The organism is Clostridium paridis (assembly GCF_016765615.1).
GTDB classification, from domain to species: Bacteria; Bacillota; Clostridia; order Clostridiales; family Clostridiaceae; genus Clostridium_T; species Clostridium_T paridis.
In genome coordinates this window covers 1-115,343 of record NZ_JAESWA010000029.1, presented here as the reverse complement: position 1 = coordinate 115,343, position 115,343 = coordinate 1, and the positions used below count along the sequence as shown (strand labels likewise).

Here is a 115,343-nt window from a genome sequence, read left to right as displayed (position 1 = left end):
TTAAATCTATATAATACAAAAATCATATTACATCTCACGGATAGACATGTAAATTCTTTAGTGCATTATATATATTACAATAGGGATGTTATTTTTTCAATAATCAAGCTTAAATAGTAATGAAGAATTAAGAATTAAAAATCATTCCTAATTATATTCTATCCCTAATTGTTAATTCTTAATTCTTAACTAATAAAGCACCCTAGTTAAGGGTGCTTTGTTTTAAGATTATTCAGCTATTTCTTCAACATCAACTGGATAAACAGAAGCTTTCTTCTTATCTTTACCCATTCTTTCGAATTTAACAACTCCATCTATTTTAGCGAAAAGAGTATCATCCTTTCCCTTTCCAACATTAGTTCCTGGGTGGATTTTTGTTCCTCTTTGTCTAACAATGATATTACCTGCTAATACAAATTCGCCATCAGCAGATTTAACTCCTAATCTTTTTGATTCAGAGTCTCTACCGTTCTTAGAGCTACCTACTCCTTTTTTATGAGCGAATAATTGAAGGTTCATTATCAACATGGTGTTACACCTCCTCTTTTAAAAGACATATATATTTATCACGTTTCTTTTTTCCAAAACTTTGTTCTAAGGATAACATAATACTATCAATGCTTAGTTCAAATGTCTTTAAAAGTGTTTGGGCTTCAGTAAGCTCATCCTCTTCCAAATCAGTTAAATCTAAGCTTATGTATCCTTCATATATTTCATAACTGCAATTTATATTAAGTACACTTTCTAAACCTATTAAAAGACTTTGAGAAAGTACTGACACAGAATTACATATCATATCGTAGGCTTCTCCAACTATAATTGCTTCAGCCTCTTCTACTGCATGACCTTTTATGTCTATTGCAATTATCTCTTCTCCTCTACTTTGGATCTTAATCTTAATCATAATTAAGCTTCGATCTTTTCGATTTGAATCTTAGTGTAAGGTTGTCTGTGACCAGATTTTCTTCTATAGTCTTTCTTTGGTTTATACTTGAAAACTATAATCTTCTTAGCCTTTCCTTGAGCTAATACTTTAGCTACAACCTTAGCTCCTTCAACTACTGGTGTACCAACTTTTAATTCTCCATCCTTAGATACAACTAGAACTTCACTGAATTCAACTGTTGATTCAACCTCAGCGTTAAGTTTTTCAACGAAAAGAACGTCTCCTTCCTTAACTCTGTACTGCTTTCCTCCTGTAGTTAATACTGCGTACATTAAAAACACCTCCTCATAACGGTCTCGCCACTTAAGGTACAAAGATTTAACTTTGTTTTAGTAAAACCTATTCTGTGCGGTTACTTAGACATTTTAACACAATTAGCCTATGTTGTAAATAACTTTTTCTTGTAATTGCATTATCTAATTCACTAAATAATTTTCTACACTTTCAATTTGTTTTTTAAATAGTAGTGGCTCCAATTTAAAGTACTCTACCTCTTGAACAAAGTGTAAGTAAATCTTTTTCTCTAAAGCCTCTATACTACTTAAAAATGCAAAAATATCTTCTCTAATATAAGTCTCATATTGTGCATTAATTTCAACATAAAAATCCTTAATTGAATTTTCAGATTGATATCTTAAAATTTCATCTCTAATTAACATTAAAATGTACTCTAATGAAAGCCTATTTCCTTTTCCTTTGCAAAGCTCACAATCTTCTTCAATATATTCAAAGATACTTTTCCCACTTCTTGTTCTTGATATCTGAACTAAGTTTAACTCTGTAAAAGGATATATGGTTGTTCTTTTCTTGTCTTTTTCCAGTCCTTTTGAAAGGATATTAAGCACTTGAAGCTTATCCTCTTCACTTTTCATATCAATAAAATCAATTAAGATTATTCCGCCTAAATTTCTTAATCTTATTTGTCTAGCAATTTCAAGTGCAGCCTCTTTGTTTGTTTCTTCAGCCACCTTTTCAGTTTGCTTACCTTTAGTATGTTTACCTGAATTAACATCAATAACGTACATTGCTTCTGTTTTATCAATGACAATCCATCCACCTGAGTTCAATTGCACTTTCTTATGTCTTAGTGAAAGTATTTCTTTTTCTATATGATAGTAATCAAAAAGACTTCTTTCTTCATCATAAAGATGAACATTAACCTCTTCACCAATATTAATATAGTCAGAAGCAACTTCATAATCTTCCTTGGTATTTACATAAATATTTTTTGTTTCATTATTTATATTATCCCTAAGAATTTTATTTAACAAAAGATTTTCTCCATAAATTCTTTGAGGTTTATTCAAAAATTTGCCCTTTTGCAAAATAGATAAATATCTTTCATGCAATACTTCTATTTCATTCTTTATATCATCAATTTTTCCAAAAGCCGCATTAGTTCTTAAGGTTATTAAACCCTCTGGTTTAGGAGATATTTCATTCATTAAACTAGTTCTCTTAGCTTCATCTAGAATTCTCCTGGATACAGTTACTCCCTTACCCTTTGATGAAATTACAGCATATTTCCCGGGAATTGAAAAATCACAAGTTACTTTAGGACCTTTATCTCCTATAGCCTCTTTCAACACTTCTACTATTACTTCTTGCCCTTGTTTAATATTTGAATTGCTATCTAAGCTCATAAATCCATTAACTGAGAGTCCGATATCTATAAAAGCACTTTTTATTCCTGGCACTATATTTTTAACAGTACCTAGATAAATTTCTCCAGGTAATGCCTCACTTGTTTCCTCTTCTATCAAACAATCCACAAGCTTACCGTTTTCTTTAATGGCTATTCTTAATATCTTTTCTCTTCTCTCAATAAATATTTCTCTCATAAAACTACCTCTTTACACAACTTTATACAGTGGCAACAGCTTACTTTCTTTATGTGCATACATTTCTTCTCTGTTAATATTAACAAAAGCCTCATTATCTACCCCGGTTGTGTTTTCTTTAATATAATTAACTAAAAGTTCTGGGTTCAAATGTTCTTTACTACCACAACTTATTCTTGTATTCATAATCAAATACTCATCTTTTACCCAGTATTTAATTTCTTTAATCATCGGTCTTATATTAAGAGATTTTTCCTCACCTTTTTTATTTTTCTTTATCATATTCCACTCATTTAATTCTAAAAGTTTCTTAAGCTCATCATTGACCTTTGTAGAATCCTCATACTTTATCTTAATTGTATAACTAGCTTCTTCAACCATTGCCATTGCTTGAGGAACCTTCTTTTCATTTGGGATATTTTCTATTGATTTTATTTCTAAAAACTTTATTCCACCAATGGATTTTTTATTTAGGTTTTCTAAGATATCTTTTTCATCTTGCGGCTCTCTTAAAACAATGTCCATATATTCTCCATTAGAACTAACTCCAACAGATAAAGGTTGCGCTATTGATAAAGCCATATGTGGATTGAATCCTTGAGAATATTCTATATTTAGCTCACTTCTTACAATTATTTTCTGAATTGTTCTCATTAAATCTAAATGAGAAACAAATTTAATATTTCCTTCTTTAGTAAACTTAATTAAGTATCGCACCTTCAAAACACTTCCCTTCTTTGAAGTTTACATTAATTCCACAACCAGTACATCCAACTCTACAGTTTTGAGTTAAATCTGATGTTTTTGCTTTTTCATTTTCCTTAACAATATAATCTCTGTCTACGCCAATATCAATAAAGTCCCATGGAAGTATTTCATCGTAACTTCTGCTTCTATAAACATAAAAATCTCCATCAACATTACACTCTTTTAAGGCTTCTTGCCAAATATCAAAGCTAAAATACTCAGACCATCCATCAAATTTTGCACCTTTTTCATAAGCCTTAATTAATACTTCTGATAATCTTCTATCACCTCTCGCAAAAACAGCCTCCATATAAGATGTTTTTTGTTCATGATAGTTATATGAAATTGCTCTTGATTTAATTGAAGATCTCACAGCACTTATTTTTTCATTAACCTCTGGTATTCTTTCCATTGGTGACCATTGGAATGGGGTAAATGGCTTTGGAACAAATATTGATGTGCTTACTGTAACTCTCAATCCTTTATTTCTAGTTCCTTTTGGAACACTGAAATATTGAGCAACTATTTTTTCTGATAATTCACCAATACCTCTAGCATCTTCAACCGTTTCATATGGAAGACCTACCATGAAGTATAGTTTCAAAGTGCTCCATCCTGCTTCAAATGCTGATCTTGCGGCTTCTAGTATTCTTTCTTCAGTTAATCCCTTATTAATTACATCCCTCATTCTCTGAGATCCAGCTTCAGGTGCAAAAGTAAGGCCTGTTTTCTTTACCTTTTGAATTTCCTTTAATAAATCTACTGAAAAAGCATCCACTCTAATTGACGGAAGTGCTACTGCCACATTCTTTTCAGCATGTTCAGCCATTAAATCTTGAACTAAAGCATTGATATCTGAATAATCACAAGTACTTAAGGATGCTAATGATATTTCTTGATAGCCTGTATTTTTAACTAATTCTCTAGCTTGCTTTAAAAGTGTTTCTCTTCCCTTTTCTCTTACAGGTCTATATATCATACCTGCTTGACAGAATCTACAACCATTAGTACATCCTCTAAAAACCTCTAAAACAATTCTATCGTGTACAATTTCAGTATAAGGAACTATGATATCCGTTGGAAATTCTACATCTGTATAATTAGCGATTATTCTCTTTTGTACTTGAGCTGGAACATCATCATATTTAGGTTTAAATTCTTTTATTGTTCCATCTTCGTTATATGTAACATCATATAATGAAGGAACATAAATACCTCTTATCTTAGATATTTCTCTTAAAAATTCTTTTTTCTTTCCTTTACCTTTATATCTCTTATAAACCTCTAATACATCATTCATCATTTCTTCTCCCTCTCCAAGTTCAAAGAAATCAACTATGCCAGATAACGGTTCTGGGTTATATGCACAAGGACCACCAGCCATTACTATAGGTTCCTCTTCTCCTCTTTCTGAAGCCCTAACGGTAACCCCTCCAAGGTTTAGCATATTCAATATATTTGTAAAGCTCATCTCATATTGAAGCGTAAAACCTAATATATCGAAATCCTTAAGAGGATCCTTAGTTTCAAGAGTATATAAAGGAATATTATTTTTTCTCATTTCCTTTTCCATATCAGGCCATGGAGCATATGCTCTCTCGCAATATGTATCTTCTCTATTATTTATAGTATGATAAAGAATTCTTGAACCTAAGTGCGCCATTCCAACTTCATAAACGTCTGGAAAACAAAACGCAAATCTTATGTCAACTTCATTTTTATCTTTAATTATCTGATTAAGTTCACCGCCTATGTATCTGGCAGGTTTCTCAACTTTATATAAAATATCATCTGTGATTCTATTCATTAATATTTCCTCCTCCATATAACTAACAATATATAAAGCAAATTTGTCAATCGACTTTATTCTATCATAACTTTATATTATAAACCACCTTAGTATTATTACTTAGATTTGCCCTTAATGCAATAGTTGGATAAACTTACATTCTAAAATCTTGCTATTCTTTAAAATAAATAGAATGACTTAGAATAATGAAGAAATATTAGAATAACCTCCTCTTAAGGCATTGATAATGATTATCATTATATTTTGTTTTGTGTTATTATACAAACATAATAAATATAAGTTATTGGAGGTAACTATGGCAAAAATGATGGGACCTCGTTTCAAAGCTTGTAGAAGGCTTGGACTAAATGTTGTCGGCCACCCTAAGGCAATGAAACGAGCAACAAAAGGTACTAGTAGAGCAGATAAAAAGCTCTCAGATTATGGTATTCAGTTATTAGAAAAACAAAGATTACGCGCATATTACGGCGTTATGGAAAAGCAATTTTCTAGATATGTCAAAGAAGCATTCTCTAGTAAATCAGTTCCTGGAGAAACTTTATTATTAATTCTAGAATCTAGATTAGATAATATGGTGTATCGAATGGGATTTGCTACTTCTATAAGACAAGCAAGGCAAATGGTAAATCATGGTCACTTTCTTGTTAATAATCAAAAAGTTAATATACCTTCTTATAGATTAAAACCTGGAGATGAAGTTACACTAAGGGAAAAATCTAGAAAGACTGATATGTTTGTAGAAACTTTTAGCAATAATATACTAAACACTCTTCCCTATATAGCTAAAGATGAGAACAACTTCAAAGGAAGTTACTTAAGATTTCCTAATAGAACTGAACTCCCAATTATTATCAACGAACAACTTATAGTTGAATTTTATTCTAAATAATATATTTTTACTGGCAACCAAAAATATATTAAATGGAATAATATCATTAATTATACCTCCAGCACCTATATATGTTATACTACACAAAAGGCTTGGTAATTTACCAAGCCTCTTCTTTATATAGTTATTCTTTTATATCTGAAAAATATTCCTCTAAAGTAATATTTCCATATCTCTTTAACGCCTCCATTAACTCATCTTCATTAATAATTCCTACCATTTTCATATCCTCATCTAATACATAAAAGCAATTGAATTTATTTTTATCCACTAGAGTTAATATATTTACTAATCCTAACTTGTAATATACTGATATACTTGAATTTTCAATATAACTATTTTTAACAAACCTACTTTTTTTTCTAACTAAGTCCCCCATTAATATATACATAATCCTCTTTTTTTCCTTTAAGGCTGAGTATAACATTAAAGCACTTACTAGTACTAGGGTTATATTGAGTTTATGTAATTTTACAATATCATAAATAAACAATCCAAAGAATCCAATACTAATGATTATCCCTAAATAAATTATTACCTTACTTGCTAACCTATATGTTAATCTTTTGGATAGTATGATACTGAACATTTTCCCTCCATCAAGGGGATACGCTGGCAGCAAATTAAAAAAACATAACACTAAATTTATAACAGACATATTTGAAAAATAGTACCCACTACAAATATATATTATAATAGCTATAAGCAAGTTCGTAAGCGGACCAGCTAAATAGACTATTATCTGTTTTTCTTCAGTTAGCTCATCCATGTCTTCTATCTCAATAAAAAATCCCAATGGGTGTATGAGCAGTTTTTTAATATTCATTCCAAATATTACTGCCATAACCCCATGAGATATTTCATGTAATAATACAAATATAAATGCTATAAAAAAATTATATTGAAGGCATAAGCAAATAAGAATTAGTAATTCTACTAAAAGCATTATTCTTTTTCTCTTCATTATTCACTCCCCAATAATTACTTCAAGCCTTTAAAGATTTATATAGTCTTTTATGTCTCTAGCTTCTCCCATATATTTTAATTGAAATAACAATGATGGCTTTGCTTCATTATTGCTATTACCACCTTTTGCTACCATCTGCCCTTTAGATATTTTATCTCCCTCTTTCACATCTATTTCACCTAAATTCCCATAAACACTTTCTACTCCACTTCCATTATCAATAACTATATATTTACCTAAAGTCTTATCCTCTGATACTTTAGTTACATTTCCATCCCCTATGCTTATAATCTCTGTACCATCTTTAATTTCTATACTATAGAGCTTTGAACTATCATCTTTAAGAACATAACTTCCTAATACCGGCTTAACAAGGTTTTCCTTCATTTGACTTTTAATTGTCTGGCCATTTGAAACTTTCTCCTTAAGAAAATCAGCTAATTCCTCTCCCTTATGCTTAATTGATGACACATCAAAAGTTTTAATATATTCAATAACTTCATTTATCGTATACCCTTTATTTACTGCATATTTGCCATAATTGTAAACTGCTAAAGTTTGCTCAGTTTTAACGCTCTTACAAACTAAAATAAGCAGGCATAATATAAATGTCCCAACTAATTCTTGTATAATTCTTCTAACTATAATATCTTTAAAACTTTTTGAACTATGTTCCCCTATGCTTCTGTTTATTTGGTACTCTCCACCTATACTTCCTATATGGTTACTTTTTCTCCTTTCCATAATTTTTCCATAGTAACTCTTATACTCTGAATTATAATTTCCCACCTTTTTCACCTCATAGATTTTAATCACTTTATTAATATATTCCTAGTTAGGATTTTTGTGTTATCCATATATAATGCACTAAAGAATTTACATGTGAGTCCATAAAATGTACTATGATTTTTGCATTATATATTAATATATATTTAAGTGATAATTAACATAGAACTTTTATAAGTTTTATAAAAACAAAAAAGTCAGTCTTTTATAAGACTGACTTTTTTCTATAAACTTTTTATTAAAATTTCAGCAGTCCCTATATTTGTGGCTATTGGAACGCTATGTACATCACAAATTCTAATTAAAGCTGTAACATCTGGTTCATGCGGTTGAGCTGTTAAAGGATCTCTTAGAAATATTACTAGCTTAATATCACCTTCTGCAATCCTTCCACCAATTTGTTGATCTCCTCCTAATGGTCCAGACAAAAATCTTGTTACTTCAAGCCCAGTAGCTTCAGTAATCTTTTTCCCTGTAGTTCCAGTAGCGATAAGAGTGTGTTTTTCTAATATGCTTTTATATCTTTTGCAAAAATCTATAATGATTTCTTTTTTGTTATCATGAGCAATTAATGCAACTTTCATAACAACCCCCATAAAATTAAAAATTAATTTTCTTTCTTCTCATACCAATATTTAATATTAAGCCTAAAGACATCATTGTTGTAAGTAGTGAACTTCCTCCATAACTTACTAAAGGTAAAGTTATTCCCGTTATAGGCATTAACCCAATGGTCATCCCCATATTTTGAAATATTGCAAATAGGAAATATGCGGCTAGTCCAACGCAAATTATCTTTCCAAAAATATCTTTACTGGTTCTCGATATCACCAGAGTTCGGTAAACTATAACTCCATATAAGGTTAATAGGAAAATTGCTCCTACAGTACCCCAGCTTTCTCCTACAATTGCGAATATAAAATCTGTATCTTTTTCAGGTACATTTTGTGAAACATATCCACCTGGAGCATCAGTTGCTAAATTAACGCCTGTACCTAAAAATCCACCTGAACCTATCCCTATCATAGACTGTGTTAACTGAAGCCCTGAATTAAGTTCATCTGCTTCCGGATCCATAAATGATGTTATTCTTTTCTTTTGATAGTCTTGTATCAATCCTGAATTCCATACCAAAACTATTGCTAAGAATATAGCTAGCAGCCCTCCACCAATTACCCTTAAGTCTAGTCCGGCAATAAAAAATATCCCTAGAACAATGAAGAAACATACCATTGTCATACCCATATCCGGTTCCTTAACTATCAAAATAACTGGAACTATAATATATGCTGCTAAAATGAAAAAATTCTTTATATCATTTACTTTTCCGTCCATATCTTGAATTTTCTTTGCCATCATTACTATAATACCTATTTTGGCCAGTTCTGATGGTTGCATAGAGAAACCACCTATTCTTATCCACCCTTGTGCTCCATTAACAATTGATCCAGCAAATATCGTAACTATAAGCAAGAGTATTCCTAAGAGATAAAACAAAAAGGCATAATTTTGTAATACTACATAGTCTATAAGTAAAACTACATAGATTGCAACTAATGATATTGCAAGCCATATTAATTGTCTTTTTACTTCAGAAAATCCCACATCACCTTTAGTTGCTAAATATATATTAAAACATCCAAAAAGAACCGTGGTAATCATAGCAACTAAAAGTGTAAAGTCCAGTTCCTTTAGAATTTTTAAATCCAGCTTAAATCTTCCAAACATCTATCTTCCTCCATATTAAAACTTCTACATTATTATAACTCATATTATAATATTTCTCCATAAATCTATAGTTAATTCACTAATTATTGAAAAATGAAGGATTTTTGTAACTATTTTTATCGGTAAAAAATGGAGATGAATACATTCACCTCCTAATTTATTGATATTTATCTTCCTCTTACACTTTTAATTGGAATATTTGCAACTAACGCAGGAGAATTTCCTTCACTTGCCTCTGTCTTAGTTACTGTAATTTCCATATCTCCAGCATCTATTTCTACATATTTAGAAATAACTTCTAGTATTTCTTCTCTAATTTTATTTAATAATTCTGGTGCAATTTCACCTCTATCATGAATCAAAATTAATCTCAACCTATCCTTTGCTACCTCCTTAGGAGAAGGCTTATTTCCAAAAAACTTATTAAAAAACTCCATATTTCTCCCCCCCGTTATACCTATTTACGCTTAAACAACTTCTTAAGTGATCCAAAAAGACCTGCAGATTCAACGTTTAAGTTTAAAAGGGGAACTTCTTCTCCTGTAATTCTTCTAGCAATATTTCTAAACGCTTGTCCAGAAATCGCTTTTTCATCAAGAACAATTGGCTCTCCTCTGTTAGTAGAAACTGTGATTGATTTATCATCAGGTACTACACCTAATAACTTAATAGATAATATTTCTAATATATCTCCAATATCTAGCATATCTCCATTTTGTGTCATTTCGTAGTTTAATCTATTTACTATAACTTGATGATCATCTAAGCCTTTCGCATCTAATTTACCAATAACTCTGTCAGCATCTCTAACAGAAGTTATTTCTGGATTAACAACTACAACAGCTCTATCAGCTGCAACTATAGCATTTTCAAATCCTTGCTCAATACCTGCTGGACAATCGATAAGCACATAATCAAATTCCTCTTTAAGCTCATTTATTATGCTTAACATTTGATTTGGCTTGATATCATTTTTATCCTTAGTTTGAGCTGTAGGAAGCAAGCAAAGATTTGGGAATCTCTTATCTTTTATTAATGCTTGCTTTGTTCTACATCTTTTTTCAAATATATCTATTATAGTATAAACTATTCTATTTTCTAGACCCATTAATACATCAAGATTTCTAAGACCAGTATCTCCATCTACCACTACAACTTTTTTTCCTAATGCAGCAAGTGCAGTTCCTATATTTGCTGTTGTTGTAGTTTTTCCAACTCCACCCTTACCTGATGTTATAACAATTGACTCTCCCATTCTAAAATCCCTCCAATTATTTTTAAATGAATTTATTAGGTAAATAAGGTTCTACAATAATCATTCCATCCTTCAATTTTGCAACTTCTGGATACTTAGGTTTTTCACCTTCTTCTGGTGATATTGTTACCACATCTCCTATTTGAAGAAGTTCTGGCTCCAATGTAAATGCAGCTATTATAGCCTTATTATTTCCAGTAGTTCCAGCATGCACCTGACCTCTTATTTTACCTAAAACAATTATATTACCAGCAGCATAAACTTCTGACCCTGAGTTTATGTCTCCTATTATTACAATATTTCCAGCATATTCTATGCGTTGTCCCCCTCTTATGGTTTTTCGTATGAACTTGGTTCTTCCTTCATATATTCCAGTAAAAACCTTTACCTCTTTTTCCTCACTATCTTTTAGAATACACTCTTTTATTCCAATCTCTTCAAAAAGAATATCTTTTAAAATTCTAATATCTCGTTCTTCTATGTACTTTAATTCAGTTTTTATGGTTAATGTGGCTCCCATATAAAACTTTTTACCTTTATTTAATCGTTCTAACAAAACCTCTGTAACTTCGCTAAAATCTTTAAATTTATTATAATTTATTACAGCCAGTAACCCTTCCTTATTCCCTTTTATAATTATCCTATCATCAATCATAAATACCTCTCCAGCAGCTTTACATTAAATTGTATTTAAACTTAAATTTTCTTTGTCTAAAGGGTTTTTATAGGAAACTTAACTTATACTTTCATAAATAAGTTAATAGTTGAACTTAAAACCCTATATTATATTATCGAAAAAACTCAGAAAACTTTGCACCATAATTATCTAAATAAATCATAATTTTATATCGCAATTTTAATATAACTTTAAATTTCACTGCTACTTTTAATTATAATACAAAATACTGTTAATTGACAATGAAGTTTTATAATTCCCAGCTTTTGCTTATATTAAGGATTTTAAAAGTTACCCAATAAAATAAAAAACGACATGCAATGTCGTTTTTTATTTTATATTAATATATTTATTTTGTCGTTGGTGATACTTTAACATCTGCTAGTGGTGGATTTAAAGTGTAGTCATATTGTGGAGCATAATTCATAGCCTTTAACTGATCTCTAAAATATGTCTCATACACTGCCTTAGCTATATTAGCACCAAAATATCCATGTCCACCATCATATAAAACTGTACAAACAGCTATTTGAGGATCATCAAGAGGAGCAAAAGTTACATAAACACCAAAAGCCTCACGACCATACTCACTTTGATCTTGCCTAAAGGTAGCTGTACCAGTTTTACCACCAGATGATATTGGAAACTTATTCATTACCGAACTCGCTGTACCTGCATCAGCTGTATTAGCCATATTCATTCCTAGTTTTATGGCAGCTAGATTTTCTGGAGAAATATCAATTTTATTTAATACTTCTGGTTTAAATTCTTCAACTACCTTACCATCTTTATCTGTAATTTTATCTACTAAATGTGCTTTATATCTAGTTCCACCATTAACTACTGTAGAGATATATCCTACTAATTGTAATGGGGTAAAAGTGTCCATACCTTGACCTATAGCACCATATGCTATCTGAGTTGCACTCATAAGCTCTGTGGAAACTGAATATATTACATAGTTTGCTATTTCACGTGCTGCCGAATTAACGGCACTTTTTGCTGAAACATTAGCATCCTTAACCCTTTGCTGATACGTTGGTGAATTATCATATATTTCTTGAACTGCTGGTACCAAAGCTTTATAGAAATTATCAAAATCTCCTCTGATATCTTTAGTTCCTACTTGATTAAGTTCATCTTTCACCATTTGCTTAATCTTCTTTTTTGCATCTGCAAGCTTATCACTATCATCAGAATTCAATTGCAAATCCATTTTAACAATAGATTGCCTACCTGGAAAAGCTCCATTTTCAGCATAGCCAACAAGATTAAAGTTTATTAAATTTATAGTATTATTTTTAAAGGATTGGAAATTATATACTTGCCCAAAATTTTCTGGTATTTCAATTCCTGTTCCAGCTTTTTGAGTTCCATTAGGATCAGAACCTAATCCTGTTTGCCATGCATACTTTGCTAACATATCTAATCCTTGTACTTTTTGAGCAATGGTTGAGTCTTTCTCACTTGGAGCATATTTCTTATACATTCTTATTGCAGCATTATAATAATAGTAGTTACTTGATACTGCAAGAGCTCTCTTTAAATCAGTCATTGCTGGAGTAGCCTCATCCTCTGGCTTAGTATCTCCAAATATATCTGTATTAAGATCATAGTATTTTTTAGTCTGTATTGTATAACCTGGGGTAATTACTCCCTCTTGTAATGCTGCTACAGAGGTTAATGGTTTAAAGGTTGATCCAGGCGGAGTTAATCCAAATGTTGCATAATCATATAATGGCTTAGGATAAAGATCATATCTATCTTCCCTAATCCCATCTTTATTTTTAGGAAATAAGTCATCAACAGTTTTATTTAATCCTTGCCTTAATATAAAATCACTAGCAAAAGCCTCATATTGCTCATTTCTAGGGAAATATTGCTTTGATATTTCAGAAGTTAATGCACCAGGAGTAGAAAATATATTTGGATCAAAGTTAGGATAACTTGCTAAAGCTAGTATTCTTCCTGTTTTAACTTCTTGCACTACTACTGCCCCTCTTGTTGCATTTGTAAGATCTACTGAGCCAGTACTATCATTGATTACTTTTTGTTTTTGTAAATCTTGAAGTTCTTCTTGTAAACTTCTTTCTGCCGAATATTGAATATTCTTATCAATTGTTAAGTGAACATTCATTCCTGGAGATGGTTCAAGCTTAAATAATTCTTCAGTTTTTCTTCCCTTTGAATTTACCTTAACTGTTGTTCCACCTTTTGTTCCTTTTAATATACTCTCAAAAGCAGATTCAATTCCTGCTTTTCCAATCTTATCAGTACTTACATCATATCCTTTTTCTTCATATCTTGCCTGCGTTCCACCATCTATAGAACCTATATATCCTAATATGGCCGAAGCAACACTCCCATATGGATAAGATCTAACAGGTTCAGTAGATACATCAATACCAGGTAAATCATTTAGCCTTTGGTAGAAAATAAATGATGTTTGTTTTTTAATAGTTGCTAAGGTTACTGGCTTATAGCCTTTAAAACTCTGCATCTTTATTGCATCTTTAACTACCATATATTTTCTGACATCTTCTAAAGAGTAACTTTTAAGAAGCAAAGCCAAAATTTCTTTTCCGCTCATTGCCTGATACTTTTTAGTTTCATCCTTTGAAGCTGGCTTAAGCATTTCATACATATTATAGCTTTCTATCATATAATAAAAAGTATCCTCTGGAGAATACTTATATATAGCTTCATCCAATTGGTTCTGCTCTGATGAAGTTAGATCCGAAGTCTTCTTAGGAAAAAGTTTCTTCTTTAACTTATCATCTAATCCTCTATCTTTTTTAAATCTTATATTTAAAGCTTTTATAGATTCAGCATCACTAACATTAAAATCAAAGTAATAACTTTTATTTGCATCTATTTTTAGTTGCATATCATCTTCGATTTTTTCACCATTATCCTTTAGAATTTTAAAAGTTTTGTTCATTGTATCATAGAAGCTTGCATTGGATTCATCTGTAGATGTAAATGTAATTGTATAACTTTGTACATTAGTTGCAAGTATATTTCCATGTTCATCATAAATGATTCCTCTTGGTGCATTCTCCGCTACAAATCTTCTTGATCTATTGTTAGACATATCTTTATAGTCTGCATACTTATACACTTGAAGATATATCAATTTTCCCAATATTACTCCAAAAATAATGAACATTGTAGAAATCAGCGCTGTATATCTATTAAAAAACTTATTCTTTTTCTTATTCATATAATCACCTTTTAATTAAATTTCCAAGGATTTTTCATAAAACTTTTCTCTGTAAAATTATATATTTTTTTATAAAAGATAAAAGCAAACACAGTATTCATAGCGGTCATCACTATCATATTTTCAAAGTAAACGTTCATTTTCATAAAGAAAAGAACAACATATACTACTAGAAATTTAATTGCAGTTGCTCCTAGCACTGTCAGTATTGGTATAGTTTTTCTATTTTTAAATATATTTTTTCCTACTAATGCGGCTAGTAAACATACTATTAGATTTATAAGCGAATTTACCCCAAAAACATTTCCAAAGAAAACATCTTGCAATACTCCAGAATATACTCCCATAAAAACAGCTTCCCAGGGGCCTGTAATAAGAGAATAACAAATTGCAAAGGTAAATAGCAAACTTCCATAAGCTCCTTTAATAGCGAAGGAAGGAAGAATAGTATTGTCTAAGATAAAAAGCAAAAGTCCTATTAAAATAAGTACTACTCTCTTCATATTCTATTGTCCATCACTCTCTATTTTTCTTTTTTCTTTTGGAATCATTATAAATAATTCCTCAAGCTTATTAAAATCTACAAATGGTTCAATTGTAGCGCTTTTACTTACTTTAACCTTATCTTCTTCAACACTTAATACCGTACCAATTCTAATATTTTTGGGATAAATGCTTCCAAGACCAGAGGTCAAGATAACATCACCCTTTTTAATCTGAGAATCTACTGGTATATTATAAACCTTTGCTAATAATTTGTTTTGTGAATCCTTATATCCTTTTACAATTCCTATAGTATCCTCGGTACTTTCTATTTTAGCAGCTATTGCAATATTTTCATTAACTAATGATTGTACAATAGCCCAATTACTACCTATTGATGTAACTTGGCCAACTATTCCTTTCGAAGCCATTACTGGCATTCCTTTTTCCAATCCATCTTTACTTCCTTTATCAATTACATATCCTGATAGAAAACTATCTCCACTGTATCCGATTATATTAGTTCCTACTACACTATATCCCTCAATTTGATTTGCAAAATTAACTACATCTCTTAATCTTTCATTTTCACTTTTTAAACTATTATACTCTACAAGTTTATTATTAAGTTCCGCATTTTCTTTTGTTAACTTTTTATTTTCTTCCTTTACTTCTGAAAAATTATAAAAGAAGTCTGCAAATCCCTTAAATTTTTCTGTTACTGTATATGCTATCTTTTGTATTGGATTTAACGCCGACCCTGCACCACTTTGAAATATACTCTTATTTTGACTTTTGAAGGTATATACAATTATTGCTAAAAAGCCAACTGACAGTACTATAATAGTTACTGCCAGTTTGTTTTTTAAAAATTTCATTGATTAATTAACCTCTTTGTTGCTTAGCTAAATAATCAAAATCTTCTAGAGCTTTTCCAGCTCCAAGAGCTACGCAATCAAGTGGTGATTCTGCAATATGTACAGGCATATGAGTTTCATGGTTAATTAAGGCGTCTAATCCCTTTAATAATGCTCCCCCTCCAGCTAGCATGATACCTTTTTCCATTATATCTGATGCTAATTCTGGTGGTGTTTTTTCTAAAGTTGTTTTAATTGATTCAATTATTGCAGCTACTGGTTCTTTTATTGCTTCTCTTACTTGAACTTCACTTACTTCTATAATTTTAGGAAGACCTGTAATTAAGTCTCTTCCTTTGATTTCCATAGACTTTTCAACTTCTTCTGTTTTAAATGCTGAACCTAATTCCATTTTTATTGTTTCAGCTGTTCTCTCACCAATCATTAAATTATATTCTCTTTTAATATAACTAATAATTGCTTGATCCAATTCATCTCCAGCAACTCTAAGAGATTTTGCAGTAACTATACCACCTAAAGATATAACTGCAACTTCAGTAGTTCCTCCTCCGATATCAACAATCATACTACCAGTTGGTTCTGAAACTGGAAGTCCTGCACCAATTGCAGCAGCCATAGGTTCTTCCATCAAAATTACATCTCTTGCTCCAGCAGCTTTAGTAGCTTCTTCTATAGCTCTCTTCTCAACTTCTGTTACTCCTGATGGATAACAAATTATTATTCTTGGACTTGCAAAAGCACTTTTGCTAGTGATTTTTTCAATAAACTTTTTAATCATTGTTTGAGTAATATCAAAATCAGCAATAACTCCATCTTTTAATGGTCTTATAGCTACAATATTTCCTGGAGTTCTACCAATCATTTGTTTTGCTTCTGCTCCAACTGCTAATGGTTTCTTAGTGTTATTATTTATAGCTACAACGGATGGTTCTCTTAAAACCACTCCTTTTCCTTTAACAAATACTAAAGTGTTTGCTGTTCCTAAATCTATTCCCATGTCTTTCGTCATTCCAAATAATCCCATTGTTATTCCCCTTTCAATTTATATAATGGATTTTTCTTTTAAGCTTACATAAGTATTATTCCCAATGATAATGTGATCTAGTAGATCAATTCCCATTATCTTACTACATTCTTTTAACCTTAAAGTAATATTTATATCTTCCTTACTAGGAGTTGGATCCCCTGAAGGATGATTATGACATATAATAATTGAAGCCGCATTATTCTTTAACGCTTCAGAAAACACTTCTCTTGGATGAACTATTGATGAATTTAAAGTTCCTTTAAATACCTCTTTAATAGAAATTATATTATTCTTAGTATTTAACATTACTAGCTTTAAAACTTCTTGTGAAAGTTTACTCATCTCATTCATAAATAAATCTGCTACAATTTTAGGTTCTTTTATCCTTATTTCATCCTTAATTCCTTTATGAGAATTAATTCTTTTAGATAATTCACATAGCGCCATAAGTCTTGAAGCCTTTGCTTTTTTTATGCCATTAATTTTCAGAAAATCATCTATTCCTGCTGAAATAATTCCATTTAAACCATTCACTCTTTTAAGCACATTGGAGCTTAAATCCATGACACTTTCATTTTTTGTACCACATCTCAATATTAATGCTAATAGTTCAACATTTGATAAGGTTTCTGCACCATATAAAAATAATTTTTCTTCTGGTCTTTCATTTACAGGCAAATCTGTAATTCTTAGATTGTTTTTCATCTAAGTGCTCCTTCACTTACAGATTCCCTATCCCCCTACATTATTTCCTTAATAATCTTACTTAATCTATTAAGTGGTAAACCTACAACATTGTAAAAACACCCATCTATTTTCTCAACAAAAATCCCACCATGACCTTGAATACCATAAGCTCCTGCTTTATCCATAGGTTCATTGGTTTCAACATAGGATAGTATTTCTTCATCACTTAATACTGAGAAATAAACTGTTGTGCATACAGCATCTTGAATGATTTTAGAACTGTTAGAGTTTATAACTGTGATACCAGAATAAACTTTATGCTCTCTTCCACTTAACGTTTTTAACATGTTTACTGCTTCTTGTTTATCTTTAGGTTTTCCTAAAATTTTTCCATCTATGCTAACGATAGTATCTGCTGCAATAATTAAGGAATCCTTTATTGAACTTTTTGAGATTTCCTTAGCTTTCCCATAAGATAGTGTTTTTACATATTCCTCTAAATTTCCTGAAAAAACTACACTATCCTCATCAAAGTTACTTACAACAACTTCAAACTCTTCAAAAAGTCTAAAAAGAAGCTCTTTTCTTCTCTCTGAGGCAGATGCAAGAATAACCTTCATCTTCATCACCTCCTAAACAGATATTGGTTTTAATACGGTCTACACTTTTTTAAATTATCCAACCAAATATATAATTTAAAGAAGTCTATACTCTACCTATGGTAAATATTATTGACAAAAATATAACTTTTATAACAATTCAAGGTCAAAATCCCTTTATGTATAAGCATTTTTACAGTAATTTACCTAATATAGTTTAACATTTATAAATATTTTATACAAGTGAGTTTCTCTATTTTAAGGAATTTTTAACCGTATTGAAACCTTTTTACATCTTGCATATGAATGATATTCCTTTTTATACCATTTAGGCCTGTAATGTTCATTTTTTAAGTATATTTTATCAATAAAGACACCTCTAGAAATTAATCTTATTCTAGAGGTGTCTCATCTATTCTAAAGATATTGTATTAGTTGCTTTTGTATGGTTCTATTAACTTATCTAAAAATTCCATTTCACCTTGGATTTTATCCTTAGTAAAATCATTAGGAAGACTTGCTATATGTGTCTTTATATCCTTGATTTCTTTTGCTTTATCTCCCTTTTCTTCAAAAGCAGATGCCCATTTCTTAAATTCATCAGTATTAACACTTTTAACTGATGAATCATTTATACTATTTATCATCTTTAGATATCCATCAACTATACCACCAATTAGCGAATCATAATAATCTGATCCATTTATATTTATTTTTAACTTAATTGCATTTACTCCTAAACCATCTAATTTATTTTTTACTTCATCACCTTTTCCCACTTGGTAAATACCTGCAATTACTCTGAATTTACTATCATCTTTAACAACATATACTGGAACTTGATCTTTTATTTTATTTTGGATATCTATCGCATTTTCTTCTTTGCTATAATAACCACACTGTACTATTTCGAAATTCTTATAGCTTTTAGCATCCCCATTACTTGCATTTGCTGAACTACTTTTTTTAATCAGGTTAAAACCTTTAGGAAAAGAGAACCCTCCACCAAAAATAGCATTAGCAATTGCAGTCCCTATAACTAAGGCAATTATAACTATTGTAATAACATAGCCAAATGATCTTGCTCCTTTATTACTCTTCTTTTTATAATTGTACCGTGTATATCTCATAACACCACCTCCAAAATCAATCTTCCTTAAATATTATTATGTTAATTAGTAAAATATGATATATACAGAGTAAAAAAAATAAGCTTGAATATTTTTCAAATATTCAAGCTTAACTATTTAAAAGGAAACCCCTTTTTAATTCACATTAATTTATATAACTACAAAATCACTTTAGTTATAATTATCTTATTATTCTTCTTGCTCCAGCATATCTGCTTGAGTAATAAGCTTCATTTAACGAACTTACAGTAACAGTTTTTCCTGATGAAGGTGCATGAAGAAAATCTCCTCCTCCAACATAAATACCCACGTGACTTATTGAACCATAAGTGTTAAAGAATACCAAATCCCCTGGTCTTAAATTTGACCTAGATACTGGAACTCCCATTGAAAATTGTGATCCAGTGTAGTGTGGTAATGAGTACCCAAATTTCGCGAACACATACATTGTTAATCCTGAGCAGTCAAAACTTCTTGGACCTGCTGCTCCAAAAACATATGGTCTTCCGATAAAATTATACGCATAAGAAACAACACTGCTTCCTGCACCGCTTCCACTATCCCCTCTTGATGCTACATAACTAGAACTTGTTGAACTTGTTCCCTCTTCCTTCTTTGGTGAAACGATAGTTTTTTTAACTTTTAACTGACTAGTTTTTAAAACTACCCCTTGAGTTGAATTTCCTGTGGTGTCAGCTTTTGGTTTCATGGCCTTAAAACTTGTTGCCGTAAGCAAAGCTACTGTTAAAAGCAATGCTTTAGTAATAGTTTTACGCTTCTGATTCATACACTTTCCCCTCTCCTAATTGGTAAATACCCTATAATTTATAATCTCCCTAAGTAAACATTTTCATAAACAAATCTTCCAAAGTTTTCATGAAAACAACTCACTTTATTATTATATGAAATTATGTAACTTAGGTCAAGCTTAAAAACTCTAAAAATTTCTAAGTATTATCTACACAATTATTATATCTTTTCCCTAAAAACTCTACAAAATTCCTAAATTAATTATTTTAGGGACATTTGATAGAAATATTGACAATCCTCTTATTATTCTTTTTAGTCTTAGAAAATTCTAATAAATCCATAATATCTATGAATTCCAAATAAAAAATAAGTTTGGAAAAATCCAAACTTATTTTTTTATAATTCTTCTTATTCTGCTATTCCATAATAACATCTTTTTGGTGAATTTATTTTTCCTTCTGCTTTTAATGTCTTAAGTGCTTTGTCGACATCTTTTTTGTCTAATCCGGATTTTTCAGCAATTTCTCCACCTTTTAAAGCTTCACCTGAATTTCTTAAAGTCTCTAATACTTTTTCATTAATATCCATATTTATCCCTCCTAAGTTTACTTAATTTATATTATAACTTAGTTTTCTAGTTGGTCAATAATATTTATTGATTAATAAATATTATTCTTTTATTTCTCCTAATACTCTGATTAGATATTCCCAGAATCTTTTTACGGATGAAATACTCATATGTTCATCTGGAGTATGAATGTCATATAAATTTGGTCCAAAACTAATCATATCCATATCATCTCCAAGTTTCTCCATAAATAATCCACATTCTAAACCTGCATGTATAGCAATTATTTCTGGTTTTTCTCCTGTCATTTCAACATAAATCTTTTCACTAAGATTTCTAATTTTTGATTCTTCTCTATATTGCCATTCAGGGTAATAACCAGATATTTCTGTTTCTGCTCCTAAACTATCAGCTAAAACTTTTACCTGATTTATTATTTCATCCTTAAGAGATGCTACTGAACTTCTAAGTGCTAAGCTATAACTTACTGCTTTATCATCAGTAACTACAACTCCTAAGTTTAGCGAGCTTTCTACTAAATCTTTTATATTCATGCTCATAGTTTGAATACCATTAGGCATTAAATATAGAAGTTTTACTGCTCTATTTGTAGATTCTGCATCAAACACATTTTTTATCTCTTTATTAGACTCAACAACAGAAACATTTACATCAGGATCTTGAGCACTTAATTCATTTTTAAATATCTTATTAAATTCTGCAACTCTTTCCTTAACTAAAGAAATATCAGCGTTAGAAACATATATTTCTGCATCTATTTCTCTTGGGATTGCGTTATCCTTTGCTCCTCCATTTAAGGAAACAATATTAAAATCAACCTTACCTAGAAGATCCATAAGTATTCTTCCAGCCAATTTATTTGCATTTCCTCTTCCTTTGTCTATTTCTTGACCAGAGTGTCCGCCTTTTAATCCTCTAACTGATATTTCTAAAAGACTTCCATCTTTTTTAGCTTCAGTCCATTCAATTTTTGAGGTAACGTTTGCTTTAGCTCCGCCTGCACAAGATACTAATAATTTTCCTTCTTCTTCTGAGTCAATATTAAGAAGTATTTTACCGCTAAGATTCTTGCTATCTACAGCCATAGCACCACCCATACCTCTTTCTTCATCAGTTGTAATTAATACCTCTAATGCTGGATGCGCAATGTCTTTTGATGCTAATATAGCTAATGCATATGCAACTGCTATTCCATCATCTGCTCCAAGAGTAGTTCCTGTTGCATAAACATAGTCTCCTTCAATTCTTAGCTTAATTGGATCTTTTTCAAAGTCATGTATTGTATCCTTATTTTTTTCGCATACCATATCCATATGTCCTTGAATTATTACTGTAGGTGCATTTTCATACCCCTTAGTAGCTGGCTTTTTTATAATTACATTTAAAGCAGAATCTTGAATACTTTCAAGTCCTAAGGATTTACCAAAATTCAATAAGTAGTCACTTATTGCCTTCTCATTTCCTGACCCTCTAGGTATTTTTGAAATCTCCTCAAAATAATAAAAAACATTTTTTGGTTCAATTGCGTCTAAAACTCTCATTTTTATACTTCCTTTCAATGAAAATATGCTAGAATATAAATATATTCTTTGTAAAAAGCATACCATAATTTACGTCAGATAAAAAGGCTGCTTAAATACATATTATGTTCATTTTTATAACTTTTAGTAGTCTTAGATAAATAATCCTGTGAATATTATAATTAATCTGAGAGGTGTTTTTATGCAAAAAACAAAAATGATTTTTACAATTGGACCGGCATCTAATAACGAAGAAATATTAAGGGAATTTATTAAAATTGGAATGAGCGTAGCAAGACTCAACTGTTCTCACGGAACACAAGATGATCACAGAAAGAATATCAATATACTAAAAAATTTAAGAGATGAATTATCTACTCCTACAGGTATCCTTCTTGATATTAAAGGCCCTAAAATAAGAACTCATAATTTTGTTAATGATGTAGCAAAATTAAAAAGAGGAGATAAATTTTCATTTTTTTGCTCAGATGAAATTTTAGGAGATAATACAAAATGTTCTATCTCCTATGAAGAATTATATAAGGATATACAAGTTGGAGGTACAATTCTTGTAGATGATGGGCTTCTTGAGTTTAAGGTTTTAGAAGTTCGTGACAAAGAAATAATAACTGAAGTAATTATTGGTGGGGAAATAAAGAGCCATAAAGGAGTTAATGTTCCTTATGTAAAAATTAAACTTCCAGCTCTTACAGATAAAGATAAGGCTGATATTGTCTTTGGATGTAAAGAAGAGGTTGACTTCTTTGCAATATCTTTTGTAAGAAAGGCTGAAGATATAGTAGAAGCTAGAAAATTACTTAATGAAAACAATGGTGAAAAAATCAAACTAATTGCTAAAATAGAAAGCCAAGAAGGTGTGGATAATATTGATGAAATTATTCAAGTGACTGATGGCGTTATGGTTGCAAGAGGTGATATGGGTGTTGAGATTCCTATAGAAAGAGTTCCTATATTACAAAAGCAAATAATAAAAAAATGTAATGCAGCTGGCAAGGTTGTAATTACAGCTACTCAAATGTTAGACTCAATGATTAAAAACTCTAGACCTACAAGAGCTGAAGCCTGTGATATCTGTAATGCTATTTTTGATGGTACAGATGCTATTATGCTTTCTGGAGAAAGTGCAGCTGGTGCTTATCCTCTTGAAGCTGCTAGAACAATGAGTAGAATAGCATTGGAAGCTGAAGCAAATTTTGACTATGTGGGCTTTACTTCAGACCTAAGGGAACCATCTTTATCAGCATTTGAGGATGCTATAAGTTATACAGCTTCAAGAACAGCAAATATATTACCTACTAAGGCTATAGTTGCTGCAACTAAAAGCGGGGCTACTGCACGATTAATTTCTAAATATAAACCTAGATGTCCAATTGTTGCAATAACTCCATATGAAAATGTTAGAAGGAGTTTATCACTTAACTTTGGGATAATACCTGAGTTATGTGAAATGTTTAATACAACTGATGACATAATCAATGAAGCTAGAGAAAGTGCTCTTAGACTTAATTTAGCTGAAAAAGGTGATAACATATTAGTAGCAGCAGGAATGCCTACAACCCACGTTGGTGGAACTAATATGCTTAAGATTGAAAAGCTATAATAATTTTAAAAATAAAAAAGAGGCTAAGCCTCTTTTTTATTTTATTTAAAACTTAAAATCTTTGAAAAGATTTGCTAAACTTTCCCCTTCAAAAGTATCATTGAATTTTTCATATTCTCTTGATTTTTCAGCTGCATCTTTTATGCTTAAACTTATCTTTTTATCATTTAAGTTTACATCAAGAATCTTAACCTTAATTTCTTGACCAATTGTTAACACATCAGAAGCTTTTGCAATGTTCTCCTCAGATATTTCTGATATATGAACTAATCCTTCAACTCCTGGAAATAATTCTACAAATGCACCGAAGCTAGTAAACTTAATAACTTTTCCACTAACTACATCATTTATCTTTAATGTTGTAGCTGTATCTTGCCAAGGATCTTTTTTGACATCTTTTAGTATTAGTGAAAGTCTTTCTTTCTCTACATCAAAATCACCAACAAAAACCTCAACTGTTTCTCCTTCTGAAACTACTTCTTCTGCTCTATTGACTCTTCCCCATGATAAATCAGACAAATGAATTAAGCCTTCAATTCCTCCGATATCAACAAATGCTCCAAATTTAACAATTCTTGTGACTTTTCCTTCTCTTTTCTCACCCTTCTTAAGTGAATTCCAAATAGCTTTTTTATTTTCATTATAAGCTTCTTCTTCTATAACTCTTCTAGACGCAACTATATTTTTTTCTCTTTTATTAAACTCTATTATTCTAACTTCTAATTGCTTACCTATTAGAGTTGCAATATTGCTTTCTCTCTTTCTTGAAACTTGTGACGCAGGTAAGAATATTCTTATTCCTTTGTAGCTTGCTACAAGTCCACCCTTAACTTCTTCTTTTACTGTTACATTTAATGATTTTTTAGTTTCAAAGGAATCACTAATCTCATCCCAAACCAATATTTCATCGGCTCTTTTCTTAGATAACACTACATTTCCTTCTCCATCATCTAAGCTTAAAATCATTACTTTTATTTTATCTTGAGCTTTTAACAATTCGCTTATAGAAAAGTCCTCATAAGATACCTCTTCTTTTTTTATAATTCCATCCTTATAATAGTTTATATTAACCATTACCTCATCTTGGCTTACAGATATAACTTCACCTGATATTATATCCCCTTTATTAAGGCGCTTTACATCATAATCTTTAAGTAATTCACCCATTGACATTGAGTTATTTTCTTCATTATTCATAATACCACTCCAAACTTTTCAATAATAAATAAAGTCACACTAATATTTTAAATCACCTTTTATTTTATTACAATTAATAATATTTATCACCCTATTATTTAATAATATAATACTTTTGTTCCCTTGGATTATACTAATTTCTTATGCTATAATTTTAGATATAAATATAATGCAAAAATTATGCTACATCTCACGGAGTAACTCTTAGGTGAAGCGACATGTAAATTCTTTAATGCATTATATATAAAATAAATATTTATAACTTTTTGAATTAGTTAGGAATTTCAAGAAATACTTAGATTGATAGAGTATATGAGAGTTATTTTTAAATTTTGATTTTATTCATTATTAAATAACCTAAAATGATTTATTTATTAACTTGTTAAGTGGTATTATATACTATATAATACTTACATAGACTAATTCTTTCAGTAAATGCTATTTCGGGGGTGAGCTTATTAAGAATAAAAAACGTAATCTGATTATAACAACTATTTTGACTTTCATTTTTATTTTTACTTCAATATCACTTGATGTTGGAAATATTTTAAACAGTGGAATTAAAGGTTCTGTTGTCTATGCTAAAGGAAAAAGCGGTTCATTTAAATCCAGTTCATCAAAATCCTCTTCAAGTGGATATAAATCAGGTTCATTTTCAAGTGGTGGAAGTTCTCCATCAAAATACAAATCAAGTTCTTCTAGTAGTCCTAGTTCATCTTCAGGTGGATATAAGACAGGAGGATTTACTAATAGCAAACCAAAAGATAATAGTACTCAAAGTACTGAGAGTAGTAGTTCAAATAATAACAAGAATTATAGCGGTTCTGGAGGCAGAAGTAGTTTTTGGGCTTGGATACCATTCATAGGAAGTGGATATCATTCAAATTACTCTACAGGTTTTTTTGGATATCACTCAAGTCCAATATCTATGATCTTCAAAACAATAATTGCTATAGTTGTAGTAGTATTGGTAATCTACGTAATTAAAATGATTAAATTTTAGGAGGTAACTTACAAATGGGAATATTTAATAGGATGTCAAATATGTTTAGAGCAAAGGTTAATAGTACATTGGATGAGATGGAAAATCCAATAGAATTACTTGATCAAAAATTAAAGGATATGGAAGAACAACTATCTAAAGCAAAACTAAATTCAGCACAAATAATAGGCAATGTTCAAGCAATTAAAAAGAATATGGATACAGCTCAAAGAGAAGCTGCTGATTTCGATGAAAAAGTAAAACTTGCCCTTTCAAAAGGAAATGAAGATCTTGCTAAAAGAGCTTTACAAAAGAAATTAGATGCAGATAAGAAATATGAAGGCTTAAAAACCAGCTATGAAACTGCTAAAGTTCAAGCTGAAGCAATCAAGAAAAACTTAGTTGCTTTAGAAGATGAAATACAAAAAACAAGACAATATAGAGATGAAGCTGCAGCAAGATACTCTACAGCTCAAGCTTCTGAAAAAGTAAATGAAATCTTAGCTAATGTTCAAACAAAAAGTAATTCTATTCAAATTGATTCTATAGAAAGAAAAATTCAAAGAACAGAAGCTAAGGCTAATGGCCTAGCAGAACTAAGAGAAATTGATGATTTTGATTCACAATTTGAAAAGCTTGAAGAGTCAGATTTAGATTTAGAACTAGAAAAATATAAAAATGGTACTGTTTAATAATTTTACTTTAGGTTTGGTGAGTATTAATGAATAGCGATTTCGAAATAATTACTAGAGAAAAAGAAACATGGGGAAAAATATATACAGACATATTTTATGCTATAGACAATATTTCTCCCTTCCTTCCTGAAGACTTTTTAAAAAAGAAAAAGTTTTATGTTAAAGGTAAAGTTCTAAAAGATTTTATTAATCTTTTAGAAGAAGAAGAGCAAAAGGGAAATAAGAAAGGTTTTTTCAATAAATTTTCTTCTCCAAACCTTAGCTCAATTAATAATTTTAAAGCACAAAATAAAGATACATTAACACAATTAGAGAACTGTTCAAAATGTGCTTGCCTAAATTGTGTTGTAGAATGTTCATTCAAGACTTGTTCTGGATGTAGAAGGAATTCTTATATAAAGACTTGTGATCATTCTAAAATCAATGTCAGACTTCATAGTGGGTTTACTTTGGACCTTACAAATAACGATACTGGTAAAGAAAATAAGTTTAAAGTTCTCGCAACCTTAGAAAATTGTGAGAAGGAACAAGAATATATAATAATCCAAAACATAATGGATAGCAACGATAGATATATTCTATATTTATATCCTGGTATCAAAGAAGACACCTATGGAGAAATTACTGACGAAGAAGAGTTTGATTTAATCGCAGAAAGTTTTGAGAGTATAGAAGCTTAGTGAAATTTCTATAGAAAAAAAGAGGCATTGGCCTCTTTTTTTTATTTATTATATTCTGATATCTTCTCTGCAATCTCATTTAGGTATTCCCATCTCTCGTACTTTAAAGCTAATTCTTCCTCAATCTCTTCTTTTTCCTTTAATAGCACCTGTAGTTTTCCGTAATCTGTTACAGTCTTTGATATTTCTAGCTCTATTTCTTCCAGTTTCTTTTCTATTTTTTCAATTACTTCATCAATTTCTTCATATTCTTTCTGCTCATTATATGAAAACTTTGGTCTTTCATCTTTATTTTTCTTTCTTTCCTTTTGAACCTTTTGTTCTTTAGGCATTTCAACAGATTTTAACTCTCTTTTTATAAGATAATCGCTAAAATTACCTGTATATTCACTAATTATTCCTTCTCCTTCATATGCAAAAATCTTATGACATAATCTATCAAGAAAATACCTGTCATGGGATACAATTATAAGTATACCTCCAAAGTCATCAAGAAAATCCTCAAGTATCTGCAAGGTTTCTATATCTAAATCATTTGTAGGCTCATCTAATATCAGCACATTAGGTGCTTCCATAAGAACTCTTAATAGCTGTAATCTTCTCTTTTCTCCTCCTGACAATTTACCTATTGGAGTATATTGCATGGTTCCATCAAACATAAATCTTTCACACATTTGTGAAGCTGTTATATTAACCCCATTAGAAACTGGAATTACTTCTCCCCCTTCTCTTACATAGTCGATCACTCTTATACTTTCGTCCATCTCAGAGCTATCTTGGGAAAAGCATCCTAACTTTACTGTTTCTCCAATTTCGATATTTCCACTATCAAGTTCAATCTTATTTGCAATAAGGTTTATCAAAGTGGTTTTTCCCATTCCATTACTTCCAACTATTCCAACCCTATCACCTTTTTTAAATATATATGAGAAATTGTTTATTAGTAGTTTATCCCCAAAGGATTTACTAATATTATTTATTTCTATAGATTTATTGCCTAATCTAGTTCCTATTAAGCTTAACTCTACATCTCCCCTAGGTTCAATATATTCATAGTTTACCAATTCATCAAATCTTTGAAGCCTTGCTTTTTGTTTTGTTGTTCTTGCCTTAGCACCTCTTTTAACCCACTTTAATTCCTTCTGAATAAGGCTAGCCCTCTTCTCTTCTTGGCTCTTCTCTATTTCAAGTCTCTCACTCTTTTTTATAAGAAAATCAGAGTAATTACCTTGGTAACTATATATCTTTCCCCTATCTAATTCTATAATTCTATTTACAACTCTATCAAGAAAATATCTATCATGAGTAATCATTATAAGAGCGCCTTTTCTAAGATTAAGATATTCTTCTAACCATTCTATACTATCACTATCCAAATGGTTTGTAGGCTCATCTAAAAGAAGCAGGTCGCAAGGAGTTATTAATGCTGAAGCAAGTGCAACTCTTTTCTTTTGTCCCCCAGATAAAGTACCTACCTTCTGATGGTAATTTCTTATTCCTAGCTTGTTTAGTATTATCTTTGCGTCACTTTCTAGCCCCCAAAGATTTAAATCTTCAATTTCCCCTTGAAGTCTTATAAAATTTTCCTGATTATATTCTTCTCCAGCTTCTAAAGAATTAAGAATATCCTCATATTCTCTCAGTAATTTCATTTCTTTAGAATCGCCCTTAAAAATCTGCTCTAACACAGTGTCCTCTGGAGTAAAATTTTGACTTTGTGATAAGTATTCAATTCTAATGTTTTTAATTTTAGAAATATCTCCATCAAAGAACTCTTCTTTTCCTCCAATTATTTTTAAAAGTGTTGACTTTCCAGCACCATTTATACCTATTAATCCTATTTTATCTCCTTCATTTATACCTAATGAAATATTATCTAATAGAATTTTTTCACTATAACTTTTGTTTATATTTTCAAGATTTATTAAATTCATTATATGCTCCTTTATTTTCTTAGGATATTTTATTACTGATATTATAATACACAAAGCTAATTATTTTCTATAGGGTTTTAAGTTCAACTAGTTTCCTATAAAAAACCCTATATAAAAATAAAGAAGGGATATTTCCCCTCTTTAAAACTATATATTCAAATTTATTATACTCTACTTCATAACCTTATCTAAAATAGATAATATCTCATCTATTTTTTCTTCAGCATCATATTCCCTTTTTATAGCTGCCTTAACGCAGTGTGTCATATGTTGTTTTAATATTAATTTATTAGCTTTTCTTAGAAGTGCTTGAACTGCAATAATTTGATTTGAAACATCAACACAGTATCTATCATCTTCTATCATTTTTATTATTCCTTCTATTTGCCCTTTTCCAGTTTTAAGACTTTGCAAAGCTTGTTTCTTTTCTTCGTTCATTCTTTTTTTCCTCCTGAACCTTAGTTATATTCAATGATAAACTAAAGCTGAGATTGCTTCATACTATTATAGCAATAATTAATTATATCACTTCTCTTTATTATCCCAATAAATGTTCCGTTATCATCTACTACTGGTACAAAGTTTTGACTTACCGCAAGAGATATTATACTTTCAATTGAAGAATTAATTGAGACACTTTTATGCTTTATTCTTCTAGGTATATCTTTAACTTTTACTGTATGAGTATTTTTAAAATTTAAGTCTGGGCTATTTTTAAGCTCCCATAACAAATCTCCTTCAGTAAGGGTTCCTACATATCTTCCACTTTTATCTATAAGTGGAATTGCTGTATAACCATGATGCTCCATTCTCTCCATTACCTGCCTCATAGTAGCGTCAACATTCTCGTAAATAACTTCATTCTTAGGTGTTAGAAAAAATGCTATATTCATACTCTTTCCCCTCAAAATTTAAAATAATCTGCTCTTATATTTTAACACATTTTAAATGTAAATGTTATACTTTTGATAATATAACTATAATGTAAATAAAATGTAATTTATTTTTTCGAATTTATTAATTTACCTTTTGAAACTTATAAGAAACATCCATATATTCCATCTGATTTAAAGGAGTTTTAATTTCATTATAAACTTCTTTTCCTGTAAGAGTTTTCTTAATAATAACCTCATGTAGAATTTTACACCTACACTTTTTACAAGAATCTATACCCATAAACCTCCAATAAAATAACTTGAAAGGTTGTTCTAGTTCCATTGGATTTTTACATCTTGGGCAAGTCATGTTCACTCTACTATAATCAATTTTAAAAGCCTCTAAATTTTTAATAACTAGTGCGGGCATATTAAAAATGTCATATACTATATAATTTTTTATAATTCTAGGATTATAAATTCTTTTAAATACTTTTGATGTATAATCCGCATCATTTAATGCATCATGCAACTTACTATCATCACTTACCTGTATCTTTAATTCTAAAAGTGCATTTTTTAAACTTATAGATTTTTTATGAGCTAGAACCTTTGTACAATATTCCTGAATGTCTATATATTCTTTAAGCCAACTTATTTCTTTATATCCATGAAAACTTGAATTTATTATAATTTCTGCTATATCATTTTTTGCCCAAGAGCATATTATATCGTCCTTTCCTATAAAAGCTCTCAGCCTATCCATGGCTTCAAAATACCCTAATCCATCCCTAATATCCTCTTCTTGTATGCCTGTAATTTCAGTAATTTTTGGATTTAATATTTTAAAAGCTGTTGGCTTAATATAGAGTTTTAATTCTTCAGTTTTCTGCATAAACTTATCAAGCTTAACTGCTCCAATCTCTATTATCTCATTATCTATTTCTAGATTTCTTATATCTTTATTTTCTTCATAAAAATTCGGAAAATATTTGCTTATCTCTCCTAAGTTATTGAATTCTAAATCTATTATAACAAACCCCATTTTATCTCCTTTTTATACTACTCTACTTTAAAGGATCTATCCATTCTTTTTAATTATTCCAATTGCCACGCCTAAGATATTAGTTTCTTTCCCCGCTAGGTATATTGGATCATACTTGTCATTCTCTGGCATTAATACTGGTACTTCACCATTAAGTTTTAATCTCTTTAGCGTTGCACTACCCTCTATATCTATTGCTACTATTTCATTATGATCCGCCATAGATCTTTTATTAATAGCAACTATATCACCATGAAATATGTTTGCATTTTCCATTGAGTCCCCTTTTACTCTTAGGAAAAATACTTCATTACTATTCTTTATCCATTCCTTAGGTAGATAAATCATTTCTTCTACCTCTTCATTCATAAGAATAGGTTCTCCAGCTGCTATGTTTGAAAATAACGGAAACTCCTTTATATCATTTTCCTTGTAAGTATATTCACTCTTATCATTTTTTTCAACAATTTCATGTGTATTTATTGATGTATCTTTAAAAAACTTCCTTTTCACACCTTTGTTTATATCAATAAATTCATAATGTTCAATCGGATTCCACTCATTATAAAAGGTTTTGAACTGTTCATTGAATCTAAAAGTTTTTGATTTTATATTCTTAAATGGATTTATAACCATTTTTTCTTCACCCAAAATATAAACTATAGAACTATATTCCTGTGGTGTTAGTAAGGAATCTATAAAGTTAATCTCTTTTAAACTTAGACCCTTACAGTTATCTAAAACTATATGAGTGTATATCCCTTTAGTTTTTTTTGAATACTCATGAGCATAATTCACTTCATCATATCTATCCATTAAGCCACTCTGTGCTAAATTTTCGTTATAAGAAGAAAGTAAATCATATATGGCTTCTCTTGTTTTAGAACCTTTGCCTATACGCCCTTCTCTACCTTTTCGTCTAGCCTCTAGATATTCGACCTTAGAAAATCCATTTGACTTAATCCATGTAAATTCATCTTTTAAAAATTTATAATCTACATTTTGAATAAATTTAGATTTTTTATACTCACTTTTTTTATCTTCATATATAGATTTTATTAAGTTTTCCTCTTCTTCAAAGGAGGCATACTTAAGTGAAATCATTTTATCTCTTAAAAACCCTTGAGCAAACGAAGTAATTATATCCTCTAATGCTGCTACCTCTACCCCTTTGTTAAAATAAGAAAATAATGAGAAATATTTATTTTCAATCTCTGATTTTACATCTTGGTATAGTTCCTGAACCTTATCTTTTAAATTTTTCTCTGAAATAATATATATTATCTTTTCATCTGGAAAAAGTCTATAATTATTCTCTATATTAACTACTCTATATATTGCAGCTGTTGTTTTTCCTGTTAATTTTTTGCCTTTTAGAAATTGATATCCTAAACTTTTAGAATTCACAAATCTACTCTGACTCTTATTTAAATTCATTTTGTCCTCCTAATCTTTAGTACAGTAACTTCTTATACCATTATAACACACTATATAACCTAAAGTTCTGAGAACAAAGCTTAAAAAGATATGAAATTTATACTAATTTTTCGTTACTCAACTTTAAATATCTAGTCTAATTCCAGCCATCTTCATTAAATATTCTGCGTTTCTAGTTGTACTTTTTCCTTCTCTAAGTTTATAGTCAAATCTAATTTCATTATCTACATAATACTCTCTAAAATGTAAATTTTTAATTCTTCTATCTTCTTGTTCAAGCTCGCACAATTCTAAATCATGAGTTGAAACTAATCCTTTAGCTCCCTTACCCATAAGCTGCTTTATAAGCATTTCGGCGCCAGTATGTCTATCTACTGAATTTGTTCCTTTAAAAATTTCATCAAGTAAGAAGAAAACTTTCTTTCCACTTTCTGTTGCTCTTATTATATTTTTTACTCTTAGTATCTCAGCATAAAAGGATGAGATTCCTTCTTCCAGATTATCCTTGGTTCTCATACAAGTATAAGGAATCATAACACCAAGCTTTAGAGCTCTGCCATTAACAGGTAATCCTAAGTAAGAAAACACCATATTAATACCTATTGTCCTTAAGAATGTACTCTTTCCTGACATATTTGATCCAGTAATAAGCGCTGTTTGAATTGGTTTAGTTAAATTAAAGGAATTCTTTATTCCCTGAGGCACAATTAATGGATGTGCTAAATCTTCTGCAACTATTTCATCTTCTTCAATTATCTCAGGAATCTTCCAGTTTTCATTATCAAAGTAAATGTTACTTAATGCTGATAAGGCTTCTATTTCACCTAATGCATCAAGCCAAAGTTCAACGTTATTTTTATTCTTAAGCTTCCACTTTTCTAATTTAGTCATAAGAACTAAATCCCACATTAGTAAGGAATTAAAAATCCAATAAATCATATTCCCTCTATCAAATAACATATCTCCAATAGCTGTTATTTCTTTCATCTCATTAGAAGCTCTTGTATCATCTTTTAAGATTCCTACTGCATTTAAATTAATTTCTTCTTTAAAGTCTTCCTTTTCGATGACTTCTATTGTCCTATAATACGAAGATAAATTGGTCTTAAAGGAATAAATCTCTTCTAATGCTCTTGCAATTTCCTTTTTCTTTAATGTTAGTATTCCTCCATTTACAATTAGCGCTAGTAAAAATAATGAAAAAGGCTTTTTAAAAACAATAACAGATATTAATATTGAAATTGAAATTACAGGCATTATAAATCTAATTAGACTAGCTTGTGGGGACAAAAACCACGAATTTTCTTCTTTGACCCAGCTAATAAAACTTTTTGTTTTTTCAATAGGACTTTTTCTAAGTAACGGTATAAATTCAAGTGTCTGCCTAAAATCAATCTTTTCTGCTAACTCTTTTAGAGCTCTTTGTCTTTTAGTAATTTCTTCAGCAGTTCTAGTTTCTGTGCTTGAAAGTATTTTTGCAAGCTTTTCTCTCCCATAAAAGGTTTTAGTAGTATTTATCCACTGAAAAAGCGAATTATCTCCAAATATGTCCAAATCATTTATAAAAGGGTGTTCTGAACTTAAATATTCTTCTCCCTTATCTTTAAACTCTTTCCATTCGCCTTTTGCTCTTTTTATATGTTCATTGTTTATCTCAATTAATAAATTAAATTCTTTAAGCTTTTCTTTTTCTTTTGTGTGAATATACGCAATAAATACAAATACCAATATCAATAATATTGAGGCTACAATAAAGGCAAATCCTTTTTGTTTTATTATATAATAAACAGAAATTCCAAATAAAATAAATATTACCCCTCTTATTAGTGCAATTCTATTTATACTTGAATTTACCTCATCTATTTTTTCACTTATTTTTTCAATATTTCCCTCATAAATCTTTTGACTACTCATAAAATCCCACCGTTTCTAATCTTACTTAAGTTTATCTCTATTAATACATTATACCCCAAAAATAAGTAAAAGAAGAGACATATATCCCTTCTTTTTCCTAATTTATTGAACTTAAACTATTATATATTCTATCCAAATTTTCTTTCATTGCATCTAAATAGTTCAAATTATCTTCTCTAGTTTCTAATGTATAAATTTTTTGTATTTTTGAACCTGATTCTCTCGATATTGTTTCAGCATCTTTTTCACTACCTGAATTCTCCATGAATATTGTATTAATCTTATTTGCTTTTGCATAAGTAACTATTTCAGCAAGCTTTTGAGGAGTATTTTCTCCCTCACCAAACAAATTTTCTAAAGATCTCTGCTGAAGATTAAAATCTCTACACAAGTATCCAAAAGCTTCATGAGATGTTATAAAATCTCTATTCTTAAGATCCTTAAATCTTTTTGTGTTATCATCATAAAGTTTTTGAAGTGAATTCTTATACTCTTTATATCTAGTTTCATAATACTCTTTATTTTTAGGATCTTTATCTTGTAGACTATTCTTTATATTCTCACATATCTTTTGAGCATCTACAAGAGAAAGCCAAGCATGTGGATCTGTAGCTCCATCAGTTTTTAACACATTAATTCCTTCTGTAGCTTCAACTAATTTAACTTTACTATCACCAATGTTATTCTTAACATCCTCAATCCAATCTTCTAATCCTAATCCACTATATATAAAAATATCTGCCTCTGTAAGTTTTGCAAAATCTTTAGTTTTTGGTTCAAAATCATGAGGTTCTGAAGTTCCTGGAACTAAACTTTCTACGTTTACTTTTTCTCCTCCGATGGCTTCAGTAAAATCTTTTAGTGGATTAAAACTCACCATAACATTTATTTTTCCATCACTAACTTGTTTTTTATTACTACAACCACTAAAAAGGGCTACTATGCTAAAAATCAGCATTACAAATATTAAACTTTTTTTCCTCATTACACACCTCTAAGATTCTTCTTTATGCAAATGATTTGCATTTACCTAATTATACTATCATCTACGAAAAACCTTGTCAAGCTTTAACACCTCTCTAATCTTATTAACTAAAAGACAGAGACATAAACGTCTCTGTCTTCATTACTTTATAGCTAAATCATTGAGTTATTATTTTTTTATTCTCATCGCATATTATTTTAAATTCATCTCCATTTTTACCTTTAGTTATTAAGACCACTTTTCTTCCCCAAAGCTCCTGCACGTATTTTAGTGTTTCTTTAGCATAATTAAGCTCTAATTCTCTTCCATCAAATACATGCTCAAGTACAATTGAATTTTCCTTTGGATTATAATCTATTACCCTTATACATGGTATTGAACCTAATCCTGCATTGAAAGAAATCAAATCTCTTATACTTTCCCATCCTTGTTCATCTGAAACTTCTTCAACTAAAAAATCAAAGCCTTTTTTCCCATACTGGAATAAATTCAGTTCCTCACATAAATCTCTTGTGAGATATCTTCTTAAAAATGATGCATCTCTATCAATATCTCTTACTTCAAATATTTTCTTTCTTCCATAGGTCTCATCGATATATTGAAATAGTCTAAATCCGATATAATATGGATTCAAGCCCCCAACCATCGGAGCAATTACATCATTATGCCTTTTTAAGAACTCTAATTGTAGTGATTGTGGTAAATCTAAAGAATTTAAAATGTTGTAATGCCAAAAACTAGCCCATCCTTCATTCATAATTTTGGTTTCAACCTGTGGTAAAAAATATTCAGTTTCTCTCTTAACTATTTTTAATATGGTTTTCTCCCACTCTTCTAAATCTCCATACTCTATTAAAAATCCTACCACATCCTCTTCAGGCTCTAATGGAATTTTATTTATATCTGGAACTTCTATCAAATTTTCTTCATCCAATATATTTTTATCTTGTATGCTCTTGTTATAATCACTCATCATTCTTTCTCTTCTTTCTTCATTTGTTATTCTCTTTTCTCCTATCACTCTTGGAATCTGAAACTTAATAGCGTGTGCAGCATCCAGAACTCTTTCCACTTTTTCATATCCTATTGATGGATGATTAATAAATCTTCTAATTGTATCTCCATCAAGCTTAAACATCTCTAAAGTATTTTTAGCTCTTGTGCCTTCCTTAAACAGCCTGTTGTTTTTAAAGAAATCATTATGCCCATAAACATGTGCCATAGTTAAGATTTGCAGTAATTGAGTATTTTCTCTCATTAAGTATGCTAAGCAGGGGTCAGAGTTAATAACCATTTCATATGCCAATCCAGTCAAATCCAATGAGTACAATGTTTTTGTTTTTTCATAGGACTTTCCAAAACTCCAATGTGGATACCTAGATGGCATTCCTACATATGCTTCATAAGAAATCATATCGTTATAGCCTATTATTTCAAATTCTTGAGGATAGAAATTCAATCCTAATTCTCTTGCCTTGTCCTCAATTACTTCATTCCACTTTTTAAGATCATTTAAGCTATAATCCATAGGAATCCTCCTTCAACTCTTTACTTAGCATAAATTTTATTCCTTGCCACAAATCTTTCTTTTCCTTAACCACTACAGATAAAAAATTTTTCCTATTTATCTCTTTCTGAAATCTATAATACATTGTTGTAGAGTATGTTGAAGGTAATAATTCTGCATATCCCATCATATTACAAACATCACATAGCTTATTAACTGCTTCTAATGCTCTTTCGTTATCCTCACTCCAATTATCTCCGTCAGATGCATAGAAAGGATAAATATTCCAATAATCTGGTGGATATTTTTTCTTTATTAGGTCTAAGGCTAAATTTAATCCTGAAGAAATGTACGTTCCCCCTGATTCGGCCTTATGAAAAAATTCATATTCATTAACTAGTTTAGCTGAGGTAGTATGTGATATAAATTCAAAAGCTATATTATTATATTTTCTCCTAATAAATTTTGATAAAACAAAGAAGAAACTTCTAGCCATATACTTCTTACTTACGTCCATTGAACCAGATACATCCATTATAAACATAAGCACAGCATTACTCTCTTTTTTAGGTTTCATCTTTACTCTATGATATCTTAAATCTTCTTCCCTAAATGGAAATCTCTCCAATGTCTCTTCTTTATTAGCCTCAAGTAGTGCTCTTTTCTTTCCTTGCTTTCTTGCTATTTTGGCCATAACTGTTTTCTTTTTTGCTAATCTTGGATTAATTCCATACTTTTGAAATCCTCTTTTTCTACCGCTACTTTCAGTAACTATTTCAGAATATTTTTTTCTATCTAGATTAGGTAAATCTAGATCCTCAATAATATAGTCCATCAACTCTTCTAAAGTGATTTCAGTTTCGTATATATCTTCACCTTCACTATTTCCTGCTTTATTACTACCTTTTCCATTTCCTTCTGAAGATCCTATCTTATCTCCTCTTTTTTCTTCTCCTGTTCCTGTTGCTACTCCATTTGCATTTTTACCGAATATAAATTGATATTCTTTTATTCCTCTAATCGGAATCTTAAATTTCTTATTTTTACTTTCCCCAATTATACTTTCTTCAGATAATATATCTCCTAGATTCTCTTTAATAGATTTCTCTACTAACTGTCTATGCCTACGTCTATCCTCTATTGATCTATCATGCTCCACTGGCGTTTCTGAGTTATCTCTAAATATTGCAGCCATTTTATCAATCCTTCCATAGATTATTGGCTGCATACTTAAGAATTACATCACAACAATGTGAACAGTATCCACTCAATTTCATTTCTTCTACCATAGCATTATATTTTTCATCCTGTTCTTTATCTCTAACTCTAGATTTGGTTACAATTCTTGATAGATCTCTTACTGATGCAATTAATTTCTTTTCTATTGCGTCTTTAAGTGGCTCATAAGAGGTATAATCTAATTTTCCTCCATTTCTAACTACATAGAACATATATGAAGTTACATCTGATCTAAAGCCCTTTGAAGAGGCTTCTGATATACCTATATGTTCTTCTATGCTCCTCATAAATACTTCATCTGGATTTAACTCTTCTCCTGTAGCAACATCTTTCAACTTACTTTTATTAACATACGCCTCTGCATTATCAATATAGTTATTAAATAAGCTTTCAGCTTGTTCTCTAAATGAATGTATAAATGCCTTAGTTATTTCTTTTTCGAGAACCTTATTATATTCTTTTCTAATATTATCTTGTATTAGGCCTAAATACTTTTTCTTTTCCTCTTGAGATATGTCCATCTCCTTAACTGACTTAATCATGGTCTCCATTATTGAAAGTGGATTAATACAATTAAATTCCGAATTAGATAGAGCATTATCTATAGCCTTTATAATAAATCTAGTTGATATCCCTTTCATTCCTTCCATAGGTCCAGCTTCTTCTCTAAGTTCACCAATATCAATTCTCTTTGTGGTTCCTTTTTCTACAATATCCTCGCCATTGTAAATTTTCAGCTTTGTAATAGGATCTACTTTGGCTGATGGTACTAATCTTGATAAAATTGCAAACATAGCTGCAATCTCTAGAGTATGTGGCGCTATATGTGCCTTAAAATTACTCTTATTTATAATCTTTTCATATATTTTTATTTCTTCGTTTAATTCTAAACAATATGGTACTTCTATCTTCACTATTCTATCTAATATAGCTTCATTTGTATGATCTGATTTAAATTTATTCCATTCAGCCTCATTAGAATGTGCTATTATCAATCCATCAAAATATATCATGGAACCTTTACCTGGTGAGGGTATTGATTTTTCTTGAGTCGCTGTGATAATTGTGTGTAGATATTCAACATCATTTTTAAATACTTCTATAAATTCAACTAGTCCCCTATTTCCAACATTAAATGCTCCATTTAAAGAAAATATTCTTGGATCATCTTCTGGGTACATATCCATTTTGGATATATCTACTGAGCCTGTTAAAATAGATGTGTCTTGATTATTTGGGTCTACAGGAGGTACTACCCCTATCCCTTTTCTACTTCTTATAGAAAAGTTCTTTGTTTCTACAGGAAAATCTTCATATTTACCATTAAACTCATTGATAAGTCTATATTTACATACTGGACACAAATCTCCTTCTATTTGTACACCTAGAGATTCTTCAAAATTCTTTCTTAAATGCTTTGGTATTAAGTGTAACGGTTCTTCATGCATTGGACATCCTTTTAATGAGTAAATTGGATCAGCAGTTTCTAATGCTTGTTTAAGTGATTCTACTAACGAAGACTTGCCTGCTCCTACTGGTCCTACAAGATACAAAACTTGTCTTGCTTCTTCACCTTTCATTGATGCAGCTTTAAAATAGTTTACAAGCTTCATAATAACTTTATCAATTCCAAAAAAATCTTCTGTGAAAAAATTATACCTTTTAACACCTTCACTACCATAAAGCTTTTTAATTTTAGGATTATCCTCAGACCTTAAATTACTAAATCCTTGGCTTAGGATTATATCATATATTCTCTCGTGAGCTAGCTTCGCTACATCAGGATTTTCCTTAACTATTTCTAAATAGTCTAAAAATGTACCTTGAAATTTATATTTGTTATGCTTCTCTCTATCACTTTGAATAAATTCCTTGAAGTTCATAAGCACATCCCTCCTTTGTTTAAATATATTCATATAGATAAACATCTTATTACAAAAAAAATTTATCAAAGTAATAATATCTACTAAATAGTTACTATTAAAAATTAATACTTTATCAGTTTTATTTTATAAACAAAAAAAGTAGAGAACCTTCCTCTACTTTTTTCACCTTATTATTTACTTAATAATTTAATTTTTCTCAACTCTTACTGCAGTGCCATAACATAGCACCTCTGTTATTCCTTGAGATACCTCATTTGCATCATATCTAACGCCTATTATTGCATTAGCTCCAAGCTCTGCTGCATGTTCTAACATAAGTTCAAAGGAGTCCTCTCTTGCAGTTTCACATAAATCTGTATATATACTTATATTTCCACCTACTATACTTTGTAACCCTGCTCCAATATTCCCAACTATGCTTCTTGAACGTACTATTATCCCTCTAACAAGGCCTAAATTCTCAACAATTGTATATCCATGTAAATCAAAAGCTGTAGTAACTAACTTTTTATCCATATTAAACCCTCATTTCATTTTTTACTATATTATACCATTCCATCTTTTAGCCTACATTAAAATCCCCTTAAGAATATCTTAATTCTACTATATCTCTAATTATTTATAATCTTTAATAAATCACTACCATAATTCTTAAGTTTTCTCTCACCTATCCCTTGAATTGAAATTAACTCCTCTTCATTTTTTGGCTTTTTATTTGCTAATTCAATTAGTGTTCTATCACTAAACAATATATATGGTTTAACTTTTTCCTCAACAGATTTGTCTTTCCTATAAATTCTAAGCTTTTTAAATAATTCTTCATCTTCACAAACCATTGTTGCACTCTTATCGAGCTTCAAGAATACCTTTGAATCTCCTTTTAAGATTCTTATAGACTTATCATTTAATTTAAGCATAGAATAAGTGCCTTCTTTTAATTGCACATATCCATTATCTATAAGCCCTTTAATTATAGTTCTTATATAACTAGAAGAATATTCCCTCATTATCCCAAAGGTAGAAAGATTATTTAATGTATTTTGAATTATTTTAGGTCCCTTTACCCCTCTTAGAATATCAATAAGAACTGATATACCATAACTTTGTTGAGTTCTATATACACAAGATAAAATCTTTTGAGCTTCAATGGTGAAATCTAGTATATCCTCATTTTCAAAGCAATTAGAACAGTTATTACAGTAACCATTAGTGGTTTTTTCTCCAAAGTAATTTAATATATATTCTTTATAACACTTTTCACTTTCACAAAAAGCTAGGAATTCATTAAGTTTACGTAGTTCTATTTCTCGTCTATTAATCAAGCTTGTAGTATTAATTAGATATTCTACTGATGCTATGTCTTCTCTTGAATATAACAAATGACACTTGCAGCTTTCACCATCTCTTCCGCCTCTTCCTATCTCTTGGTAATAACTTTCAAGATTTTTAGGTATAGAAAAATGTATAATATATCTTATGTTTGATTTATCTATTCCCATTCCAAATGCATTTGTTGCTATCATTGTATTTCTATTATCTAAAAGAAATTCTTCTTGATTGAAATTTCTCTCTTCTTCCTTCATTCCACCATGATATTTTGCAACAGAAAATCCTATATCATTTAAATAATCATATAAACCATCTACTTCTTTTTTAGTAAGGCAATACACAATTCCGCTACTTGTATTATCTCGAAGATAATCTTTTACAAACTCCAGCTTATCTTCTTCCTTATTTATATAAATAATTAGATTTTCTCTATTAAAACTTCCTACATATATATATGGATCACTTAGGTTTAAAAGTTTTATAGTATCTTTTCTTACATCTTCAGTAGCCGTAGCAGTAAATGCTGAAATCACAGGCGAAGAATTTAATTTTGATATAAATGGAGATATTTCTCTATAACTAGTTCTAAAATCATGTCCCCATTGTGAAACGCAGTGGGCTTCATCAATTGCAATTTGTGAGATTAATATACTATTGCATAACTTTAACGTAAACTTAGAATTTAAGCGTTCTGGTGCCATATATACAATTTTATACTTACCACTAAGTATCTCTTTTTCTATTAGCTTAACCTTCTCTAAAGTAATAGAAGAATTAATATACACTGCATCTATTCCCAATTGATTTAAACTATCTACTTGGTCTTTCATAAGAGATATAAGTGGAGAAATAACCAAAGTAATCCCCGGAAGTAGCAATGCAGGAATCTGATAGCATACTGATTTACCTGCCCCAGTAGATAAAATTCCAAATGTGTCTTTTCCATGAAGTATGCTATTTATTATCTCCCATTGACCTTCTTTAAATTCTGTGTATCCATATATATCTTGTAATATTTTTTCTGCTTCTTTTCTTAAATACATTTACTCACCTTTAATCCATAAAAGCATTTTAATAATCATATTCTATAAAAACCCGGCATAAACCGAGTTTTCTATAAATAGCTTATATAATATCATTTATCTCTACTATTGTGCCATCTTTTGTTCCAAAGTTTAATATTATCTTATTTATACCTTTTTGCTTTAAATCTGGCATTATTGTTTCTATAAAATGATTTTTACTTATTCCAACTAATTTAGCCCAATATAACTGTTCTTTAAAAACATTATTATTCCCTTGAGCTGAACTGTAATACAAATATGCATAATTGTCATTTGATGATGTTCTTATATAGTAATCGATATTATTTAGGTCTGCAGCATCTCTAGCTACTAAATATATTCTATCCGGTAAAATATTTTTACTATTTTGTATATTATTATCCATGTTGTAAGTCTGAGTACCTACACTAGTCTGTGGATTTGCATTTGGTTGAACGCTCACAGTATTTGAGAAGTTAACATCAAAATTAACTGATTTAGAATATATATCATCATATCTTCTTATAAAATAAGGTATATTTCCTGCTAAAATAATACTAAACTCAGTATTATTATTAATAAAGCAATTATTAAAATTATTACCTTTGTTTTTTAAAATAATATTAAACTTTTCTAAGGAAATCTCGTCATAATTATTACCATCATCATTTATAAATTCTCTATTAGTATAAACATATACGGATTTAGTTCTATTCATATTTGATGGAAAAACTGCTATATTCCCTCCTCTAGTTGCTATGTATACTTTCTCAAGTCTCAAAAGCACTTCTAACTTAGCCATTTCATATGCATCACTGCCTTTAATAAGCTGAAATTTTTCAACCTCTTCTACAAAATTCATAAATTTTCCCCCTATACAAGTTACTTTTCAAGATTATTAAATACTTTTTCTTTTAACTCCATCCCAGTTTTAGTTATTGCTAACCCTCCTAAGGCGGTTTCTCTTAGCTCACTTGGCATGTTTTTTCCTACTGTATATACGGCAGAAAGAGCATCATCAAAAGGAATTTTGCTTTCAACTCCTGCCATAACTAAATCTGCGGTTGTAAGCGCACTAATTGCTCCTGCAAAGTTTCTTTTAGCACAAGGCACTTCAACTAACCCAGCTATTGGATCACAAACTAATCCAATTATATTTTTAAATACAATAGCCGCTGCATCCAAGCTCATTTTAGGACTTCCACCCATCATTTCTACAACTGCTGCTGCACTCATGGCTGCTGCCGAGCCACATTCAGCCTGACATCCACCTTCTGCTCCTGCTAATGTAGCGTTTTGTGCAATAATTAATCCTAATGCTGCAGCTGAAAATAATCCTCTTATTTGCTCATCTTCAGATAGCTCTAACTTTTCTCCAGCTGTCAATATAACTGCTGGTAATATCCCACAAGACCCTGCAGTTGGGCATGCTACTATTTGCCCCATTGATGCATTTACTTCAGCACAGGATATTGCTCTTCCCATTGCTTTTATCATAACATTTCCAGTAATTGATTTTCCACTATTTAAATATTTTTTTATTTTATATCCATCTCCACCAATTAACCCACTTACAGAATATACTTCTTTCTCCATTCCTTCACTGCAAGACCTTTTCATTACTTCATAATGCTTTCTCATTAATTCTATTACTTCTTCCCTTGTTGCTTCCTTAGAATCCATTTCGTATAATATAGCATATTCACTTAAAGATATACCTTTACTTTCACATATCTCTAATAATTCTAACCCATCTTTTGCAAACATGATTCTTATTCTCCTTCTTTTATTGGATTTATTCTTATAACTTTTGAAATATCATTAATAGATTTAATCTCATCCATAATAAAATCTGGAATTGGATTATCTACTTCAAATAACATGGTTGCATCTTTACCTTTTTCACTTCTAAATACCTTCATAAACGCTATATTAATATTTTCCTTATATAATAAAGCCGTAACTTTTGATACACTTCCTGGAACATCCTTATGAGAAATTATTAAAGTTGGATAATTTCCTGTAAAATCAACTTTTTGATTATTTATCTCAATTACTTGAATATTTCCTCCTCCAATAGAGGATCCCACTAATGAATATACTACCCCTGTTTTTCCAGTAATTATACACTTAACAGTATTGGGATGCACTTCTCCTAAATTTGCTTCAATGAATTCTACTTTTATTCCAATCTCTTTAGCTATATCAAGGGAATTTCTAAGTCTAATATCACTTGGATTCATTCCCAAAATGCCTGCAGCTAATGCTCTATCTGTACCATGTCCTTTATACGTTTTTGAGAATGAACCATGTAGCAGGAAACTAACTTCTTTAATATCTTCTTCTGCAACAATTCTAGCCATTCTAGCTATTCTTGTTGCTCCTGCTGTGTGTGAAGATGATGGTCCTATCATTATAGGACCAATAATATCAAATACATCATACTTTTTCATAATGCTCCTCACTTTTTCTTTTGATTATTTATAGGGTTTTTTATAGGAAACTTAACTTATTCTTACATGAATAAGTTATAAGTTAAACTTAAAACCCTTTATTAATATTTATAAAAACAGCTTCCACCAATAAATTCTCTTAATATGGAGTTTTCGGGTACTAAATCTACTGGTACTTCCTTAAAGAAACTTAAAAAAGATTTCAGTCTTTCAGCTTCATAAAATACTGAACTATCCTCATTTATCTTATTTAATTCTTTTAATGCAAAACTTTTGAGGACACATAGCTCATATACTAAAGTTGAATTGAACATAACATCTGCTTTTTCCTGATAAACAAAAATATTACGTTCCTCTCCTCTCTTAATTGATGGCCACATTTCTAAAGTTTGTTCTCCTCCATATCCACGAGTAAGATAGTCTCTAACAATTCTTCTTATTTTTCTTATATCAGTTGTTGCTATCCTATTATGATTATCTAAATTTAGTTGTGTTAATGCACTAATATAAATTTTAAATTTATTTTTATCTGCAATTGACTCAGTTAATTGATTGTTTAGCCCATGAATACCTTCAATAACTAAAACTCCATTTTGAGGCAGTCTAAATCTTCTACCTTCAGGTTCTCTTGTACCTGTAATAAAGTTATAAATGGGTATTTCAACTTCTTCCCCTTTTAGAAGTAATTCTAAGTGCTTATTAAATAGATCTAAATCAAGTGCATTAATATTTTCATAGTCTGGTTTCCCTTCTTCATCAAGGGGACTCCTATCTCTATCTATAAAATAATCATCTAGTGAAATAGGTATAGGAAGAAGACCATTTACTCTTAATTGAATAGATAGACGCTTTGAGAATGTAGTCTTGCCTGATGAACTAGGACCTGCAATTAATACTACTCTAACTTCTTTTTCATCACTTATTTTATCTGCTATATATGCAATTTTCTTTTCATGAAGTGCTTCTGACACTCTTATCAAATCTTGAGCATCTGTAGAAATCATTTTATCATTCAGAGATCCTACTTCTCCGACTCCTAGAATATTGAGCCATTGCTCAGTTTCTCTAAATATACTGGATAATTTTTTATGTTCCTTAAACTCAATTATTTTCGTAGGAGCTTTATCATCTGGGTATCTTAATATAAATCCTTGATCATAAAAAATAACATCAAACAATCTAACACTTCCAGTATTAGGTGCCATATAACCATAAAAATAATCATATCTTCCATCTAATTCATAAACATTTACCTTATCAAATTCCATATGTGATAAAAGTTTTACCTTATCAACCATACCATATCCTTCAAAGATATTTATGGCCTTCTGCTTAGATATTTTGAACTTATTTATGGGCAGATTCTTATCAATCAATTCTTTCATTTTTGATTTTATATTCTTGACATCTTCTTCAGTTAATACCTTTTCTTTATGAATTTCTCCATAGATTCCTTTACTAATTGAATGTTCCATAGTTATTTTAGAATCAGGAAATAAATCTAAAGTAGCCTTTATAAATATGAAAGTCATTGTTCTTCCATAAACCTGCATGCCTTCTACTGTATTATTTTTTATTGCTTCAAAGGTTCCGCTTTCTTCTAACGAGCTATTTAGTTCACGAAATCTACCATTCACCTTTGCGAGCATTATTGACATTTCATCTTTTTCATAATATTTTTCTATTATATCTTTTAATATAGTTCCCTGTTTCACTTCAATACTTTTACCATTACATAATGTTAAACTTAAGCTTTTCATTTCCCAATACCTCCTAAAAGAATTAAACATATTGACAAATTATACCTTATTATATTATATAACATAGCTTAGAAAATTCATAATCATACATATATTTCTCATTAATAGTTAATATTATTTTTGAGGTGTTTTTATGTTTATTGTTATATTTCGTACATGTATTTTATATCTTCTCGTGGTTTTAGTAATTAGACTTATGGGGAAACGACAAATTGGTGAACTTCAACCATATGAATTAGTTATTACTATAATTATTTCAGATCTTGCTACTGTTCCTATGCAAGACGTCAGACTTCCATTAATTTTGGGTATTATTCCTATAATGTCGCTTTTGATTCTAGAACTTATTTTAACAGAACTTCAGCTAAAAAGTAACTTTATGAGAAAAATTATTGATGGTAATCCTTCAATAATAATTAAGAATGGAAAGCTAAACGAAAAAGAACTTAAGAGTCAAAGAATAAATCTTGATGATCTCATGGAAGAATTAAGAATTAGTGGAAACCTAGATATATCTAAAATTAAATATGCTTTGCTAGAAAACAATGGTCAGCTTTCTATAATTCCTATGGATAATACCACGATGAACTTACCAGCAATTTTATATGTTGATGGTCAATATAATAAAGAAACCTTATCACAAATGAACAAAGATACTAAATGGCTAGAACAAAAACTACAAAACAAGGGTGTAAATATTGAAGATACCTTTATTGTATTGCTAGATAGTACTGGAAAGTTAATACATCAGCTAAAAGGTGACTTTGAAAAAATGGAGAGTGAAAAGAAATGAGAAATTCAATAATTTCTATAGCTTTATTTGCTACTCTTTTAGGGTTTCTCTTTTACGCAAATGGGAAACTCACTGGTATTTGTGAACATATATTGAAAAACTCTGAAGAAACTGAGACACTAATAACTGAAGAGAATTGGGAAAAAAGTTATGATAAAACTGTAGAATTAATAGATTACATAAAAGATAATTCCTCTGCAGTAGCTTTATATGTAAATCATACTGACTTTGATAACTTAAATATAGAAGCTTCAAAGCTAAGTCAATACATCAAATATCATAATTCTGAAGAAGCTTTAGCTTCATTACATGCTATAAAATTTTCAACTAATTATATACTAGACTTGCAGGAAGTTAGTATAAAAAATATTTTCTAAACCATAGCATAGAAAACTGAGGAATTTCTCTGTTCTCTATGCTACAATTTCTTTCTTATCTATTTAAAAATGCTATTAATTTTATAAATTATGCTTAAGCATTAAACTTATCTTAAATGATGTTCCAATCCCTAATGTACTATATAATTCAATTTTTCCTCCATGCAATTCAATAATTTTTTTTGAAATAGCTAGTCCGAGTCCTGCTCCTCCTGAACTTACTCTCGTTTTATCACCTCTTGTAAATTCATTGAATACTACTTCTTGAAGATCTTTATCCATTCCTATCCCATTATCAACTACTTCAATAAAAACTTCTTCCTGCACTTTTATCAAATTAAATATAATTTTTGTCCCTACTGGATTATATTTAAGTGAATTTGATATCAAATTTGATATTGCTCTATACATCTCCTGTTTATCAATATTGATAAATATCGGTTCATCATATATATTTATCTCGTAACTAAACTTACTTTTCTCTAGCTCAGGTAGATGTTCAATTATAGTTCTTCTATAAAATTCACATATATCAATCTTCTCTAAATTTAATTTAAACGTAGATGCATCCATTTTGGAAAATGAAAATAATTCGTCAATTAAATAATTCATTCTTTCACTTTTTTTTAAAATATAATCTAAATATTTTCTTCTTTTAATAGGATCTGCAACCATATCGTCTCTAAGTGCTATTGCATATCCTTCAATTGAGGTAATAGGAGTCTTTAAATCATGAGAAATATCTGCAATCATTATCTTTTTATTTTCTTCTATCTTACTTTTTTCTTCTTCTGTCTTTTGAATCTTTTCAGACATTGAATTTAAAGCGTCTCTAATAGTTGCTAATTCACTATCTGCTCTACAATTAATTCTATTTGAGTAATTCCCACTACTTATTTCCTCAATACCCTTAATAATATGCTTTATAGGATTAGCTATATTCTTTGAAATCAACTTACTTATTAATAATAAGAATATTAAACTAGTTATAAAGAAACCGCCGTAAATCAATAACATTATCTTTTTTATTTTTTCATCTAAATTTTTTTCATCATAATAAAAGCCTGGTGTAGTACTATTCATCATTGACCTTAATTTTGTATCCTTATTTTCATCTGCAGGAAACTTGACTAATAAAATCAATTCATTTCCAGCCTTATCTTTAAAGCTTTTACCAAATACATATTCTTTTAGATTAGCATCAGCTGAAGGTGAATTATATGTTTCTTGCAAAATATCTACTAGTTCGCCTGTAGAATATTCAGTTACTTTATCTAGCTTATTTCCTTTGATATATACTATTTTGTTATCTTTAAGTACTTCAAGCCATCCATCATATTTTGATAAAGCTGAAACATCTATATTTTCATAGTCTTCTTTAACTAATGAATCTATATAATCTTTTATATTATTATCCTTCATTGTATCAGATGAAACTTTGACCATAAATAATGCAAAAACAATAGATAACACTAAAAACAAAAAAACAGTCATAGAAATTATAACTATATTTCCTAGTGTAATCTTAAAAAAAATACCTGATGGTTTAATTTTATTTAACTTAAGTTTTTTGAACATCTTTTCACCACTTAGTCCCATTGAAATTTATAGCCTAACCCTCTAACAGTTTTAAGGTATTTAGGTGACCTTGGACATTCCTCTATCTTGTCCCTAATATTACTTATATGAACCATAATTGTATTGTCATCTCCGTAATACTCATCTTCCCATACTTGTTCAAATATCTGTTTTTTTGTAAATACCTTATTAGGATTTTTCATCAAAAATCTCATGATTTTATATTCAGTTACTGTCATTATAATTTCTCTATTATCTTTTAAAAGCATACATTGATTTTCATCAAGAACAAGGGTCCCTAATATTATCTTTCCACTCTTTATATCATTAACAATTTCTGCTTCTTCTCCTTTAAGCTCCGTAAATCTTCTTATATGTGCTCCAACTCTTGCACTTAATTCAAGAGGATTAAATGGCTTAATTATGTAATCATCCGCTCCCAAACCTAATCCAAGTATTAGATCATTTGCATCACTCTTAGCAGATATAAAAATAACCGGTATATTATATCTCTCTCTAATTTTCTTTACTAATTGATATCCATCTATCCCTGGAATCATTATATCTAATAAAACTAGATCTATTTTCTCACTAGTTATGATTCTCCATGCTTCAATTCCATCTTCTGCTTTATAAACCCTATAGCCATCCTTTTCTAAGTATAATTCTATCAACTCAATTATCTCTACTTCATCGTCTACAATTAAGATATTTCGCATTTTATCTCCCCCTTGATAAAACCATTATATTACATTACTTAAAAATATTATATAATATTCTACTTGCAAAAAAGCAAAGCAAAACCCAGCAGTAGCTGAGTTTTACTAGAAAACCATATCTAATTATTCATAACTAATTATTTCAACAACATTCATCTTAGATGCCTTAGATGCTGGCATCAAGCCTGAAATGGTTGATATGACAAAAGTTATTCCAAAACATATTCCTAGGTTTACCAGACTTAATACTGCTTGAGTTTCTTTTAAAACATAACTATTAAGTACAACTGTGATTATAGCTGCTACAGCACAACCTAAAATTGCACCTAAAATTCCAAGTAAAGCTGCTTGAACTAAAAATATGTTTTTTATTGCTCTTCTTGATGCTCCTACTGCCTTCATAATTCCTATAGTTTTTTTCTTTTCTTGTATACTCATATTCATAGTATTAATTAATCCAATACTAGCAACCAGAATAACTATTACTCCAGCAACAGAAAAGATTAATTTAAAACTTTTTGTAGCTGCTGCCATCTTTTGAGATAATTCTGCCATAGTAAATGTCTCAAAACCTACTTTATTCCTTACTTCATCATTAATAGTTTTAACATCATCGAGAGTTTTTGCTCTTACAACAAGGCTTGGATAACCAGTTTCTTTGAAATAATCTGTTTTCTCTGAGTAATAATTTAAAACTTCCTCTGCTACTTGCTGGGAACAAATTATATTTCTTTTTTCATCACTGCTTTCTTTTAATACTCCCACTATCTTTCCTTTAGTAGAGAATGATTGTCTTACTGCTACTCCATTTATAACTGGTGCATCAACTTTTAAAGTAATTTCCTTACCTAAAACATCTTCTCCATTATCTATCCCAATAGCTTTTAAGTACTTCTCACCAACAATAATCTCGTTTTTATCATTGGAAAAATCATTTCCATAGGCTAAATCACTTTTGAATGATTTGTAGTAGTTGAAATTATATCCTCTTAATGTAACCCCTTTATTTTGTACACTGCTTCCTTCTATAGTAACACCAGTTAGTTTTGTTTCTAATATAGCCTTAACATATTCCACTCCAGAAATTTTACTTATCTTATCTAAATCTTCCGTAGTAATATTTTTAGTTTCTCTTTTTTGACCAGCTGCATTTTTATCTTGTACTCCTACATTAATGCTAACTGACCCTGCAGCAGAAGGTTTAATATTAAATACAGTTATTTCTTGTGTATCTGAGAATGTAGAAAACATATTCTCAACCTGTTTTGCTAAGGTATCTCCAAGTCCAAGCATAGCCATAAGCAAAAGGCTTCCTACCGATATCGCTACAATAGTTAGAAAGCTCCTTAGCTTTCTTCTTCTTATGTCTGAAAATGCCATTTTAATTCCATCAGTAAACTTCATTTAGTTACACCTCCTAACTTTGTAATGCATCTACAGGATTCAATTTTGATGCTCTGCTTGCTGGATAAATCCCTGCAATTAAAGCTAATAATATTGAAAAACCAACTGAAGCAACTACAAGCCATATTGGCAATCCGAACTCTAATGTCATTGAGTAACCTTTGCTCTTCAAATATATATTTATAAAAATTTGTCCTAATTTAATTAAGGAAAAGCCTAATATAACTCCTGTAACCCCTCCAATTAATCCAATGGAAGAAGATTGTACTAGAAATATATTTTTTATATCTCTTGAACTTGCACCGACTGCTTTCATTACACCAATACTTCTGAACTTTTCATATATTGCCATAATCATAGTATTAATAATTCCAATAGCAGCTACCACTAAAACTATTACACCTAAAGACGATAATATCAAGCTTATACCATTTAACATTTTATTAATTGATTTAGCCATTTCTTGTGCTGATGTTGTCATATAACCTAAATCTTCAATTTTAGTTACTATGCCATCTACATTCTTTATATCCTTTGCTGCAACAGATATATTAGAATATCCTTTCTCTTGCAAGTAATTTTTTGACGATTCCTTAAATGATAATACTTCACTCAAATCTTCATCACTAACTACTATTGATGAAGCCTCAGTAAAGTTTTTATCTATAATTCCTGCTATTTTAAATTCCTTAACAAAGGGTTTTACTTTTACTAGACCAATTGTATCAACTGTAACCTTAAAAGTTTTTCCTATTAATGCTTCTGGATTATCTATCTTATTATCAAGTATTACATTTTCTCCAAGTAATACCTGTCCTTTTTCCCCTTTAGTTAGTGTAGAACCATATTTAATAAAATTAATAGATTTGTCCTTTTTACTTTCTCTTTTATCACTTATTGCACTATTAGTTATTAGTTGATCATCTAAATTAGCACCTATTAAACTAATACTTCCTTCATAATCCTTGTCTGCAATAGTATACTTATAGTTTGTCGAATCACTAATATATGCTCTTATACTATCTACACCTTCAATTTTTCTAATTTCACCTAGTGTAGTTTTATCTATCTTCAAAGAGTTTTCTTCCATCCATGCATTATAATCATTTTCAGAATTTAGATCCATTGTCTCATCTGTGTCCACATTATTCTTAATATTACTAACACTTATTAGCTTACTACTTGCATCACTATTTAAGTTTTCTAGTAAAACTCTTTTGAAGTTAATACCAAGGCCAACCATTGATATTAATAACATAGTTCCAATAGTAATTCCTAAAGTAGTTAAAAAGGTTCTTCCTTTTCTTCTTTTTAAATCTCTAAACGCCATACCAATGGAATCTTTAAACTTCATCTATTATCCCTCCCTTACTTGAGAGTCACTGCTGCTATCTTGAGCTATTTCACCATCTTGAATTCTTACAATTCTATTAGCTCTGAGAGCCTCTTTTTCATTATGTGTTACCATAATTATCGTATATCCTTTTTCATTTAATTCTTTAAATACATTCATTATCTTACTTCCAGTTTTAGAATCTAAATTTCCTGTAGGTTCATCAGCAAATATTATAGCTGGATCATTTACAAGTGCTCTCGCAATAGAAACCCTTTGTCTTTGTCCACCTGACATTTCTGTAGGCTTATGTTTTGACAAATCAGTTAATCCTACTAATTCTAATGCTTTTAAGGCCTTAATCTTTCTTTCCTTTTTAGATGCACCTGAAAAAATTAATGGCATCATTACATTTTCTAATGCAGTTTGTGTATTTTCCAAATTAAAAGCTTGAAAAACGAATCCTATTGTAGAATTTCTATACTTTGACATCTCCTTATCTTTTAATTTAGAAATATCCTTTCCTTCCACAGATATTGTCCCACTAGTTGGTTTATCAAGTCCTCCAATTATATGCATAAGAGTTGACTTACCTGAACCTGAAGGACCTAGTATAGCTAAGAATTCACCATTATCAATCTTTAGGTTAATTCCTCTTAAAGCTTCAACCGTTTCTTTTCCCATTCTATACTTTTTGGTAACATTTGATATCTCAATCATAACTTGCCTTCCTTTATACTCATTTTTAAAGATTATTATAAATAAATAACCTTAATTTATCATAATCTATATCTTAAGATTATCTTAATTCCATCAAATTATTACCATAAATGCTAAGCTTTATACAGTAGTACGATAAATAAATATATATTTTTTATGCACATTTTTGCATATCATTTCGTGTTAAACCTTTACTTTTAATGATTTTATAAATAAAATAGAACTTTATAAGTATTTATTGCATAATTATTCATTAGGATTTATAATGAATAATATCACAAATTGGTAATTCTAAGGGGGTACTATTAATGAAAAAATTTAACAAAATCTTATTAGCATATTCTGGTGGTTTAGATACATCAATAATTATTCCATGGCTTAAGGAAACCTATGGTTGTGAAGAAGTTATAGCTGTTGTAGGCGATGTTGGTCAAGGTGATGATGAACTAGAAGGTTTAGAAGAAAAAGCTATTAAAACAGGAGCTTCTAAGATATATATTGAAAATCTACAAAAAGAATTTGTTTATGATTATATATTCCCAACTTTAAAAGCTGGTGCAGTTTATGAAGGAAAGTACTTACTTGGAACTTCCTTTGCTAGACCAGTTATTGCAAAGAGAATGGTTGAAATTGCTAAAGCTGAAGGAGTTGATGCAATTGCTCATGGTTGCACAGGAAAAGGTAATGACCAAGTTCGTTTTGAGCTAACTATAAAAGCCTTCGCACCTGATATGCCAATAGTTGCTCCTTGGAGAATATGGGAACTTAAATCAAGAGAAGAAGAAATTGAATATGCAATTAAAAAGAATGTTCCAATTAAAATAACTTATGAAACAAATTACTCAAAGGATAAAAATCTATGGCACTTAAGTCACGAGGGATTAGATTTAGAAGATCCAAATAATGAGCCAAAATATGATGAGATATTAGAAATGGGGGTATCCCCAGAAAAAGCACCTGATTCTCCAACTTATATAACTCTTTCCTTTGAAAAAGGAATTCCAGTTGCTTTAAATGGTGAAAAACTTGATGGGGTTTCATTAATCAAAGCATTGAATAAAGTTGGCGGAGAAAATGGCGTTGGAATTATTGATATGGTAGAAAACCGTTTGGTTGGTATGAAATCAAGAGGTGTTTATGAAACACCAGGTGGATCAATACTTTACTATGCTCACAAGGAATTAGAATATTTATGTTTAGATAGAGACACACTACACTACAAGGAGCAGGTAGCCTTAAAATTTGCTGAGTTAGTTTATTATGGACAATGGTTTACTCCTTTAAGAGAAGCTCTTTCATCTTTTGTTGATAAAACTCAAGAAACAGTAACTGGAGAAGTAAAACTTAAACTTTATAAAGGTAATATAGTAACTGCTGGAACTTCTTCACCTTATTCATTATATTCAGAAGAATATGCAACTTTTGGTGAGGATGCAGTATATGACCAAAAAGATTCTGAAGGATTCATTAACCTATTTGGATTGCCAATTACAGTAAAAGCAAAAATGGACGCAAAAATGGATGGAGTGAAATAATTATGAAGTTATGGGGCGGAAGATTTGAAAAAGCCGTAGACACACTAGTTAATGATTTCAATTCTTCTATAAGAACAGACGGAAGGATGTTTAAAGAAGATATTGAAGGAAGCCTAGCTCATGTCAAAATGCTTATTCATCAAAATATTATCCCAAAAGAAGACGGCGAAAAAATTATTTATGGCTTAATGGAAATAAATAAACGAATTGAAAATGGGGTTATTGAGATAGATCAATCTTCTGAAGATATACATTCCTTTATTGAAGCTACTCTTACCTATTACATTGGGGATGAAGGAAAAAAGCTTCATACAGGTAGAAGTAGAAATGATCAAGTTACTTTAGATACAAGGTTGTATTTAAAGAAGAGTTTGTCTTCTCTTGTTAATACTCTTTTAGACTTACAAGAGACAATATTATTAAAATCACAAGAAAACATTCAAACTATTATGCCAGGATATACACATCTTCAAAAAGCTCAACCTATAACTTTTGCTCATCACTTATTAGCTTATGGTGAAATGTTCAAGAGAGATATAGGAAGAATATTAGATGGTTATAAAAGAGTGGATCAAATGCCATTAGGTAGTGGTGCATTAGCAACCTCTACCTACCCAATTGACAGGGAAATGGTTGCTAAAGAGCTTGGTTTTTCTGGTATTTGTTTAAATAGCTTAGATGCTGTATCAGATAGAGATTATGTCATCGAAACTCTTTCTACACTTTCCATGATAATGATGCATCTTTCAAGATTTTCAGAAGAGATAATCTTATGGTGTACTGGAGAATTTAACTTTATAGAACTTGATGATGCTTATTCTACAGGTAGTTCAATAATGCCTCAAAAGAAAAATCCTGACGTTGCAGAATTAGTTAGAGGAAAAACAGGAAGAGTTTATGGGGACTTAATCACTCTTCTAACCTTTATGAAAGGAATTCCTTTAGCTTATAACAAGGATATGCAAGAGGATAAAGATGCTTTATTTGATGCATTAGACACCACTTTTCTTTCAATTAGAACTTTTAATGGTATGTTAAAAACCCTAAAAGTAAAAAAAGATAATATGAGAAAAGGGGCACTTGGAGGCTTTACTAATGCTACAGATGTTGCTGACTATTTAGTAAAAAAAGGTGTTGCTTTTAGAAATGCACATGAAGTTGTTGGGGCTATCGTTTTACAATGTATAAATGAAAATAAGAATATTGAAGAATTATCTTTAAAAGAATTAAAAGAATTTTCACCAGAATTTGAAGAAGATATTTATAATGCTATATCACTGGAGACTTGTGTTGAAGAAAGAAAGGTTATTGGGGGGCCAAGTTCTCAATCAGTTAAAATGCAATTAGATATTCTAAAATCCTTTATTCAGGATCACAGGAATTTATAAGTATTTACTTTAAAAGAAAAAGGGGGCTACTAATTTGATAAAGGTCGGAATAATTGGTGGAACAGGATACGTTGGAGCTGAACTTATAAGACTTCTAATGAGTCATAAAAAAGTTGAAATTGCTGCTATTTCATCAGTTAGTTTTAAGGGGCAAAATCTATCAGAAATATATCCAAGTTTCTATAAACTTACTAACTTAATATGTTCAGAAGAGGATGATGTTATAGATAAAAGTGATGTTATTTTTGCAGCACTTCCTCATGGATTAAGTGAGCATATAGCAAAAAAAATACTATCAAAAGGTAAAATCTGCATTGATATGGGGGCAGATTTTAGACTTTCTGATGAATCTATATATAAAAAGTGGTACGGGAAAAACTTTGATATACCTGAGTTGCATGGAAAAGAAGTTTATGGGTTACCAGAGCTCAATAAAGAAAAAATTAAAAAAAGTAAATTAGTTGCTAATCCTGGCTGTTATGCAACTTCTATTGAACTAGCATTACTTCCATTGCTTTCTATGAATCTCATAGAACCAACTGGAATAATTGCTGATTCAAAATCTGGTACTACTGGAGCCGGAAGAAATTTATCTCAAAGCAGTCACTTTACTGATTGTAATGAGAGTTTAAGTGCATATAAAATAGCCAGCCATAGACATACACCTGAAATTGAAGAAGTGCTATCATCAATCTCCTCTGAAAAAGTAAAATTAATTTTCACACCACATCTTCTTCCTATAAACAGAGGAATTTTATCAACAATATATGTTACTCCAAAAGACAAAATAGATTTAGAAGAGCTTCATAAAGAATACTCCACTTATTATGATAATAAGCCCTTTGTAAAAATTCTACCTTTAGGAGAGGCATCAAAAATAAATAATATTAAGCTTTCAAACTATTGTCATATTTCACTTCATTATGATGAAGAAAATAATAAATTAATATTAATTTCATGTTTAGATAACATGGTTAAAGGAGCTGCTGGTCAGGGTATACAAAATATGAATATAGTTTTAGGTTTTGATGAAGCTGAGGGCTTAGATTTTGTTCCTCCTGCATTTTAATCTATTCATGTAATAAATTATATTTAACTCTAAATAAATAAGGGGGCTTTTTTATGACTATAAAATATATTCAAGGCGGAGTAACCTCACCAAAAGGATTTACTTCGTCTGGAATCCATTGTGGAATTAAAAAAAATAAAAATAAAAAAGATTTAGCTCTAATAATATCTGAAAAAGAATGTAATGCTGCCGCTGTATATACTAAAAACCAAGTAAAAGGTGCTCCTTTACTTGTAACAAAAGATCACTTGAAAAATAATACAGCTAAAGCAATTATTATAAATAGTGGTAATGCAAATACTTGCACAGGAGATACGGGGCTAGCTAATGCAAGAAAAATGTGTGAATTTGTAGCTAATTCATTAAATTATAATACTGAGGATGTTATCGTTGCTTCAACTGGTGTTATAGGAGTTCAATTAGATATAGATAAAATAAAGGATTCTATTCCAACTTTAGTTGGTTCTTTAAGTGAAAATGGATATCTAGCTTCTACCGAAGCCATCATGACAACAGACACCTTCGAAAAAACTCTTGCATTAGAACTTGAACTATCTGGCAAAAAAGTTACTATTGGTGCTATGGCAAAAGGCTCTGGTATGATACACCCTAATATGGCAACAATGCTTTCTTTTATAACTACAGATATAAACATATCTCCTACTCTACTAGATAAGGCACTTAAAGCCAGTGTTAACATCAGTTATAATCGTATCTCAGTAGATGGAGATACTTCAACCAACGATATGGTAACCATCTTAGCAAATGGTCTTGCAGAAAATAACCTAATAGATGAAGAAAATGAGGATTATCTTTTATTTTTAGAGGCTTTAAAGACAATAACAATTTCTCTAGCAAAAATGATAGCTAAAGATGGTGAAGGTGCCACAAAACTAATTGAATGTACTGTGCTTAATGCCAAGTCTGAAGAGGAAGGTGAGCTACTTAGTAAGTCAGTTATTTCTTCAAGCTTAGTAAAGGCTGCAATATTTGGAAGCGATGCTAATTGGGGTAGAATTCTATGCGCTTTAGGATATTCAGGCATTGATTTTGATCCATTAAAAGTTGATTTAACTTTTGGAAGTTCTGTTGGTGATATTAAAGTTTGTGAAAATGGAAGTCCCTTGAATTTCTCCGAAGAAATAGCTAAGAATATACTTTTAGAAAAAGAAATTCAAATACTAGTAGATATGAAAGCAGGGAGTAATACTGTAACATGTTGGGGCTGCGACTTAACTTACGATTATGTAAAAATAAACGGAGATTATAGATCTTAAAGGAGGAAAATGAAATTGAACCATATTGAAAGGGCAAATATATTAGTTCAGGCACTACCATACATCCAACAATACTCTGGTAAAACAATAGTAGTTAAATATGGCGGAAATGCTATGATTAATGAAGACTTGAAACAAGGAGTTATTAATGATCTTATATTGATGAAATGTGTTGGCATAAATGTTGTTGTGGTTCATGGTGGTGGTCCTGACATCTCCTCCTTTTTGAAGAAGATTAATAAAGAAAGCACATTTATTAATGGATTAAGATACACCGATGAAGAAACAATAGATATTGTACAAATGGTTCTTGGTGGCAAGGTTAATAAAGACTTAGTAAAGTTAATTGAAGGTTATGGAGGAAAAGCTATAGGTCTATGTGGCATGGATGGTTCTATGATAAAAGCAAAAAAACTATCTAGTGAAATTGATCTAGGGAACGTAGGGGAAATTACTAAGGTTAATACTGAAATAATTGAAAGAACTCTTGCAGATGGATACATCCCTATTATAGGTAGTGTTGCATTAGGTGAGGATGGAAAAGTATATAACATAAATGCCGATACCTGTGCAGCTAAGATTGCTTCAGCCCTAAAAGCTGAAAGTCTTATGCTTCTTACAGATGTTCCTGGAGTCATGAGAGATCCAAAAGATCCTTCAACTCTTATATCTGAATTAAGATTACATGAAATTCCAAAACTTCATCTAGAAAATGTTATACAAGGAGGAATGATTCCTAAAATAGGTTGTTGTATGGAATCAGTAAGAATGGGTGTTAAAAAGGCTCACATTATAGATGGTAGAGTTGAACATTCTTTAATTCTAGAATTATTCTCAGATGAGGGTATTGGAACTATGATTTATTAAGGGGGAAATTGTAATGGATAATTTACTTGGGGCAAATGAAAACTTAATGAACACTTATGCTAACCTTTCTATTGTATTAGATCATGGCAAAGGAAGTAAGTTATATGATATAAACGGAAATGAATATATAGATTTTACATCTGGAATAGGTGTATCTTCTCTTGGATATGGTCACGAAGGTTGGGTAAATGCGGTTACTGAACAAGTTAAAAAGCTTGCTCATACCTCTAACATTTTTTTAAATGAACCAGTCTTAAAGCTTGCAAAGAAGATAACTGAAATATCTAACATGAAGAAAGTTTTTTTTGCTAATTCTGGAGCTGAAGCAAACGAAGGTGCCATAAAGCTTGCAAGAAAATATAGTTATGATAAATATGGAGAAGGTAGAAATACAATTATCACCTTAAATAAAAGCTTCCATGGTAGAACTATAACAACTTTAAAGGCTACTGGACAAGAAAAGTTTCATAAATACTTCTACCCTTTTACTGAAGGCTTTAAATATACAGACGCTAATGATATAGATTCATTAATATCATGTGTAGATGAATCTACCTGTGCAATTATGATAGAAGCTATACAAGGGGAAGGCGGAGTTAATCCACTAAAAAAAGATTTTGTTGATGAAATCTTTAAAATAGCTACTAAAAAGGACTTATTAGTTATATTTGATGAAGTTCAATGTGGTATAGGAAGAACAGGGAAATTATACGGTTTTAATAATTTTAATGTTGAGCCAGATATAATAACTTTAGCAAAAGGCTTAGGGGCGGGCCTTCCTATAGGAGCTGTTTTATGTAATGAAAAACTCCAAGAAACTTTTAAACCAGGAGATCATGGTTCAACCTTTGGAGGAAATCCTGTGGTCACTTCTGGTGCTTTAGAAGTTCTAAATATAGTTTCTAATGATAGCTTTTTAAATGAGGTTTCTAAAAAATGTAACTTAATTAAAACATTCTTTAAGAATGCTTCTTCCTCAAAAGTTAAAGAAGTAAGAGGTATGGGCCTAATGATAGGTATAGAAATTACTGAAGAAGCTTCAAAGATTCAAAAAGCAGCCTTAGATAATGGCTTATTAGTTTTAACTGCTGGACCTAACGTACTAAGAATGTTACCTCCACTTATAATCTCAAATGAAGAACTAGAAAAAGGTTTAAGTATCTTATTACAATCAATAGAAAATGTATAATAATATGACTTTGGGGGTTTATTATGAATAAAGATTTATTAAAGATGGATGATCTTACAAAAGAAGAAATTTTAGACATTCTTAACTTAGCAGATCAATTAAAATATGAGCATAAGCATAATATAGAACATCCTCATTTAAAGGGCAAGACTCTTGGAATGATATTTCAAAAATCCTCTACTAGAACTAGAGTTAGCTTTGAAGTTGGAATGTATCAACTTGGAGGAAATGCATTATTTTTAAGTTCAAGGGATTTACAAATAGGTCGTGGTGAACCTGTAGAAGACACTGCAAGAGTGTTATCTAGATATTTAGATGGAATAATGATTAGAACCTATGACCAAGCTGAAGTTGAGGTACTTGCAAAACATTCATCCATTCCTATTATAAATGGTCTTACAGATGATGAACATCCTTGTCAAGTATTAGCAGATCTTATGACTATAAGAGAATTTAAAACATCTTTTGATGGTTTAAAACTTTGCTTCATAGGTGATGGAAATAATATGGCCAATTCTTTACTAGTTGGTGCATTAAAGTTAGGAATTAAGGTATCAATAGCCTCTCCTAATGAATATACCATTAATGAAGCTTATGTAACTAAAGGAAATGAACTATCTGAATTAAATAATGTAGAATTTATCTTAACTAATGACCCAAAAGAGGCAGCTAAGGACGCAGACGTAATTATTACTGATGTTTGGGCAAGTATGGGGCAGGAAGCTGAAACTGAAAAAAGAATCAAAGCCTTTAAAGGGTATCAAATAAACAAAGATTTAATGTCTTATGCAAAAGATGATGCTATTGTTCTTCATTGTCTTCCAGCTCATAGGGATGAAGAAATAACTTCTGAAATTCTAGAATCCCACTCTTCTGAGATATTTGAAGAGGCAGAAAATAGACTTCATGCACAAAAGGCAGTGCTAGTAAAACTACTTAAAAATACTAACAAATTTAATTAACATTTTATAAAGAGATGGATATTGCTTCATCTCTTTTATAATTTTATATACAATTGTTCCAACTTAAGGTACATATTTGAAACTTCTATACTACTATAATTAGTAGTATATTATTTTTTAAACAAGAGGTGTTTATAATTGAATAATGATAACGTAGATAATTATAATACTCAATTTGATTATCATGCTAATGGGGTTAATCCAACAAATGACACCTTTAACTATGGTGAGGCCAATAAAGATATATATAATCAATCAATTAATGCAAATATTAATCCAGTTGCAGGTTGCTATGGTCCACAATGTCCTATTATAGTTAATTGCCCTACTGGGCCAACTGGTCCTACTGGTGCTACTGGCGCTACCGGTCCTACTGGAGATATTGGTCCTACTGGTGCTACTGGCCCTACAGGTGATATTGGTCCTACTGGAGCCACTGGTCCTACTGGGGTTACTGGGGCCACTGGAGCTACTGGAGATATTGGTGCATATGGCTACTTTTACAGTACAACAAATCAAGCTGCTACAACAAATCAAGCTACTTCAACCAATCAAGCCTCTACAACAAATCAAGCCTCAACAACAAATAGAAGAATTTATAAGGTATTTGAAAATCAAGGCCCTTCAACAGATAACCTAACTTTAGATTCCACAAGAATAACTATAGCTGATCCTGGAGATTATGAAATAGTTTATTCTGCAAATGCCGTAAATGCTAATGATTCTGCTATTGAACTAACACTTAATGGAGTATCAGTTCCTGGAACTAGATTATTCTGGCCAGATAACGAAGGTCAATTAGTAGGAAATGCAATAGTTACTGTTCCAGCAAATTCTGTACTAAGATTACGAATTATTCCTTGTGTAAGAAGGTTTGCATTAGCTAGACAAGGTGTAACAGCTTATATTACTGTTATTAAATTATCCTAGTATTTCTCCATTGGCTCAAAAGTATGTTAATTATAAATAACTTTTGAGCCACTCCTTTCTATTCTTTATTCTATAAACTGAATATTATTAAGACTATACTTACATTATCCACAGTTACTATACGTTGAAAGAATTTTATACACATAATATTCTAATAAATTAAAAGAGAGCAAAATCATTAAAGAATTATACCTTAAATATGATTTACTCTCTTTTTTATTGTATTACTTTTCTATATAATTCATAACATGCTTTATTACTAAATTAATGCTTCCATCACCATTTCTTATAATTTCAAATTTGGATGTATCATGATATGCTTCTTCATCTATATATAAATCTATTTCTTTATCTATCTTAAGTCTTACTCTCTTAAGTTTTTTCTCAACATATTGCTTATCAACTTGAACTTCTTCATTTAAACCTTGGGATGCTATATAATCGTCAAATGCTCTTTTAGCTTCTGGTTCTTCTCTAAAAAGTTCACTTGAAAGCTCTTGTACATTGATCCTCTCTTCCTCTTTAAGCTTAGCCTTTATACTTGTTCTAATTTTTTCTGCCTTATCTGCATCTTGCACTACATTATTTCTAGTCCAAGCTTCGGCTGCCTTGATAAATGCTTTAGTCATATCTCTTTCATTAGTTATAACGGTACATCCTAATAAACTATTTATAAAGTAGTTTGTCCCATACTCTTCTTCATCTTTATTTTTCTTTTGCTTATCAATTACCATTAAATTAAATTCTTGATCTTCCATTATAGGCTTTATAAATGCACACTTTTGTATTCTTTGAGATGAAGCTGGCAATCCTCCAAATTGCTGTACTATTCCTATCCCTATTTTATCATCCACAAAATCAATTTTATGTGTAAAGTTTTTCACGTAATCCAGTTTCAAAATTCCTAATATTGGCCCTTGATCAGTGGAAAGTGTCACTACCATCAAGTCACAAGATGGTATATTACCATTACCCTTCATTATCGAGAATAGTTGCCTTGCTATTTCTTGAGATATCCCAACTAAATCATTATTTGCACCCTTCAAGTATTCCTGGGAAAGTTCTTTAACTATGTTTCTCTCTGGATTGAATACTGCATACTTTAACTCTTCATCATTTAAAGCTCTCTCCACATGTCTATATATAAATTTATATACTTCATCCCCTAAATCTAATTTATATTGATTCAGAATCGGCTCGTCTGAATTATTATCTAAAATATGAATTACTGCATCTAAAATATTTATATCATTAATATACTCCATAAAAGACCTCCTATTTAGAATGATTTATATTTATAATTACATGCCATCTTTTACTTCACATATTATATCATATTTACCTTTGTATTTTGATGATTTATAATAAATATAAACTTTTAGTAGTTTTATGGAAGGACTGATTTTATGAAAGAACTTGAAACTAGGATACTTGATATTGATTTAGATATCTTAAGAAATAACCTTGTTAAAATTAATGCAGAAAAAGTTAAAGAAGAAAATCAAGTAAATAATATTTTTGATTATCCAGACAGAAGACTTTTAAACGAAAAAGGATATGCAAGAATAAGAATAGTAAATGATTTAATAAATAATAAAATTGTTAGTTATATGACAACAAAAAAGATGCTATCTCAAGAAAGATTTAAAGTTATGGAAGAAAATGAATGTATTATTGAGGATGGAGAAGTTGGTAAAAAGATTTTTTATTCTCTAGGATTGGAATTAGTTCAAAGTATAAAAAAATATAGAGAAAGTTACAAATACAAAAATACTTTAATAGAGATAGATATTAATGATAAAAGTTTCTGTCCATTTCCTTATGTTGAGTTTGAAACTAGTTCCGAACAAGAATTAGAAGAGGTTCTTGAGCTTTTAGGCTACTCCTTAGATGACACCACCTCTAAAACAATATATGAAATTTTAAGTGAAAGAAATATACAAACTGAAAAAGGTTTATAAAAATAAGGTATCCTACAAGAATAAATGTATGGATACCTTAAGTTATATTAATTATATTTTTACTATAGTTTTTCTCTTCTTATTCCTGATTCTTTAAATAGCTTAGTTAAGGATTCTCTATCCTCATTTATTATAGCATCCTTAATACTATTCAGTTGATCCTGAAAACTTTCTATACTTTGAAGTAAATTATCCTTATTTCCTAAAAAAAGTTCACTCCATAACCCTTCATTAATGTTGGCTATTCTAGTTAAATCTCTATATGAATCTCCTATGAAAGCTCCTGTATCAAACTCTTCTTTATCACTATTAATTAATGCTACTGCTATAGCATGAGGAAGCTGTGAAGTAAATGATATAATTTTATCATGTTCTCTTGGAGTTATTCTTCTAACTCTACTAAATCCAATCTTCAAAACTAGGCTCTCAATTTTACTAAGGTTTTCTTCCTTATTTTTATTATGCGGAGTTAAAAGATAATTAGCCCCTTTAAATACTTCTTTTGAAGCAAAGTCTATCCCTTTTTTTTCTCTTCCAGCCATAGGATGTCCAAAAATAAAATCTACTTCTTTTGGTATTATACCTAAAGCTTCATTAATAAAGGTTTCCTTAATACCTGTAACATCTGTAATAATTGCTCCTCTTTTAAAGTTACCTTGGTTTTCTTTAAGAAAATTTAATATAGCGGATGGATATAATCCTATAATTACAAGATCACTTCTTCTTATGAAGTCACTGCCAGATGTACATCCATCTTTTATTATCCCTAACTTCTTCGCCTTATCTATGGTTTCTTTATTTACATCGACTCCATAAATCTCATGTTCCTGAAGTTCATTCAAAGCCATGGCAAAGGAGCCACCTATAACTCCTAATCCAACTATAGTTATTATCATATTTTTTACCTATAGCAATTTTTTAAAGCTCCCTTTCTTCTAATTCAACAAGAACTTTAACTTTTTTCATTAAATCATCAAATGCTTCAGGCTTTAATGATTGAGCACCATCACTTAATGCATTTACTGGATCATTATGAACTTCTATCATAAGTCCATCAGCCCCTGCTACTATAGCAGCTTTAGCCATAGGTTCTACTAACCACCATTTACCTCCTGCGTGTGAAGGATCAATTATTATTGGTAAGTGAGTCAACTTTTTAATTACTGGAATTGCACTTAAATCTAAGGTATTTCTTGTATATGTTTCAAAGGTTCTAATTCCTCTTTCGCATAAAACAACATTTTCATTTCCACCTGCCATGATGTACTCAGCTGACATAATCCACTCTTCAAATGTAGCTGAAAGACCACGCTTTAAAAGTATTGTTTTATTAGTTTTTCCTAATTGCTTTAACAAATCAAAGTTTTGCATATTTCTTGCACCAACTTGAATTACATCAACCTTTTCCTCAAAAACATCTATATAATCTGTAGACATTATTTCAGTAACTATGGATAAACCAGTAGCTTCCTTAGCTTTTAATAGTAAATTAAGCCCTTCAAGCTCTAAGCCTTGGAAACTATATGGAGAAGTTCTTGGTTTAAAAGCTCCCCCTCTAAGGAAATTAGCTCCTGATTCCTTAACTTTTTTAGCAACTTCAATTATTTGCTCCTCAGATTCAACAGAACAAGGACCAGCCATTACAGCAAAATTCTTGCCCCCTATCTTATTACCATTTACATCTATGATACTATTTTCAGGTTTAAATAACCTATTGGCCTTTTTGTAAGGCTCTTGTACTTTTAACACTTTTTCTACTCCGTCTATCGCCATAAGCTTATCTCCATCTATTATAGAGGTATCTCCTACTAATCCTATTACGCAGAATGATCCACCTCTTGAAAGATTGGCTTCTAACCCTAGTCCCTCTACTATTCCCATTACCTTTTTAATCTCATCATCTTTTGCCTTGTTATTCATAATAACTATCATTTCTACCATCCTCCTAAATTTTTAATTTTTCTACTTTCCTGCTTTACTTTAGCTTAAAAATTAAACTTCCATAGTTTAATTCTTAAACTTCCTACCATACTACAAATTTATTTATTTAAATGCTCTTTTAAAGCACTTAAAGCTAATACATATCCATACTCACCAAATCCTGAAATCTGTCCAACACATGCTGGAGCAGTGAAAGATTTATGCCTAAATTCTTCTCTTTTATGGATATTTGACAAATGCACCTCTACTGCTGGTATTGATACACTTTTTAATGCATCAAATAAAGCTATAGATGTATGTGTGTACGCCCCCGGATTTATAACAATTCCGTGATACTTTTCTAAATATGCTTTCTGAATGAGGTTAATTAATTCTCCCTCAATATTATCTTGAAAAATATCGACTTCAAATCCTATTTTTTTACCTTCTTCTACCACATATGAACATATATCTTCATATGATTTTATTCCATATACATCTTTTTCCCTTATCCCAACAAAGTTGATATTGGGACCATTTAGAACCATTACTTTCATAGTTCCCTCCTAATATAGGGTTTTTTATAGGAAACTTAATTTATTCTTGTTTGAAAATGTCGGTTTCTGGACATTTTCAGGAATGAATAAATGTTAGTTGAACTTAAAACCCTGTACATTTCATATTAATGGTTACTCAAATTATATCACTTATTGCTATTTTAGAAACTATCTTTTCTGCTACTTCTTCTAATGAGCCTTTATTTATAATAGTTAATTCGGAATATTTTTTATATAAATCATATCGCTCTTCATAAAGCTCATATAATTTTCCTGTTCCCTCGTTTAATAGAGGTCTTGAATAAATATTAACATCACCAATTATATCCTCTACGTTTCTATCAATAAATATTATGATACTATTTTCTTTGAGGTGATCTATATTTTCACTACGCTTTATTACTCCTCCGCCAGTTGAGATTACTTTACTAGAGCACTTAGATAATTCCTTACATGCAATAGTTTCCTTATCTCTAAAGAAAGTCTCACCCTCTTGAAACATATCTTTTATTGTTTGTCCTTGGATTTCTTCAATGTACTGGTCCATATCAACAAATCCATATTGAAGTTTTTCTGATACTAGCTTTCCTATGGTTGTCTTGCCACATCCCGGCATTCCAATTAAAACTATATTTTTCCCCATAAATACTCCTCTAATTTAAAACGCTTTTGAAAGATTATTGTATATCTCATTACTTATATTTTCATCAATAACTCTTTCTTGCCATATCTCCTCAGCCTTAACAGCTTGATCTATTAGCATATACATACCATTTATAGTCTTAAGTCCAAGTTCTTTACCTAATTTTAATAACTTTGTTTCTTGAGGATTATATATAATATCTACAATAACTTCAAAGTTGCTTATTATTTCTTTATTTACAGGAGTTTCATTTACATTGGGATACATACCTACAGGTGTAGTGTTTATTAACATATCTCCACTTATATTACTAAGCTCTTCATATGATACTACAACAATATCTGTATTATCGTAACCCTTAATACTTTCCTTGTTTCTAGAAACCATGTAAATCTTCTTAACCTTACTATCCCTAAGACATTGAATTACTGACTTAGAAGCTCCTCCTGTACCTAAAACCACAGCAATCTTATCTTCTAATATTACTTCTTCTCTCTTAAGCATATTTTGAAATCCAAAGTAATCAGTATTATATCCATAAGATTTTCCATCCTTAAATAAAATTGTGTTCACTGCATCAATATTTCTAGCTTCTTCAGATATAAAATCTAAATATTTCATTATTTCTTGCTTATATGGTATAGTAACATTTACTCCCGATATACCTAATACATTTATTGCTTCTATAACTTTAGATAAATCTTCTTTTTTTATTTGAAATAATGCATAATTTCCATTTATATTTAGATTCTTAAATATTTGTTCATGTATTTCTGGGGATAAAGAATGACCAAGCTTTTCGCCTAATAATCCATATAACTTCATAAGCTTACCCCCTTAAACGCACCTAGCAATCTATAGTACGAGCTATTTTTCTGAATCAAGTTTAAGGTGTTATTTACAGAATCCTCTTCCAAATTTCCTTGGAAATCTATATAGAAGTAATATTTCCAAGGTTCTTTTCCAACAGGTCTTGACTCTATTTTAACCATATTAAGTCCATTCCTATTAATATAGCTTAACATATTGAATAGTGTTCCTACCTTGTTTTCAAGTGTAAATACTACTGATATTCTGTCTTTTTCTTTTGAGTTTTCTATATCTTTTCCGATTACTATAAATCTAGTGTGATTACTTTCTTCATTATTTATGTTTTCTTTTAGTATTTCTAATCCATATATTGATGCTGCCCTTTTAGATGCAATAGCTGCTTTGGTACAATCATTTGTTTCACTTATTAATTTTGCAGCAATTGCTGTGTTATTATTAGGAATCTTCTTCCATACAGGATATTTTTTCAAAAAATTACTACTTTGCTGAAGCCCTTGAGTATGAGAATAAACCTCTTTTATTAAATCTATTTTAGCTCCCCTGCAGCCTAACAAATGTTGTGTTATAGAAATTGATTCCTCGCCTACAATATAAAACCCATATTTTCTAAGTAAATCATAAACATCATTAACTGCTCCAGTTGAGGAGTTTTCTATTGGTACTACACCATAGTCTATTTCACCATTTTTTAATCCAACAAATACCCCTTCAAATTCTTCATAGCTTTTTCTTTTATGATTTTCACCAAAATATTTTAATAATGCTTCTTCGGAAAAGGATCCTTCAGTTCCACCATAACCAATCTTTAGATTATCAATCTTTTCTGAAGGCTGATCTACTTCTGCTATCTTAATTTTATTCTTTCCATTAATGACTTTTTCACGTTGGTATTCCTTACTTACATCCATTAATGATTGAAGGAATTCCTCCGCATACTTTTTAAGTTCTTCTCTTTTTATATAATTTAAGTTTTTCTCTATTACTAATTTTTCTCTATCTTCTTGAAATATAGGAAGATTATTTTCTTCTTTATATTTTGCAACATTTGCAACTAAAGCCATTCTTCTTTCAAATAAATCCATTAACTCCCTATCAATTTCATCAATCTTTTTTCTCCAGCCTTCTAACCCATCCATTTTCTCACCTCAACATTAAGTCTAAAATTCCAAGAGCACTTACAGCTTCAATTACAACTACTGCTCTTGAAACGATGCAAGGGTCATGTCTTCCTACTACTTGCAGCTTATCTTCTTGTTTTTTATTTACATCTATAGTATCTTGAACCTTTATGATTGAAGATGTGGGCTTAACTGCAGCTCTAAATATTATAGGCATTCCATTTGAAATTCCTCCTAATATTCCTCCGTTATTATTTGTTTTAGTTTTTATTTCGTCACCATCATAATAATAACTGTCATTTGCTTCTGACCCTTTCATCTTCGTAATATCAAATCCAGCCCCAAATTCGATACCTTTTACTGCGGGTACAGAAAATACTAGGTGTGCTAATGTGCTTTCTACTGAATCGAAAAACGGATCTCCAACACCTGCTGGTATACCTGCTATCGCACATTCTACAACTCCACCTAAAGAATCTCCTTCCTTCTTTGCCTGAAGAATCAATTCTCTCATTTTTTCGCCTTGTTCATTATTTAGTACTGATAAGTCAGAACCCTTTAAAGAATTTAATTGCTCTTTTGTTATTTCTAGTGGATTAAAGCTATCATCTTCAATATTATTTATGGACTTCACATGAGCACCTATATAAATACCTTTTTCTCTTAATATTTGCTCTGCTATAGCCCCTGCAAAAACTAATGGAGCAGTTATTCTGCCTGAGAAATGACCTCCACCTCTATAATCATTAAATCCTTGATATTTTATCTTAGCTGGATAGTCTGAATGTCCTGGTCTCATTAAATCTTTAAGCTTTGAATAATCTTGGCTTCTAGTATCACTATTTCTTATTATTCCACAAAGGGGAGCCCCTGTAGTTCTTCCTTCAAAAACACCACTTAAAATCTCTACCTTATCAGCCTCACTTCTAGCAGTAGAAATTTTACTTCTTCCTGGTGCTCTTCTTTCCATCTTTTCGTTTATAGCTTCCATATCTAAGAGTACACCTGATGGAAGTCCACTTATATTAATACCTATGGCATTTCCATGTGATTCTCCAAATATTGATATTTGAATTTTATTGCCCCAAACTCCACTCATTGATTTCTCCTCCTAAATTCTTATAATCTCTCCAAAAACTTGGATAGGATTTTTTTACGCAATTTGGATTTTCAATTATTACTTTATCCGTGCAACAGGTCGCAGCTATAGCTAAACTCATAGCAATTCTATGATCATCCCATGAATGTACTACTCCACCATTTAAGCTAGCTACCCCCTCTACAACTAGAGAATCCTCAAGTTCTTTCACATTCGCACCTAGTTTATTCAATTCGGTAGATATAGCCTTTAATCTATCACATTCTTTGATTCTTAACCTTTCGGCATTAATTATATTTGTTGTTCCTTCAGTAACTGCGGCTAAAACTGTTAAAACTGGTATTATATCCGGGCATTGAGACGCATCAATTACTGTATTTTTCTTATCTTTTGTTACTACTTTTATGCCTGCAGAATTATCTTCTATTTCTCCGCCCATTCTTGCGATAATATCTAAAATTTCTTTGTCTCCTTGTAGAGAATTTACATTTAAATCTTTAATTAAAACATCACTGCCAATTGCATCTGCTACAAGGAAAAATGCAGCTTGAGAAAAATCCCCTTCTACTCTATAATCCTTAGCCTTATAGCTTTGGTTACCTTTTATAATGAATTCTTTATAGTCATTATTTATAATTTCTATTCCATAAAGTTCAAGCATACTTAGAGTTAAATCAATGTATCCTTTTGATTCAAGCTTAGTTGTAATTGTTATTTTTGAATCTTCTTCTAATAAAGGAAGTGCAAATAATAATCCACTAATAAATTGAGAACTAATATCCCCTCTTACTTTAAATTCTTCACCCTTTAACTTTCCTTCAACATTCAAGTCAAGAACACCATCTTCATAATCATATTTAATGCCCTGTCTATCAAATATTGCATAGTAGGTATTTAAAGGTCTTTTTCCTAAATTGCCTTTGCCAATAAAGTTGGTCTTTGCATCCTTTGCTAAAGCTATAGGAACCATAAATCTGAGGGTTGAACCTGATTCGTTACAATCAATTAATCTTACACTTTGGGCAAAAGTATTTTTTCCATCAACTTCTAAGTAATCTTCGAAAACTTTTATTTCTGTTCCTAATGACTTCATTGCCTCAATAGTAGCTATAATGTCTTCTGAGAATTCTATATTAGTTATTTTACTCTTCCCCTTACTTAAGGAGGCACAGATAACTGCTCTATGAGCCATACTTTTTGAAGGAGGTATTTTAACTTCCCCTTTTAACTTTCCTGGAGTAATAGTTAATTTATCCATAATATCCTCCTAAAATTATAGACTCTCGAAGAAGTCATCTTTTGTTTTGTAAATATAACTTTCTCCTATACCCTTTAGTAATATTAAGTTTAGGGCATTATTCAAAAATTTTTTATCGAGTTTTATTGCTTCAATTAATTGATTCTTATTTTCACTTTCTAATGAATACGGTAATCTGTACTTTATCAACATTTCTCTAATTTCTTCTGAAACATTGTAATTAACTAAAGATTTTTTAGCTGCTACTTTCATTATTTCATACATTCCAATGGCTACACCTTCACCATGAGAATATTTTTCATAATTATAATATTGCTCTATAGCATGCCCTAGTGTATGCCCGAAATTTAAAAGCATTCTTTCTCCTGTATCTTTTTCATCTTCTTCAACTACTCTTCTCTTAATATCACAACAAGTAAATATAATAGATTCAATATTGTTCATGAGATCTTCTTCATCTTTGAGATTCTTTAATTTTTCAAAAAGATTCTTATCTTTTATACAACCATACTTTATTACTTCTGCTAATCCATCTCTAAGAAATCTATCTGAAAGAGTATTTAAAACATCCGGGTCTATTACTACCATTCTAGGATGATAGAAACTCCCTACAAGATTTTTGCCTTTCTCTAAGTCAACTCCTACTTTACCTCCTACGCTAGAATCCACTTGTGCTAGAAGTGATGTTGGAACTTGTATAAACGGAACACCTCTTAAAAAAGTTGAAGCAACAAATCCTGCTAGATCTCCAATAACTCCGCCACCTAATGCTATGATTAAATCGCTTCTTGTTAGTTTAAATTCTAGAAGATCATTATAAATACGTGGTAGAGTATTAAAAGATTTTGTCTTTTCCCCTGGTGGAAGTACTATTGATTCTACTTTATATCCAACTTCTTCTAGTGAAGTTTTTATATTTTCTCCATATATTCCATATACATTTTCATCTGAAATAATCGCTATTTTCTCAGCTTTTAAATCAGTTTTTATTAAACTTGATAGCCTATTTAATGCTCCTTTTTCAATATATATGGGATATGAATTTTCTCCTAGATTTACTTTTAAATTCAATGCAATCCCCCCTAAAAATTATATTTCTCTTCCTACAGCAGCTGCAATTAGTGATAATTCCTTTACTAACTTGTCATATTCTTCTGGTCTTATAGATTGTGGTCCGTCACAAAGTGCATTGACTGGGTCATTGTGTACTTCAATTATAAGTCCATCTGCTCCAACTGCTATTGCTGCTTTTGAAAGAGGATCTACCATCCAATTCTTCCCTGCCGCGTGACTAGGATCTACTACTACTGGTAAATGGCTTAATTTTTTAATTGCAGGTATTGCACTTAAGTCTAATGTGTTTCTTGTGTAAGTTTCGAATGTTCTTATACCTCTTTCACAAAGAATTACATTATTATTTCCACCAGCCATAATATATTCTGCTGACATCAATAACTCTTCTATTGTTGCTGATAACCCTCTTTTTAGAAGAATGGTTTTATTTGTTTTTCCTAATTCCTTAAGCAAGTCAAAGTTTTGCATATTTCTCGCTCCAACTTGTATAATATCAACATCTTCAACAAATCTATCTAAATATTGTGTAGACATAATTTCTGTTACAATTGGCATTCCTGTTTCTTTTCTTGCCACCTTAAGAAGGTCTAACCCCTCAGTTTCTAGTCCTTGGAAACTATATGGTGAAGTTCTTGGCTTAAAAGCCCCTCCTCTTAATAACTGCGTCCCGGATGCTTTTACACTTTTAGCAATTGATATTATTTGTTCTTCGCTTTCTACTGAGCAAGGACCTGCTATAAGTGCAATCTTTTTACCCCCAATAGTAATGCCATTTACATCTACCTTAGAATTCTCTGGATGAAACATTCTATTAGCTTTCTTGAATGGTTCTTGAACGTGCATAACCCTTTCAACATTCCTATTTGCTTCAATTTTATTAGGATCAATCTTACTAGTGTCCCCAATTAACCCCAATATCATTAATTCTTTCCCTATTACAGGATGTACTTCTACCCCAAGATTTTTTATTGCTTTTGTTAAACTATCCACCTCTGCCTTTGGTGTTTTTGGTTTTAAAATTACAATCATTAATAAATGCCCCCTTAAATTATAGATTTTTTATATAAAAAATCGTCAAGGCTATTAAAAGCCGTCGATTTTTTCTCGCATCTGCCTTTCTGAACGTATGTGAGGAAAATCTGGCAGGCAACTAATTTTATTTTTTACTCTTTAGGAAAACCTAACTAATTCTTAAAATGTAATTGAAACTTATAAAGCAAACCACAACTTTAAAATATTATACAGTCCTAAAGAGTAAAAAAAATAAGGCCCATCTAATGAGCCTTATTATCCAAGGTAATTTTTTATAATTAAAAGTTTAGTTAAGATTATCCTTACTCATTAGGAATTAACAACTATTTTATTACAGAACAATTGACCAGCGCTAAAATAAAAGCCCCAGCTAAAGTAAAAGTATCCAAAAAATTGTCCTGCTATTTTGTTAATTCTTGTAAGCATGATAACCTCCTGTGAGAAATTCTGTAAAATTCTTTTTTCCATTGTATACTAAAGATTATTCTCTGTCAATATTAAGAAATCCTTTACTGAAAATTTATTATAATGTCAATCATTTATGTGTATCATATATTAGTATTAATATTAATACTCTTTCACATGAGGTGATAGAACAAATGAGAAAAGACATAGTAGTTTTAGAAACTCCTCGATTGTTACTCACTAAACTGCAAGAAAAGGATGCCTCAGTTTTATTTAATTATTGGTCTGATGATGAGGTAACTAAATATCTTAATATTGATTCACTAAAAACTAATGATGAAGCAAAAGAGATCATAGGCTATTTTAATAAATTACACCTAAAAAATAGAGGGTTTCGATGGGGTATTTTTTCTAAGGAATATAATATTTTAATTGGAACTTGTGGTTTTATTAAGGGAATATTAAATCAAGGTCATATTGGAGAAATTGGTTATGAACTCGGCAGAAATTACTGGGGAAAAGGTTATATGAAGGAATCCTTAACTGCATTAATTTACTACGGTTTTAATGATTATAGACTAAATAGAATTGAGGCTTATGTAAAGCCTGAAAACACTGCCTCAATTAAAGTATTGGAAAGCATGAATTTTATAAAAGAAGGAATACTAAGAGAGCACCATCAAAGTAAAGATAATTTTTATGATGTAACTATATACTCACTACTCAGAAGAGAATCCAACATAAAATAAAAAAAGAAGATACCCTATGTATCTTCTTTTTTATATAAATTATTAGTTATTGAAATATCTATCTAATAATCCTTTAAATGCTTTTCCATGTCTAGCTTCATCTTTACACATTTCGTGTACTGTATCATGAATTGCATCTAAGTTTAATTGTTTTGCTAAAGTAGCTAAATCCTTTTTACCTTGACAAGCACCATGTTCTGCATCTACTCTTGCTTGAAGATTTTTCTTAGTGTCAGCTACAACAACTTCTCCAAGTAATTCAGCAAACTTTGAAGCATGTTCTGCTTCTTCAAAAGCTATTCTCTTATAAGCTTCTGCAACTTCTGGATATCCTTCTCTATCTGCTTGTCTAGACATTGCTAAGTACATTCCTACTTCTGTACATTCTCCAGTAAAGTTTTCTCTTAAACCTTGAATTATTCTTTCATCTACTCCATTAGCTACTCCGATTCTATGTTCATCAGCAAAATTTAATTCTCCTGATTGTTCAACAAACTTTTCTGCACCAGCTCCACAAATTGGGCATTTTTCTGGAGCAACTTCTCCTTCGTAAACATATCCACATACTGTACAAACAAATTTTTTCATATTAAACTCCTCCTAAGAAATTAATTTTATTATATTTATTTTATTATTTTAAATTCTCTCGACATGTTTTATTATATAATAATAATTATTAGTTGTAAAGAGTTTTTCCAAAATTTATTTATATTTTTTTTGATTTTTATCCTACAATGGGAAATTTCATTATTGTTTTGAATAAATCTCCATCAACTTCTACATTAAATTCTCCCCTTTGAAGCTCTGTAAGTCCTTTTGAAATGGCTAACCCCAAGCCTGACCCTTCTGTATTTCTTGATTTATCTCCTCTCTTAAACCGTTCTGTTATTTCATCATTATTAAAATCTATTTCGTAGGCTGAAATATTTTTCATTATAATTACAACTTCATTTTCATGTCTTTCAACATTAATATATACTCTTGTATTATCCAAAGAATACTTTAAAATGTTAATAATTTGATTCTCAAATGCCCTCCAAGTTCTTTTACCATCTACCATAACATATATTTTTTCACTTGGTGTATTTACTCTAAAATCTAGAGAACCTTCTTTTATTCTTTCCTCAAATTCTGCCAAGGATTGCTTTAGTAAGGCGACAATATCAAGTCTTTCCATATTTAAATCTATTTCTCCACTAGCAGCTCTAGAGGCTTCAAACAAATCTTCAATTAGTGTTTTTAATCTTTGGGATTTTCTATCTATAATCTTTATATAATCTTGGATGTCTTCGCTAGATAAGTTCCCCTTTTTTATCAAATCAACATAATTAATTATTGAAGTTAGTGGTGTTTTTAAGTCATGGGAAACATTTGTAATTAACTCCGTTTTCATTCTTTCACTTTTTGTTTCATTCTTAATTGATTTTTCTAAACCACTTTTTATGCTATTTATATTTTTAGCTAATGTACCTAAGGTTCCAATTTGCTTTTCATCTATTTGGTAATTTAAATCTCCACTGCAAATCATCTCTGAACCTTTTACAATCTTACTAAAACCCACTGTAAACTTCATTCCGTAATAGCCCACTAAAGCTAAATAAGGAATTATATAAACTAAAATTATAATGATACTAAGTGTTAAGCTTCTTAATATTGGAATTAAGAATAGTGCAAAGATGAATATTAGTGTTAATAGAACAAATATACTCACTTTTATTCCTATTGATTTTACTAAAAATACTTTCTTTACTTGGTTAAATAATTTATATAAAACACTGCTTTCTTTTATGACTCCTTTTATTCCAATTAGCTTAACTCTTTTTCTCAGTAGGATATAGGTGCATATTATGAAATAAATAGATAAAACTATAATTTGCTCCGTACCATGAAAATTGAATAATATGCTAGTAAAGAAATTTATCACATAAGCAATAAAAATGTTCAATACTAATTTCATCTCTAACCATAGTTTCCCGTATGCTCTAACTACAAAATTATCAATTAAATTTCTTCTATGCTTTATTACATATATTAAAGATAATAAAAGTAATACAACTGCTACTCCTTCTGAAATAGCAAATTTCATAAAATTATTTTGTCCATATAAAAATCTATCTTCAGCTTGTTTTATATTATCTTGATAATACAGCTTTTGAGGTAGCATTATCAGCAGCTTTATTTTTTCATTTTTTACTGCATCAAAGGATCTAGAATCATAATTATTAAAGTAATTACCATTAATAGTTCCTGTTACATTCTCTAAAATATTTCCTGCTTTTGCTCCATCAAATAGCACATAGAATCTAGCATCCTTTTGTAAGTTTTTAATTGCCTCACTATTACTAAATTCTTTTTCTAAGTTTGTTTTTAATATTTTATCATTTTCACCATTATAAATTACATATTGTAAATTTTTATAAATATCAAACACTTTTTCCAAACTTTGATATTCTGATTTTTTCTCTGATAATATTTCCTTCTTTACATCTTCCTCTGTTGCTTTATGGAGATTATTAAATAAAGCAAGCCCCTCAGCATAAGTATTAAAATTTCCTAACTCTGGTACGCTATAGGTAGTTACTCCTCCAGTTATTACTTCATTTGTTACACCATTATTCACAGTGTTACTTGAGTCATTTTTTTCATTTTCCTTTATCTGATCTAACTGAACCTTTATAGAATTATACTCATCTTCATGTACCTTTAACCTATTTTGTATATCAGTCTTAGAAATTTCCTTAAATCTATCACTATCTTCTCCAGCTCCATACTTTGAGTATGAATCCATTAATGTACCATAAAAATCAAAGAGATTAGACTTAAAATTATCTGAATCTATAAAGCTTGTATTCCTATAGCCATATCCTCTTATAAGTTCTGGCACAATTATCGTTTGAGCAAATAATGAAGAAATTAATATTATAAGACATAAAAAATATATAAATTTATTGTTTTTCAATTTTATAGCCAATTCCCCACACCACCTTTAAATATCTCGGTTCTTTTGGATTTATTTCTATTTTTTCTCTTATTCTTCTTATGTGAACTGTTACCGTATCTGCATTAAAAGATGGCTCATTCCAAACTCTTTCATATATTTCTTCAATTGAAAATACTCTTCCCTTATTCTCCATAAGTAAGGTAAGAATTTTTAATTCTAGAGGAGTAACCTTCACATCTTGTCCGTCTACTTTAAATTCCTTAGTTAATTTATTTAAATATAATCCTCCAACTACTAGAGCTCCTTCAGGTTCTCCAACATAATTGCCAAACTTTATATATCTTCTTAAATGTGATTTTACTCTAGCTATTAATTCTATTGGATTAAAAGGCTTTGTAATATAATCATCTGCTCCTAAGTTAAGTCCCAATACCTTATCTGTATCCTGAGATTTTGCTGATAGCATTATTATAGGTATATTTTTGCTTTCTCTAATCTTTAATGTAACTCTCATTCCATCCATTTTAGGCATCATAATATCCATAATAATAAGATGTATCTCTTCTGAACTTAAAATATCTAAGGCTTCTAGTCCATCATAAGCTTTAAATACGTTATATCCTTCATTTCTTAAATATATCTCTATTGCATCTGTTATTTCTATTTCATCATCTACTACCAATATGTTCTCTTTAGTCATATACTTTCCCCCTCATCTCTTCTCCCATATATTATATCACCTCCTAAGGAACCACCTTAAGATAAATGGTAAAATAAAAGAATTACAAAGTAACCTCTGTAATTCTTACAATTCCCTTACAAACTCTATTAACTTATCTAATTTCTTTTCCAAACGGCATTAAACTAAGCTGTGCTAATTTAAAAAACTGCAATCCAAAGGGAATTCCTACAATAGTTAAACATAAAATCACACCTGATATTAAGTTACCTAATGCAAGCTCGATTCCTCCAAAAATGATCCAAAGTATATTAGCCAAGAAAGCTACTCCTCCATTATCAACTGTAACTACCTCTTTTCCAAAAGGTGCAAACTGCAGTGATGCCATTTTAAAGCATTGTACTCCTATTGGTATACCCACAATAGTCAAACACCAAAGTGCTCCAAAAAATAACCATGCTATACTGTGTATTAACCCACCAAAAATAATCCATATAATATTACCAAAAAAGCTCATTTCAACACTCTCCTTTTGATATATTATATATAATTATTTTTATTTTTGAGTACCTTATAATTAAAAATTATAAAATCTTAAGATTTATTTATGCCAAAATATATCCTCCTAATTTCATTCTTGATTTACCAATAGAAATATCATATAATAACATATAATGTAATAATTCAATGCATTGATTAGAAGTAGTAGTATTGAACTTCATTTATAGAGAGCTATTGGTTGGTGTAAAATAGCATTGAAACAATATGAACTTGTCTATGAGCTTCTTTGTAAAAGCAAAGACGTTAACCACGTTAAGGTTTTAAGTGAGAATAATATATTTATTCTAACAAGAGTGGTACCGCGGAATGTAACCTTTCGTCTCTTAATTATGAGATGAGAGGTTTTTATTTTTATATTTTAAGGAGGAAAAATTATGGGAAACTACGGAACTTCCATTGATAAAAAGTGGCAAGATAAATGGGAAGAAACAAAACTTTATGAGTTTGATAAAGAAAATTTAGATAAGAAATTATATGTATTAGAAATGTTTTCTTATCCATCAGGAAGTCAGCTTCATGCAGGACACTGGTTTAACTATGGTCCAGTAGACTCATGGGCAAGATTTAAAAGAATGAATGGCTACAATGTATTCCAACCTATGGGTTTCGATGCATTTGGACTTCCGGCTGAAAACTATGCAATTAAAACAGGAATTCATCCACATGATTCAACATTAAAGAACATAGAAACTATGGAAAAGCAGCTTAAAGCTATGGGAGCTATGTTTAACTGGGAAAGTGAAGTCGTTACTTGCCTTCCTGACTACTACAAATGGACTCAATGGGTATTTTTAAAACTATATGAAAAAGGTTTAGCATATAGAAAGAAAGCTCCTGTAAATTGGTGTCCATCATGTAATACCGTTCTTGCTAATGAACAAGTTATAGATGGTGCATGTGAAAGATGTTCTACCGAGGTTACAAAAAAAGACCTAACTCAATGGTTCTTAAAAATAACTGATTACGCAGATGAATTATTAGAAAAGCTTGATACATTAGATTGGCCTGAAAAGACTGTTGCAATGCAAAAGCATTGGATAGGAAGATCAACTGGTGCTCAAGTTACCTTTAATTTAAAAGATTCTGACTTAAGTTTTGATGTATTTACTACAAGAGTTGATACTCTATATGGTGTAACTTATGTAGTTTTAGCTCCTGAGAATCCATTAGTAGATGAAATTACAACAGCTGAACAAAAAACAGTTGTCGATGCTTATAAAGAAGAGGCTAAAAAGCAATCTGATATAGAAAGACAATCAATCTCTAGAGAAAAAACCGGAGTATTTACAGGATCCTATGCTATTAATCCTATAAACGGAAGAGAAGTTCCTGTATGGGTTGGAGACTATGTTTTAGCTACTTATGGTACTGGTGCTGTAATGGCTGTTCCTGCCCATGATGAAAGAGATTTTGCTTTTGCTCAAAAGTTTAACTTACCAATTGAAAGAGTTATTAATGCAAAAGACGGCTCTTCTCCTGAACTTCCATATTGCGAATATGGTGTATTGACAAATTCTGAAGAATTTGATGGATTAACAACAGAAGAAGGTAAGGTTAAACTTGTTGAAAAGCTTGCTAAAAATAACTTAGGCGAACAAAAGGTTAATTACAGATTAAGAGACTGGTTAGTTTCAAGACAAAGATACTGGGGTTCACCAATTCCAATAATTCATTGTGAAAAATGTGGAACTGTTCCTGTTCCTGAAAGGGACCTACCAGTTCAATTACCTTATGATGTTGAATTTGCTCCTGATGGGAAATCACCTCTAGCAAAAAATGAAGACTTTATAAATACAACTTGTCCTTGTTGCGGAGGTCCTGCAAAAAGAGAAGCAGATACATTAGATACCTTTGTATGTTCTTCTTTCTATTATTTAAGATACGCTGACGCTCATAACAATGATAAAGCTTTTGATCCTGAAACAATAAATAAGATGCTACCAGTCGATAAATATGTTGGCGGTCCAGAACATGCATGTATGCACTTACTATATGCTAGATTTATTACAAAAGCATTAAGAGATATGGGATATCTAAACTTTGATGAACCATTCTTAAGCTTAACTCATCAAGGCTTAATACTTGGACCTGATGGATTAAAAATGAGTAAATCTAAAGGAAATACAATATCTCCTGATGACTATATTAACCAATATGGTGCAGACGTATTTAGAATGTATTTGATGTTTGGATTTGCTTATACTGAAGGTGGAGCTTGGAGTGATGATGGAATTAAATCTGTTAATAGATTTGTTGAAAGAATTGATAGAATCTTAGAAACTTCAAGAGAATTAATATCTAAAGGAGATAATTCTAAATCTACCGTAGACAAAGCTGAAAAAGAGCTTAATTTCTGGAGACACAATACAATAAAGGCTGTTACTGACGATACTGATAAGCTTCAATTTAACACAGCTATAGCTAGAATGATGGAATTTATAAATGCTCTTTCAAAATATGTTCAAGAACCTACACTAAATTTAGATTTCTTAAAATCAGTTGTTGATGATTATTTAAGACTTCTTGCTCCATTCGCACCTCACTTCTCTGAGGAACAATGGAGTTTACTAGGAAATTCATACTCTATATTTAACGAAGCTTGGCCAAAGTTTGACCCAAAAGCACTTGTTAAGGATGAAGTTGAAATAGCTATACAAGTAAATGGAAAAATTAAAGCAAAAATAAATGTTCCTTCTGATTTAAGTGAAGATGGAATAAAAGAAGCTTCTTTAGGTAATGACTTGATTAAAGCAGCTATCGATGGAAAAACTGTAGTTAAGGTTATAGTTATAAAAGGTAGACTTGTTAATATTGTAGTAAAATAATAAATGAGCTGTTTCAGTTATGAAACAGCTCATTTTCATTTATAATACTTCACTAAATGCGTGCAAAACTTCTTTAACTATATACTCATCCATAGGTTTAAAATCTTTGAAATACTTAGTTTCTTCAAATTTATTATATAAATCTCTAACCATACTTAACCATTCTTCTGGGATATATACCCAAGCTAAGTCTTCCATTTGGCAGCTTAACAAGAACCTTTCTAATCCCCAAAATGAATACTCATTAATATTATGTAACTTATTAAACTTAATATAATCACTTACAACATCTAAGCTCAATTCATAGCTATACATATCCACAAAGAAAAAATCAAATTCTTCTCCTTTTGCACTAAAAGCATCCTCATTTATAATTCTAATCTTTGGATTTTCATTAAAACTTTCATAATAGAGTTTGATAATCTCTTTTGATTTCTCATATACTATTACTTCTTTTACTTGAGGTTTTTTAATTATTTCTTGCACATAATAACCTAGTCCTAAGCCTACTACTCCAACCTTTCCTTTTGCTCTCTTTATACTTTCAAAGCACCCTTCTATCTCTAATGGGGATAAACTCATAATTATTCCATCACTTGAACTTAGTTCTAAAATAGTGTTATTAAACTCTTCATTAACCTCAAAAAGATAGTGTTCAACCGGCTTATCTGTTCCTTCTTTTTTTATTATTTTAAAGTCTCCTAATTGATTCTCATTAATAACCGCATTATACTCTTCAATTTTATCTATATAATATGCTCTATCAAAGGGCATTTAATCACATCCTAACTATAGCTTTACCTTTGTTCTATTTTATTTCAATTAATAGTATAAATCAAATACTAAATATAAATACACTTAATATTATAATAACACAACTTACATATACTAGAAATAATTATTATATTTCCCCTCTTGAAGTTTTTAGTAAAATAAACTATAATGTAAACAATAATTATTATCATTAATGAGAAGTAGGTGAATTGTATGAGTAAATTTATATTAAGTGAAGAAGCCTATACTGAATTTAAAGGCTTTTTAGGTGAAAATGATATTGCTGACTTTAATGTAAGAATTAATCTTGCAGGATATGGTTGCAGTGGTCCTGCGTTCAATATTTCAATAGAAGAACCAAAGGAATCTGATACTGTTGAAAAAGTTAACGATATTACATTTTTTGCTGATAATGCACTAGTTGATGAATTTGGTGGATTTATCATTCTATCAACTGATGAAAATGATGGTAGAGGCTTAAGTCTAAGACCTGTTATAGAACCAGAATCATCTGGTTGTGGCACTTGTTCTGGCTGTCATTAATCTAACTATAATAAAGAATTTCAACTCAAAAATTGAGTTACTATAAATAAAAAGTAGAGGATTCCCCTCTACTTTTTATTTATATAGCCTACCTTGCCCAATCATGAATAGCTTCTCTTAAGGCTTGTAACCCATAAGTATTATCATATTTCTCCTTTTGAACTCTTTCTAACCTAGTTACAGCTCCATAGGAGGTTTCTAACGATAACTGTTCATCCGAAGTTAATACCCAAATAGTTCTATAATTAATAGGTTTTACTCTAAGTTTTTCTTCACCTACTCCATCAGTAAAATAGATTACAACTTCATTTCTTAAATTATTCTCTTTAATGTACTCAAATACTGGTGAAAAACAAGTGGCACCATGCTTATCCAATCTAGGCTTTATATCTTTTATGGTATTTAACTGATATATCCTTCGGATTTCTTTATCACATTCAATTACTTGTATAATCCCTAGTTTATTCTTACATAATGATAATATCTCTTTCATGATGCTTTTAACTTCGCTATCACTCATTGATGCAGAGATATCTATTGCTACTATTATCTTTGGAATAGAATTAGGAAGTTTGCCTCTTATATCAAGTCTATCAGGTTGTCTTCTATCTTTTCTTGTTATAGTCTTTTTATATCCGACTCTACTGCTGTTTATTACATTTCTTAATAACTTCTGCCATACTATTTCTTCTTTTTCACTATACGCTAGAATCATTTTTTCTATATCTTTAGGAGCCTTCCCCTTATATGCACTAATGGAAGTTCTTTTATTTATATCTTTTAAATTATCTAAGCTTAATGTACTTTGCTCCCATGAATCATGAGCTTTCTCCAAGTCAACCTCTTTATCAAATACATCATTATTGTTTTTAACAACATTGTTTTTTCTTATGTTTATTACCTTTTGTATTTCTGTAGCATATTGCTCTATTGTCATATCTTCATTTAACTGTAGATTATATTCTAAGTTAACTGCATCAAGCTTTTTTGCGAAAAGGGGAAGATTTTTTATATACTGATTAATTGATATATCCATAGCAATGTTAATAGCCAAAGAAGATACCTTGTTTTTTAAACTCCTCTCTCTTTCATAATGATTAAATATTATATGATATATCTCATGCTTTATTAATGCCCCAACCTCCTTTGATGTTAAAGGAAGTATCAGAAAAGGATTATAATACATTAAATATCCTTCTGAAGTCGGAACAGTAGAAATCGGCCATGTTATTTTAAAATCAATTTTTCTCTTAGCTTGTATTATAAATTGTCCAAAGAAATTATCCTCTCCTGACAAAAGACTTATATTAACCTCTTCTATTATGCTCCAAAATCTTCTTACAAACTCCTCTGTAAATTCTTTTGGAGATTCCATTTCATAACACTTCTTTAATAACCATTTGCTTTTCTCTTCATAATTCATATTATTTATCACCCTTACTACCTTGAATATATATCAAAGAAGGCATCTAAAAATTCCTCATTATTTAGAAATTCCATATATAAATCATTAGAGCTATCACTTTTAATTTCTTTCATAATTCCTAATCTTAAATCCTTTGGATAAAGTTTTAATACTTCTGAGAATATAGTGATATTTCCTTTCCTGTTTTTTAGATCTTGTAAATAACTTAAACAATTCTTTGAAATAATATATAACCTTGAGTGGTTTTCCCTTGATATTCTATCTTTAATATCAAATGTTAAAATATCCTCTTTAAATATCTCCTCTGGTTTAATAAGTGGATTTTTTATATTATCTATAAAACTTATAAAATCTCCTGCAATAGCTACACCTATATTTCCCTTAACAAGATTGTAAAAAATATTTCTTGAAACTGATTCTTTGTTCTTTAAAAATATCTTATACCCCTTAGATACCCTTTCCCAGCTTCTTGGTGTTGCTTTTATATGATCTGTTGAATTTGGTGTATGTAGGTAATCTGGAAATGAAGATAAAAATTCTATTATATGCTCATGTATCTCTCCATCTGACATTGCCCATTTAAGCCACTCTTTTATATCTACCTCCATTTGTATCCAAACAAATCTATCCTCTTGAGCTGGATCCATGTCCACAACCTGGTATTCACTACTCTCAAAATCATCGTATTTATTTGATGGATTCATTGCTGCAATAACATATACATCTTTATGTAAGTAATATCCGTTAATTTCTCTATTTAAAATTAAATTCATTAACTCTTGTTGCACGGTATGCTCACATCTATTTAGTTCATCTATAAATAAAAGAACTTTATGCCCATTTTCAATAAAATTATCAACCTCAATTAACTTGGAATGAGTAGCATACTCAGTCACATTTCTTTCTATTGTTTGATTACCTAGCACAAACTTCCTTGTAGAAACTGTTGGCAAACCTCCTATTTCTCCTTCTTTTAGTAGATTTGCATCAATGGATACCAATGACCACCTATTTTTAATTGCTAATTCCCTAATAAGTGATGTTTTTCCTATTCCACTTTCTCCAATTAACAAAGGTACGTCTCCAGCTTCAATAACTAATTCAACTGTATTTAATGCATCTTTAAAGTTCACTGTTCTCTTCCTCTCTATAACTATAGTATTTTTTATATAGAACTTAACCTCTATAGTTATTCAACATGATATTTAAACTCGATTTTATACTGATAATTTATAATCCACCAAAAGCATTTTAGCTTTTTTGCTTCCATAATTATTTATAAAATTAATCTTATCCATTTCAATAATTTCTAGATTTAGAAAATCAATTAAATACTTTTCATCAATTACTTCCTCTTTAAGCATTTTAGATAACACCTCTATAACTAAATCTATTTCAATGTCGTTATAGACATACTTAACTACATTTATATTATCTTCTATAAAGCATTTAAGTTCCTCGTAGGTATAAGTTATGTAATTTATTGCTTCTTCACTTATTTTAATTGCCTTTCTCCTGCATTCTAAGCTAGGATTATCCACAAACCTAATGGCTCCCCAGTATGTATCAAGTGCCTTTAGTATAACTTTCTCTGATGGATTTTTTATATATTTAATTGCATCATAATCTTTTTCTACTGAAATCAATTGAATTTCTTCTGAAGGATCTTTTACAAATTGAATTGCCCATCCCTTAGTCTTAACTGCTTCCTTAATTACCACCTCAGAAGGGTTCTTTATTAACTTTAATGAATTCCATAGACTCTTTACCCCTAATATTTGCACTTCTTCAGCTGAATCTTCAATATATTCAATGCTCAATGGATTATTTCTCACTGCTTTCAATTGAACTTCCACTGATGGATTTTTTATATACCTAATTGCTGTACCATTTTTTCCGACTGCTAATAATTGAAGTTCTTCTGATGGATTTTCAATTTCTCTTATATATATTGGATTATCTTTTATTTTAATTTCATAACTGTTCATATTAAATTTCCTTTCATAAATTCACTTTAATTCTATATTTATATTTGTTATTACTTAATATCAATTATTAAGGATATTGTATATAATAAAGGCTTCTCAATCTATAGGGTTTTAAGCTAAGTTTCCTATAAAAAACCCTATGTAATCATGAGTTGCCTTTATATATTTAACCTTCTTTATACTTATCAATATCTCTATGTATAGAAAATAATAAACTATTTAATTCCCATACTTCACCATCTTCAATAAGTTTATTTAATGAAATCTGATACCTACTAGCATCCGCAATTCTACCTAAACTGGTTAATGTAAGTATACTACTCATTATGCTTGATATTATATCTGATTTTACTTCAAAAAGTTTTTGTGCATCCTTTATTTCATCCTTTATAAATAGCATTTCCTCATCTAACCTAAAAGCTGCGTCAGCTGCACTCTTCAATTTTTCACTTATTTCTATTGGCTTTTGATGTTTATATTTATAATTAAGTGAATGTTCAATTGTAGCCCAAAAGTTCATTGCCAATGTTCTAATCTGAAGTTCAATTAATAATTCTTTTTGGCCATCAATCATATTTACTGGATACTTTATTATCATATGGTAACTTCTATATCCAGACGGCTTAACATTTTTGACATAATCTTTTTCATATAATATCTGCATATCAGTTCTTTTTCTAAGAAGTTTAACAACTGTATCAATATCATCAACAAATTGACACATTATTCTTATTCCACCTATATCCTCAAGCTCATACTCTAATCTATTTATAGGTATACCAAATTTATTTGCTTTTTCTAACATTGAAGATACTTCTTTCACTCTACCAGTTATAAACTCAATTGGTGAATATTCATTTTTTCTTCTATATTCTTTTCTAATACTTTTTAGTTTAACCTTAATTTCTTCAACTGCCTGTTCATAAGGCATCAAGAATTTTTTCCAATCACTTATTGCCATATTATATCACCTATTCTCAAATTCTACATTTATTATATCAAAATATTCCTCTTATGATAATTAAATTTTGAACGATAATATAATATATGTTAATATATACTTAGAGGTGTATTGCGATGAATGATATTTTTTCTGGATTAGAAAACCTAGGTTTTGATGACCTAAAGAATTTAAAAGTTTATGATGAAGCAAAAAAACAAGAATCAGCGCCGAATAAGGCAAAACAAGTTTCACAAGAAGATTTTTTATTTGACAAGCAAGTTTCTTGTCCAGTATGTGGTACCTCTTTCAAAACCCCTACTTATAAAGTGAATGGGCCTAGAAAAAAGGGACAAGATACTGATTTATTTATTCATTATGATGTTGTTAACCCCTATTTTTATGATGTTTGGGTTTGCAACAGTTGTGGATATGCAGCAATGAAGACTGATTTTCCAAAAATAAAATCATTTCAAAAGGATATTATACTATCTTCAATAACTCCTAAATGGAAAGGAAGAGAATATCCTAACGTCATAGATGAAAAGTTAGCTATAGAAAAATATAAATTAGCACTTGTTAATGCAATCTATATTCAGGCTAAAAATAGTACAAAAGCTATGATTTGCTTAAAAATAGCTTGGATGCATAGGATGCTTAATGATAAAGAAAATGAGTTATCGTTTTTGTCTCAGGCCTTGAAAGGATTTAATGATGCATATAGTACTGAGGATTTCCCAATCTATGGCATGCAAAGATATACTGTTATGTTTTTAATTGGTGAATTAAGCAGAAGGACTAAAAATTATGACGATGCAATGCGATGGTTCTCACAGGTAATTACTACTCCTGGAGTTCCTGAAAAGGTTAAGAACTTATGTAGAGATTGTAGGGATCTTATACGTGAAGAATTATCTGATTCTCAAAATTAATATTTTTACTTAGGAGGCTTTATTATGGGATTTTTTAACAGTTCAAAGAAACAAAATATCGAAGAAAGTTTTCAAACAACTAACGAAAATGTAGAGGTTACTCCAGTTATGGAGAAAAAAGTTGACTCACAAGTTTTATCATCAATAAAAAGTGAAATTCAATCACTTCAAGGGAATTCAGATACATTTAATTCATCTATAAACAATATAGATAATACATTAAGTTCTCTAGCAGATTCCTCAGTAAAACAAAGTCAAAATATATCGGAAGTTACTTCTTTTGTTGAGAACCTACGTTCATCAATGGAAGAATTAGCATATAACGTTACAAATGTTCACATAAAAGTTCTAGATACTGATGATGCTGCTGGAAAAGGTATAAGCACAATCACAACTCTAGACGGCTCACTTGAAGAATTAAAGAATGCATTCAATGTAAGTTCTTCTACTGTAAATGACTTGGTTGGCAAATTAGAATATGTTAATTCAATTACAGATTCTATAAGTCAAATAGCAAACCAAACCAATCTTTTAGCTCTTAATGCTGCTATAGAAGCTGCTAGAGCAGGAGAAGCTGGAAGAGGTTTCTCAGTTGTTGCAGGAGAAGTTAGAAAACTAGCAGAAAATTCAAAACAAGCAGTTCAAAGTATAACTAAATTACTTGAAGAAATTAAGGTTGACATAATAAGTGCATCTAATGCTATAAACGGAGGAAATGATGCTCTTGTTTCTCAAGAAGAAGCTATTTCCTCTACTAAAGATTCATTTAGTAGCATAAAATCTTCTATTAATGATGCAACTCAAGAAATAGAAGTATTCGTAGAAAACCTAACAACCGTTGCTGCAAAAACTTCAGAAGCTACTGATCAAGTTAAAGACTTAGAAACATTAACTTTAGAAAATGCAGCATTAACTCAAGAAATAGCTGCTACATTAAAAGAAGAAGCTCTATCTTCTTCAAGCATAAATGATGGTTTAAAGAGAATTGCTAATTTAATTGAATAGCATATAAATAATATATTATTTTATTTCATTAAATTTTCCTTGGCAAAAAATAAGAAGAGAAAGGTAACCCTTTCTCTTTTTTATTTTAACTTTTAAGTCTCACAAATAGATTTTACAATTTTAATTATTTTTTCATTTTTTACTTTATAAATTATTTCTAGACCTTTTCTTTCCCCATGAATTATACCAGCTGCCCTTAGCTTTCCAAGGTGTTGAGAAACTGTTGATTGTGGCATATTTAAGCACTCTTGCATTTTAGACACATTACATCCGCCGTGTTCTGCCAATCCTTTTACTATGCATAACCTTACTGGGTGTGCTAAAACCTTTAATATCTCACACAAATCTTCCAATTCTTTATAATTTAATTCCATAATATCACCCCAAACTACTCTCCATGTTTTTTCTCATTGTAATCTAGTATATTCTTATACTATGATACACTAATTAAACAAGCAAGAAAAAATGAAATAAATTTAAAGTATTTTTATTGGATTAAAATCAATATAATCACACGAAGTCATAATATATTCAATTCCATCCTTTTCTCCGTTTAGTACATTCCCCAATGAAGGTCCATGAAGATGTCCATATACAACCTTTTTAACTCCATACTCTTTGAATATGCTAATAAATCCAGATTCATTAAATTTCTCATTAGTTGGCGGGTAATGAATCATACAAATTATATTTTCAAAGCCTTTACTTTTAGCACTATCTAAAGATAACTTTAATCTTATAAGCTCTCTGTTATATATTTTTTCATCTTTTTGAGAGAATTTTTCACTTCCTGGGCATATCCATCCTCTTGATCCACAAATAGCCCATTCATTATATTCAAAAAAGTTGTTCTGTATAAAATTCATATTATCATATAATGAATTTAATTTTTTTATTCCACCCCACCAATAATCATGATTACCTTTAATTATTACTTTTCTTCCAGGTAATTCGTTTATCCAATTTAAATCTTCTAAGCTTTCGTCTGTTTTCATTGACCAAGATATATCTCCAGCAATTAGAACTGTATCTTCATTACTTATATTCTTAATCCAATTTTGTTTTATCTTTTCTTCATGCTTTATCCACTTATCTCCAAATATATCCATCGGCTTATCTGAATTAAATGATAGGTGCAAGTCTGATATTGCGTATAATGCCATGTTAAGTCACCCTTTACCTATTTAATTTACTTTCGATTTTTATTATCTAAGTCTGTAATAAAAGCAATTACATGGGCTACAGCTTCATATAAATCATCTGGTATTTCATTTCCTACATCAACATTGCAAAGTAAATCTGCTAACTCTTTATTAACTACTACTGGTACGTCATTTTCATGAGCCTTTTCAAGTATTTTATCCGCTACATATCCCATTCCAGCTGCAGTAACCACTGGAGCATCATAATTCTCTTCATATTTTAAGGCTGCTACTTTTCTTTTATGATTCATGGTTAGTCTACACCTTTCTATCTAAAATCACTAAGTTTGTTGAATTGAAAAATTCCCTTGAGTTTGTAAGATTAACCTCTTCAATTGCTTGAGATACTACTACCTCACTATTATATCCTAGTGAATTCAATGCATTCAGTAGATTCCTACTCTCTTTTTCAAAACTTTTAATATATTCCTCACTACATTTTAAATCAATATATAAATTTTTACCTTTTAAGTTTAAGAAAGCATCCACTTTTCCCAAATTAACTGTATTAACAGATACCACCATTTTAATGTTAGTAGAGTCTATTTTCTTACCTTTACCTCTCTCATCTTTGATAATTAGCTTGCAATCATATTCTCTTTCCTTAAGCTTTAACGGAACATCCATATAATAATAGTTATTGCTAATTGAGTTAAATGTTTTAAATTCATTCAAATTATTTTTTATGAAGTCTAAAGCTTTTGTAAATACTTCCTTTTCGCTATCTCCTGACTTAGTTGCTACAATTAATTCTTTTATTAAATTTTTAACTTCGATACTTTTTTCTTTAATTGAATCCTTAACTAGTTCATTTGTTGGCTTAATATTATTTTTAATTATTTCTTCATTTTTATCTGTGTCTAAAGAAAATATATCTTTTATTTCTTTAAATTCGTCATTATCTACATTATAACCCTTTTGTTTAAGTTCATTTGCAATTTGTCTTAAGTCTTTGGAATTTAAGGTTTCGATAGTTTTATTATTGCCTTTTAAATATGTTTCTACTTCTTCTTTAAAAATATCTTTTGTTAAAACCTTTTGAGAACTATCCTTCAAATTACCTTGTGACACTTCTTCATCATTTCCTGCTATAGCCGATTTAGTATCACTTTTGTTTAATAATTCTTTGCTCCTTACTTCGGTAGCAGTGCTTTCCTCTATTTCTCCAGACATCTTTTTAAGAACATCAAGCATACTGACTTTCTTATCTTGAACATTGTTTGCATAAATCTCTTTGGGTAAAATAGTTCTATTATTTTTTAATTCCCCAGTATCATCATTACTTGTACCAATATTCGTAGAATTATTATTAATACTTTCATCTAGGGTCTCAAAATTTGAATTCTTTTCTATTTGTCCATTAAGGAGCATTTTTTCAATTGATTTTCCATCCTTAAATAAGTTATTATAACTTTTTATATTTTCTTCAGTTAATTCAATGTTATTTTCTACCATTGTTAATATATCATTATGATCTATATTTTTAAATTCCTTAAAAAATCCTTCCAAAGCTGTTCTTACTTCCAAAGCTTTTGGAGTACCATCTGAAATATTTTTACTAGCCAAAAAATTATTTATAAATTCATTAATCTCACCACTATTAACTTTTGATTGGTCATTAAAATAAAATATTGAAGAAAATTTTAATATATTCTCCCTCGTTAAAGGTATATTAAATTTCACTAAATTCTTTAAAACATCAATATCATTTTTAGCCAATCCTTCAGATTTAATTAAAGCTTGCAATGGATCCTGTTCTTGGCTTGTACCTTTATTCTCATCTGCTACTAATTTCAGTTTAAGTTTTCCTTGGTCAAACCCCAAAACTTGAAATTTCAAGAGCTTATCTAATTGCTCTGGAGTTAGCTCTCCATCCAACTGTGCAAGGAACTGCCAACCATCTAATAATTTTATTGTAAATTCACCTTTACCATCACTATTCTTAATTATTCTACCAGAAAATTTTTCTCCTACTTCAAATGTTAGTTTCGAAGATAGTCTTTTAGCTCCTACAGAATAAACAGAATTTATATTCCAAACTCCAGGCATAGTAATCCTCTCCTAAAAAATTAATATACAATATATATCGTATAAATTTATAAAAAATTGAAAGAGGATACACTTAAGATTTTAATATAAAGAAATTATATATTCCTAAAGTGATCCTCTAAAATTAGAATAAATTTTATTCTACAACTATCCTATTATAGTTCTTTTTACCTCTTTTAATTAATGCAGAGCCTTCTTTAACATCTTCTTCAGAAAATTCTCTTTTAAAGTCTAAAACTTTTTCTCCATTTAGAGTTAATCCACCTTGCTCCACTAGTCTTCTTCCTTCTTTTTTAGAAGGTATAACTGAAGTTTCCACTAATAAATCTAAAAGTGCTTTACCAAATACATCTTTGCCCACTGTTACAGTTGGAACATTACTTAAGTCATTTCCTGAACCAAATAATGCTTCTGAAGCTTCTTTAGCCTTCTGAGCTTCTATTTCACCATGAACTAACTTTGTAACTTCGTATGCTAATACCTTTTTAGCCTCATTAATTTCAGCATCTTTTAAGCTGCCTAAACGTCTCACTTCTTCCATCGGTAAAAATGTAAGAAGTGCTAAGCACTTTTGCACATCAGCATCTCCAACATTTCTCCAGTATTGATAGAAATCATATGGAGAAGTTTTTTCTGGATCTAACCACAATGCACCATTTACGGTTTTACCCATCTTTTGTCCTTCACTATTGGTTAATAACGTACATGTCATTGCAAAAGATTCTTTAGCTGATTTTTTTCTTATAAGTTCAACTCCAGCTATCATGTTAGACCACTGATCATCTCCGCCCAATTGCATTTTGCAATCATATTCCTTATTTAATACATAAAAGTCATACCCTTGCATAAGCATATAATTAAACTCAAGAAATGATAATCCTTTTTCTAATCTTTGTTTAAAACACTCAGCTGTAAGCATTCTATTTACTGAAAAATGAGTTCCTATTTCTCTTAAGAAGTCTACATAATTTAAGTTAAGTAGCCAATCAGCATTATTTACAATTAAAGCTTTTCCATCTTCAAAATCAATAAACTTTTCCATCTGCTTCTTTATAGATGCTACGTTATGCTCTATTTGCTCTTTAGTAAGCATCTTTCTCATATCTGTTTTTCCACTTGGGTCTCCAACCATTGCTGTACCACCACCCAATAGGGCTATAGGTCTATGTCCTGCTTTTTGCATATGTGCCATAAACATCATTGCTATGAAATGCCCAACATGTAGAGAATCTGCTGTAGGGTCAAATCCTATATAAAAAGTTATCTTTTCTTTCTCTAATAATTCTCTTGTTTCTTGCTCATGAGTAAATTGTTTTATGTACCCACGATCCATAAGTTCGTCTAAAATCATTGACATTATACTTCCTCCTAATAAATGCGCATATATACTTAGTATATAAATAATTCAATATTTTATCAACAAATTCTGCTACTAAATATCTTAAAGACTATTATTTCCCAAAGAGTAAAATAAAAAAGCCCTATTACAGGCTTTATACTAAGTTACACCCATTTTCTTTTCATGAAAGATATTTTAAATGGATGTAACCTAGTTTTATATTAAAGAAATTGTTTTCAAATCTAACTATAGCTATAACTATACTGCCTTATAAATTCAGGCACGTCATTACAATTATGATTTAAGTTTATAAAAAACTTAACTCCAAACCTCCTACTTAAATTTTTCATTTTTTCGAACAATAACTCGGCTCCATTAAGTTCATTACCTCTGACAATGTTTGAAAGACCATCTACATAAATATTTTCGATGTCATAGTTTTCAGAAATTAGACCGCATAAAAAACCATAAAAGCTTTCATAATCCTTTAAAGTAAACTCTTCAGTTGAGATAAACCGTATTTTTCTATTTAATGATAACATCGTTCTATTATCATCATCTATAAATACTGAATCTCCTTTAGCATCCTCTAAATTGTCATTTGCTAAGTTTATAAGTTTTTTGGTTTTTCCTGATCCTCTTTCGCTACAAAATACCTGAATCATTCTTACCACCCCTTATATTTATTTTATTGGTATAGGGATAAATCCCTACACCTAATTTTCACAAATTGACCATCCTGGGAAAATGACTTTAAAAATTCCTTCAATCCTTGAGTTAACAAACTTTACCCGCCCTTTACCATAAAAAGCTTTTTTCATTATATTAAACCCATCCACGCCTTGTGAAAAGCGCTTATCATCATCTAAAGTAATCATTTTTTCATATAACCATATATTCCTTTTTAAGTAGCTAAAGTTATTTTGATAAACCTTTGGATATAGGAGATTTCCTGGACTCATTACTTCGATAGATTTATATCCTATAACTACATCTATTCCTCTATTTATATGAGTATAATCTCTATATAATACCGCGTTTTTTAATGCTTCGAGTATTGGTTTCTTAGGATATTCATTGGGTAAAATCTCATTTATCTTCTTTTCACTTTCATCTATTATATTCATTAGATTTCCTGAAATAACTACTGTTTCTTCTATACCTTCTTTATTTAATACTCTAATTGTAACAATATTATTAGGTATGTATAAATAATTTATATCTGAGAAAACTAATAATCCACCTAGTGAGCAAAAATAATTATCTGAGTCACCATCTCTTACTATTATGGATGCACTTTCCAAGAGAAATTCTTTATTCTCATCATTTATAATTATGCCCTTCTTTTGAAAATACTTATTTACTAAATTCATATTTAAAGCACTAATATTACTTCGTATAAGAGGAAATGATTCTAAAACTATATTTAAGTTTTCTTGGAATGCAGATAATAATTCCTCTTTTCTCATAACATCTGTTGTAGATCCTCTTCTAATATAAAAAGCTCCATTTTCTCTTATTTGATATGGTTTTTGCTGCCCATCATATATAGTTATTACTCCTATATACTTTTTTTCAATCTCAAAAAAATCTACTTTTATAGGAATTGGTGTTTCGCATCTAGACGCCACTATTTGTTGAATTTGTTCTTCACTAAAAATGTAATCCTTATCAATTCCAATTATCTTTTTAGTTTTATCCTCAATTCCTACTATTAAGTACCCTCTTCCCCCTTTGGAGTTTGCAATAGCGCAAATATCTTTAGCAAGTTCCTTTTTCCCACTATCTGAGCTTATATCTATCTTTTGCTTAAAATCTAACTTTATTCCCTCTTCTTGTTTAATAAGGGTCATTAATTTTCTTCTATCCATAACTTTTCCCCTTATATCCTTCTTATATTCATTATAGTATATAATATAAATAATTTATATAAAAAGTCTACTAATATAAAATAAAAGTGATTAAAAGTAATCTAAATTACCCTAATCACTTTTTATAAATCCTTTTATCTAAAATTTACAAATTGAACAGCTATATTGAAATCTTTTTGTTTTACTAGTCCAATCACTTCTTGTAAATCATCCTTACTCTTTCCTGTTATTCTTAGTTGATCTTCCATTACTTGTGTTTGCACTTTAATTTTAGATGCTTTAATTTCACTTTGGATTTCTTTTGCTTTTTCTTTAGAAATTCCATTTACAATCTTAGCTGTAACTCTTACTGTCCCCAAGCTAGCAGTATCAATTTTTCCAATATCAAGAGCTTTAGGCGAAATTCCTCTCTTAACAAATTTAGCTTTTAATATTTCTATAGTTGTTTTTAACTTATATTCATCTTCTGAGTGTATTTTTATTTCATCTTTTAATAATTCAATAGACGTTTTGCTTCCTTTAAAATCGTATCTTTGACTTATTTCTTTTAATGCTTGATTTACAGCATTGTCAACTTCTTGCATATCAACCTGTGAAACAATATCGAAAGAATAACTACTTGCCATATTTTATCTTTAGTGAAAGAGTGTATTCTAAGTACCAAACTCTCACTAAATACTCCTTTCTTTCTTATTATCCACTTTTTAGTGTCTAATAAGTTATTTTTATATGTAATGTCTAGTTTTTAATATATCATAAATGAAAAATAGCTTCAAATTATTTGTTTATTTTTATTATAAAGGTAATTTGATTTTTTGCATAATAAAAAACAGATATTTTTATCTGTCTTTTTATTGTTTATATAATAATTATTATATTTAACATATTATATGCTTATCTCTATATGTTGTCATTTAAAAACTCAATGAATTTGGTTAGTATTCTCACAAAATCCTCATCATCAGCAATACCTATTTTTCTAACGAATTGGCTCTCTGGTAAATTAATAGTCTTTGAAACTCTAGCTACTGATTTTTTATCTAAGTTAGCTTCTTTCCACTTAATAATCTCTGTGTCATATGGGTCATCTAATCTTACCTTATGCTTGGTCACTTTTACACTAATATAACTAGGTTCATTTGTCTCAATTTCAAGAACAGACATCATTTGTTTTTCACTAACTTCTTGCAAAACCATCACAGGTCTTATTTTATATTTTGTACTATCTTCCTCATATGGAAATTTTGCTAACCATACTTCTTGTGGATTAATATTATTCTCAGTGCTAGAATTACTCATTATTAATTATCCCTTCTCCATTCATCATTAACAGATATAACAACTTTTCCATCACTATTTCTAATTGTATTTTTTTCAGCTAACATAATAGCTTTTTTCATATTTTCTTGTAATTGCTTTTGGAGTTCTTGAATTCTCAAATTACTCACAAAACCACTCCCCTTTTTTAGCTTACGCCATCTCACATTTTTAGAACTATAGTTCCATTTCTTTATAATCATGTTACCACTCCTACGTGACCTTTTCAAGGACAAGCATTAATTTGTCGAACGATTTTTATTAAATTGATGTATTTTTTTCAAGAAAATGTCTATAATAATATAGTTGCCCATCTTTATTTCATCAAACAATACAAAAAAAGTTCACGATATATCTTATGAAAAATATATGTATAAATAGACTAGTTTTATATTATATTTCTGTCCATTTATTTGACATAATATTCTCCACAGATGTAAAATTATAGTATAATTTAAATAGGAGATGATATTCATGCCAAATGTGTTATTACAAGACCTTAATGCTGTAATTCATGGTACTTCAAGACATGGGCTTCCATATGATATTGCTCATGTAACAATTCTTCTTCAAACTGATTCTCAAATTCCTCCAGAACTTGAATGGGCTATACCTCACGTTGAAGACATCCCACCAAAAGCTCTCAATCTAATTAAAGATGGCAAAACTCCAATATACCCTATGCTTAAAAGTAAGTTAAGAGAGGGATTGTCAGACTTTTTTACTAATGTTGATTCCAATAACATGGAAGGAACTTTAGAAGATATTGAACAAGCTCTGTTATTAACTTCAATGCATGTGACAACAATTGAACCCTTAGAGAACAATGATTGCCGTTATGTTATTTCATATAAGTATAGGTTATATCCTGTTGAACAAAATATTTTTGATTTTAAGGTTTTGTTGCCTTTTGACGGATTAGGAATGATTAATGGTAGTAAACTTCAAGTCACATTAGTTTCTCCAATCGGTTCAGCAATAGACCCTGTTATAACTGATGCTAAAGATTTTAATGGACAATCTGTGGCTAACGAACAAATTGCTCCTATAGCCTTAGTTGGAAAACAAATAGTAAGCTTTGAAATTCATCAAGACCCTATATTTACAATTAGGTATCACTATTAAGTCTTATATAAAGAGGATTTATTTAATCCTCTTTTATTAATTCTGTTAATACAGCAAGTTCTCCACACACAAAATTCTTTTTAGTTTCAGAAACTCTATCCTCTGATAGAACCTCAATTAATTCTTCTAAAATTTCTTTTAGTTTATTTTTCAACAATTCTTTCTTCATTATTTTTCACCCCATAATATTAAATTTAAGCATATAAAAAAGACCTTCTTAATTGAAAGTCCTTATATATCTAATTTCTATATTATATCCTTCTTTAAGTATCATCTAAAATGTATACCCAAAAAATCTTAAACATTTTAATACATCTAGATGCACAATCTTAATATCCTACATTCTTATTTCCTTAAATTTACAAGAGAAACTATTCAACTAAATTTATCTCTTCGCATTTAGAAATCAAATGTGATTTGATATATGACACTTCTACATACATGCTTGTTTTTTCAATACTTTTAAATTTAACATAGAATATACATTTTGTTTGAGAAAATCTCTTTTCAGAATCTTTAATTTTAAATGTATATTTTTGTTGTTCTTCTATTATAATTGGGCTTGGACTAACTACTTCATATGAACTACTATTTATAATGTCTTGAGATATTTCTATATTATTTTTCATATGTATTGTGATTATATTTTCTCTATATTGCTCTGCAATAGAATTCACTAAAATTTCTATCTTATATTTTCTATTAATTTGTAGGACTTTTAGACTTAAATCCCTAGTATAATAACTAATCTTATAAGGTGAGTTATCATTCCTTATAGTTAGTAATTCTGAAATTCTTTCTTTAGTGTATTGTAACTCTTTTTCTCTTTCTGTTATTGTTTTATCTTTGTCTAATAAGTTCGTAGAAATATTACTAATTTCATTTTCATAGAATTGGCTCATAAACGTTACAAAAGAAACTAATGCAAATAATGTTATATAAAGAATTACTTCCCAAACTCCAGCCACGCTTCCTAATTTAGCACTTACCACTGCTGCAATTATAGGAATTATTGTAGATAAAATAAAAGATACTTGTCTCTTTCTATTCAATATATTCCACCACAATATTTAAAAGCTTTATAAGTTTATTGGGTATTGTAACAGTTGTACTTATTACACCATTATTTTTTATAGAAACTAACACCTTATCATATTCATTTAAATTTGGTATAAAAGTCACAAATTGAATTTTATTAGTGTTCATATTCAAAATATCTATTGCATCTAGTTTATTTTCTACAGTTTCTATAGCATCACTATCATTTATATAATCTAGTTGTATTACACTTTTTGATAGTCTTTGAACAATTGTCTTATAAAAGTGAGTACCAAATTCTAATTTAATAAATTCCAATCCTACTAACTTATTAATAAATTCAATAATAAGTTTATTGTAGTTTGCATGAATGTTTTCTATAAATAACTTATTACTATTCAAAGACAAAAATGTATTTACATATATATTTACAGGCATACTATTCACGTTACCAATAAATTTTGACCCTGTATGATATTCGTCATTTATATAAAATACAATATGATATATACAATCTTCCAACTTATTTATATGAAAAATCCCTATCTCCTCTTTTTTTACACTATAATAATCATAATCTAGCAACTTACTATTGAGGTCAGTGAAGTCAATATTTGCTTTATTCTCATAAATTTGAACATCCATCTATTTCACTTCCTTTCTCGTACAGAGACCTTGAATTCTCATATTTTCCTGATTTAATATTCATTAAAATATCGTATAAGTGTATACAAAATTTCTCCATACTTTTCTTCGACCTAAATTGACCATCTTCTAATACAATTCTATGTCCATTTTTATATAGTTTTACTGTTTTTAAATCATCTTCATATTCAATTAAAAATGCTATGTGCTCAAATACTCCACACTCACTATATATTGTATCTACTTGTGACTCCATTTCTGAAGCTGGATCTATTTCATAAGATAAATTTTTTGTACTATCTCCTATTTTATCTATTCTTTGTATCTTAATTTTTTTCCATACAAAATTATTTCTAATAAATTGAAACATCTGATTGTCAAATTTTATTGGAGTATACTTTATTCCAATATCTTCAAAGAAATTTAATATCTTAGTTTTTGTACTTTCTTCATTTGAATAACTAGCCTTTACTATTATTTTTGGCTCATTTGTAATAATTAATCTAGATTGAGCAAAATATTTATGACATCGTCTATTTTCTTTTACTGCCTCCGTGTCAGAATCATATGATATTTCAGTAAAATATCCTAAGCTATTTTCAAAAATATAAGTACAACTCAATTCATTCTTATTATCATTAAGTTTTATATCAGTATATCCTTCACTATTATAAATACTATTATCTCCGTATTTTGCTTGATTACTATTTAGGTAATTATAGATTTTTACTAAATCTAATTTTCCATCTTTAAAATATATTAAATCAAAAATATTTAATTCTTCATCTTTCTCATAGAAAAATATACTTGACATAAAACCTCATCCCCTTACCCTTATTATAGCAATTTTACCACAAATGTGGTATATTTAACAAATTTTAATTCATAATTTCTCATATAATTTTCCTCTAAGAATTTCAAGTTGTTCCTTTAGTTTTCTATTCTCTGCTTGTAATTCTTCCATTTCAACCAATTGAATAATTAATTTTTGTTTATCATCTTTAAGTTTTTTAATCTCTTCATAAAGTTGTTTTATCTTATCGTCTTTTGCCTTTATTTTATCTTTTGGTGTAGTAACTATACTACCATTAGGAACACCTTTTTCAATAGCTCTAAGGCTTAATATGCGTTCTTTTAGGATAACATTGTTATATAGGGTAGCCTTGGATACTCCTGCTTCCTCAGCTACTATTTTAAAGTTGATTTTTTTAGTTTTAGAACGCTTTAATTTATCTATTGCATTATTAACCTTCTCGATAGTTTCTTGGTTCTTTTTTTCTGCGAACTCCTTTAGTCCTTCTGTATTACTATTTCTTTTCTTCATTCAGTTGCTCCTCCAAACTATCTACTAATGGTTTTAAATACTTATATTTAACATATTGCCTTTCCCAAGACCTTTGTTGACCTAACTTTTTAAACCTTACCATTTCTTTTTCCATAATGTCTAATTCTTGCTTTAAAACAGGATAGAACTTAACTTCGGTAACATAGTTGGGACAGTTATAAAAGAAGCAACCATCACCATCTGAACAGTTGCCCCTTCTAAAATCATATAGGCATACACCTGTCGGCAAAGGATTAAAACTCATAGATTTAGATAGATTAGACACTATATCATCAACTTCTTGTTCTGTTTTACCACGAAATTGTTCATTGAGCTTAGACTTGATTTCCTTTGCTCTAAGTCCAGAGATTTTAGAATCTTTGCCAAATATCATATCTGAATATATTTCTTTGACTTCTTCCTCCCTTAAGGTAAGATAGTGTGAAGTCATTTCAATAGATACATGAGAAAACTGTCTCATAATATGTGCTATCGGAACTTTTTTCTTAATAAGTTCCCTAACAAATGTTGCTCTAAATTGATGAGATTTTAATGGATATAGATTTCCCTTGTTATCTCTTATATCCCAAGTTCTAATGAATGTAGTAAGTCTATTTTCCCCCCATTTAGAAGAATTTAAAACTCTTATTCCACGATTTCTAATTACAAATAATTCCTTTAATCCACTTTCTTTTCTTAAATCTTTAGTATATTCTTCAAGTTCTGCAACTGAATTTTTAACTAATTTATTAATAAAGACTTTATGAATTATATGCTCGCCTTTCTCAGTTTTACCAAGAGTAACTTCCATATAATCATAACCATCTCTTGTTGTGTGAACACATCCTTGTCGTATAGATAATACCTCATTAATTCTAAGTCCTGTTTGGCTCTGAATTATTATTCCTACTTTAGTTAGAATATTGTTTTCCTTTAATGCACATTGAAGTATTTTATCAAATATATCTTCGGGAATAGGTTTAGTTTTATTTTCCTTTATAACCTTTTTAGTATCCCATAAATCTAAAGAAGTAAAGTCTACAAATATATTATTTTTAGGCACATTCCAACCTTTAATTTGACCTATCTTAATAATTTCTTCAACTGCTTTACAATAAATATATCCAGTTCTTAGTGATATTTTTTTATCTTCTTTAAGCCATAAAGCATAATTAAGAAATACTTCTTTATTTATTTCATTAAAACTATTAATATTATTTAAATTAAAATATTCAATTGCATTTGGTAATGAACTTCTTATTTCCGAACATAAACTTTGAGGTTTAACTTTTCCTAATCTATAATAACTATAAAGTTTTACTAATTGTTGCATTTCTTTATCTTTTATAAAACGAAAATCAATTATTTTTTGATTTCTTTTTAAAGTCTTATCAATTATAAACGGTGATAAATCCCATACATCATCAGTAAATTTAGAATTTCCAATAATTATATGGCTATAATCACTTTTAGTAGTTATTGGTTGTAAATTAATTTTAGTTATTGCCATCTTGTATTTCCTCCAATCTCATTACAATCTCTTTTAGGATTTTAATAGTAGGGAGGAAATGCTCAGCATAATGGTCGCCATAGATATTTCCTTCTAATTGTTTTTCTAACTCTGCTAAATGATTCTTATGAGTCTGTAAATACTCTGGAGTAGTGATATATCTACTACAAGTATAGCATTTTTGCCTTTTTAGTAATCTGTCGCAAATCTTTCCATCAGTACAAGGTTTTGTGCAATAACCGTCTTCCATTTTTGCTCCTTTATCCTTGTTTTTCTTAAACCAAATTAACTCTTGTTTGTCTATTATAACTGTTTCATCAATCTTGCTAATATTTCCTATAATACCTATGTTATTAAATAGTTCGGCTCTTTCCTTATCTTTAACCTCAGCATAATGTCGTTTAGTAACAGATGGAGAAGAATGTCCTAAAACTTCTTGTATGACCTTTAAATCTGTTCCTTTTGATAACATATCAGTAGCTAATGTTCTTCTAAATTGATGCGATTTTAAGTTGTATAATTCACCATCAATACCTTTAATATCATTCTTTTTGATAAACTGACCTAACCATTTTCTATAAGTATCTTGAAGTACTATTTTTAGAATATTTGCATCTTTACCTCTGGAAGACTTATGAATGAATAAATAATCTTTAATACTTTCATCAGCCTGTTCTCTAAATTCTTTTGTAAGCTTTAACAACTTTTCGACTACGATAGCACATTCATTAGGAATAGGCATTGGTTGACGTTCCTTACGATTTTTATGGTCATACCAAGTTAATGTATATCCATTAATTAAATGTGGCTTAACACTATCGGTAGTTAATTTAAGCATATCTCCAATTCTCATTCCTGTACTTTGTAGAATGATTATTCCATATTTAACATATGGATTTTCTTCATTCTTTAAGGCATTATTTATCTGTTCCAAAACTTCATCGGGGATAAAATCTATTTTAAGTTTTTTATTAACCCCTATATATTCATTACCTGTAAAAATTTCTATTTTAGGCACTTCATTAGGCATATATAATTGTCCCCAACGAATAATATTTTTTATCGTTTTTATGTAGTTTCTTTTCATTGATATTGAATATGGCTTATTATTCTTAGGATTTACTAATGTATTTAAGTACGACAATAAGTTATCTATTTCTTTATTAGTTAACTGATTCAAGTTTGATATATGATTCAATTCTAAAAAGGTATTTACTCTTTTGAAGTTTGCAACACATTCCAAAAATAGCCAATTTAATGTTTTATTTTCTTCTTTAAAATTTCTCCAAATATAGGCTTTAACTACATTTTTAATATTATCGCTTTTGATATAAGAAAAATCAAACTTAAACTTTCTACCATAATGTTGTGAATTATTATCATTATCTATTAATTCCCACTTATCACCATTAGGCATTTTACTTGCCATTCGCTCCACCTCCAATTAATGAACTCTTATTCCAATATCTACTTAGATTATCTTCAAGATATTGATTTGAAATATGAGTATATTGTTGTGTGGTGGTAATATGTTCGTGTCCTAAGATTATCTTAACAACACTAATATCCATACCACTTTGGACTAAAGTAGTTGCATAAGTATGCCTTAAATCGTGGAAATTTAACTCTATACCAGTTTTCTTTTTAACTGTATTAAACACTTCGTACATTGCTCTATAAGTTAAAGGCTTACCTAAATTTTGCTTCTGTTGTGATACAAAGATATAACTATGCTCTGTATCAATATTATTTCTTTCTGTCATTATGAAATTATCTATTTCTTCAAGTAAGTCCATAGGAACATATAAGTGTCTTGTTTTTCCTTTAGACTTTATATTTTCTAACATTCCAATTTCTTTTGAAGTATCGGGATATGGTATATCCTCAATTTGAAGTTCTAATACTTCACCTATTCTCGCACCTGTAAGGTACATTATCTTGAATATAAGTTTATCTCTCCAAGTAGACAAAGCATCTAAAAATGTTTCAGCATCACTATCTGATACTAATTTAAAAATAGTTTTACTTTCTTTAACTTTGAATATTGATTGCTTAGTTTTATTATTAGTTCTTGCATGATGCAAAAGGCTTTTAAACATATCAAATGGTCTATCTATTTCTTCCATTATAATAGGATTATTTATCTCTCTAACCATTCCACAATACTTATAAAAGTTATAAACTGTACTAAGTATTCTATTTATCGTTTTTCCTGTACGCTTACTCTCTGCATAAACACTAACTACGTTATTTGTAGCGTTAGGTTCTCTAAGATATTCTATAAACTCTCCTATAATATTAGGTGTTACTTCATTGTATTGATAATGCTCTCTATCCAAGAATCCCCAATACAGCTTTAAATCATTACAATTAGCCTTTTCTGTATTAAATGCTCTATCTTTTTGTCTAAGGTGTTTTAAGTAATCATATACAGGCTTAACTATTCTCATATTATCATCAAGTAAGACAACAATATCTTTATCTTTATATCTTATCGTGTGTAATTCCACTTCGTAAGTACCCCCATACATTCTTTACATATCTAATAAGACCATGCTACTATTTTATGTTATATTAACATAATTATTCAATAGTAATATGGTCTTATTAATAATCTATTCTACTATGGTACTTAGTCACTTTTATAAACTCTCTCATCTTTGTATATATACTATTCTATGAAGCTATATTGTCGCTTACTATCTATACTATAATTACTAAAGATAACATATTTCTTCCCCCTTGGTAAATTATTGATGTTACATTAAATAGTTTAAAATATATATTATGTATATTCAATAGTTATAGAGAATTCTTTGTTTTTGAGGTTCCTTCAATATTCAAATCTACATCAACTATTAGGTCTGTTAATCTAATAGGATCTTCAATTTCTACTTTAGAGTATTTTTTGCTTAATCTATTCTCTACTTGAAATATGTCAATATTTTGGTTCTTGTAAACACTGAATACTTGTGAAAGATGCTTTTTAATATTTTCTGCTTCCCAAGTTTTTATATAATTAATAACATTTTCATCTACTACGAGTTTACCTTGAGCTTCTGCTATAGATGTATTTATTATTATTTTTTTGAAAAGTCTTACCCTTTGACCATCATACTGAATATCAGTTTTAGTTTTACTTTTTAAAATTTCTAAAGTCACAAAAGTATCTCTATCTTGTGGATTTCTTACTTCAAGAGTACCCGATTTTACATTATCTCTTAAAAAATTAAAGCTTAGCCCTTCATCTGCATTGATATTTTGTACAAGTCTATCCCCCTTAAATATGCCTCCACCAGAAAGTTCTAGCTTTTTTCCTACGATATCCTCTTTAAATCTTAACCCTCCTATGACAGTTGTTCCATTACCTGCCATCCTCTCAGATAAATAATCACTTGTATTCATGTACAGTACTGTAGGAGTTGTTTTCATTTTCTGTGTTAATTCATTTAAGTATAGACCTAAGTATTCATCATTATCTCCAAATTTAATTAGTGGGTCTAATGATCCATAATATACAAACATATCTGGCTTTACTAATAATTCTTGATCTTTTTCTATTAAGTCTATGTGTCTTTTTAAGCCTTTTCTTGCTGCATTTTCTGTAAATATATAAGCTCTATTTTGGGTAAAGTTAATTTTGTATGAGGAACTTCTCCCAACATCCCGAATAGCCTCGAGAAAAGTCTTTCCTGTACCAGCATAGACTATTCTCTTACCTTTATCCGAACTTTCATTTGTGTTTCTATAAGGATTTATACATTCCAAATATATTACAACATTATCAAAGGGATCCAAATCTAAGATTGCAGAAGTCACAAATGTAACCTTATTTATATCTCTATAGTTATAGCATCCTGTAGATGCTGCCATAAGAATCCCTGCCATTAATAATCCTATTGTCCTCTTTAGTTTTCTCACAATTTATTCCCCCTTACTAAATATCTTTCCAGATATCTTTCTTAAATCACCTCTAAAGATAATATCTTTAAATTCATGCTTTTTAGTTGTACCTAGTGGAAATAAATAACTATATCCAGTTGTTTTTAGCGAAGCCAAGTGAGTAATCAATACCATTTCCCCAATAGTAAATCCTATTAATCCATAAGCTGTAGATAAAACCACAATAATAATAGACCATATAGAAACTGCTCCATATACTTTTGGTATCAAAAAATAACTAACGGTACTTATTGCAACAACTAAAATAGTTGTTCTTGAAGCTAAGCCTGCCCCTACTGCTGCATCTCCGAGTATCAATGCAGATACTATACTCATGGCTCCTCCTATTGGTTGAGGCAATCTTAAACCTGCTTCTTTTATCAGTTGAAAAAAAACCATCATTAGAATGACTTCTAAAAATGTTGGAAATGGAACTCCCGCCCTCGCTACTGCCAATCTAAATACAAATAATGTTGGAATCATTCCATAATGGTATGTTATTATAGCAACGTATATACCTGGCAAAAATGTTGCTATAAAAAAGGCAATCCATCTAAGACTTCTGGTGAAATTCACGAAATACTTATTCAAGTAATAGTCATCTGGTGCTTGAAAATTCTCCAAGAAGAAATATGGAACAGTAATGACAAAAGGTGTTCCATCAACAATTACCGATACCCTTCCCTCCATAATTTTTGAACAAACTTCATCTGGCTTTTCTGTATATCCTACTGTATCAAAAATGCTCTTCTTTTCCTTAAGTTCATTTTCTATGTAGTTTGTATCTAATATAAAATTATATTTTATTTTCTTTACTTTACGTTTTACCTCTTCAACTAAATTACTTGGGGCAATACCATCCATATAACATACGCAAATGGTTGTTTGAGATTCAGTTCCGGCAAACATTACTTCAAATTTCAAACTAGGATTTTTTATTCTCCTTCTAATTAACGCTACATTATCAACTAGCGCTTCCGCGAACCCCTCTCTAGGACCTTTAAGCACTGATTCTGTAACAGGTATACCTATACTTCTCCTAACAAAACCTTTAACTTCACAATAAAGCATTTTCTCATTTTGATTGAAAATAAGTACTACATCACCCATTAATATATGTAATTCAGCATCACTAATATCTTTAACGTCTCCAGCTAAATTAATATCCAAAACTTTAGTTAAAAGATCTTCAGTAGTATTAATATTATTTCTTTTGGCTATTAGTGGTTTAATAATATACTGACTTATGAAATCAGATGAGCATAAATCATCTATAAATACCAGTGTTGCTTTTCCGATCTGTGTTTCAATTTCTCTATACTTTACATCAAAAGCATTATTAAACTTCTCTTTAATAATATCTAAATTATTCTTACTCATTTTCCTCACTACTCCTTATTATTTTCTTCCATAGGGTTTAATATTCCCCAAAATAGTAAATACTATTTCAGAATAAAATTAAGAAGAGGTGGACTAATTTGGATAAAATAACAAGTAAACATTTTATGTTTTTTATTATATGTTTGACTATGCTCTCTATAAAATTATATCCTAGTCTAGTTATTGAGTGGGGGGGAAGAGATGCCTGGTTATATACACTTATTGCTGGGTTAATACTTATTACTATTGGTTACATAATAATAAATACATTTGTGAAATACAGTATTCCAGATTTAAATTTTCTATATATTAAATCCTTTGGTAAATCCTTTGGAACTATTTTTTTATTACTCTTTTCAGTAGTTTTATTTTTGAATTGTTGTGAAAGTATAACAGCTTTATCTAGTGCTATTCATACAAATTTATTTATAGAAACGCCTTTATTTTTTTCTTATTTATTTTTGATAATACCTTGTGTTTATATGGCTTCAAAAGGCGTCGAAAGCATTTTTAAACTTGCATTAGTTTCAATAACATTTATGCTTATATGCACATTTCTGATAATAATACTTGGACTTCAATATAATAAATATTTAAATGTAACTCCTATTCTAGAAAATAAATTAACTCTAAACTCATTTTTTAGCATACTCTATGCTTTGGGGCTTATGTCAACCTTTGGAATTTCTTTACCATATATAAAGAATATTTCAAAGAAAAACAATCTTAAGGCCCATTACTTTACATCTATTATTATCGCAGTAATAATTATTGTATACTCAGTCTTCAGTATTATTTGCTCCTTAGGGCCAATAAGAGCTAACAACTTATTTTACCCTGAGTTCATTCAGGCACAAAGGATATCTTACGGAGGATATGTTGAAAGTGGTGAATTATTTGTTTTAATGGAATATATGCTTGGTTTTATTATTAAATATTTATTATGCATATACGGAATATTCTATATTAATCAAAGCAAACTCACTAACAAACTTAAATTTTTCACCATCATATCAATATTCATATTCTTGTTTTGCTTTTATTTTAGTAAAAATACTTATAATTTTATTGTAGAATTAAACTATTTATCCTTAGCAAATTTAGTCGTTATTTTGATAATTCCGCTAATAGCGTGTATGCTTTTTAAGTTTAGCCATAAAGCCATTTAGTAGAAATTTTTTCCTTAAAAAATATTGTTTTTAAGTACTGATATGATATAATATTTTTGTACAGTATATGGGAAATTTTTAATGATAAATTTTTACTTTCTTTAATATCTGGAAGGTTAAAATTATATCTAAAATGACCCTACAGATTTTTAAGGAGGTCCATAGATATGGAAGATAAAACTTTAGTATGTAAAGATTGTGGAAAGGAATTTGTTTTCACTGTTGGTGAACAAGAATTCTTTAAAGAAAAAGGATTCGAAAATGATCCTGTAAGATGCCCTGAGTGCAGAAAAGCTAGAAAAACTCAAAAATTCAACAGAGACAGATTCTAATTCTTTTAAGAGACCCTTGCCTAATTAGGTAAGGGTCTTGTATTTTATTAATTTGACTAGCTAACACCACTCCTACAGCCCCTGTCATATACCTTGAATTATTTCTAACACAGTTTGAATTATTATTTTATATGATGGAATACTAAATACAGAATGCTTTAGGAGGTGTTATGTATGGTTTTTTTTAGATGGATTGGCGGATTTGTATTATTCTTTTGGATTTTAGGACTTATTTTTAAAATCGGTGGTTATGCTATTAATTTTTTATTAGTTTTAGCTGCAATTGTTTTTTTACTCGATGCCTTAATTGGCAGAAGAAAAAACTATTAATTTGCTTCGTTGACAGTCTTCTTTCATAATCATATAATATATAGTATAATATAATACTAATTGATTCCTATGAAAAGAAGTAGTAAGCTTAATAGCTTCTTTAAAGAGAGCTGTAGATGGTGAGATTACAGTAAGTAAGATTAAGCTGAATGGATCTTTGAGGTTTTTAGCTGAATTTTAAGTAGGCTAAAACGATTGTTCTACGTTAAAAGAACAAGATATATTTGTATCTTATTTAAGAAGAGTATTACTCTTAAAGATAGGTGGCACCGCGTTTTATACGCCCTATGGATTATATCCATAGGGCTTATTTACTCTTTAGGGATTTATAATATTTTAGATTCAAGATAACATTATAAGTTTGAATTATAATCCAATAATTTACTATACTTCTCTAAAGAGTAAAAAAGAAAATTAGTCGCCTGCCAATTTTTCCTCACATGCGTTTGGAAAGGCAGATGCGAGAAAAAAATCGACGGCTCATGTCGCCTTGACGATTTTTTAAGTTTGAAAGGAGAAATACAATGGATGAAAGTAAAAAAGTTATCTTTAGTGGTATACAACCATCAGGCGATTTAACCTTAGGAAACTATTTAGGAGCATTAAAAAATTGGGTAAAGTTGCAAGAAGAATATGATTGTTATTTTTGTGTAGTTGACTTGCATGCAATAACTGTTAAACAAACCCCTGCTAACCTAAGAAAAAAAACTTTAGAAATGTTAGCAATTTATATAGGAGCAGGTATTGACCCTGAAAAGAATACTTTATTTATTCAGTCTCATGTTTCAGCTCATAGTGAACTATCTTGGTTATTAACATGTAATACTTATATGGGCGAACTTGGAAGAATGACTCAGTATAAGGATAAATCTCAAAAGCTAGGGGATTCTATAGGTTCTGGCCTATTCAACTACCCAGTATTAATGGCTGCTGATATATTATTATATAATGCCAATTTAGTCCCTGTTGGAAAGGATCAAAAACAACATTTGGAACTATGCAGAGATATTGCAAATAGATTTAACAATACCTATAGCGATACCTTCATTATACCTGACCCTTATATTCCATCAACTGGTGCTAAAATAATGAACTTACAAGATCCATCAAAGAAAATGTCTAAATCAGATGAAAATCCTAATACTTATATATTAATTATGGATCCACCAGAAGTTATACGTAAAAAAATAAGTAGGGCTGTTACAGATACTTTAGGTAAAATTAATTACTCTGATGATCAGCCAGGGATTAAAAATCTAATAAATATCCTTTGTTCGATTAAAGGAATAACTCCAGAGGATGTAGTTACTAATTATGCTGATAAAGGGTATGCTGAATTTAAAAAAGACGTTGCTGAGTCAATTATAGACGAATTAGCTCCACTTCAAGAAAAAATCAATAACCTTTTATCAAATAAATCTTATTTAGAGGAAATTTATAAAAATGGTGCTATTAAAGCAAACTATGTAGCAAATAAAACATTAAGAAAAGTTCAAAAGAAAATTGGATTAATTCCTAGATAAATAAAAAAAGAGAGTAATACTCTCTTTTTTTATTATACTCTTTCCCATGGCTTCGAAGCTAGGTACTCTATGAATTCATCTCTTAAATCTTCTTTTCTTAATGCATACTCTACAGTAGCTTCTAAAAATCCTAATTTATCTCCAACATCATATCTTCTTCCTTCGAAATTAAAGGCATACATTGCTTCCTGAGATATTAATTCCTTTAGTGCATCAGTTAATTGTATTTCTCCACCCTTTCCAGGCTTAGTATTCTTTAAAATATCAAATATTTGAGGAGTTATAATATATCGCCCTAATATGGCTACATCACTTGGTGTTTCCTCAACATTTGGTTTTTCAACTAGATTTTTAACTTTATATACTCTATCTTCTATATGCTTACCATCAACAATTCCGTATTTACTTACATCACTTCTAGGTACTGTTTGTACTCCTAATATTGAAGTTTTATACTCATCGAAACATTCTATCAATTGCTTTAAACAAGGTTTTTCACTATAAACTACATCATCTCCTAAAAGAACTGCAAAGGGCTCGTTCCCAACGAAAGTTTTAGCACATAGTATAGCATGTCCTAATCCTTTAGGCTCTTTTTGTCTAATGTAATGGATATCAACCATATCCGAAATGTCTCTAACTATTTCTAATAGTTCTTCCTTGCCATTCTTCTCTAATTCCATTTCTAATTCAACGGATTTGTCAAAATGATCTTCAATACATTTTTTATTTCTCCCAGTAATTATCAATATTTCTTCTATACCAGAAGCAATTGCCTCTTCAATAATATACTGTATTGTTGGCTTATCAACTATAGGTAACATTTCCTTTGGTTGAGCCTTTGTTGCTGGTAAAAATCTTGTTCCTAAACCAGCTGCTGGAATTATTGCTTTTTTAACCTTCATATCTTCATCCTTACCTTTCTAATTCTTTATCCTATATTAAAGTTTAACATAATAAGGATATTACATCAATATTAGTTAACTATTCATATTTAATTCTCTTTCTTCACAACTGTATTATTCTTATTGTATAATAAAGATAAACTTATTAATGCTTTACAATATAAATGAATGGAGAATAGTCTATGTATAATTTTTTTAATAAAAGACTTTTTAAAATTTTATGTTTCTCTCTTATTACTTTTTTAATTTCAGCAACTTTCGTTTTACCAGCCAACGCAATAAGCACTCCATCAATATATTATTCTATTGAGCAATCGCCTATTCACGTTGGTGATAATTTTATAATCAATGTAAATGCAAAAAGTGTTCAAAATTTATTTGGTGCATCTATAGATTTATATTATGACAAATCATATATTCAAGTTTCTAATATCACAGTTGGGGACATATTTAGTAATGGTAATTCAACATATGGAAATCCAATTATTGATACTGCAAACGGTAAGATATCCTTCTATTCAACCTTAATAGGTAATGTTCCTGGCTTAAATATAACAGATGGAACTTTATTTAAAATTTATTGTAAGGCATTGAAAAATGGTGCTATAAATTTATCAACAATCAATGGAGGAAGTTCTTCTCAAAATATAAATACAATGCAGATTAAGCTATCAGATAGCAGCGGTTCTAAAGTTAGTTTTAGTTCAACTTCTCTTAACTTAAACATATTGTCTCCTACAGGTATCTCAAGATTAGGCGGAGCAGATAGATATGGTACTTCTACAGCTATCAGTCGAGAAGGTTGGCCATCAGGTTCTAATAATGTGGTTCTTGCATACGCATATGATTTTCCAGATGCATTAGCTGCAGTACCTCTAGCTTACTCATTAAATGCTCCTATTTTACTTGTTGATCTTAATTCCATACCAAGCTCCGTTCAGTATGAAATAGAAAGATTGCATCCCCAAAATATCTATATACTTGGAAGCACTGGAGTTATTTCTTCAAACGTTGAAAATTCATTGAAAACCAAGTATAAGGTGTTTCGTTTTGGTGGAAGTGACAGATTCAAAACTTCTATAGCAATTGCTCAACAAGTTATAAAAGGTAGCTCTAGTAAAACGGCCATATTAACTACCGCATTTGATTTTCCAGATGCACTCTCTATTAGCCCAACTGCCGCATTACTTGGTTATCCTATATTATTCACTACGCCTAATACTCTAGAACCTTCAATTCAATCATTTATTGTGAATAATGGTATTAATAAAATTATAATCCCTGGGGGTCCTGGCGCTGTATCATTAAACGTAGAAAATCAGTTGAAGCGTCTTAGTATCACTGTAATTAGACTTGGTGGAAGTGATAGATTTAGTACATGTTTAAGCATTCTAAATTACTATAAAAATACATTTTCTCTTGGAAATGTTGTTACAACTGGCCTTGATTTTCCTGATGCATTAACTGGAGGTGTTCTTGCCGCTAAGAAAAGGCTTCCTGTTATACTTACAAGTGGTAACTCTATTGATAGTAATATTATGAATTTTGTTAAAAGAGATGGTACGTCTGATTTATATGTGTTAGGAAGTTCCGGTTTACTTTCTGATGATTTTATAAATAATATTAAGTTAAATCAATAATACAGTTCAAGTAATTAAAAATAAAAAGGGACTGTCGCACTAAATAATTAGTGTGCAGCTCTTTTTTGTATAGTCATGACCACCCGTAAAACGGGTGGCATGCTCTAGCCCTATAAGGGCATATTCCTGGCTGTGTCTCAAGACACGCTGAAAAATCCACCAACCGCAAAGTTTTTACAGACGGCCT

Annotated in this window: 113 protein-coding genes and 2 other annotated features; of the genes, 27 read left to right on the top strand and 86 right to left on the bottom strand. The window is 29.9% G+C overall.

Features of this window, described 5'->3' with window-relative positions:
- Positions 1–228: 228 nt before the first annotated feature.
- The 6 genes from rpmA to JK634_RS19790 all read right to left on the bottom strand — a co-directional run bounded on the left by rpmA (position 229) and on the right by JK634_RS19790 (position 5,341).
- The gene (rpmA, locus tag JK634_RS19815; RefSeq protein WP_202769492.1) at positions 229–528 is read right to left on the bottom strand and encodes a 50S ribosomal protein L27; all 300 of its coding nucleotides are present in this window, start codon (positions 526–528) and stop codon (positions 229–231) included.
- A gap of 4 nt (positions 529–532) precedes the next feature.
- The gene (locus tag JK634_RS19810) at positions 533–904 is read right to left on the bottom strand and encodes a ribosomal-processing cysteine protease Prp (protein WP_202769491.1); all 372 of its coding nucleotides are present in this window, start codon (positions 902–904) and stop codon (positions 533–535) included.
- 2 nt (positions 905–906) lie between these two features.
- Positions 907–1,218, bottom strand: coding sequence for a 50S ribosomal protein L21 (gene rplU, locus JK634_RS19805; RefSeq protein WP_202769490.1), 312 nt, complete (start codon positions 1,216–1,218; stop codon positions 907–909).
- Between the two features lie 144 nt (positions 1,219–1,362).
- A complete protein-coding gene (locus JK634_RS19800) occupies positions 1,363–2,787 on the bottom strand; it encodes a ribonuclease E/G (RefSeq protein ID WP_202769489.1) in 1,425 nt (474 codons plus the stop codon).
- 12 nt (positions 2,788–2,799) lie between these two features.
- Positions 2,800–3,504 (bottom strand): TIGR03936 family radical SAM-associated protein, encoded by a 705-nt coding sequence (locus tag JK634_RS19795; RefSeq protein ID WP_202769575.1) that lies wholly within the window; start codon positions 3,502–3,504, stop codon positions 2,800–2,802.
- Complete coding sequence (locus JK634_RS19790; RefSeq protein ID WP_202769488.1) at positions 3,488–5,341, bottom strand: TIGR03960 family B12-binding radical SAM protein; 1,854 nt, start codon at positions 5,339–5,341, stop codon at positions 3,488–3,490. The genes JK634_RS19795 and JK634_RS19790 overlap by 17 nt, the downstream gene beginning before the upstream one ends.
- 298 nt (positions 5,342–5,639) lie before the next feature.
- Here JK634_RS19790 and rpsD point away from each other — a divergent pair, with 298 nt between their 5' ends.
- Positions 5,640–6,233, top strand: coding sequence for a 30S ribosomal protein S4 (gene rpsD / locus JK634_RS19785; protein ID WP_202769487.1), 594 nt, complete (start codon positions 5,640–5,642; stop codon positions 6,231–6,233).
- A 124-nt stretch (positions 6,234–6,357) separates the two neighbouring features.
- Here the strand turns inward: rpsD and JK634_RS19780 are convergent, their stop codons facing one another.
- The 17 genes from JK634_RS19780 to JK634_RS19700 form a co-directional block, all read right to left on the bottom strand.
- Positions 6,358–7,197, bottom strand: a complete 840-nt coding sequence (locus JK634_RS19780; RefSeq protein ID WP_202769486.1) for a site-2 protease family protein — start codon at positions 7,195–7,197, stop codon at positions 6,358–6,360.
- Positions 7,198–7,227: 30 nt separating this feature from the next.
- Positions 7,228–7,989 carry a peptidoglycan DD-metalloendopeptidase family protein gene (locus tag JK634_RS20680; RefSeq protein WP_202769485.1) on the bottom strand — a complete coding sequence of 254 codons (762 nt, stop codon included), beginning with the start codon at positions 7,987–7,989 and terminating at the stop codon, positions 7,228–7,230.
- Between the two features lie 221 nt (positions 7,990–8,210).
- Entirely contained in the window at positions 8,211–8,570 is a 360-nt protein-coding gene (gene mgsA, locus JK634_RS19770) for a methylglyoxal synthase (protein ID WP_202769484.1), read from the bottom strand.
- 16 nt (positions 8,571–8,586) lie between these two features.
- On the bottom strand, positions 8,587–9,714 hold the full coding sequence (gene rodA, locus JK634_RS19765; protein WP_202769483.1) for a rod shape-determining protein RodA: 1,128 nt from the start codon (positions 9,712–9,714) through the stop codon (positions 8,587–8,589).
- Between the two features lie 167 nt (positions 9,715–9,881).
- Positions 9,882–10,151, bottom strand: coding sequence for a cell division topological specificity factor MinE (gene minE, locus JK634_RS19760; protein WP_202769482.1), 270 nt, complete (start codon positions 10,149–10,151; stop codon positions 9,882–9,884).
- Positions 10,152–10,171: 20 nt separating this feature from the next.
- A complete protein-coding gene (gene minD / locus JK634_RS19755; protein ID WP_202769481.1) occupies positions 10,172–10,969 on the bottom strand; it encodes a septum site-determining protein MinD in 798 nt (265 codons plus the stop codon).
- A 22-nt stretch (positions 10,970–10,991) separates the two neighbouring features.
- Positions 10,992–11,624: a septum site-determining protein MinC gene (gene minC, locus JK634_RS19750; RefSeq protein ID WP_202769480.1), complete on the bottom strand. Its 633-nt coding sequence runs from the start codon at positions 11,622–11,624 to the stop codon at positions 10,992–10,994.
- A 370-nt stretch (positions 11,625–11,994) separates the two neighbouring features.
- Entirely contained in the window at positions 11,995–14,868 is a 2,874-nt protein-coding gene (locus tag JK634_RS19745; protein ID WP_202769479.1) for a penicillin-binding transpeptidase domain-containing protein, read from the bottom strand.
- Positions 14,869–14,879: 11 nt separating this feature from the next.
- Positions 14,880–15,371 carry a rod shape-determining protein MreD gene (mreD, locus tag JK634_RS19740; RefSeq protein ID WP_202769478.1) on the bottom strand — a complete coding sequence of 164 codons (492 nt, stop codon included), beginning with the start codon at positions 15,369–15,371 and terminating at the stop codon, positions 14,880–14,882.
- 3 nt (positions 15,372–15,374) lie between these two features.
- Entirely contained in the window at positions 15,375–16,229 is an 855-nt protein-coding gene (mreC, locus tag JK634_RS19735) for a rod shape-determining protein MreC (RefSeq protein ID WP_202769477.1), read from the bottom strand.
- Between the two features lie 7 nt (positions 16,230–16,236).
- Positions 16,237–17,253 carry a rod shape-determining protein gene (locus JK634_RS19730; RefSeq protein WP_202769476.1) on the bottom strand — a complete coding sequence of 339 codons (1,017 nt, stop codon included), beginning with the start codon at positions 17,251–17,253 and terminating at the stop codon, positions 16,237–16,239.
- A gap of 18 nt (positions 17,254–17,271) precedes the next feature.
- Entirely contained in the window at positions 17,272–17,961 is a 690-nt protein-coding gene (radC, locus tag JK634_RS19725) for a RadC family protein (protein ID WP_202769475.1), read from the bottom strand.
- Between the two features lie 35 nt (positions 17,962–17,996).
- Complete coding sequence (locus JK634_RS19720) at positions 17,997–18,563, bottom strand: Maf-like protein (protein ID WP_202769474.1); 567 nt, start codon at positions 18,561–18,563, stop codon at positions 17,997–17,999.
- A gap of 410 nt (positions 18,564–18,973) precedes the next feature.
- Positions 18,974–19,672 carry an SPOR domain-containing protein gene (locus tag JK634_RS19715; protein WP_202769473.1) on the bottom strand — a complete coding sequence of 233 codons (699 nt, stop codon included), beginning with the start codon at positions 19,670–19,672 and terminating at the stop codon, positions 18,974–18,976.
- A 181-nt stretch (positions 19,673–19,853) separates the two neighbouring features.
- Positions 19,854–20,459 (bottom strand): C40 family peptidase, encoded by a 606-nt coding sequence (locus JK634_RS19710; RefSeq protein ID WP_202769472.1) that lies wholly within the window; start codon positions 20,457–20,459, stop codon positions 19,854–19,856.
- A gap of 371 nt (positions 20,460–20,830) precedes the next feature.
- Complete coding sequence (locus tag JK634_RS19705) at positions 20,831–21,010, bottom strand: HTH domain-containing protein (protein ID WP_202769471.1); 180 nt, start codon at positions 21,008–21,010, stop codon at positions 20,831–20,833.
- An 81-nt stretch (positions 21,011–21,091) separates the two neighbouring features.
- Positions 21,092–22,552, bottom strand: coding sequence for an aminoacyl-histidine dipeptidase (locus JK634_RS19700; protein ID WP_202769470.1), 1,461 nt, complete (start codon positions 22,550–22,552; stop codon positions 21,092–21,094).
- 181 nt (positions 22,553–22,733) lie between these two features.
- Between JK634_RS19700 and pyk the strand changes: the two genes are divergently transcribed.
- Positions 22,734–24,152 (top strand): pyruvate kinase, encoded by a 1,419-nt coding sequence (pyk, locus tag JK634_RS19695; RefSeq protein WP_202769469.1) that lies wholly within the window; start codon positions 22,734–22,736, stop codon positions 24,150–24,152.
- A gap of 45 nt (positions 24,153–24,197) precedes the next feature.
- On the opposite strand, the gene rpsA is transcribed toward pyk, so the two are convergent.
- The gene (gene rpsA, locus JK634_RS19690) at positions 24,198–25,349 is read right to left on the bottom strand and encodes a 30S ribosomal protein S1 (RefSeq protein ID WP_202769468.1); all 1,152 of its coding nucleotides are present in this window, start codon (positions 25,347–25,349) and stop codon (positions 24,198–24,200) included.
- 496 nt (positions 25,350–25,845) lie between these two features.
- Between rpsA and JK634_RS19685 the strand changes: the two genes are divergently transcribed.
- The 3 genes from JK634_RS19685 to JK634_RS19675 are packed head-to-tail and all read left to right on the top strand — an operon-like array spanning position 25,846 to position 27,706.
- Complete coding sequence (locus JK634_RS19685; RefSeq protein ID WP_202769467.1) at positions 25,846–26,352, top strand: hypothetical protein; 507 nt, start codon at positions 25,846–25,848, stop codon at positions 26,350–26,352.
- Between the two features lie 14 nt (positions 26,353–26,366).
- A complete protein-coding gene (locus JK634_RS19680) occupies positions 26,367–27,023 on the top strand; it encodes a PspA/IM30 family protein (RefSeq protein WP_202769466.1) in 657 nt (218 codons plus the stop codon).
- A gap of 29 nt (positions 27,024–27,052) precedes the next feature.
- On the top strand, positions 27,053–27,706 hold the full coding sequence (locus JK634_RS19675; RefSeq protein WP_202769465.1) for a DUF1292 domain-containing protein: 654 nt from the start codon (positions 27,053–27,055) through the stop codon (positions 27,704–27,706).
- A 41-nt stretch (positions 27,707–27,747) separates the two neighbouring features.
- On the opposite strand, the gene JK634_RS19670 is transcribed toward JK634_RS19675, so the two are convergent.
- From JK634_RS19670 to JK634_RS19595, 16 genes are all read right to left on the bottom strand, one after another.
- Positions 27,748–29,640: an ABC transporter ATP-binding protein gene (locus JK634_RS19670; protein WP_202769464.1), complete on the bottom strand. Its 1,893-nt coding sequence runs from the start codon at positions 29,638–29,640 to the stop codon at positions 27,748–27,750.
- Between the two features lie 171 nt (positions 29,641–29,811).
- Positions 29,812–30,078, bottom strand: coding sequence for a metal-sensing transcriptional repressor (locus tag JK634_RS19665; RefSeq protein WP_202769463.1), 267 nt, complete (start codon positions 30,076–30,078; stop codon positions 29,812–29,814).
- Between the two features lie 41 nt (positions 30,079–30,119).
- On the bottom strand, positions 30,120–30,533 hold the full coding sequence (locus JK634_RS19660; protein ID WP_202769462.1) for a CBS domain-containing protein: 414 nt from the start codon (positions 30,531–30,533) through the stop codon (positions 30,120–30,122).
- 124 nt (positions 30,534–30,657) lie between these two features.
- Positions 30,658–31,560 carry a 3'-5' exonuclease gene (locus JK634_RS19655; RefSeq protein ID WP_202769461.1) on the bottom strand — a complete coding sequence of 301 codons (903 nt, stop codon included), beginning with the start codon at positions 31,558–31,560 and terminating at the stop codon, positions 30,658–30,660.
- A 36-nt stretch (positions 31,561–31,596) separates the two neighbouring features.
- On the bottom strand, positions 31,597–32,997 hold the full coding sequence (locus JK634_RS19650) for a LexA family protein (protein ID WP_202769460.1): 1,401 nt from the start codon (positions 32,995–32,997) through the stop codon (positions 31,597–31,599).
- Positions 32,998–33,120: 123 nt separating this feature from the next.
- Positions 33,121–34,911: a MutS-related protein gene (locus JK634_RS19645; RefSeq protein WP_202769459.1), complete on the bottom strand. Its 1,791-nt coding sequence runs from the start codon at positions 34,909–34,911 to the stop codon at positions 33,121–33,123.
- Positions 34,912–35,008: 97 nt separating this feature from the next.
- The gene (locus tag JK634_RS19640; RefSeq protein WP_202769458.1) at positions 35,009–35,896 is read right to left on the bottom strand and encodes a metal ABC transporter substrate-binding protein; all 888 of its coding nucleotides are present in this window, start codon (positions 35,894–35,896) and stop codon (positions 35,009–35,011) included.
- Positions 35,897–36,053: 157 nt separating this feature from the next.
- Positions 36,054–37,424, bottom strand: a complete 1,371-nt coding sequence (locus JK634_RS19635; RefSeq protein WP_202769457.1) for a SpoVR family protein — start codon at positions 37,422–37,424, stop codon at positions 36,054–36,056.
- A complete protein-coding gene (yhbH, locus tag JK634_RS19630; protein ID WP_202769456.1) occupies positions 37,414–38,598 on the bottom strand; it encodes a sporulation protein YhbH in 1,185 nt (394 codons plus the stop codon). Before yhbH ends, JK634_RS19635 begins: the two co-directional genes overlap by 11 nt.
- A 4-nt stretch (positions 38,599–38,602) precedes the next feature.
- Entirely contained in the window at positions 38,603–40,525 is a 1,923-nt protein-coding gene (locus JK634_RS19625) for a PrkA family serine protein kinase (protein ID WP_202769455.1), read from the bottom strand.
- Between the two features lie 189 nt (positions 40,526–40,714).
- The gene (locus JK634_RS19620) at positions 40,715–41,044 is read right to left on the bottom strand and encodes a YbjQ family protein (protein ID WP_202769454.1); all 330 of its coding nucleotides are present in this window, start codon (positions 41,042–41,044) and stop codon (positions 40,715–40,717) included.
- Between the two features lie 95 nt (positions 41,045–41,139).
- Positions 41,140–42,900, bottom strand: coding sequence for a DNA helicase RecQ (gene recQ / locus JK634_RS19615; RefSeq protein ID WP_202769453.1), 1,761 nt, complete (start codon positions 42,898–42,900; stop codon positions 41,140–41,142).
- An 82-nt stretch (positions 42,901–42,982) separates the two neighbouring features.
- Positions 42,983–43,762 carry a hypothetical protein gene (locus JK634_RS19610; protein WP_202769452.1) on the bottom strand — a complete coding sequence of 260 codons (780 nt, stop codon included), beginning with the start codon at positions 43,760–43,762 and terminating at the stop codon, positions 42,983–42,985.
- A 20-nt stretch (positions 43,763–43,782) separates the two neighbouring features.
- Positions 43,783–44,667 (bottom strand): L-serine ammonia-lyase, iron-sulfur-dependent, subunit alpha, encoded by an 885-nt coding sequence (sdaAA, locus tag JK634_RS19605; protein WP_202769451.1) that lies wholly within the window; start codon positions 44,665–44,667, stop codon positions 43,783–43,785.
- Positions 44,668–44,672: 5 nt separating this feature from the next.
- Positions 44,673–45,353: an L-serine ammonia-lyase, iron-sulfur-dependent subunit beta gene (sdaAB, locus tag JK634_RS19600; RefSeq protein WP_202769450.1), complete on the bottom strand. Its 681-nt coding sequence runs from the start codon at positions 45,351–45,353 to the stop codon at positions 44,673–44,675.
- Positions 45,354–45,454: 101 nt separating this feature from the next.
- Complete coding sequence (locus JK634_RS19595; protein ID WP_202769449.1) at positions 45,455–47,113, bottom strand: nucleoside kinase; 1,659 nt, start codon at positions 47,111–47,113, stop codon at positions 45,455–45,457.
- Between the two features lie 133 nt (positions 47,114–47,246).
- On the opposite strand from JK634_RS19595, the gene JK634_RS19590 reads away from it, so the two are divergent.
- Positions 47,247–47,906 (top strand): DUF421 domain-containing protein, encoded by a 660-nt coding sequence (locus JK634_RS19590; protein ID WP_202769448.1) that lies wholly within the window; start codon positions 47,247–47,249, stop codon positions 47,904–47,906.
- Positions 47,903–48,283: a DUF4363 family protein gene (locus JK634_RS19585; RefSeq protein ID WP_202769447.1), complete on the top strand. Its 381-nt coding sequence runs from the start codon at positions 47,903–47,905 to the stop codon at positions 48,281–48,283. The genes JK634_RS19590 and JK634_RS19585 overlap by 4 nt, the downstream gene beginning before the upstream one ends.
- 81 nt (positions 48,284–48,364) lie before the next feature.
- Here JK634_RS19585 and JK634_RS19580 read toward each other — a convergent pair whose 3' ends face one another.
- The 5 genes from JK634_RS19580 to JK634_RS19560 all read right to left on the bottom strand — a co-directional run bounded on the left by JK634_RS19580 (position 48,365) and on the right by JK634_RS19560 (position 54,037).
- On the bottom strand, positions 48,365–49,861 hold the full coding sequence (locus JK634_RS19580) for a sensor histidine kinase (RefSeq protein WP_202769446.1): 1,497 nt from the start codon (positions 49,859–49,861) through the stop codon (positions 48,365–48,367).
- Positions 49,862–49,872: 11 nt separating this feature from the next.
- Positions 49,873–50,580 (bottom strand): response regulator transcription factor, encoded by a 708-nt coding sequence (locus JK634_RS19575; RefSeq protein ID WP_202769445.1) that lies wholly within the window; start codon positions 50,578–50,580, stop codon positions 49,873–49,875.
- A 123-nt stretch (positions 50,581–50,703) separates the two neighbouring features.
- Complete coding sequence (locus tag JK634_RS19570) at positions 50,704–51,984, bottom strand: ABC transporter permease (RefSeq protein WP_202769444.1); 1,281 nt, start codon at positions 51,982–51,984, stop codon at positions 50,704–50,706.
- Between the two features lie 13 nt (positions 51,985–51,997).
- Positions 51,998–53,338, bottom strand: coding sequence for an ABC transporter permease (locus JK634_RS19565; RefSeq protein WP_202769443.1), 1,341 nt, complete (start codon positions 53,336–53,338; stop codon positions 51,998–52,000).
- 3 nt (positions 53,339–53,341) lie between these two features.
- Positions 53,342–54,037, bottom strand: a complete 696-nt coding sequence (locus JK634_RS19560; RefSeq protein WP_202769442.1) for an ABC transporter ATP-binding protein — start codon at positions 54,035–54,037, stop codon at positions 53,342–53,344.
- Between the two features lie 308 nt (positions 54,038–54,345).
- On the opposite strand from JK634_RS19560, the gene JK634_RS19555 reads away from it, so the two are divergent.
- From JK634_RS19555 to JK634_RS19520, 8 genes are all read left to right on the top strand, one after another.
- A complete protein-coding gene (locus tag JK634_RS19555) occupies positions 54,346–55,572 on the top strand; it encodes an argininosuccinate synthase (protein WP_202769441.1) in 1,227 nt (408 codons plus the stop codon).
- 2 nt (positions 55,573–55,574) lie between these two features.
- A complete protein-coding gene (argH, locus tag JK634_RS19550) occupies positions 55,575–56,960 on the top strand; it encodes an argininosuccinate lyase (protein ID WP_202769440.1) in 1,386 nt (461 codons plus the stop codon).
- A gap of 34 nt (positions 56,961–56,994) precedes the next feature.
- On the top strand, positions 56,995–58,029 hold the full coding sequence (argC, locus tag JK634_RS19545) for an N-acetyl-gamma-glutamyl-phosphate reductase (protein WP_202769439.1): 1,035 nt from the start codon (positions 56,995–56,997) through the stop codon (positions 58,027–58,029).
- A 53-nt stretch (positions 58,030–58,082) separates the two neighbouring features.
- Positions 58,083–59,306 (top strand): bifunctional ornithine acetyltransferase/N-acetylglutamate synthase, encoded by a 1,224-nt coding sequence (gene argJ / locus JK634_RS19540; protein WP_202769438.1) that lies wholly within the window; start codon positions 58,083–58,085, stop codon positions 59,304–59,306.
- A 15-nt stretch (positions 59,307–59,321) separates the two neighbouring features.
- Entirely contained in the window at positions 59,322–60,173 is an 852-nt protein-coding gene (gene argB, locus JK634_RS19535; protein ID WP_202769437.1) for an acetylglutamate kinase, read from the top strand.
- A gap of 13 nt (positions 60,174–60,186) precedes the next feature.
- The gene (locus tag JK634_RS19530) at positions 60,187–61,362 is read left to right on the top strand and encodes an aspartate aminotransferase family protein (protein ID WP_202769436.1); all 1,176 of its coding nucleotides are present in this window, start codon (positions 60,187–60,189) and stop codon (positions 61,360–61,362) included.
- Positions 61,363–61,385: 23 nt separating this feature from the next.
- Positions 61,386–62,324 carry an ornithine carbamoyltransferase gene (gene argF / locus JK634_RS19525; protein ID WP_202769435.1) on the top strand — a complete coding sequence of 313 codons (939 nt, stop codon included), beginning with the start codon at positions 61,386–61,388 and terminating at the stop codon, positions 62,322–62,324.
- A 138-nt stretch (positions 62,325–62,462) separates the two neighbouring features.
- Positions 62,463–63,254 (top strand): BclA C-terminal domain-containing protein, encoded by a 792-nt coding sequence (locus JK634_RS19520; RefSeq protein ID WP_202769434.1) that lies wholly within the window; start codon positions 62,463–62,465, stop codon positions 63,252–63,254.
- A gap of 224 nt (positions 63,255–63,478) precedes the next feature.
- Here the strand turns inward: JK634_RS19520 and JK634_RS19515 are convergent, their stop codons facing one another.
- Positions 63,479–64,519, bottom strand: coding sequence for a nucleoid-associated protein (locus JK634_RS19515; protein WP_202769433.1), 1,041 nt, complete (start codon positions 64,517–64,519; stop codon positions 63,479–63,481).
- A gap of 141 nt (positions 64,520–64,660) precedes the next feature.
- On the opposite strand from JK634_RS19515, the gene JK634_RS19510 reads away from it, so the two are divergent.
- Positions 64,661–65,215, top strand: a complete 555-nt coding sequence (locus tag JK634_RS19510; RefSeq protein ID WP_202769432.1) for a class IV adenylate cyclase — start codon at positions 64,661–64,663, stop codon at positions 65,213–65,215.
- 62 nt (positions 65,216–65,277) lie between these two features.
- Here the strand turns inward: JK634_RS19510 and JK634_RS19505 are convergent, their stop codons facing one another.
- The 10 genes from JK634_RS19505 to aroF (JK634_RS19460) form a co-directional block, all read right to left on the bottom strand.
- A complete protein-coding gene (locus JK634_RS19505) occupies positions 65,278–66,111 on the bottom strand; it encodes a prephenate dehydrogenase (protein WP_202769431.1) in 834 nt (277 codons plus the stop codon).
- 22 nt (positions 66,112–66,133) lie between these two features.
- A complete protein-coding gene (aroF, locus tag JK634_RS19500; RefSeq protein WP_202769430.1) occupies positions 66,134–67,147 on the bottom strand; it encodes a 3-deoxy-7-phosphoheptulonate synthase in 1,014 nt (337 codons plus the stop codon).
- Between the two features lie 107 nt (positions 67,148–67,254).
- Positions 67,255–67,692, bottom strand: a complete 438-nt coding sequence (gene aroQ / locus JK634_RS19495) for a type II 3-dehydroquinate dehydratase (protein WP_202769429.1) — start codon at positions 67,690–67,692, stop codon at positions 67,255–67,257.
- A gap of 136 nt (positions 67,693–67,828) precedes the next feature.
- Positions 67,829–68,335: a shikimate kinase gene (locus tag JK634_RS19490; RefSeq protein WP_202769428.1), complete on the bottom strand. Its 507-nt coding sequence runs from the start codon at positions 68,333–68,335 to the stop codon at positions 67,829–67,831.
- A gap of 15 nt (positions 68,336–68,350) precedes the next feature.
- Complete coding sequence (aroE, locus tag JK634_RS19485; RefSeq protein WP_202769427.1) at positions 68,351–69,160, bottom strand: shikimate dehydrogenase; 810 nt, start codon at positions 69,158–69,160, stop codon at positions 68,351–68,353.
- Positions 69,157–70,302: a prephenate dehydratase gene (gene pheA / locus JK634_RS19480; RefSeq protein WP_202769426.1), complete on the bottom strand. Its 1,146-nt coding sequence runs from the start codon at positions 70,300–70,302 to the stop codon at positions 69,157–69,159. Before pheA ends, aroE begins: the two co-directional genes overlap by 4 nt.
- A gap of 4 nt (positions 70,303–70,306) precedes the next feature.
- Positions 70,307–71,383 carry a chorismate synthase gene (aroC, locus tag JK634_RS19475; protein ID WP_202769425.1) on the bottom strand — a complete coding sequence of 359 codons (1,077 nt, stop codon included), beginning with the start codon at positions 71,381–71,383 and terminating at the stop codon, positions 70,307–70,309.
- Entirely contained in the window at positions 71,361–72,641 is a 1,281-nt protein-coding gene (gene aroA, locus JK634_RS19470; protein WP_202769424.1) for a 3-phosphoshikimate 1-carboxyvinyltransferase, read from the bottom strand. The genes aroC and aroA overlap by 23 nt, the downstream gene beginning before the upstream one ends.
- A gap of 15 nt (positions 72,642–72,656) precedes the next feature.
- Positions 72,657–73,712: a 3-dehydroquinate synthase gene (aroB, locus tag JK634_RS19465; RefSeq protein WP_202769423.1), complete on the bottom strand. Its 1,056-nt coding sequence runs from the start codon at positions 73,710–73,712 to the stop codon at positions 72,657–72,659.
- 18 nt (positions 73,713–73,730) lie between these two features.
- The gene (gene aroF, locus JK634_RS19460; protein WP_202769422.1) at positions 73,731–74,744 is read right to left on the bottom strand and encodes a 3-deoxy-7-phosphoheptulonate synthase; all 1,014 of its coding nucleotides are present in this window, start codon (positions 74,742–74,744) and stop codon (positions 73,731–73,733) included.
- Between the two features lie 602 nt (positions 74,745–75,346).
- Here aroF (JK634_RS19460) and JK634_RS19455 point away from each other — a divergent pair.
- Complete coding sequence (locus tag JK634_RS19455) at positions 75,347–75,901, top strand: GNAT family N-acetyltransferase (protein ID WP_202769421.1); 555 nt, start codon at positions 75,347–75,349, stop codon at positions 75,899–75,901.
- 42 nt (positions 75,902–75,943) lie between these two features.
- Here the strand turns inward: JK634_RS19455 and JK634_RS19450 are convergent, their stop codons facing one another.
- From JK634_RS19450 to JK634_RS19435, 4 genes are all read right to left on the bottom strand, one after another.
- Positions 75,944–76,489, bottom strand: a complete 546-nt coding sequence (locus JK634_RS19450) for an NADH peroxidase (protein ID WP_202769420.1) — start codon at positions 76,487–76,489, stop codon at positions 75,944–75,946.
- Between the two features lie 136 nt (positions 76,490–76,625).
- The gene (locus tag JK634_RS19445; RefSeq protein ID WP_202769419.1) at positions 76,626–78,872 is read right to left on the bottom strand and encodes a sensor histidine kinase; all 2,247 of its coding nucleotides are present in this window, start codon (positions 78,870–78,872) and stop codon (positions 76,626–76,628) included.
- Entirely contained in the window at positions 78,847–79,542 is a 696-nt protein-coding gene (locus JK634_RS19440) for a response regulator transcription factor (RefSeq protein ID WP_202769418.1), read from the bottom strand. The genes JK634_RS19445 and JK634_RS19440 overlap by 26 nt, the downstream gene beginning before the upstream one ends.
- 133 nt (positions 79,543–79,675) lie before the next feature.
- A complete protein-coding gene (locus JK634_RS19435; RefSeq protein WP_202769417.1) occupies positions 79,676–80,038 on the bottom strand; it encodes a YccF domain-containing protein in 363 nt (120 codons plus the stop codon).
- A 166-nt stretch (positions 80,039–80,204) separates the two neighbouring features.
- Positions 80,205–80,409: a binding site (T-box leader), on the top strand.
- A gap of 47 nt (positions 80,410–80,456) precedes the next feature.
- On the opposite strand from JK634_RS19435, the gene leuS reads away from it, so the two are divergent.
- On the top strand, positions 80,457–82,907 hold the full coding sequence (gene leuS / locus JK634_RS19430; RefSeq protein ID WP_202769416.1) for a leucine--tRNA ligase: 2,451 nt from the start codon (positions 80,457–80,459) through the stop codon (positions 82,905–82,907).
- Positions 82,908–82,946: 39 nt separating this feature from the next.
- Here leuS and JK634_RS19425 read toward each other — a convergent pair whose 3' ends face one another.
- Positions 82,947–83,681 (bottom strand): hypothetical protein, encoded by a 735-nt coding sequence (locus JK634_RS19425; protein WP_202769415.1) that lies wholly within the window; start codon positions 83,679–83,681, stop codon positions 82,947–82,949.
- 213 nt (positions 83,682–83,894) lie between these two features.
- Between JK634_RS19425 and JK634_RS19420 the strand changes: the two genes are divergently transcribed.
- The gene (locus tag JK634_RS19420; RefSeq protein WP_202769414.1) at positions 83,895–84,224 is read left to right on the top strand and encodes a HesB-like protein; all 330 of its coding nucleotides are present in this window, start codon (positions 83,895–83,897) and stop codon (positions 84,222–84,224) included.
- Between the two features lie 88 nt (positions 84,225–84,312).
- On the opposite strand, the gene JK634_RS19415 is transcribed toward JK634_RS19420, so the two are convergent.
- The 4 genes from JK634_RS19415 to yjbM form a co-directional block, all read right to left on the bottom strand.
- On the bottom strand, positions 84,313–85,647 hold the full coding sequence (locus JK634_RS19415) for a vWA domain-containing protein (RefSeq protein WP_202769413.1): 1,335 nt from the start codon (positions 85,645–85,647) through the stop codon (positions 84,313–84,315).
- A 17-nt stretch (positions 85,648–85,664) separates the two neighbouring features.
- Positions 85,665–86,783, bottom strand: a complete 1,119-nt coding sequence (locus tag JK634_RS19410; protein WP_202769412.1) for an AAA family ATPase — start codon at positions 86,781–86,783, stop codon at positions 85,665–85,667.
- Between the two features lie 84 nt (positions 86,784–86,867).
- Positions 86,868–87,638 (bottom strand): hypothetical protein, encoded by a 771-nt coding sequence (locus JK634_RS19405; protein ID WP_202769411.1) that lies wholly within the window; start codon positions 87,636–87,638, stop codon positions 86,868–86,870.
- A gap of 166 nt (positions 87,639–87,804) precedes the next feature.
- On the bottom strand, positions 87,805–88,599 hold the full coding sequence (yjbM, locus tag JK634_RS19400) for a GTP diphosphokinase (protein ID WP_202769410.1): 795 nt from the start codon (positions 88,597–88,599) through the stop codon (positions 87,805–87,807).
- A gap of 116 nt (positions 88,600–88,715) precedes the next feature.
- Here yjbM and JK634_RS19395 point away from each other — a divergent pair, with 116 nt between their 5' ends.
- Entirely contained in the window at positions 88,716–89,510 is a 795-nt protein-coding gene (locus JK634_RS19395; protein WP_202769409.1) for a DUF2225 domain-containing protein, read from the top strand.
- Between the two features lie 24 nt (positions 89,511–89,534).
- Entirely contained in the window at positions 89,535–90,515 is a 981-nt protein-coding gene (locus tag JK634_RS19390; protein WP_202769408.1) for a methyl-accepting chemotaxis protein, read from the top strand.
- Between the two features lie 92 nt (positions 90,516–90,607).
- Here the strand turns inward: JK634_RS19390 and JK634_RS19385 are convergent, their stop codons facing one another.
- The 10 genes from JK634_RS19385 to JK634_RS19340 form a co-directional block, all read right to left on the bottom strand.
- Positions 90,608–90,889, bottom strand: coding sequence for an ArsR/SmtB family transcription factor (locus tag JK634_RS19385; protein ID WP_202769407.1), 282 nt, complete (start codon positions 90,887–90,889; stop codon positions 90,608–90,610).
- 102 nt (positions 90,890–90,991) lie between these two features.
- A complete protein-coding gene (locus JK634_RS19380) occupies positions 90,992–91,678 on the bottom strand; it encodes a metallophosphoesterase (protein ID WP_202769406.1) in 687 nt (228 codons plus the stop codon).
- Positions 91,679–91,704: 26 nt separating this feature from the next.
- Positions 91,705–91,968 carry an EscU/YscU/HrcU family type III secretion system export apparatus switch protein gene (locus JK634_RS19375; RefSeq protein WP_202769405.1) on the bottom strand — a complete coding sequence of 88 codons (264 nt, stop codon included), beginning with the start codon at positions 91,966–91,968 and terminating at the stop codon, positions 91,705–91,707.
- 7 nt (positions 91,969–91,975) lie between these two features.
- Entirely contained in the window at positions 91,976–93,766 is a 1,791-nt protein-coding gene (locus JK634_RS19370; protein ID WP_202769404.1) for a hypothetical protein, read from the bottom strand.
- Between the two features lie 136 nt (positions 93,767–93,902).
- Positions 93,903–95,123 carry a tyrosine--tRNA ligase gene (tyrS, locus tag JK634_RS19365; RefSeq protein WP_202769403.1) on the bottom strand — a complete coding sequence of 407 codons (1,221 nt, stop codon included), beginning with the start codon at positions 95,121–95,123 and terminating at the stop codon, positions 93,903–93,905.
- 224 nt (positions 95,124–95,347) lie between these two features.
- Positions 95,348–95,770 (bottom strand): hypothetical protein, encoded by a 423-nt coding sequence (locus JK634_RS19360; RefSeq protein ID WP_202769402.1) that lies wholly within the window; start codon positions 95,768–95,770, stop codon positions 95,348–95,350.
- 51 nt (positions 95,771–95,821) lie between these two features.
- Positions 95,822–96,976, bottom strand: a complete 1,155-nt coding sequence (locus JK634_RS19355) for an AlbA family DNA-binding domain-containing protein (RefSeq protein WP_202769401.1) — start codon at positions 96,974–96,976, stop codon at positions 95,822–95,824.
- 134 nt (positions 96,977–97,110) lie between these two features.
- Positions 97,111–97,602: a YajQ family cyclic di-GMP-binding protein gene (locus JK634_RS19350; protein WP_202769400.1), complete on the bottom strand. Its 492-nt coding sequence runs from the start codon at positions 97,600–97,602 to the stop codon at positions 97,111–97,113.
- Positions 97,603–97,876: 274 nt separating this feature from the next.
- Positions 97,877–98,275: a type II toxin-antitoxin system PemK/MazF family toxin gene (locus JK634_RS19345; protein ID WP_202769399.1), complete on the bottom strand. Its 399-nt coding sequence runs from the start codon at positions 98,273–98,275 to the stop codon at positions 97,877–97,879.
- Between the two features lie 2 nt (positions 98,276–98,277).
- Positions 98,278–98,424, bottom strand: coding sequence for a hypothetical protein (locus JK634_RS19340; RefSeq protein WP_202769398.1), 147 nt, complete (start codon positions 98,422–98,424; stop codon positions 98,278–98,280).
- 343 nt (positions 98,425–98,767) lie between these two features.
- On the opposite strand from JK634_RS19340, the gene JK634_RS19335 reads away from it, so the two are divergent.
- Positions 98,768–99,418, top strand: coding sequence for a hypothetical protein (locus JK634_RS19335; RefSeq protein WP_202769397.1), 651 nt, complete (start codon positions 98,768–98,770; stop codon positions 99,416–99,418).
- Between the two features lie 22 nt (positions 99,419–99,440).
- Here JK634_RS19335 and JK634_RS19330 read toward each other — a convergent pair whose 3' ends face one another.
- The 10 genes from JK634_RS19330 to JK634_RS19285 all read right to left on the bottom strand — a co-directional run bounded on the left by JK634_RS19330 (position 99,441) and on the right by JK634_RS19285 (position 109,257).
- Complete coding sequence (locus tag JK634_RS19330; RefSeq protein WP_202769396.1) at positions 99,441–99,587, bottom strand: hypothetical protein; 147 nt, start codon at positions 99,585–99,587, stop codon at positions 99,441–99,443.
- A 202-nt stretch (positions 99,588–99,789) separates the two neighbouring features.
- Positions 99,790–100,470 carry a hypothetical protein gene (locus JK634_RS19325; RefSeq protein WP_202769395.1) on the bottom strand — a complete coding sequence of 227 codons (681 nt, stop codon included), beginning with the start codon at positions 100,468–100,470 and terminating at the stop codon, positions 99,790–99,792.
- Positions 100,463–101,101, bottom strand: a complete 639-nt coding sequence (locus JK634_RS19320; protein ID WP_202769394.1) for a hypothetical protein — start codon at positions 101,099–101,101, stop codon at positions 100,463–100,465. Before JK634_RS19320 ends, JK634_RS19325 begins: the two co-directional genes overlap by 8 nt.
- Positions 101,082–101,915, bottom strand: coding sequence for a hypothetical protein (locus JK634_RS19315; protein ID WP_202769393.1), 834 nt, complete (start codon positions 101,913–101,915; stop codon positions 101,082–101,084). The genes JK634_RS19320 and JK634_RS19315 overlap by 20 nt, the downstream gene beginning before the upstream one ends.
- Before the next feature lie 69 nt (positions 101,916–101,984).
- Positions 101,985–102,425 carry a DUF6262 family protein gene (locus JK634_RS19310; protein WP_202769392.1) on the bottom strand — a complete coding sequence of 147 codons (441 nt, stop codon included), beginning with the start codon at positions 102,423–102,425 and terminating at the stop codon, positions 101,985–101,987.
- A complete protein-coding gene (locus tag JK634_RS19305; protein WP_202769391.1) occupies positions 102,409–103,935 on the bottom strand; it encodes a tyrosine-type recombinase/integrase in 1,527 nt (508 codons plus the stop codon). Before JK634_RS19305 ends, JK634_RS19310 begins: the two co-directional genes overlap by 17 nt.
- Complete coding sequence (locus tag JK634_RS19300; protein ID WP_202769390.1) at positions 103,922–105,364, bottom strand: tyrosine-type recombinase/integrase; 1,443 nt, start codon at positions 105,362–105,364, stop codon at positions 103,922–103,924. Before JK634_RS19300 ends, JK634_RS19305 begins: the two co-directional genes overlap by 14 nt.
- Positions 105,354–106,445, bottom strand: a complete 1,092-nt coding sequence (locus JK634_RS19295) for a tyrosine-type recombinase/integrase (protein WP_202769389.1) — start codon at positions 106,443–106,445, stop codon at positions 105,354–105,356. The genes JK634_RS19300 and JK634_RS19295 overlap by 11 nt, the downstream gene beginning before the upstream one ends.
- A 292-nt stretch (positions 106,446–106,737) precedes the next feature.
- Positions 106,738–107,856: a Ger(x)C family spore germination protein gene (locus JK634_RS19290; protein ID WP_202769388.1), complete on the bottom strand. Its 1,119-nt coding sequence runs from the start codon at positions 107,854–107,856 to the stop codon at positions 106,738–106,740.
- A 3-nt stretch (positions 107,857–107,859) separates the two neighbouring features.
- On the bottom strand, positions 107,860–109,257 hold the full coding sequence (locus tag JK634_RS19285; RefSeq protein WP_202769387.1) for a spore germination protein: 1,398 nt from the start codon (positions 109,255–109,257) through the stop codon (positions 107,860–107,862).
- A 98-nt stretch (positions 109,258–109,355) separates the two neighbouring features.
- On the opposite strand from JK634_RS19285, the gene JK634_RS19280 reads away from it, so the two are divergent.
- The 4 genes from JK634_RS19280 to trpS all read left to right on the top strand — a co-directional run bounded on the left by JK634_RS19280 (position 109,356) and on the right by trpS (position 112,611).
- Positions 109,356–110,426: an endospore germination permease gene (locus tag JK634_RS19280; protein WP_202769386.1), complete on the top strand. Its 1,071-nt coding sequence runs from the start codon at positions 109,356–109,358 to the stop codon at positions 110,424–110,426.
- Positions 110,427–110,593: 167 nt separating this feature from the next.
- Positions 110,594–110,758, top strand: a complete 165-nt coding sequence (locus tag JK634_RS19275; RefSeq protein ID WP_202769385.1) for a zinc-ribbon domain-containing protein — start codon at positions 110,594–110,596, stop codon at positions 110,756–110,758.
- 174 nt (positions 110,759–110,932) lie between these two features.
- Positions 110,933–111,088, top strand: coding sequence for a DUF5670 family protein (locus tag JK634_RS19270; RefSeq protein WP_202769384.1), 156 nt, complete (start codon positions 110,933–110,935; stop codon positions 111,086–111,088).
- Positions 111,089–111,148: 60 nt separating this feature from the next.
- Positions 111,149–111,379 (top strand) — a binding site (T-box leader).
- Between the two features lie 233 nt (positions 111,380–111,612).
- The gene (trpS, locus tag JK634_RS19265) at positions 111,613–112,611 is read left to right on the top strand and encodes a tryptophan--tRNA ligase (RefSeq protein WP_202769383.1); all 999 of its coding nucleotides are present in this window, start codon (positions 111,613–111,615) and stop codon (positions 112,609–112,611) included.
- A 32-nt stretch (positions 112,612–112,643) separates the two neighbouring features.
- Here the strand turns inward: trpS and galU are convergent, their stop codons facing one another.
- On the bottom strand, positions 112,644–113,516 hold the full coding sequence (galU, locus tag JK634_RS19260; RefSeq protein WP_202769382.1) for a UTP--glucose-1-phosphate uridylyltransferase GalU: 873 nt from the start codon (positions 113,514–113,516) through the stop codon (positions 112,644–112,646).
- A gap of 182 nt (positions 113,517–113,698) precedes the next feature.
- Between galU and JK634_RS19255 the strand changes: the two genes are divergently transcribed.
- The gene (locus JK634_RS19255; protein ID WP_202769381.1) at positions 113,699–115,156 is read left to right on the top strand and encodes a cell wall-binding repeat-containing protein; all 1,458 of its coding nucleotides are present in this window, start codon (positions 113,699–113,701) and stop codon (positions 115,154–115,156) included.
- The last annotated feature ends 187 nt before the right edge of the window (positions 115,157–115,343 follow it).

Excerpts from the sequence above, each read along its gene's own strand:
- rpmA (WP_202769492.1), bottom strand. The coding sequence starts at position 528 with ATGTTGATAATGAACCTTCAATTATTCGCTCATAAAAAAGGAGTAGGT.
- JK634_RS19810 (WP_202769491.1), bottom strand. The coding sequence starts at position 904 with ATGATTAAGATTAAGATCCAAAGTAGAGGAGAAGAGATAATTGCAATA.
- rplU (WP_202769490.1), bottom strand. The coding sequence starts at position 1,218 with ATGTACGCAGTATTAACTACAGGAGGAAAGCAGTACAGAGTTAAGGAA.
- JK634_RS19800 (WP_202769489.1), bottom strand. The coding sequence starts at position 2,787 with ATGAGAGAAATATTTATTGAGAGAAGAGAAAAGATATTAAGAATAGCC.
- JK634_RS19790 (WP_202769488.1), bottom strand. The coding sequence starts at position 5,341 with ATGAATAGAATCACAGATGATATTTTATATAAAGTTGAGAAACCTGCC.
- rpsD (WP_202769487.1), top strand. The coding sequence starts at position 5,640 with ATGGCAAAAATGATGGGACCTCGTTTCAAAGCTTGTAGAAGGCTTGGA.
- JK634_RS19780 (WP_202769486.1), bottom strand. The coding sequence starts at position 7,197 with ATGAAGAGAAAAAGAATAATGCTTTTAGTAGAATTACTAATTCTTATT.
- mgsA (WP_202769484.1), bottom strand. The coding sequence starts at position 8,570 with ATGAAAGTTGCATTAATTGCTCATGATAACAAAAAAGAAATCATTATA.
- rodA (WP_202769483.1), bottom strand. The coding sequence starts at position 9,714 with ATGTTTGGAAGATTTAAGCTGGATTTAAAAATTCTAAAGGAACTGGAC.
- minE (WP_202769482.1), bottom strand. The coding sequence starts at position 10,151 with ATGGAGTTTTTTAATAAGTTTTTTGGAAATAAGCCTTCTCCTAAGGAG.
- minD (WP_202769481.1), bottom strand. The coding sequence starts at position 10,969 with ATGGGAGAGTCAATTGTTATAACATCAGGTAAGGGTGGAGTTGGAAAA.
- minC (WP_202769480.1), bottom strand. The coding sequence starts at position 11,624 with ATGATTGATGATAGGATAATTATAAAAGGGAATAAGGAAGGGTTACTG.
- JK634_RS19745 (WP_202769479.1), bottom strand. The coding sequence starts at position 14,868 with ATGAATAAGAAAAAGAATAAGTTTTTTAATAGATATACAGCGCTGATT.
- mreD (WP_202769478.1), bottom strand. The coding sequence starts at position 15,371 with ATGAAGAGAGTAGTACTTATTTTAATAGGACTTTTGCTTTTTATCTTA.
- mreC (WP_202769477.1), bottom strand. The coding sequence starts at position 16,229 with ATGAAATTTTTAAAAAACAAACTGGCAGTAACTATTATAGTACTGTCA.
- JK634_RS19730 (WP_202769476.1), bottom strand. The coding sequence starts at position 17,253 with ATGGGATTATTTGGAATGACGAAAGACATGGGAATAGATTTAGGAACA.
- radC (WP_202769475.1), bottom strand. The coding sequence starts at position 17,961 with ATGAAAAACAATCTAAGAATTACAGATTTGCCTGTAAATGAAAGACCA.
- JK634_RS19720 (WP_202769474.1), bottom strand. The coding sequence starts at position 18,563 with ATGAAGGTTATTCTTGCATCTGCCTCAGAGAGAAGAAAAGAGCTTCTT.
- JK634_RS19715 (WP_202769473.1), bottom strand. The coding sequence starts at position 19,672 with ATGAGATATACACGGTACAATTATAAAAAGAAGAGTAATAAAGGAGCA.
- JK634_RS19710 (WP_202769472.1), bottom strand. The coding sequence starts at position 20,459 with ATGAATCAGAAGCGTAAAACTATTACTAAAGCATTGCTTTTAACAGTA.
- JK634_RS19705 (WP_202769471.1), bottom strand. The coding sequence starts at position 21,010 with ATGGATATTAATGAAAAAGTATTAGAGACTTTAAGAAATTCAGGTGAA.
- JK634_RS19700 (WP_202769470.1), bottom strand. The coding sequence starts at position 22,552 with ATGAGAGTTTTAGACGCAATTGAACCAAAAAATGTTTTTTATTATTTT.
- pyk (WP_202769469.1), top strand. The coding sequence starts at position 22,734 with ATGCAAAAAACAAAAATGATTTTTACAATTGGACCGGCATCTAATAAC.
- rpsA (WP_202769468.1), bottom strand. The coding sequence starts at position 25,349 with ATGAATAATGAAGAAAATAACTCAATGTCAATGGGTGAATTACTTAAA.
- JK634_RS19680 (WP_202769466.1), top strand. The coding sequence starts at position 26,367 with ATGGGAATATTTAATAGGATGTCAAATATGTTTAGAGCAAAGGTTAAT.
- JK634_RS19675 (WP_202769465.1), top strand. The coding sequence starts at position 27,053 with ATGAATAGCGATTTCGAAATAATTACTAGAGAAAAAGAAACATGGGGA.
- JK634_RS19670 (WP_202769464.1), bottom strand. The coding sequence starts at position 29,640 with ATGAATTTAATAAATCTTGAAAATATAAACAAAAGTTATAGTGAAAAA.
- JK634_RS19665 (WP_202769463.1), bottom strand. The coding sequence starts at position 30,078 with ATGAACGAAGAAAAGAAACAAGCTTTGCAAAGTCTTAAAACTGGAAAA.
- JK634_RS19660 (WP_202769462.1), bottom strand. The coding sequence starts at position 30,533 with ATGAATATAGCATTTTTTCTAACACCTAAGAATGAAGTTATTTACGAG.
- JK634_RS19655 (WP_202769461.1), bottom strand. The coding sequence starts at position 31,560 with ATGGGGTTTGTTATAATAGATTTAGAATTCAATAACTTAGGAGAGATA.
- JK634_RS19650 (WP_202769460.1), bottom strand. The coding sequence starts at position 32,997 with ATGAATTTAAATAAGAGTCAGAGTAGATTTGTGAATTCTAAAAGTTTA.
- JK634_RS19645 (WP_202769459.1), bottom strand. The coding sequence starts at position 34,911 with ATGAGTAGTCAAAAGATTTATGAGGGAAATATTGAAAAAATAAGTGAA.
- JK634_RS19640 (WP_202769458.1), bottom strand. The coding sequence starts at position 35,896 with ATGAGGAAAAAAAGTTTAATATTTGTAATGCTGATTTTTAGCATAGTA.
- JK634_RS19635 (WP_202769457.1), bottom strand. The coding sequence starts at position 37,424 with ATGGATTATAGCTTAAATGATCTTAAAAAGTGGAATGAAGTAATTGAG.
- yhbH (WP_202769456.1), bottom strand. The coding sequence starts at position 38,598 with ATGGCTGCAATATTTAGAGATAACTCAGAAACGCCAGTGGAGCATGAT.
- JK634_RS19625 (WP_202769455.1), bottom strand. The coding sequence starts at position 40,525 with ATGAACTTCAAGGAATTTATTCAAAGTGATAGAGAGAAGCATAACAAA.
- JK634_RS19620 (WP_202769454.1), bottom strand. The coding sequence starts at position 41,044 with ATGGATAAAAAGTTAGTTACTACAGCTTTTGATTTACATGGATATACA.
- recQ (WP_202769453.1), bottom strand. The coding sequence starts at position 42,900 with ATGTATTTAAGAAAAGAAGCAGAAAAAATATTACAAGATATATATGGA.
- JK634_RS19610 (WP_202769452.1), bottom strand. The coding sequence starts at position 43,762 with ATGAATTTTGTAGAAGAGGTTGAAAAATTTCAGCTTATTAAAGGCAGT.
- sdaAA (WP_202769451.1), bottom strand. The coding sequence starts at position 44,667 with ATGTTTGCAAAAGATGGGTTAGAATTATTAGAGATATGTGAAAGTAAA.
- sdaAB (WP_202769450.1), bottom strand. The coding sequence starts at position 45,353 with ATGAAAAAGTATGATGTATTTGATATTATTGGTCCTATAATGATAGGA.
- JK634_RS19595 (WP_202769449.1), bottom strand. The coding sequence starts at position 47,113 with ATGAAAAGCTTAAGTTTAACATTATGTAATGGTAAAAGTATTGAAGTG.
- JK634_RS19590 (WP_202769448.1), top strand. The coding sequence starts at position 47,247 with ATGTTTATTGTTATATTTCGTACATGTATTTTATATCTTCTCGTGGTT.
- JK634_RS19585 (WP_202769447.1), top strand. The coding sequence starts at position 47,903 with ATGAGAAATTCAATAATTTCTATAGCTTTATTTGCTACTCTTTTAGGG.
- JK634_RS19580 (WP_202769446.1), bottom strand. The coding sequence starts at position 49,861 with ATGTTCAAAAAACTTAAGTTAAATAAAATTAAACCATCAGGTATTTTT.
- JK634_RS19575 (WP_202769445.1), bottom strand. The coding sequence starts at position 50,580 with ATGCGAAATATCTTAATTGTAGACGATGAAGTAGAGATAATTGAGTTG.
- JK634_RS19570 (WP_202769444.1), bottom strand. The coding sequence starts at position 51,984 with ATGAAGTTTACTGATGGAATTAAAATGGCATTTTCAGACATAAGAAGA.
- JK634_RS19565 (WP_202769443.1), bottom strand. The coding sequence starts at position 53,338 with ATGAAGTTTAAAGATTCCATTGGTATGGCGTTTAGAGATTTAAAAAGA.
- JK634_RS19560 (WP_202769442.1), bottom strand. The coding sequence starts at position 54,037 with ATGATTGAGATATCAAATGTTACCAAAAAGTATAGAATGGGAAAAGAA.
- JK634_RS19555 (WP_202769441.1), top strand. The coding sequence starts at position 54,346 with ATGAAAAAATTTAACAAAATCTTATTAGCATATTCTGGTGGTTTAGAT.
- argH (WP_202769440.1), top strand. The coding sequence starts at position 55,575 with ATGAAGTTATGGGGCGGAAGATTTGAAAAAGCCGTAGACACACTAGTT.
- argJ (WP_202769438.1), top strand. The coding sequence starts at position 58,083 with ATGACTATAAAATATATTCAAGGCGGAGTAACCTCACCAAAAGGATTT.
- JK634_RS19530 (WP_202769436.1), top strand. The coding sequence starts at position 60,187 with ATGGATAATTTACTTGGGGCAAATGAAAACTTAATGAACACTTATGCT.
- argF (WP_202769435.1), top strand. The coding sequence starts at position 61,386 with ATGAATAAAGATTTATTAAAGATGGATGATCTTACAAAAGAAGAAATT.
- JK634_RS19515 (WP_202769433.1), bottom strand. The coding sequence starts at position 64,519 with ATGGAGTATATTAATGATATAAATATTTTAGATGCAGTAATTCATATT.
- JK634_RS19510 (WP_202769432.1), top strand. The coding sequence starts at position 64,661 with ATGAAAGAACTTGAAACTAGGATACTTGATATTGATTTAGATATCTTA.
- JK634_RS19505 (WP_202769431.1), bottom strand. The coding sequence starts at position 66,111 with ATGATAATAACTATAGTTGGATTAGGAGTTATAGGTGGCTCCTTTGCC.
- aroF (WP_202769430.1), bottom strand. The coding sequence starts at position 67,147 with ATGATAGTTATTATGAATAACAAGGCAAAAGATGATGAGATTAAAAAG.
- aroQ (WP_202769429.1), bottom strand. The coding sequence starts at position 67,692 with ATGAAAGTAATGGTTCTAAATGGTCCCAATATCAACTTTGTTGGGATA.
- JK634_RS19490 (WP_202769428.1), bottom strand. The coding sequence starts at position 68,335 with ATGGGGAAAAATATAGTTTTAATTGGAATGCCGGGATGTGGCAAGACA.
- aroE (WP_202769427.1), bottom strand. The coding sequence starts at position 69,160 with ATGAAGTTATATGGATTATTAGGCGAAAAGCTTGGTCATTCTTTATCC.
- pheA (WP_202769426.1), bottom strand. The coding sequence starts at position 70,302 with ATGGATGGGTTAGAAGGCTGGAGAAAAAAGATTGATGAAATTGATAGG.
- aroC (WP_202769425.1), bottom strand. The coding sequence starts at position 71,383 with ATGAGTGGAGTTTGGGGCAATAAAATTCAAATATCAATATTTGGAGAA.
- aroA (WP_202769424.1), bottom strand. The coding sequence starts at position 72,641 with ATGGATAAATTAACTATTACTCCAGGAAAGTTAAAAGGGGAAGTTAAA.
- aroF (WP_202769422.1), bottom strand. The coding sequence starts at position 74,744 with ATGATTGTAATTTTAAAACCAAAAACACCAAAGGCAGAGGTGGATAGT.
- JK634_RS19455 (WP_202769421.1), top strand. The coding sequence starts at position 75,347 with ATGAGAAAAGACATAGTAGTTTTAGAAACTCCTCGATTGTTACTCACT.
- JK634_RS19450 (WP_202769420.1), bottom strand. The coding sequence starts at position 76,489 with ATGAAAAAATTTGTTTGTACAGTATGTGGATATGTTTACGAAGGAGAA.
- JK634_RS19440 (WP_202769418.1), bottom strand. The coding sequence starts at position 79,542 with ATGACTAAAGAGAACATATTGGTAGTAGATGATGAAATAGAAATAACA.
- JK634_RS19435 (WP_202769417.1), bottom strand. The coding sequence starts at position 80,038 with ATGAGCTTTTTTGGTAATATTATATGGATTATTTTTGGTGGGTTAATA.
- leuS (WP_202769416.1), top strand. The coding sequence starts at position 80,457 with ATGGGAAACTACGGAACTTCCATTGATAAAAAGTGGCAAGATAAATGG.
- JK634_RS19425 (WP_202769415.1), bottom strand. The coding sequence starts at position 83,681 with ATGCCCTTTGATAGAGCATATTATATAGATAAAATTGAAGAGTATAAT.
- JK634_RS19420 (WP_202769414.1), top strand. The coding sequence starts at position 83,895 with ATGAGTAAATTTATATTAAGTGAAGAAGCCTATACTGAATTTAAAGGC.
- JK634_RS19415 (WP_202769413.1), bottom strand. The coding sequence starts at position 85,647 with ATGAATTATGAAGAGAAAAGCAAATGGTTATTAAAGAAGTGTTATGAA.
- JK634_RS19405 (WP_202769411.1), bottom strand. The coding sequence starts at position 87,638 with ATGAACAGTTATGAAATTAAAATAAAAGATAATCCAATATATATAAGA.
- yjbM (WP_202769410.1), bottom strand. The coding sequence starts at position 88,599 with ATGGCAATAAGTGATTGGAAAAAATTCTTGATGCCTTATGAACAGGCA.
- JK634_RS19395 (WP_202769409.1), top strand. The coding sequence starts at position 88,716 with ATGAATGATATTTTTTCTGGATTAGAAAACCTAGGTTTTGATGACCTA.
- JK634_RS19390 (WP_202769408.1), top strand. The coding sequence starts at position 89,535 with ATGGGATTTTTTAACAGTTCAAAGAAACAAAATATCGAAGAAAGTTTT.
- JK634_RS19385 (WP_202769407.1), bottom strand. The coding sequence starts at position 90,889 with ATGGAATTAAATTATAAAGAATTGGAAGATTTGTGTGAGATATTAAAG.
- JK634_RS19380 (WP_202769406.1), bottom strand. The coding sequence starts at position 91,678 with ATGGCATTATACGCAATATCAGACTTGCACCTATCATTTAATTCAGAT.
- JK634_RS19375 (WP_202769405.1), bottom strand. The coding sequence starts at position 91,968 with ATGAATCATAAAAGAAAAGTAGCAGCCTTAAAATATGAAGAGAATTAT.
- JK634_RS19370 (WP_202769404.1), bottom strand. The coding sequence starts at position 93,766 with ATGCCTGGAGTTTGGAATATAAATTCTGTTTATTCTGTAGGAGCTAAA.
- tyrS (WP_202769403.1), bottom strand. The coding sequence starts at position 95,123 with ATGTCAATGATTTTAGACGAACTTATGGATCGTGGGTACATAAAACAA.
- JK634_RS19360 (WP_202769402.1), bottom strand. The coding sequence starts at position 95,770 with ATGATTCAGGTATTTTGTAGCGAAAGAGGATCAGGAAAAACCAAAAAA.
- JK634_RS19355 (WP_202769401.1), bottom strand. The coding sequence starts at position 96,976 with ATGGATAGAAGAAAATTAATGACCCTTATTAAACAAGAAGAGGGAATA.
- JK634_RS19350 (WP_202769400.1), bottom strand. The coding sequence starts at position 97,602 with ATGGCAAGTAGTTATTCTTTCGATATTGTTTCACAGGTTGATATGCAA.
- JK634_RS19345 (WP_202769399.1), bottom strand. The coding sequence starts at position 98,275 with ATGAGTAATTCTAGCACTGAGAATAATATTAATCCACAAGAAGTATGG.
- JK634_RS19335 (WP_202769397.1), top strand. The coding sequence starts at position 98,768 with ATGCCAAATGTGTTATTACAAGACCTTAATGCTGTAATTCATGGTACT.
- JK634_RS19330 (WP_202769396.1), bottom strand. The coding sequence starts at position 99,587 with ATGAAGAAAGAATTGTTGAAAAATAAACTAAAAGAAATTTTAGAAGAA.
- JK634_RS19320 (WP_202769394.1), bottom strand. The coding sequence starts at position 101,101 with ATGGATGTTCAAATTTATGAGAATAAAGCAAATATTGACTTCACTGAC.
- JK634_RS19315 (WP_202769393.1), bottom strand. The coding sequence starts at position 101,915 with ATGTCAAGTATATTTTTCTATGAGAAAGATGAAGAATTAAATATTTTT.
- JK634_RS19310 (WP_202769392.1), bottom strand. The coding sequence starts at position 102,425 with ATGAAGAAAAGAAATAGTAATACAGAAGGACTAAAGGAGTTCGCAGAA.
- JK634_RS19305 (WP_202769391.1), bottom strand. The coding sequence starts at position 103,935 with ATGGCAATAACTAAAATTAATTTACAACCAATAACTACTAAAAGTGAT.
- JK634_RS19300 (WP_202769390.1), bottom strand. The coding sequence starts at position 105,364 with ATGGCAAGTAAAATGCCTAATGGTGATAAGTGGGAATTAATAGATAAT.
- JK634_RS19285 (WP_202769387.1), bottom strand. The coding sequence starts at position 109,257 with ATGAGTAAGAATAATTTAGATATTATTAAAGAGAAGTTTAATAATGCT.
- JK634_RS19275 (WP_202769385.1), top strand. The coding sequence starts at position 110,594 with ATGGAAGATAAAACTTTAGTATGTAAAGATTGTGGAAAGGAATTTGTT.
- JK634_RS19270 (WP_202769384.1), top strand. The coding sequence starts at position 110,933 with ATGGTTTTTTTTAGATGGATTGGCGGATTTGTATTATTCTTTTGGATT.
- trpS (WP_202769383.1), top strand. The coding sequence starts at position 111,613 with ATGGATGAAAGTAAAAAAGTTATCTTTAGTGGTATACAACCATCAGGC.
- galU (WP_202769382.1), bottom strand. The coding sequence starts at position 113,516 with ATGAAGGTTAAAAAAGCAATAATTCCAGCAGCTGGTTTAGGAACAAGA.
- JK634_RS19255 (WP_202769381.1), top strand. The coding sequence starts at position 113,699 with ATGTATAATTTTTTTAATAAAAGACTTTTTAAAATTTTATGTTTCTCT.